Source organism: Gaoshiqia sp. US2, assembly GCF_059705485.1.
The window spans coordinates 1,038,088-1,153,430 of sequence record NZ_AP048550.1; the positions used below are offsets into that span (position 1 = coordinate 1,038,088).

A 115,343-nucleotide genomic window follows, 5' to 3' on the forward strand; every position below is an offset into this window, starting at 1 on the left:
GAAACAATTTATTGATGAAAGCCATGAACTGGTTCAACTTTCCGGGAAAATAGACTGGAAAAGTCTGGAGAATGATTTGAGTGTTTATTATTGTGCCGACAACGGGCGTCCATCTGTCCCGATCCGGTTGATCGTTGGGGTTGTCATGTTGCGCAGGATGTATAACCAGAGCGATGAAAGCGTGCTTGACCGTTGGATCGAAAACCCGTACTGGCAATATTTCTGCGGAGAAGTTTATTTCCGTCACGATTTTCCGTTCGACCGGACCGAGTTGATCAAGTTTCGCAGGCGTATCGGGGAAAATGGAGCCGAACAGATTTTGAAGGCAACAGTGGATTTGTTTGGGAGCAAAGAAATCCGGGAAAAAGAAGTTTTAATCGATACCACGGTACAGGAGAAAAACATCACCTTCCCCACCGATGTAAAACTTCAGAAGAAAATCATCGAAAAGTGCCGGAAAATCTCAAAGAAAGAAGGCATCCACCTGAGGCAGACCTACCAACGCGAATTAAAGCAACTGCTGATCGACCAGCGCTTCCATGACCATCCCCGGAGAAAGAAGAAGGCGTTGGCCGCCAGGCGAAGGATAAAAGTGATTGCGGGAAAGATTTTTCGTGACCTGGAACGCAAGATGGGAGAAGCCCAAAAAATGAAATACCAAAACCAGTTCTGTATTTTTAAACGGGTACTGACCCAAACCCGGGGTTCGAAGAACAAGGTTTACAGTATTCACCAGCCCCAGGTAAGTTGTATTGCCAAAGGCAAAGAACACAAGAAATACGAATTTGGGAACAAAGTATCAATCGTAAAGACCCGTCAATCGGGAATCATTATCGGGATCATAAGCTTTTGCGGAAACCCCTTCGATGGAGATACCCTCTCTCCCCAACTGACGCAAGTGGAAAGGATCACCGGCCACAAGCCCGAAACAGGAATTGTTGACAGGGGATACCGGGGCCGCAAACAAGTAAATGGCACACAAATTATTTGCCCGGGGAAACCACTTGAAAGCCACAACAAATACCAACGGCAAAAAACAAGGCAACGCTTCAGGGCCAGGGCCGGGATAGAACCAGTCATTGGCCACGTGAAACACGACCACCGGATGCTTCGGAATTACCTGCTCGACCAGATTGGGGACAATATGAACTCAATCCTGGCGGCAGTCGGTTTCAACCTGAGAAAAATGCTCCGGAGGTTAAAATCCGGGGCAAAAAATATTTTTGAGCTATTTGAAAACCTAATTTTCCTCTTCAGTAGAAACTTAAGTTTCATGCTTTCTGGAAAAATGAGGGTTTTTCACGTTTGACTAGATAGTGTTCCTTTCAGAAAGAGATACAATATTGAAAAGCAACTCAAAGTGCCATTAAAAGAAATTCATATTGTGAATAAATGAACAATCGGAAATAACACAAATTTTTTCCTGTTTTCGTCAATGGGACACCTAAATTTCAATTTACAGTTTTGGATTGGATTATAATATCATATAGTTCCTGTTGCTCGCTATCCATTCTTAACATTCGAGCTTTGGTATCTTTCGAGTAGGGTAATTGATAAAGGATTTGGTACATATTGTGCGTTATTTCTTGTGCCCTTTTCAAACTAATGACCGATTTTTTGGCCTTGAGCAATCTTTCCAATTCGAGCATTACCGTATATGCAGTGAAACAGATGCAAATGTGGGCTTCGATCCTGTTATATAGCCGATGGTATATTGGACGTACCCTAAGATCGGTTTTGTTCATACGAAAAGCACGTTCAATAAACCATAAGTTCCTGTAATTTGCGATCACCTGTTTTGCCTGAAGGGCAGTGTTGGTCAAGTATCCTTTTATGCCATCCCAGGCGGCATCGGCATTGAACTTTTCCAAATCAATAGAGATGGTAACTATCCCTTCCATCTTTAAATAGTGTCTTTAAGAAAACTACCCGTTTTTTTCGAAAGGTGTACATAATTATATGTAATCGGCTTGTTTTTTCGGTTACTACCACTAAATTTTTTAGCCTGTTAATTGGTTGCCGTAATTTTCGCCACCGAAAATTGGGTTTTCGGTGTAATTTTTTAGTTTCCAGGCATAATTCTCCCTTTCATGTTTAATTTTCATGTTTTTTCCTTGAACCGATTTTACTAAGCAGCTTTCCTAATCTGCTTGGTGGGCGCTTCAAGCGCTTCACGCTCCAACTTCAGGATTTGTTTCCCAATTTTCTTGAGGTTGTAGGCGCACACGCCCAACCCGATGTACTTTTTAAAATGCGCATAACTCCGGTCGGGACAACGGTCGAGCCCCCGGTGTTCCAATTCGTTGATGTTTGATTCGATCGCGCTGTGCTTGTTTTTCAGTTTTTTAAATGACCTGCTGCGTTCTTCCTTTTTCTCTTTTTTGTTGCGCTTCCCAAGTTTGGGGATGATAACCTGGTCAACTTCCAACTGAAGGGTTTCCTTGTTTTCTTTTAACCAGTAGCCTTTGTCGAAGCTCCACGATGCGACTTTATGTTCTGTTAAAATCCTGTCGGCCATTTCGATAACAATGTCCCGGTCTTGTTGTTGTTCCATTATTTGGTAATCCACGATCAGCCCCCACTGGTCGGTGGTGATGTTCAGTTTTTTGCCCAGTTCAACACTGGGGTTCATCTTCCCTTTTGTAATCCACTCGGTGTAGGTTTCAAATACCGAAAACATCTTTTCTTCATGCGGAATGGTTTCGCCTTTTAATATACGCCTGTCGACCAGGTCAATATGCTTTTCAAGAAGTTCCATGTAGTGCTCCAACGTAATGATCAATACCAGATCGCCCATGTCCGTTAGCGGGAAACCGGACTTTTCTTCGTTTAGTTTTTTGAGCAATAACCTTGATTTATTGAGGTATTCTTCGGCCGCGGCAACTACTTTTTCTTTCTTGTTTTTGCCTCCTGAACGGTTGGCATGGCCCAAATTGCGCATCAACTTTTTCAACTCTGTACGCCAATTGCCGATCTTGCGCCAACCTCCAATATCCTTATGTTTGTTCATTATCCTTGAAACGGTGCCGATGCATTTTCGGGCACAGTCCCACAACAGGTTGTAGTCTGTGGGGAAATGAACATTGCTTTCAACAACAAAACTATCTGATTTTAAGCGCAATGCTGTATGTTCTTTTTTTTTAAACACCTCTCCATGCCCAAAATCCAGGATTACCTTGTTTAATTCCCAAACCATTTCATCGCTAAGCAGGGCGACATTGTCATAAATATTCTGGTATTCAAACTCGATACGTTCAAAACCAAAGCCCTTTTCTACGCCCATCAAACACCGCATATTGTGGTGGTTGTTTGCCTGATCGTGCAACACATCATAACTTAAATTCAAACACAAGCGAACCTGGGCCAAAACAAAAATACTCCATAGGTCCATTCCTGTCCTTCCCGTATTTTTCTTCCCGGAATTGATATGATCTTCCAAAATACTGAATATCTCTTCGTTGTATTTCTTGTTGCAATAGATCGCCTTCAACGCTGCTAAAAGTTGATCTAAAGCATTCTTGCTTTTGGGATTAATATAAGTAGCTTCGATTGGCAATTGCCCTAACCCCAATTGTTGTTCGAATCTTTTTCTCATGGTTCAATCTTTTTTTGTCAAGTGGTCAAAATATCCTATCCTCATGTAATAATACCCTGAATATCTGCACTATAATCAACTTATCAAAACAATTAACCCAAAAGATTCAAAAAAGATATCAATACTATATTGTTGATCTATAAATTATTGCAGGTTTTCTTAGAGACACTAAATACTTGTTGTATCCCTTGTTGTTGATGTTTGATTTGGTCAGTTTTCCGCTGTTCAGGCGCTTGGTCAGCCTGTCCAATCCACGTTTGCGGTTATGGGCATCTTTGGACATCCGCTTGTTTGTCCGGGACAAAACCAACCGGGTGGCCCCTGTTTTCTTTATCGTCCGCACATCACCGTCTTTTAAATCAAAGGCAAGAATCTTTTGCTTGATCAAGTCGTTTTCGTTTTTGGGGCGTGCCCCAAGGATATATTCATACCCGTTCTCTTCCAATGCCAAGATGTTTTTCTTAGACAAAAGGCCAGAATCGGCAATGACAACGGGTTTTCCAAGGTTATACCGCTCTTCCATGCGTTGCAGTACCGGGATAAAAGTATTTCCCTCGAAAATATTCCCTTCAAACAGTTCATAACCGATGGGGTTCCCGCCCTGGCCAACCAACAAGCCAAGAAAAATCTGGGGGCATTGATGTTTGCCGTCCTTTGAGAAACCGGTTTTCCGAAGATCGTCTTCGTCGCTTGATTCAAAATAGAGCGTGGTCATGTCGTAGAAAACCACATCGATCTTCCCTCCCAGCACACGAAGCGTATGGGAATAGGAGATATCTTCCACCTGCTTTTTTATGTCGGGGATCCCATCTGGTTGGCTTTCCACTGCCTCCCTGCGGAAGCACAGGTTGTCCAGAAACCGGTAAATCTTACTGATGTTATAGACAACGCCTTGATAACGGAAAAGGTAATCGATCGTTTTCAGCTTGCTGCCCGGATTAAACAGCCGGGTTATAACCAGATGCCGGAACAACTCATTGTGGATACGGCCATAGCCGATCCGGTCATAAAGTGTCCCAAATATGATTTCAGGGCCTATGACTTGTATCTGTGAGTTGGAAATGGTTGATAGGAAGTCCTCCAGCTTGATTTCATCTTCATCCTCAAAAAGAGACCTGTTTGTTCCGGTAAGTTCGCGTACATGTTGGCGAGCTTTCTCTTCTAAACGGACAACTTCCGCCTCGGTCCTCCCTGCACCCAAACTTTTGATTACCCGGTAACGCACATGGCTCTTGTCACAACCTGGACACTGACCGATCCCGTTTTATTTGCTTTGCGACGAACAAACATGCAACAAAAATAGCCATGGGACACCCAGGGCAAACGCATCTAATTTAATTGCCAATCAGCTTTAACAAATATTCATTGCCCCATCCGGCCATTTTTCTTCGGCTTTTAATCCCCACCCTGGTATCGTCCTTTTTTAAAAGGTTTAATGCAATCCGGTTGAGGCTGGAGAAGTTTTGAGCAGCATTGCCACTGCGTTTTCGGCTCAGGTCCTCCCCAAAAGCAACGTCAAGCACCCAATGGACCTTGTTTTCAATCCCCCAATGTTTCCGGACGCCATGGGCGATTATGTCAGCTTTTTTTAATGTGCTTATGTAAAAACTTGTTTCGTTTTCTCTTTTGCCTGTTGCCTTAAAGTACCGTTCACGGTCCACTTTGACAACAGAGGCCAACCCATTCCATTTTTCGGCACTTTCTACCAGGCTCAGGTTTTCTATGATACTACATTGCCTTGTCTCTATTCTTCCATGCCCGTAATCAAGCTCTTCAAAATAATCGTTTACAGGCAAAACCCTGAAACTGTCCTGAATATCTTCATACAGATCCTTTTGGTTTTCTTTGACCGAAAGAATGTAATGTGCTTTTTTCTTCACTATTTTACGCGCAATATTTTTCTGGCACCCCATGGCATCAACCGTAACGATACACCCTTCCAATAAAAGGGCATCCAGCAGTTTGGGAATAGCTGTAATCTCATTTGACTTTTCTTCTACCTTAATTTGTCCCAGAACAAGTTCATTCTCGTCAGCCCAGGCACTTACAATATGGGTTGCCGTTTTGCATCCCTGTTTGCGAGACCCGCGCATGGTTTTGCCATCAATACTGATAACCTCACCATGGGTTCTTTGATGTATTGACTTCACCCAAGATAAAAAACAATTCTCAAACTCATCGGCATCTAATGCAGCAAAAAAGCGGTTAAACGTGTCATGGGAAGGTATCCCGTTGGGAAGCTCAAGGAAGCTGCTGAGCCACTCCTTTTTTATCTCCCCGTACTCTTCCATGTCGTTCCATGATTCACATCCACAAAGCACTGAAGCAATCGCGATGAAAATTATGTCATCCATGAGATGACGTTTAGTCCTGTTAATACGTGGATCTTTCATTTCTGAAAAATACGACAATAAATTACCTTTGCTATCCATTTTGTCATCTATCTGATTATCAGATAAATATACAATTTTTTCATCGCAAAAACAACTTATTCGACTGATTATTAAGCAGTTAGGCGTATTGTTTTTTTAGATGCGTTTGCCCTGGCTACTATGTAAAGTTTATTTGTATTTTTAAACTTTTTCCAGAGCTTACAACAAGTGTGCGCGCTGCTTATGCAGGGCGCACACACGTGGTATAAAAAATTGCCGGGATAGTTCGTTATTCAAGGGTTTTAGCCCGCATCAAGTTCTCAACGGCTTGATAGGAAATCGCCCGCAAACGGCAACTTTTCATACCACCAACGTTAGCAACTATTATAAAACCGACGATGCAACAATTTTATAGGCATATTTTAATCTTGATAGTTTTAATAAACTGTTCAAATAAACTATTTGGACAAGATACAATCATCTACCGTGGATTTGCAGATAGAATCTTGTATGAGTCAATTGAATTATATACCGATAAAACATTCAAATGGACTTCTGAGTACGATTTAAACTGGAGTGAATATGGACTTTATGAAATTGATAATAATAGTTTGCAATTGAAATATTTCATAAAGTTCAATTATCCGAAAACTATGAGCTTAAAAGACTCAATTATGCTGATTGAAAATCCTATAAAAATTGAGAACTTTAAACTTGATAAAGAGCATCTTTATAGATTAAATAAATCAGGACGAGAAATTCATCGAATTAGAGACAATTCAATTCGAACATGTTGGAGTTTGATATTTGGACACAAATATGAATTAAAAAAATAACAGTTGCTAATCGAGTAGACGGCTCCGCCAGTAATTAGCTGACGGAGTGCGCCTCTCACACCACCGTGCGTACGGGTCTCGTACACGGCGGTTCATCAGGTATCAACACTATCGCTCTTTACACCAATAGTACCTCTGTCTTTGTTTAGGATAAGGCTGGCAAACTCGAAGTTTGGACCTCCTTATCGAATTCGAGACAACCCAACGTTCAGTCCTTCACTATCTGGTGAGACCTCCACGGTTTCTATTCGTGGCTCGTTACCGATAGCTACTATGTCCGGCAGCTGCCGGATGACTTCTCACCACAGCCAACACGTGGACGGTGAGATCTCCCCTGGTAAAAGCTTTTCCCTTCCTCCAATGCCTGCGTGATCTACATAGTGACCCTTTTGGTATTCTTGGGGCGTTACAATGATGTGCTTGCTTACCCGAATAACTATGCCTCATATCACGTTTCTGTTCGTCAGTACCGGATTTTGCCGTTTGACTTCCTTCACTGCTGCCGTCGCCAGCAACCAGCTTGTCACTTGCTAATACTTCCGGGCGTTACCCCAGCGTATAGGGACTTACACCCTTTGGAAAAATACACACTTGTTATTTCGCTACTATGTAAAGTTTATTTGTATTTTTAAACTTTTTCCAGAGCTTACAACAAGTGTGCGCCCTGCATAAGCAGGGCGCACACAAGCGGTATAAAACATTGGGGTTTAAGTGGTTATTCGAGCGTTCTGCCACGCATTAAGTTCGGTGTAACTGGACAGGATAGTCGCCCGCAATCCCCAACGTTTCATACCGCCAACCGTTGTGTTTAATTTTATGAGGGCAGCAACAAATTGAGAAAGATGTTAAAAATTGGAGAAAGAGAATTTAAGTTTAAGAAGGACGCTCTTAATTATTATAAGGAAATCCTTAACTCATACGACTTTGGCGAGATGTTGAAAGACGAACATTATAATGACATAATTGACTTATTAAATTACGACATCTCATTCTCTGACAATCATCCAGATGTTGAAGAAAGAGAAAATGAAGAAGAGCCAGACAATGACGACTATGTAATTGAGAATATTCGTATTGGCAGAGTTCAATTCAATACAAAATGCTTTGAATTACTTTATCGCAACGGGGAGACTGATTATATTTCATATCGACTGAGAATCAATAAACCCAAAGTAAATCTATTTAATGAGTTTAGAGAAGCCGCAAGAAATGTGGTACAAAAAGACATAAGAAGCGTAAAACAAGAGTATTTCGATAGGTTTTCTAAAAAAGGATTTGTGCCTTGCCAAGAGACAGGAATTCAATCAAATTGGTCCGACTTAGTTGTTGACCATCGACAGCCAAATACTTTTTCAATCATTGTAGACAGGTTTATCGAAATGACTAAAATCAATCTTGAAGATGTTGAGTATATTACTGACGAGAACAATCTTTATATCTTTAAGGACAACGACTTATTTGAAAGTTTTAGGAAATATCATAAAGAAAAAGCAGTGCTGAGAATTGTAAGAAAAGAATGCAATTCGAGCAGAGCGCATCAAGGACGATTAAAAGAACAAAAAAAGGATTTGAGAATAAAAAACTAAACACAATAAATAGGACTCTGAGCGGTCTGCAAGACCCAGCGATGAGTCGGTGTTGGACTACACCCGCCGGGCCCAGGGCTATGCACTTACCGAAGGTTTTTATTGATTTTTAAAAATAAAACAGGCAGAAAGCGGCCTGAGGTTCTTTGACGTATGACAGGTTTTTGTGCTTTTTCACGCCAATGACACAAGCACGTTGATGGCTATGCCCTGTTTTTTTGCCGTTTTTGCCGGTAACGGGGCATACCTCTCCCGGTTGCGCGGGAACGCAAGTTGGAGTTGTTGATTATGATTGTGTTACCGGTTTGTTCAACTGGCCCCATGCCGGAGACCGGATGCGTGGCAGTTCTCTTACAGCGATCATCTTCCCGGTTTTGCACACCGGGCAAAGGCAGGGGTTTATGCCAGTCAGCCTTGCAAACCGTTCAACATTGGTTTCGGGAGGTTTTTGCTTTTTGATTAGCGCGTCAATGTCGGGCTTTTCTTCCGAAACAAACTGTAATTGAAGGTTCCGTTTTACGGTGTGGTTGTATATACCAAAGCGCCGGATCTTGACAAACCGCCGGGGCAGGATGTGCAAAGCAAACCGCCGCAGGAACTCCACACCACCAAGGGTAACGGGCTTCTTGACGGCCCTGTCGCGGTAATCTTTGGCAACGAAGGTTACTTTTCCACCGGCAATGTTCAGGATGCGCTGGTTGGTAATGGCCACCCGGTGGGTATATTGCCCCAGGTATCTGACTACATGTTCGGCGCTGGCCAGCGAAGGCTCGCAGTGAACTACCCATTTGGTTTGATAAGCCTGCTGCACGGGTTCGTTGAAAAGGGAAAGTTCGTTTTGTTTTCGCAGGGCCCGTTTAAGGCTGTCGAGGAACTTCGCTTTAAAGGCTTCGCTCAGCTGGTGTACCGGGTAAAGGTATTGTCCCGAATGGCCGATATTTTTCCATATTCCATCCAGTGTGTATCCGGCAGCGGGTACCAGGCAATGGAGATGGGGATGCAACGAAAGATTCTGCCCCCAGGAGTGCAATACAGCTACCGCCCCGGTTTCAACGCCAAAATGCGAGTAACCAAACTGGCGCAGGGTTTGCCAGACCGCCGCAAACAGCAGGTCGTAATACATTTTTGGGTTATGCAGGCAAACGGTATTCAACACGTGCGGAACGGTAAACACCAGGTGGTAATGCTTCACGGGCAAGGTGGCATGCGCCAGGTCGTCAATCCAGAAAGCCTGTTTGGCCGCCTGGCATTTCGGACAGTGCCTGTCTCTGCAACTATTGTAGCTGTAACGTACGGTCCCGCAGTTTTCACAGTAAGCATTCGGCCTGCCACGTATACTGAATTTTCTCTTAGACCGGGGATACCAGCCTGAGATTTGGAATTTTCTAAGTTCTACTGGAATCTCTTGGAATTAGTTGGAGTTTTCTGAAAAACTCTGGCATTTGTTGGATTTTTTCCAACGGTGTGGCAAAAGGTCGGCCAAGTCTAAATCGTAGTTGTTGTTGTACAATGAGATTCTGGTAAATACATCGGTCAACCATTCCCGGGGATTCACATCACTGGCTTTACAGCACCCCAGCAGGGAATACATGATGGCAGCATTCTCTGCCGACTCATGATTGCCACAAAACAAATACCCCTTTCTTCCTACGGCCAGTGGCCTGATGGCATTTTCGGCCAGGTTGTTGTCAGGCAGGTAGCGGCCATCCAAATGATAGCGGGACAGACGCATAAAAAGATTGTAGGTATAAGCCAGCGCTTTGCCCATTCTACCACCCGGCAGCGCTTTAGGGTAATATCCTTCAATCCATTTTTCAAAGGCACGCATAATTGGATAGGCCAGCCGTTTTCGAAGTTCAGCTCTTTGCCGGAAATCCATTTCCTGGTCAGTGGCCATTTCTTCAACTTGATAGAGTTTGGCTATTTGTGCCAATGCATACCCTGCTCCGGCTTTGTCTTCGGGAAGACTTTCGGAGAATTTGCGGCGCGCATGCGCCCAGCAACCCAGGAGCAAAACACCTTTCTTTTGCTCATAGATTGAGTATGCCTGATAACCGTCGGTTTGAACAGCTCCCTGGTAATTTTTCAAAAGATCAACCACTACTTTCCCGGCCCGGGAGCCTTTATCGTAGTGAAAGAAAACAAGGTTGTCCATTACCGAGCGGACCATCCACAGGTAAGCTTTACTGGCTTTGTGCTTTTCGTTATTGATAACCGGGATGGTGTTTCATCAACCTGGATGTAGTCGGATGCCAGAATGAGTTCTTTTAAGCGAAGATAAAGCGCCCGAAGTAAATCGCTGCTGCCCTGGAACCAACCATTAACCGTTGATGCGGGCAATCTTACCCCGACCATCTTTAATATGGCAATCTGACGGTGAAAAGGCAGGTGGTAAAAATATTTGTTCATCATCAGCTCGGCCAACAACGAAGGGCCGGCATTGCTTCGGGGTAAAGGCAATAGTGGCATGGATGCAATACGGATAGCCGGGTTTTCCTTCCGGTCCTGTTCATTCGTAATATTTTCTTCTCCTGCTGATTGCTTTACGGCGTATTTTGGGCGTTCTATCCGGCGTACATAAATCTCGCCGGGTTTGTGTTCAAGTATTTCTGTTACTTCCTCGCCAATGCGTACCCAGTTATCCTGGACTCCTTCGGGCTCTATTACTTCTATCTCCCGTCTGAGGTGGTCTGGAAGCGGCTGGCGAACAGCGTTCTTTTTCTCTCTTTCAGGCTTGCGCCGTTCATACTCGATTAACTCTTTCTCTGCATCTTTTATGGCGATCTGTTCTTCAGAAAGTACATCCAGGCCATCCCAGTCAATCTTTCTTTGATTGGGATCTTCTGCAATATGCTTTTCGCTGGATTTCCCAAAAAACTTGTGGCGAAACCAGGCCAGCTGATCGGTAAGCTTATGGATTTGCTGGTCTTTTTGAGCTACGACAACCTCTAATTTCTGATTTTTGGACTCCAGGGCTTCCAAGGCCCCGTTATCGACTTTTCGCAACCGGGAAAGCTCCTGGAACAGCTCATCACGTTCCTGAAGAAGCTCCTGGATTAACACATCTTTACCGGTTGCAAAATCGCTCATTTACCACTGTTTGATTATGAGCGTAAAGATAGTAAAATCAAGGCTTTCAGCCAATTTTTGGTGCCTGAAAAAAACTAAAAAAGTGCTTCGCTTTGTCGCTTTTTCAAGAGCCTTTTTTTAGGCTTCACATTTTTTACAATCATCATTAAATCGTGCCAATCAATGGACTGAGATGTGAGGGCTTCACCGAAGGTGGGAAGCTTAAAAACCCCACTTTCAAGCTTCTTGTGATAGATAACCAGGCCACCGTGCTCCAGGTGCAGAATCTTCATGATGGTGAGTCTTCGGTTGACAAAAATGAAAACCTCACCGCTTTGAACATCGCGTTTCATGACCGAGCTTACTATGCCACTGAGGGTGTAAAAGCTTTTGCGCATATCCACCGGTGCCGGATAAAGAAAGTACTTTAGCTTACCATGTAAATGAAACATCCGGCTCTAATCAAACAGGTGAACAATTGCTTTTAGCAAATGCATATCGGCCTTATCTCTTATCATCATTTTTGTACCGTTGGGAAACACAAACTCGATGGGAGCCTGATTGCCTGGGATACCGGAACTATTGATGGGAGCCTGGATTGTCCGCCGACTGGCAACCGGTAAGTTGGAATCAAAGACCAGCGGAACAAAACTCTCGGGCTGATGCCGCGACATCTCACCCAATTGTTTCTTCCAGTAGTAGAATGTGGAAGGGGCAAAGCCCTGGTTGGAACAAAAGTCCTTTACGTTCAAGCCCGACTCCTGATACTCCTGGAAGAGCCTCTTAAATGTTGATAGTGTCATCCTCATTTTTTTCCATCAAAGAAACGGCGAGATCCCCTGGCTGGCAATATGTATTACGCCGAATGCTTACTACTCATCAGCATAAGCTAACACTTAAATCACTGATTATCAATTCAATACAAAGATAAACAAAAACTCTAAGTTACTTCAAATTTTTGCCTTTTTTGTATCATTTTTTGCTGATAATTTCGTAACCAAATACAAAAACTCAAACGACTTTTTGTATGAAAGCACAATTATCCAAACGACTTTTTAGTTGAAGTCGTTATTCGATCTTGTGCGAAGAGAATACCATCTATTTGAGTCATTTAAAATTTCTATGAAGGAGTAATGCCAATCTTTGGCAGCATGGGAAAAGATTGTCCATGTGACGAATTTTGAAAATCTTTCCAAAAATCTGTCACTGGTCAAAGTTGAAATACCTGGCGGGATATCATGATGAATCGGCAGAAGTCTATAAGGCTGTTTTAATGCTCTCCAGAATAAAACCTTATCGAAAATGTCGATCATATTCGACAAAAACAAAGATAAAATGTCGTTTCAGTTCGACAAATAAAGATATTTTACGATAATACCTGCCTTAAAAAGAGAATAAATCAGAACCAGGAAATGATGGAATAACCAATATTTGCTTTCCCGGATAGTGGTTAGCATGAAGTGAATAAAAGGAATTATTTAATTTGCTTTTATGACGAAAATGTTATAACTTTACGAATGCAAAGCATTTATGCTTTGCATTCGATAATTTATCCTGTCTTCACATTTTTTAAGCTATCATTATCTTCATAATCGAGGATTCTTAAACGATCAACAAACATTTGTTTTTGTGGTAAATATTCATTAACTTTGGGTGTCGAAAGCATGCATGCTTTCGACACCACTACCTATTCTCAATCCCTTGACTTTCTAAGGTGTTGCCAATCAGAATCATAGATTATTAAAAAATAGCATAAAATAGTTGTTTTTGTGGTGATAATTCGTTAAATTTGTATATGAAAATCATATATGATTTTCATATAACTAAATGGCCAGAAAGAACAAGCTTGATTTAAGTCTACCTGCGATTGAAGGATATTTCGATAAGGAGTCAGTAAAATCTTTCACTGAAAAGAAATTCAGTGAAATTCTCAATAAGAATAGCCATGCCTGGAGTATTCAGCCAAATAGAAATACACGTCGGGTATTAGACTATCTTTTAAAACGAGAGATGTTGGTGAAAAACAGTTTTATAAATGATTCCAATGAAGTTAAACTTATTTATTCATGGAAAACACAAGATGAATATACTGTAATATCGGGATTAAAAAGTGATTCTTATTTCGCATACTACACTTCATTATTCTTGCATCAGCTTACCCTACAAATACCCAAAACTGTCTATTTAAACTTTGAACATAAAAGTGAAAAAAGGTCAAATGACAGTGAAACTAATTTGACACAAGAAGCGATAGATAATGCTTTTAATGGAAGCCAAAGAAAGAGTTCTTTAACTTTTTCCTTCAACGATAAAAAGATTGTTTTAACAAATGGAAAGTTTACGAATAAATTGGGTGTGGTAAAGCGGCAAAATAATAATCAATGGTTTGAGTATACAAACCTGGAAAGAACATTAATTGATATAGCAGTAAGACCAGTATATGCAGGTGGCGTGTTTGAAGTTATTGAAGCGTATAAAATCGCAAAGGAAAAGTTGAATGTGAGGAGGATGGCGAAGTATCTTGAAAAGCTGGACTATATTTATCCATATCACCAGGTTATAGGGTTTTACTTAGAAAAGGCTGGTTATGCAGATCGAGATGTCGAATCCTTTAAAAAGGAAATGAAGTTCAACTTTTATTTGACCTATGATATTCGAAAAAGGGAATTTTCGGAAAAATGGAAGCTGTATTATCCTAAGGGGATATGAGATAGATGTCCAAGCTGTTCTATAACAAAATCAAAATAGAAGTCATAGTCTTTTAAATTTTCTTTCTCGCTTACTGTATCTATAACGCTATCCCAACTCTGCCTGTGTAATTCCCGTTGGTCTGCAATTTTGTTGATAAAATTTAAAGGGACACGTTTAGCATCAAAAATATGACTGCAAAGTTCAATATTTTCAGGTGTTTTATAGTCGATGGAAAATGATTTTGTCAAATTATAAATATCATAAAAATCTCTTGCCCTTGACTTTGGGGTCATACTGAAGACAATTTCTCTGTATTCCGGAGCCTGTTGACAGAGTGCCCTTAGCTTTTCCAAAGCTAGCATCTCAGGAGAATAAACATAGACTACTGATCCTTCAAGGTCCTTTGCTCTTTTCCCTGCAACATATTCATATTTGCTTATGTCAACAGTAAACTTTGTAGAATTGTCTGATTGTATAGCAAGTGCATTTCTACGGATAGATTCTAAATCACCATTGAAAGAGTCAAATCTATCTTTTTCAATGATTTTAAATTCCAACAGGTAACCTCCCCAAAATGATTTTACCGCATCATTCATTTTTTGTGGTTTGTCACTAATGCGAACATCAAAAACAACCAAATTTTCTTTAGAAAATTCACTTTCCAACAAGAAACGCATTTGATTTAGAAGTCGTTGTCTTTCTTCATCGGTAAAATCAGTCTCCATTGAGAAGTCTATATCGATACTTCCTCTATCAGTTATGTCATATGCCAAACCTAGCGCATTTCCTCCTTTTAAAACAAGTATTCCCATTAATATATCATCAGCAACAAGAGCCGATATTGTCAGTCGCTTAATTCTTTGTAGAGTTTCTATGTTTTTCATTTAATACTTATAAAGATGAAGGATACTACCCCAAATGTAACTGTTTCAATTCAGTTTTTAATAAGATTTCAGTTTAGGCGAACTATAGTTGTCTTTTTAATTTGGCTCAGTTATTCAAAAGGCATCGGTCTGTCATACCCATCCCGGAGCTTCATAAATTCTAAATGAGCTGTGGTAAGATTTGATGACATGTAAATACTTTCCTCCCTGACCTTTTTGAGGAGTAAAAAGACTTAAAAAATGGGTCTTTTCTTTCCTTGAAATGTAATTCGAACAATGGACATCATGAAAGGTAAAGCAAGATATCTATAGGATTAGCACCAACAGGAATATCAAATTTCGAAATGGGCGATACTAAATTATTCTTTTTGAGTTTTATTAAACCCATTCAAATCTTCTTTCAGCCTTTTAATAAAATGCTCCCCATCATCATCCCCGGAAAGAAACCAATCGACCCGGTGTGCATAAATCTCTGCTATTCTCAAATTCCTGATGGCATTTTTAAATTCTTTAACGATTTCCTCCGGATATGTAGTAAAAAATTTCTCCTCCGGATACTGTTCGTACCAATCAGGGGAGGCCATTAATTCATCTTTTGGAATTTCTTTACCCATATTATTCAGTATCGCCTGAATTTCATCGGCTATATAGCCAATTTTATACTGATCATATTCAAAGGTCCTCCCGACATGATTTTTAGTTTTAGTTTGATTCGGCAAATTATAAAAAAATCACTACTGAACGGGGAAAAAAATAAATAGGGGTTACTCCCCGAAGGTTTGGCCCCATGTTGTAAGTTTGTTTTGCGAAAAAACTTCAACATGAGCAAAAATACAGAAATAAATTTTGTCGGACAGCCGATTTTCAAACAAGTGATTAGTTTAATAGAGGGCATCAGTTTGACCAGTATAGTAAAGAAGCACAATGCTGATTATTACTATAAAGCTTTTAAGGCAAAGACACATTTGATCACGGTTCTCTTTGGCATCTTTAGCCGGTGCGACTCGATGACCGAGATATGTGAAGGGCTGCGGGCTTTGGGCGGAAAGCTGAACCATTTGGGGCTTGAAGAAGCGCCAGCCAAAAGTACCGCTTGCGATGGGATGCGCAACCGGGACAACAAGTTCTTTGAAGATGTTTATTTTAAATTGGTACACCATTATCAAAGTTTTTTGTCGGACAGCCGAACCTTTGGCCTCACCTTTAAAGAAGTCTTACTGATCGATTCGACCACGATCCGGTTATTCAGTGATATTCTGAAAGGAGTTGGACGCAATCCCAAGAACGATGGCAAAAAGAAAGGCGGGCTAAAGGTTCATATGCTCATTGATGCAGTACAATCGGTTGGACGGTTTATTAAAATAACCGAAGCCAAAGTACACGACAAAAACTTTTTGAAGGAACTGGAACTGATCTCGTACAGTATGGTTGTTTTCGACCGGGCCTATAACTATTACCATCAGTTTGCCTTGTGGACAAGTAAATCGGTCTTTTTTGTTACCCGGATCAAGAAAAATGCCCTTTATACGGTCATTGAAGTGTTGCAGGAACATCAAAAACAGAAAGGAAAAGCAATGGTACTTCGGGAGGAAATCATAGAAATTGAGTACTCTCCTGAAGATGAAAATGGCAAAAAACAAACAAAGCAGAAGAAAACCCTTCGCCTGAAAAAAGTATGCTATCAGGATGAAAAGAACCGGTATTATGAGTTTATCACCAATAGCATGGATAGTACGGCCGAAGAAATAGCGTTCTTATACAAAAAACGGTGGGGCATCGAGCTGCTGTTCAAAAAAATGAAACAGAACTTTCAGCTTCATTACTTTTACGGGGAAAACGAGAATGCCATTCGCACACAGGTTTGGTGCACCTTAATTGCACAATTGCTAATGACAGTGATTCAAAAGATGGCCCAAACAAAAAAAGCATTTTCAGTTGTGGCTTCGTTAGTTCGCATACATCTGATTAGTTTGCTTGATGTATTTGAATTGCTTCGAAGTACTAACCGAGAATACTTGAAACAAAGAGGGTCACCAATATCAAATATGCAAACCAGTCTTGCTTTTTAGCAGGGGGTGACTTTTGAAATAGAAATAATAACAATTGATTATCATGCAATTAAAGATCAAAAATCTCAAATCTGCATGTTAGTCGGATAATAGTGTAAAAAAATATGAAGTGCTTTTCTAATTTTTCAGAATCCATAGTTTTGGACTTTTAATGGATGCCTTTTAATTCCTTGAGTGGACAAGGGAGACCCAGACAAAATATTGAACTCAAACTTAAAACATACAAGGTATATTTTAAGATAATATATTAGCCATTTTTGTCATTTTTAATTATATTTGGATAATATTTTATCCAAATATAATGTACTCCCTAGAACCAACCCCATTGGAAGTAAGTAAAGCCTTGGCTGAAAGGCATCGCACTTTACGAAAGCAGTTAAAAATGTCGCAGGAGGAAATGGCCGAACGTTCGGGTGTATCCCTGGGCAGTTTAAAGCGCTTTGAAAACACCGGGAAAATATCGATGGATTCTCTGCTGAAACTGATGCACCTTCTGGGACGGTTAAATGAATTTGACAACCTCTTACTTCCAAAGGAAAGCCTCGACGACGTTAAGAAACTATTTACAGAATAAGCAATTACCCATGACCGGTATCAATAAATTATTCGTATCGCTTCTCCTAGGAGGAAATAGCTTTGAAGTTGGGGAACTGGTGCTTTCCGACCAAAAGATCTATTTCAGATACAATTCCGATTTTCTGAAAGCCGGGCTTAATCTTTCGCCTATAAAACTCCCCTTTTCAGCTGATATAGTAAGTGCCGATAAACAACCATTTGACGGGTTGTTTGGTGTATTCAACGATTCATTGCCCGACGGCTGGGGCAGGCTTTTGCTTGATCGCACCTTGTCTGCCAAAGAGATTGACATTGCAAAGATAACTCCACTGGACAGGCTCGCGTATGTCGGATCACGGGGAATTGGGGCTCTTGTTTACAGACCGGAAATCAAACCGGAAAAGACAACGGACCCTATTCCCGAACTGGACATTATTGCCGCTGAAATGAACCACATACTTCAGGGTACGAGCTCTGAGATTATCGAGGAACTGTTTATCCTCGGAGGCTCTTCCGGCGGTGCCAGGCCAAAGATTTTTGCCACATACAATCCATTGACCAACGACCTGATACATGGGTTGGACAACATACCGGAAGGCTATGACGAATGGATCATCAAATTCCCGTCTTCTTCGGATAACAGGGAGATTGCCACTATTGAATTTGCCTATCACAAAATGGCCCTTCTTGCAGGCATTGAAATGAGCGAATGCCGTCTTTTCAAGGGAAAATCAGGACAGGTATATTTTGGGACAAAGCGGTTCGACCGGGTAGCGGGTAAACGTCTGCATACACACACCGCATCCGGCCTTATGCACGACAACTTCAGGATGAGTACGATGGATTACGGACATCTGATGGATTGCGCTTTCAGGTTGGAAAAGCATGTGAAAGTTTATGAAAAAGTTTTCAGGCTGGCAGCTTTCAATGTGTATTCCCATAATCGGGATGATCACAGCAAGAACTTCTCGTTCCTGATGAACGAACAAGGGGAATGGCAGTTTGCCCCGGCCTATGACCTGACCTTTTCATACTCCGGCTATGGGTTTCACAGTACCATGATAGCCGGGGAAAGTAAAAATCCGGGACGAAAAGAACTTATGAAACTGGCCACACATTTCGGATTGAAAAATGCAGGGTCCATCATCGAAGAGGTTCAGGAGGCCATAAGCCAATGGGGAGCAATTGCCAGTGAACAGGGCATTACCAAAGAAACAAGAAATACGATTCAGTCAGCAATGGATAAGATCAGGGATTAAGGGTTTTCGCTTGCTTAGTTTTGTCCTTCGAATCCCTATCAAAAGCCACCAGATTAAGCTTCTCTTTTTTTTATGGTGATATATCTGCCGATGCTGTCTGGGATAATAGCAATGAATGTTTTAATGATGCAACTGGTTGTTTAATTCATTCATTAATATTGCATTTGCAGAATATAAGAGTAATAGCACAACGGAACATAAGAGTAATTGTACTGCATGAGGAAATGCAGATGAAAGTGATGATGTTATAATTATTGGTGTCATAATTAAAGCTACGCCATGGATATCACTGATTTTACAAATTTTATCGGTTCTTTAATAATCAAAAACTGATTGGATCCCGATGCGCGATAAATTAATTAAGTTTCATTTTGAAAGATATGATCGGAACGAAAGATAGATGACTTAGCAGTTTTTACACAAATAGTTGATTATTTTTCGATTATCTGTGCAGAATTAACTGAAATTTTGAAAAAAGTTTCCATAAAAAATGCTTTTTTTTAAACCATCCAGCCCTTTTCAGAAGTATTTGAGGGCAGGTTTGTTCTTTCACCAAAATCCCGGATTAGTATCATTGAGTAAAAGTTTTTATGATCGACTTCAAACAAACTATATTTCCATAATGCACTATTTTTGCTGCAAAACAGAAACAAAACAATTGAGTTTCTATAATCTTAACAAAAAGTCTGGACTATAACAAGATGTCAAAGTTATACAGGCTATCTTTTAATTTCAGTGCCCATGCACAAACATATTCTCATTTTTTTTGCTCGTTATCAACAGCAAATGATAATATACATATCTGATGATAATATGGAATCCGGTCAGTCAGATATCCGCAACAAAACACTTTGAAGCAGTCGGTTATATTCTATAAATTGGCAGCAAACTAAAAATAGCGCCAAAATTTTGATGATAATTATAAAAGATAGCCTTTCACTTTGTCCAGTTTATTACGTAAAAAACTGGACAAATATATCTTTGTGTGGAAAAACAAAGCGAATTGAATCACACTGAAAACGAAACAAATACATCAAGATAATATTCTATTTGATCAGATTCACCTAAAGGAATTTTATAAATGAGGTGGCAAAATTCACAAACATGGATTACTACACGACTTCGGTTAATTGGCAAGGCTTTTTAAGTATCTATAAAACCTTTACATAAAGAAGGTATCTCTTAGTATCATTATGCAAATATTATCACTTTTCAATACTTTTTGTATAAAACAACTAAAAAATAAAGGGTTGACTTTTCAAGATAAGTTCTGATGAATTTTATCAGTTCAGAAAAATACATATACACATGAATTTTGATTTTCATTCAGGGTTCATATTTCATTTGCGATTTACTACTCATTTCGTAGTAAATTACAAATGATGGAAAAATATCACTGGTGTCTATTAAAAAATGTTAATTCAATTAGAAGTCCAAATGCAGTTGGCAATCGCTATCATCATAGGCCTTATTTTCCCTCGGAGCCAAGAGTTCTTGAATGGGATCCTTGACCAGCAGGGAATTACCAAGGATACGCATGACCTCCACAACAGGTCTGCCCAGTTTGAGGTCGTGTTCAATAATAGCGACAAGACAGTACGTGATGATGGCGACATGTATCTGTATGCGGACCGCATTCTCGGATTCTCCCCAAAAGGATTTGACACGGAGATGCTGCTTGATCCATTTGAAAAACAGCTCCACCTGCCATCTGTAACGGTAAAGAAGAGCAATTTCATTTGCTTTGAGGTAGAAGTTGTTGGTGTAGTAGGTGAAGGCCCTTCCAAGGTCAGGGGCATAGAATACGATGCGTCTGAGCGAAACCGGATAGTTTCCACTGTTTCGCTTTCCTGTAAACCTAACCGTTTGGTCCCGCAGGACATTGTCATCTCCTTCAAGCATGTCATCTCCTTCCGTAATTTCATAATCAGGGCGGGACTTCTCCCGTATGATGAAGAAAGCTCCGGCCAGCTCAATTGCGTAGAGTCTGGAGAGATCAAAGTAGCCTCTATCAAACACATAGCAAGCGTGCCGTTCGTATGTAAACCAGTCCATAGACTTGGTGTCATGCACATTTGCATGGCTGATTCTGTAGAAGACCGGTATTTCAGTGGCAATATCAATCTGGGTATGAATCTTGATGCCAGACTTTGTGCTCCTAAACTTTGCCCATCTAAAGACCGACATGCACAGGTCGATGGTAGTGGAATCAATGGCATAGAACCTTCCGTGGAGTTCAAACTCTTTGGTGATACGTTTGGCCTGGGCAATAGACACAATGTAAAAGGCAAACTTCTCAAAGATCCCATGGTCTCTAAGGCTGTTTGCTTTGGAAAGAACGCTTCTGTTGATGGGAACCTTTCCAAACCCGAGGTGAAAAGATCTTTTGGCATGAGCAATAGTGACATCTGTGAGTTCTCTAAGACTATGGCAGCCTATGAGCTGGCCGTACATGATAACCAGCATATGGCTCCAGTAGGATGGTGCCATTCTGACTGTCCTGTCTTTGTGTTTTATTACCAGTCGTTCGAAGTAACGTTTCGGGAGAAACTCCACAATCTGTGCGAAAACATATTTGCCAACGTTCATACTTGTTCCAATTTGTACCTGAGTACAAAGGAACAAATTTCAAAAGGGCGACAAGGTTTTGAAAAGCTAGCATGCTGTGCATAAAACAGATATGAGGCATTTTAACAAAAATTAATAGACACTAGTGGAAAAATATTATGAATTAACTGTGGCATAATTTGATTTTTAAATGAAATACCAAGTCTGATATTCACGACCAAAAAAAAGAGGCGTTTCGCCCATAGAGCATCAATATTATGATAATAAATATACGAAAGGGCATGATCCTCCCCATTCTTAAATTCTTCCCATATATATTTATCTTCTTTCATAAGTAAAATGCAGGCTTCAAATGTAAATATAACTGTTTTAATAATAATCAAGCTTAGAACAAAAAGCAGGACTTGGCTAAATGAGCACGTTATCTTCCCTTTTTTCATTTAGGATAGCATTCAATTTTTCATATCTACTGATATTTTTGAATCCACAATACAGGTATGAATCAGTCCAATTATATTGATACGCCACTGAATCAAGAAATAAACCATTCATACATATAGCATCAATCGCATATAAAATAATTAGATCAAAGAATGTATATCTATATCTAAATACGATATAAATATACATTCTTTTTCAATATTTTGTAATGATTTTTTATTATTTATATTGGGATTTGTTATTATTGACTATCAAAATATAATGTTTATTACTATTGTAATGCAACATATCACATATGAATCGAATTAAACTAGTGCTTAAAGATCAGGGAAGAACCCAGACATGGTTGGCTGAGAAGATAGAAAAAAGTTATGTAGTTGTTACCAAATATTGTAATAATCATACACAACCTTCCTTGCCAGTACTCAAGAAGATCGCAGATGTTTTGGATATTGATATCCGTGAACTGTTGATTCCTACAAAAAAAGAAAAATAGTTTGAAGAATATTCTGATTAAAGCAATATTTCACATTCGTATTCAGGAATGAACTATCTATTAATGATCTCATTTATACAATTCTTTAACCACAATTTTTAAACATTCAACCTTGAAACAGGAATACGTTGCTCTAAATTCATGCAACCTTTTTGCTCAGATCAAATAAATATTTCGTATTTTTACACTACCAAACGACCAAAATACCACCAAAATTAAGGTGAGTAAAACGGTGAGTCAGACTGAGATTGTTCATTGCATACACATTGATAATAAACGACTTAAGGAGTAGGTTCAGGCTCCTGACAGGACAACAAAATGACGATTCAAAAAACTGCAAAAGCACTTAAAACCTTGATTTTAAGTGATTTTTCGTCTAAATGCGCTTCCTGATCCAATATTTTTCAGCGAACTCAACGTTTCAACTGGTGGACTCCAAGATCTACCGGCCCATCAACCGGCAACGGGTTGCCAAAGTAATCCGATGCCGGAGCGCCTGGTTCGGGGAAGACAGTCCCCCGGTTTATTGCCGGTGAAACGGCATTGATTTGGTAGCCATCCGGTCCGTTTCCAACTTTTAGGAAAAGCGGATCTTCATACACCGGGTTCTCCGAAACCGGCCAGTTGATGGTGGCATTCCCGTAACAGAGGTTATTAAAAAAATGATTCCCGGCGCTGTTTCCCAAACTGTATCCGTGATTGCTGCCGTCCAGGTAAAAAATATTGTTGTAATAACAGGTGTTTTCCGGGTTGCCGCCCCAGTCTTTGTGATAGATCATATGTACATCTTCCTGAAAGGGCGATAGGTAAAAGACATTGTTGTGAACGAAGGTGTTGGTTGCATTTCCGCCGACCTTAAAGGCATACTTCGATTCGCCGTCCCGCTCCGTCAGTCCTTCGCGTTCAAAAATGTTATACCTGACAATCGTGCGGTCATTAAATCCCCCGTAATTTTCGGGTCCGCCGGTTACAAGCATGCCAAAATCATTACCGTGTAAATAGTTGTATTGAATGATCGTGTTCTTTGTCCGGTAATCGCTGTCTATCCCTCCGGCGTCAGCGTCGTTCCGGTTTTTTTTTGTGAACCGCGATTCGTTAAATTGCCACACTGCTCCATCGGTATTAAAGTTGAAAGCCGCGTTCCCCGATCCTTTAATCCCGTTTTGGTGAAACAGATTGTGTTCCATCAGCGGGTTTTTGGCTACGCGGACAATCAGCGCGTTGGCGCCGGCCCGTTCAAATACATTGTTTCGGATGACGATGTTTAACGAGGGCGTCCAGTTTTCGTTCGTTGCAAGGGTTCGCTTGTCCCAGGAGCTGACATTCGACAATCCCGTACGGTCGACATCGTGTATGCGGCAGTTTTCAATCAACAGACCGTTAAAACAGGTTGGCACCCGGCTGCCGGTGATTTCAATAAATATTCCGCCATTATTTTTTGTTTTCTCATCGTTCTGGTTAATAGCGCCGTTCACTCCGTGAACATGAAGGTTGATTAAATGGATCTGGTTCACCTCTCCCAGATCTGTTGCAGTTATCCTCACCCCGGTTTTAGGGCTGTTGCCCGAAATAAGTTGAGGCGGGTTTATTGCCTGAAACCAGTCGGTTACATTCCGGCTTTCCCATTCTTCCAAACTGATCCCATTTTCTTCGGAAGCTGCATAATTGGTGATTTCCAGATCGCGAAGAACGAGATAGGCCGTGTTTTTTAAATGAACGGCATTTGCCACCCCCTGCCCGTGGATTGCAGGCTGCGGCCCTTCTCCGTATCGCCCGATTGTAACGGGCCTCCCGGCTTCCCCCGAGCCCGAAGGCTGCAAGCTTCCATACCAGTTTTGACCGGCCTTAAACAAGACTTGTGCTCCTGCACCAAACGTCTGTTTGTTGATGTGTTCGAGTGTTTTCCATGCAGTTGAGACTGACAGTCCGGAATGATTGTCATCGCCGTTTTCTGCATCCACATAGTAGGTACCGGTAAGTATGGCAGCGGGCAAGGCTTTGTCATCATTCGGGATAACAGGTAAGCCGGGCACCTGAGATGATGAGGAGCAGGCGGTAAAACCGGTCATGATCATGATGCAAAATACCGGCAGTTTGAATTTACCGCATGTCAGAATCAGTTGTTTCATCGATCAGTTTGTTGGGCGTCAAAATGTTTGATTAAATCATATACCTGAAGGTTGAATTCCGTCATCTTATCGACTGCATCCTGCCACACTTCGTACTCATTGTTCACAATACCTTTATTCGCATCGATATTCGACGGGTCAACACCTTTGGCTGTCGGGTCGTTGTCCTGGTATTTGAAATAATGCCAGCCCACACAATTGCCCGATTCCAGCAAGGCCAGGTTAAAGTTTTGATAAAACAATCCCCTGTCGCGTTGGGTGTGGACAATCCATCCGGCTCCGCTTTGATTAGGCATACCCGAGTCTTCACCTTTGGTATAATATTCGGTAATCAGGAAGGGTCTTCCGGTCCATTCGGTATAATTTTTCATATGCGTGGCATCCGGGGTCCAGTAGTTATAATAATTCACCGAGATGAGATCCAGGTATTTTCCCGCAGTGGCCATAAAACGTTGATTATTTCGTTCGCTGCCATAAAACCGTGTGCCCAGGTACATGTGATTCGGGTCGTACTTTCTGATCGCCGCCGATACGATGGAGAAATACCGGTCTGCCACATGTGCAAGAAATTCTTCGCGATGCTGATCGGTTATTTCGTCTTTAGCAATCCCTTTTGATTTTAACCAGTTTTTTGCACCGTGATGCCCGGCTTCACTTTCGGGAAGCGACAGGAAATCGTCGATAGCCGATAGTCGAAAAGGCATTTCATTGTCGGAAAAATGACCGAACAGGTTCGGATCGTCTTTGGTGGCCAACAATTGACCGGCATGCCTGTCGCAAAACTGTTCAAATTTAGGATCAAACACAAAGATGGCCTCGTTGGGATAACCGGTATGACCGGGTTTTTGATAGGTTCCCCCCCGTTCGCGGCCGTAAGCCGACATGAAATTCCAGTTAATGGTGTAAGCAAATGGTTCGTCAGCCTGTTTGTTCGCTTTGATGATTGCCGGATGATCGGACCACGAGCCGGCACAGTTAAAGCCCAACTGACGCAAAAGATTGATGGTGCTGTCCATCCAGTTTTCATTTGATCCAAACCTGCGTTGCAGCGCCTCCTGATTCCGTTCAGACCGGCCCCTGCTAATGCTGTTCAGCCCGATGTTGATGTACAAACAGCCTTCGGGATCAACAGCCCACCAGCGATGGCCAATCTTCCTGACATGAAAAAAACCGGTGGAATCAACGCGTTGCTCCATCCAGCCGCCGTACTGGCTTAACCTTGGCGTTGTTGTTGGCGCTGTATATGAAAGCAGATTTTCTATAGTCCGCGTTTCAAACGGTTCGTAAGCGTTATAGCTGCGTGAACCATCGGGGTGATATATTTTTCGTTGCGCCTCAACAATCAGGTATTCCTGATTTTTTTGCGTTGGCGCGGATGGCCGGCACGCTGCAACCAGGATTGTCGCAACAATCAATAACAAACAAGCAAATTTGTTTTTCATAACGCTTCAAATATTTTTAGTTAGCTTGGTAAACGCGCACATAATCGACCTCAAAAATATGAGGGAATAAGCTGTCGTCGATGCCTTGTTTTCCACCGAGTCCGCCTCCGATGGCCAGGTTCAGAATTAAATGAAACCGGCGGTCGAAAGGCCAGGCGGCTGATCCGTCAAATTCATTCCGAAAGGTAAAATAGTGCTCATCGTCCACATAACTGCGGATCTCCTGTTCGTCCCATTCCATACTGTAAACATGAAATTGGGTGGTTGCCGTTGGCAAATACGTTTTTTTGCCTGCCTGGGTCTTTTTAACATGGTTGTATTTGCCGGTATGGACGGTTGAAAAAACAGAATCGGGCATAAAACCAACATGCTCCATCATGTCGATTTCTCCGCTGTGCGGCCATTTTCCGTACTCGCCGTCGGTTGACAACATCCAGATGGCCGGCCAGGTGCCCCTGCCTGACGGAAGCTTTGCACGAACTTCAACCCGGCCGTACTTCCAGTCGCCTTTTTCTTTGGTTGTTAATCTGCCCGAGGAATAATTTTTTCCAAAGGTGGGTTCTTTCCGGGCGATAATTTTCAGGGTGCCGTTACTTACCCAAGTGTTTTCGGGCCGGGCCACCGGGTACCATTGTGCTTCATTATTTCCCCAGCCATAGGTATTTCCGCGAGTGTCGTAATTCCATTTGGTTGAATCAGGCAGGCCTTCATAATTAAATTCTTCCGACCATAGTAGCGTCCACTGCTTGTTTTGTCCGAAACCGTGTTGCCCACAAACCAAGAGCATTAATAAAATAATGTTTATCTGATATCTTTTCATCGAAGTATTTGTATTAAAAATCAGAGGATTTAAGAACCCCGCTAACACGAATACGAAGTCAAACTTACGCCGGGGGCCATAACTAAAAATTGTATGCAAATGGTAATTTAACATGAACTGCCGCCGGGAACAAATCCCGGTCAACAGCCCATGTGTTCCTTCCTTTTACACATTCCATTTCAAGCCACAAACCTTAATATCCCGGGTTCTGCGGAAAATTCTCGGCGCCCATCGCGTCAATCTGATCCTGCGGGATCGGCCAGTTCACGTGAAAAGGTTTCACATTGAAACGAACCAGCACATCGTTATCGGCGCCGTTAAAATCATAATAATAATGCGGATTGGGTTTAAATTTGGGATCTCTGCCGTCGGAAATGCCATAAGTTGCCGCATTGTACGGAACCGAAGCTGCCGGGAACTTGGTAAAATCTCCCGCGTAGCTTTTCATCTGGTCGAACCAGATGCCATTTCTTTTCAAAAAGTCCCAGCGACGACCTTCGAATGCCAATTCGCGCGCATGTTCATCCCGGATCAGTTCAAAGGTGATTTCACCGGTTTCTTCATCATTCCCGGCACGGGTCCAGGTTCGGTTGTAATAATCGCGTGCTTTTGGTTGGTTGTCCAGGTGCATATAGGCCTCGGCTCCCAGCAGGTAAGTTTCGGCCAAACGGAAAACCATCAAATCCTTAAAGCTGGCGCTCGCTCCATCGGCATCGAGCGGTTTTGACCAGATATCCGCCATTTTCAACGAAGATGGTAACAGCGCCCGGCGATCAATTTTTGACCCGGTTGCCGTAAAAACATCACGCCCGTGCAGGCTGTCTCCGATCTGCACTTTATAAGGAGCTCCGGAAAAATTTGTCGTTGAATTAACCGTCACACCGTTAACCACAACGGGTTGAGAAACCGGGATCGTGATCAGTTTCTCCGAATTCTGATAGGAGTAATGAATTTTGTAATATGCGTTAAGCCGTTTATCATTTTTCGGATAAAGCGAGATCAGGTAGCTGTTCGGGTATGCCAGCCCCCACTGTCTTCCCAGGTTTTCCTCATGGTACCTTACCAGTTGTCCGTTAACCATCCGCTGTGTATACGATTGCTCAGCAATAATATTCACATATTGTGAGCCTACCCGGTGACCTGTCCCCCCACCACGTTCATTGGAAAATTTAATGGCCCACAAGGTCTCCGGGGATTGTAAATCGGATTTATTGAAAATATTAGCCGGATCGGGCACCAGCGAGAGATTAAAGTTACCATTTTCATCGATGGCATCTACGTTGTCGGCCACCGTTGACCAGTCTTTTGCCCAGGCAGCTACCAGGGCTTTCAGGTGGTGGGCTGTGGCTTTGGTCACACGACCGGTCATGCCGTTTTCAGGCGTGTTGGGCAGCGAAGCGATCGCCCGATCCAAATCGGCATACATCAACTGAAAAACAGCGGCGCTGTCGGCCGGCGTGTAAACCAATTCATCCAGGTTTTCTTTGGTAACAGGCTCTGTTGTCAAATACAAGTTCGAAAATCGGGAATACAGCCCGTAATAACAATAGGCCCTCCAGAAACTTGCCTCGGCAACCAGGCTTTTTGTTTCGTCCCCCAGTTTGTTTCCATGAAAGATCACTTCATTGGCCCGGCCAATTAGGTAATATTTATGAGTCCAATACGGGCTGTACAACAATCCCCTGATGTTGGAGGTAGGGCCGGGGGACGTGTAGCGGCTCAAGTTAGCATCATCTCCGGTTGTAAAAACAACCAGATCGGTTGTTCGTTCTCCGTAAAGATACGCGGCAAGAAACCCGTTTGCATTTCCTTTTTTTACAATCCCTTGCTCATAAGCATAAAAGGCCAGCACCATCTTCTCGAGGCCTTCTTTTGTTTCAAACAAGGTGCTTGATGTAAAGTTCGTCTCCGATTCTTCCATCAGAAAATCGTCGCATCCATAAAAGGACATTGTGATGAGAATGCCCAAAATATATATCATGTAATTTTTCATATCAATATTGATTTATGTTGTTATGAACCATTCCCATTCCTTAAAATGTCAGGTTTGCCCCAAAAGTAAACGTACGCGCTTCCGGGTAAATACCGGGAGCGGTTTCCGGACTGTACGATTTAAATTTGGTTGAGGTAAACAAATTAGTCCCGGTCATATAAAACCGAACCTTCTCAATAAAAATCTGAGAGGTTAATGATTTTGGGAGCGTATACCCCAGGGTTGTCGTACGTAACCTGAAGTAGGATGCATCCTGTATGCCTAAGAGGTTGAAATAAGGTACCGCTGCTGTAAACTGCGGACGAGGCGCTTCGTTTGATTGGTTATCAGGCGTCCAGTAATTCACTTTCATTCCGTTCAGTTTTCCGTTCAAACTACCGCCCGAATCAAAAAGATACAGGTAGTTATTGTTCTTTTTTACGCCCTGAACGGTATAAAATTCAAGAGAAAGGTCGAAGCCTTTAAACAGGACATTCATATTAAATGAGCCATACCACTGGGGATCAAGGGTATAAATTTTTCGGTCGTCGGTGGTTATGGCGCCATCGCCGTTGTAGTCTGAAATTTTGATGTTTCCGGGTGTTGGGACTGCATCTCCCGGAAGATAGTCACTCTCGGTGGGCGTTTCGCCTTCCTGCCAGATACCCCCGAAAACAAAATTATAATCGACGTTGATCGGCTCACCGATAAACCACCTGTTGTTGGTATCGTTGATAGGTTTGCCTTCTTCATCCGTCCGTCCGTCAATCCTGACAATCTCGTTTTTCTGGGTCGAAAAACTGGCACCCAGGCTTACAATAAGGTCTTTCTGATCGATGACCCGGCCATCTATGGTGGCTTCCCAACCCCAGCTTTTTGTTTCACCCAGGTTATCCCACATGGTATTGTACCCGGTAATGGACGGGATGGTCCGCTGCAGAAGCAGGTCTTCGGTCCTGGTCCGGTAATGCTCCAGCGAGGCGTTCAGCCGGCCATGGTATGCCGAAAAATCGATGCCTGCATTAAACGAACCGGTGGTTTCCCATTTCAGTCCCAGGTTTTGAAGTTGCGCGGTGGGAAGATATCCGACTGCCAGGCCGTTTCCAAACAAATATTCATAGCTGTCGGAAAGCCCGAGGGTGCGGTAAGCCGGAATAGCCCAGTTACCGACTACGCCGTAACTGACCCTGAACTTTAAATTATCAAGCCAATCGACCTTTTTGAGAAATTGTTCTTCGCTAACCCGCCAGGCAAGAGCAGCAGAAGGGAAGTTGGCCCATTTGTTCTCTTTCCCGAAAACCGAAGCCCCGTCACGCCGGAAAGAGGCGGTAAGCAGGTACCTGTTCATCAGGTTGTAGTGCAAACGGCCGGCAAACGATGCTGCCTTGGTACGTTCGATACTCCGCGTCACTTCAGAAATCTCAGAATCGGCGGCAACGTTCCACTTGAAAATATCAGTCGTTGAATTCAGAAAATCAAACCCGGTATTTTTTTGTACATCTTCCTCCGAACTTTGAATCAGTGTAACCGTTAACTGATGGTTTTTATTGACGATGGGTAGTTCGTAGTTCACCACATGATCGATCAGCCAACTTGAACGGGTAAAATTCCGGATTAAACCTTCACCGGTTGAAGCCGGATAAAGCTTGGTTCTGTAAACACCTCTTTCCCTGTTGTTTGAACGAAGGTTGGCGCTAAGCTTATAGCTAAATCCTTTGAAAGGCTTTATGGTAACCGAAGATGACAGGTTGAGGTATTCATCCTGTTGTTCTTCATCGTAGTTGCGAATTCTCCACAAGGGGTTAATATCCCCCGCGCTGGTCGATTCGCGGATCAGATTCCCGTCGGGATCATACGCCTGTGCCAGCGGTGGGCGGGTGATAAACTGGTTGAAGGTGCCATCGGCGGTTTGTTTGGATGACTTTGTGAACGAAATGTTCGAGCCCAAATCCATCCAGTCGGTAATCACAACATCCGTGTTTAAGCGGAATGTCCCCCGTTCATAACCGGATTTTTCGACAACGCCTTCCTGGTTATAATACCCGAAGCCGGTTGAGAATCTGAATTTCTCCGTTCCTCCTCGAACAGTAACATCATGTTTGTGTTGCAAGGCGTTGCCCAACATCAATTTTTCCCAATCGACATAACGTTTGTTTGTATAAGCTTCGTACATCACGGCATCGTCAAGCACGGCTTCGTAATTGATGTTGTCCGGAGTGCCAATACCGGCCTGCCCGTCGTTATATTTCGCCCAGAACCGCAATTCGAGCCATTCATCGGGTGAATAAAGTGAGAAATTCTTTTTGAATTTCTGAAACCCGGCATAGGAATTAACATCGACCGAAACCTTACCGGCCGCTCCCCGTTTGGTTGAAATTAGAATAACACCGTTAGATGCCCGGGAACCGTAGATGGCCTGAGACGATGCGTCTTTCAGGATTTCGATCGATTCGATGTCGGATGAGTTCAGGTCGTTGATGTGAGGCACAATCATTCCGTCAACCAGGTAAAGCGGATTCTGACTACTGGATAAAGAACGGTTTCCCCGGATGCGGACGGTAGAAGAACCGCCCGGGCTGGGATCGGCTAAGGATACCTGGACGCCGGGCGCTTGTCCCCGGAGCATTTCGGTGACGCTGGCTGTAGGGAATTTATTTAGTGCATCGGCGCTCACCGAAACCACCGAGCCGGTCAAGTCACTTTTTTTCATCGTGCCATATCCAATCGCTACCACTTCTTCAATCCCGATGGTTTCTTCTTCGAGTTCCACATTCACCGTGGTTCTTCCGGCTACGGGAATTTCTTTTGTTTTCATTCCTACAAATGAAAACAGAAGAACCGCATTGCCCGGGACATTCGAAAGCATGTAGCTTCCGTTAAAATCGGTAATGGTACCGGTTGTTGTGCCTTTTACTACGATAGTAACTCCGGGCATTGGCGCACCCGATGCGTCAAGCACCTGACCGCCAATACTTGCCGGCTGTTGTTGATTGATCCGGTTCTGATTAACGACAGGCGTTAAAACAATATGCCTGTCTTTCACCGTTGCGTTCACTTCGTTTTCGCCAAACAGACGTGATAAAATCTGATCAATGCTTTCATTTTGGGAAGAAATGTCAACTTGCCGGTTCACATCGATTAATTCTCCGTTATAGAGAAAATAGATACCACTTTCTTCTTCAATCTGCGATAAAACCTCCCTGATGGTCACATTTTTCATTTCCAGGTTCAGTTTGTTCGTTTGCGAGAATGAGTTGCTTGCGAATGCCTGAAACACACTGATTAATAAAATCAAAAGCGTATTGCGCATAATTGTGAATTTTTTACGATGCTTTGCCAGGGCAAAACATACCCGATTCATGCTTTTTTTCATAAATTTGACTGTTTTTTAGTAAAACATTTACCCCTTAGGGTGAATACAAAGGGAGAAGTGTTGGAGCACTTTTCCCTTTTCATTTTTCACTGTTTAGTTCATTTTATTGATTCGAATTATTGATTTCTCTGCTTTTCCGGTTACTGCATCTATTTTACCGGGAACGTAGGTAATTTTAATCGGCGAACTTATTTCAAGTAATTCCAACACCCGGTGTAACGGTTCATTTTCGAATACCGTGGTAAACTTATACTTGTTCAGTTCCTGGTCGGTCACCTGCACGTCCACTCCGTACCAGCGTTCCAGATTCCTGGCCATCTCTTCCATAGGCGTATTATCCAGGATGAGAATATTCCGGTGCCAGGCGATGTATTTTTCGGCATCCACCAGTTTTAACGAAGATACCTGTGCCGTTTTATCGTATTTCCATTGTTGGTTGGGGCTTAGCCGGACAGTTTCACGGTCAGCGCCTGCCACATCGTTTTGCAGCTCAATGCTTCCTTCTTTCAGTACGATTTCCAAATGTTCTTCGTCGGGAAAGGCTTTTACATTAAATTGTGTGCCAAGAACCCGGACGGTGATGTTGTTAAATTTCACATCCATCGGAGCCTCCGGATTTTTAGCTACATCAAAAAAAGCTTCGCCGGTGAGCTCCAGTTCGCGGGTAGCCCGGACAAAAGGGATCGCATACCGGATACGGCTTTCGGCGTTCAACCACACATCCGTTCCGTCGGGCAACTGAACCTTACTCCTGATTCCCGGCGGACTGGACACTTCGTAATAACTTAACGACTCGGTTCCCGGGTCCGATGATTTTTTGCTAAGACTCCATATCGTTACCATAAGAAGCGGGAGGATCAGGATGGCGGCGATCCGGCCAAATTGGGCGTAAAACGCCTGTATTTTATGGCGGCGATTGATCTTCACATGAAGAATGGAATAGGCGGCATCGGTATCAACCGATTTCATTTCCGAAATCAACAGGCCGGCTTCGATAAGCTGATCAGTGTTTGTCTGATTTTTCTTCCCTTCCAGAAACTGATCAAACGTTTCGGTGGCATTCTCAGGTATGTTTTTATCTTTTCTCAAGGCTCATGCTCATTTTTATCATTGTCTCGTATACGTCTAAAGAAAACAAGCGTTTTGGTTTGCTTTCGTAAATAATACAGATGAGCTACGGCGCACACGTAGTCGGAAAGTCATTTTTTAGAAAAAAAGATCGAAGAGGAATAACAAGACCAGGTAATCTTTCAACTCGTGCTTCAATATTTTTAACGCATGGCTGATTTGGGTTTCAACCGTTCTTTTTGAAATCTCCAGCTTCCCGGCAATTTCATCATTTTTCAATTCGTTTATCCGGCTGAGAATAAAAATTTCTTTGGTCCGCGGAGGTAATTTATCAAAAGCCTGATTGATTCTTTTCTGAAGTTCGCTGCTCACAAAGATATCCGGTTCAAAAGTCAGGTTGTTCTTTATTATTTCCCTGAATTCATCGATCTTTCGGGCCTCTGTTTTTTTACGTTCCAGAAAGTTCAGCCCCCGGTTTCGTACCGAAGTAAACAAATAAGGTTTTAACGACAAGGAGCCTTTTATTTGATTTTTTTGTTTCCAGATTCTGAAGAACAAATCCTGAACAATTTCTTCTGCCTCATCCCGGTTTTGCGTTATCTGAGCGGTGAAGATTACCAGCCCCGGATAATAATGCCTGAAAATTAATTCAAAAGCGGTTTGATCTCCGGCAATTAAACGGTCAATCAATATTTTTTCGGAAATGCCTTGAATAATCTGCATGGCCCAAAATTAATGAAAAACCTGTTACTTTTTGGTCCCGAATTTTGGATCGATTTTCAAAAAGTTTACGATCACAAAGCCGGGAATCGTGCAAATCATCACCCAAATGAAAAAGTTTTGGTAACCCACCATTTCCTGTATCCAGCCGCTGATCATTCCCGGAAGCATCATGCCCAGGGCCATGAAACCGGTACAAAGCGCATAGTGGGCGGTTTTGTGTTTTCCGTCCGACAGGTAAATCATGTACAGCATATAGGCCGTAAAGCCAAAACCATAGCCAAATTGTTCAATCACCACCGATGTGGTGATGATACTGAGCTGTTGCGGCTGGGCAAAGGCCAGGAACACGTACACCAGGTTGGGCAGGTTCATGGCCAGCACCATGGGCCACAGCCATCGTTTGATCCCGTGAAGCGATACCGCAATTCCCCCGAGGATTCCCCCCAGCATGAGCGCGATAATCCCGGCGGTTCCGTATACAAAACCAATGTTTCCGGTACTTAGCCCAAGACCGCCTTTCTCCGGCTCATCCAGCAAAAACGGAGAAGCCAGTTTAACCAGTTGTGCTTCGCCCAGGCGGAAAACCAAAATAAACACCAAGGCTACAACAATACCTTCTTTTTTGAAAAAGGAACTAAACGTTTCGACAAAATCGTTCATTACTTCCCGGATGCTTTTATCGCCCCGCTGGTCGTCGGCGGGCGGATGTGGCAGGATGAACAAGTGCCAGAAGAAGAAGGCGACAAAAAATACGGCTAAAACGAAAAAAGTGATGCTCCAGGCCCAGGATGTTTCTTCGGCAATGCTCTCCATGTGCCCGGCCAGAATAACCAGCGGCCCTTGCCCGGCCAGCATGGCCAGGCGGTAAAAGGTATTGCGGATGCCCACAAAAAACGCCTGATCACGCTGTGAAAGTCCCAGCATGTAAAAACCATCGGCAGCAATATCGTGCGTAGCCGAGCTGAAAGCCATCAGCCACAAAAAGGCCAGGCTATATCTGAAAAAGTTGTCTGCCGGCAGGGTGAACGCTACACCGGCCAGTGCGCCGCCCACCGCCAACTGCATGCTGATAATCCAGAAACGCTTGGTGCGCAGGTTATCTACAATCGGGCTCCAAACGGGCTTAATGACCCAGGGCAGATACAGCCAACTGGTGTACAGGGCAATTTCGGTATTCGAAATGTCAAGCCGCTTGTACATGATCACCGAAACGGTCATCACAAAAACATAAGGAAGTCCTTCGGCAAAATAAAGCGAGGGGATCCAGGTCCAGGCATTTCGGGTAGCGGCTTTTTTCATTCGTTTTCGTTTTTAGTATTGTTTTATCAGGCTGGCGCCACTAAAGTAATGGTTTAAGATGGATTCGTAGTCGTAGCCCTTTTCGCCCATCACGGCAGCGCCAATCTGGCAGAGGCCAACGCCATGCCCCCAGCCGGCCCCGGTGAGTACAAATTGTTGCGGAATACCCTGTTGCTCATCCAGGTGATCAATGACAAAAGCCGAACTGTACAGGTGCGATTCAGACAGCGCCCGTCGTATTTCCAGCTCTTTGCCAATTGTCATCGTTCGTTTCGTGCCGGTAATTTTCAGTTTGATCAGACGGGCTGAGTATCCCCGTTCAACTGGTTCGAGCCGGATGATTCGTCCAAAGTCGATCCCTGTTTTTTTATGGATAAGCGCCGACAGTTCGTCCTGGGTATAAGTCACCTTCCAACGGTAAAAATCAGCCGTTTTCTGATCAAAGTCGGGCAGCACCTGCGCCAGCACCTGCTTATCGGCGGTGTTGCAAAAAGCGGGCGGACTGGTACGGATCCAGGTTTCCGCTTCGCTTTCGAGGCGCAGGTTGGCGCCGGTACCGGCAAGCTGTTCCGAATCCGTAATACTGGTCAGGTAACTGTGAAAAACAGGCTCCCATACCTGCTCAAAATTTTCGGACATACCGCCGCAGCATTTCGAAAAGCGGGCATCGCAAATGTGCCCGTCGGCAAACAGCACTTCGCCAAAAGTCGCTTCGATGGCCGCATTGGCCTTGTTGCTGATGATTTTGGTGATGCCTTGGTAACGCTGGCAGTGGTCGTCGGCACACACGTCAAACAGGCGGTGGTCTTCGCGGTCGTACCAGCGGATCAGTTCGCGTTCGCTTTGTTGGGTGGTTTGGTAAACCTGCTGCCCGGTTTTCAGTTTTTTGCTTTTCCCGATTTGGGCCAACAGCCAGCTGCGCGAAATTACGGCGTGCGCTTTCAACAACTCGGGAGAGCTGGTGGCGCTCATCTCCGACGAAATCACCGAACGCAGGTATTCTTCGAGCGGCACCACGTTGATCGCCCAAAGTTTTCCTTTTTCGGCAATCAATTTCAGGTTCCCGCGAAACTGCTGGTCCTGTTTCTGCTCCCAGTGAAAATCGATACCTATGGTAACTCCTTTTAAAATAAAGGAATCAGCATCTGCCTTTGACTGAAAGTAAAATTCGTTGGCCCGAACCGGTTCTCCTTGCCGGGATTGAAGCCGAATCCCGTCTCCGTCAATCACTGCCTTAAAACAGGGGCCGGCAGGCTGATTCCCGGATGTATAATGACCTTTGAGCTCAAAGTTGATTTCCGTCGCTGACATCACACCTACCTGTATTTCGGGTTGTCCCGGCCTGTTCAGATGCGTGTCGTTGCCAAACGGTTCACCGCCTGTTTCTGTTTTCGTTGCACCGGCGTCCGGCGCTGCTGTTTTTCCCATTTTATAACGTCCGATTAGGCTGATTTTCAGTTGTTCAAAATCTTCGTCATTGATGCTGACTTGCCGGTAAATGTCTTCCAGATCATCTTTTGTCAGTTTATCAAAATCTTCCTTTCGGGGAAGAATGACTAATCCGGCCATTTCAACCGAGGCGGGACTCATCAGGATTTGAGCGTTTCCTTCGTCAAAAAACTGCCGGGGCCGCTGTCGGTCGCGCGGGAAGAGCAAAGCCTGCCATTGTCCGTTTTCAAAATTAACCAGCAGGTTAAGCATGGGCTCGCCTTCTTGTCTGCGTTCTTTCAGCACATCCAGCGTGGTTCGGAGATGTTGCTGCAGGTTGGCGGAAGAGGTGGATGCGTAGACCAGAACATTCCGAAGAAACCCCGTCCCAATGGCATAAATGCTCGTCGTCTGATCATGAAATAACAATTCGCCCGGTTTTTCGGCCAGTGTTTTCAGTTCGCTGCAGGCAGGGATGAATTGTTTGCTTCCGGCCTGAAAATGGAAATGATCGGGTGCAGAAGCGCCGCATTGGGGGCCGTTGTAAAACACGGTGAAGCCGGGCAAAGCCTGGCTGAGTTCCAGCATGTCGGCCAAATAAGGTTCAATCTCTTGCGGCAAGTGCTTATTGAGCGGAATGGTCAGGTGCTCCGGAAAAATCGGGTAAGGGTTTAGCAGAATGGTGTATTTCCCCATAAAATCGAGCCCCGCTTGTTCTTTCGGACGATTCGGACCGCACAGGAAACATGCCCGTTGCTGAATGGATTGTATATCGGTTTTGGCCGCCGAAGAGCGAATCCGCCCGGGATTAAACTGGGTATCGATGCGGAAATCACCGAAATCAAACGTACGCGATTCCACCTTTTCCAGTCCGGCATAGTTTGTTTTGGCCAGTTCCCAATCCTGCTTTTGCTGTTGAATGAGTTCGGTTACTTTTATCTCTAAGCGTTTATCGGTCATGTTGCTCTTCCGGCTTAACGGTTAATTCCCTCTTTTGTTTTTGCTAACCTGTTGTTGCATCCTTGCCTTTAGCTCAAAGGTACGCAGGCTGTCTTTATAGGCGTTATGTATATTTTGTTTTGTTATGTCGAGCGAAGCGTCGGAATTATCTTCCCAGCGGCGGCAGCGGTAAATGGCTTCGTAAATCCGGCCGATTTTCCAGATGCGCGAAATGGCCAGTCCTACGCCATAATCTTCGCCATAGCTGGTATTCGGAATGCGGATATCGCGGAGAACAGGCGTATAGAATGCCCTCGGCGCCCCCAACCCGTTGATGCGCAAGGCATTGTTCGGCCCGTTGTCAGGAGTCCACTCTTTATGGTCAATCAGGCCGGGCGGAATTTCTTCAAGGACAAAATTGCACATTTGGTAAGAGCCGATGACCATCGCACATTTTTCCTCATAAAATTTATCAACCACCTTTTGCAAGGTATTTTCATCAAAATACAAATCATCACTGTCCAGTTGAACGGCAAAACGTCCGCAGTTTTCATGAAAAACCGCTTCGTTCCAGCAGCCGCCGATTCCCAGGTCAGTCCGTTCGGGAATCAGGTGGATCAGCCGGTCGTCCTCATACTGTTGCAAAGCTTCGGTGGTTCCGTCGGTCGAATGGTTATCCACCACAATCAGGTTAAAGGGGAATGTTGTTTTCTGAGTCAAGACCGAATCAACAGCGTCGCGGATGGTTTTGATGCGGTTGCGCACCGGAATAACCACCGAGGCTTCTACCGGAAATTCTCCGGCGAATTCCGCTTCTTTAAAATCGGGCCTAAGAAAAGCGCCGATCTTTTGAAGGTGAATGGTGCAGGCCTGTTCCATTTCAATTTGCCGGTCGCGGGCATTGGCGCTCACATAATCAAATTGCTTTTCGCCTGATTTGCGGATATCGGTTTCGGCCATCGTGAACAGGAACTCCGGGATGCGGACGATCTCTCCCATCCGGGAGGCCAGCAGGCGCAAGGCATAATAACCGGCATAGTTCCAATTGGCAAACACGGCTGTTTTGTAAGTTGTTAACACCTCTCTTCGGAAAAGCTGAACCGGCCCGAAGTTAAAATCGTCGCGCAGGCTTCCCAACTGGTAGTCAATCACCGGATGATTGTTGCGGATGCCTTCTTTCAGTTCGTAATAGTCGCTGTATGCCATAGTCGCCCCGCTGTCTTCAGCCAACTGTACCATTCGTTCCAGTGCAAATTGTCCGGCTTGCAGCCGGGTATTGCGAAGTGCAATCAACACAAAACTGCAGTCAGTTCGATCGGCAATTTGCCTGATGCATTCGGCTGAAAATGGATTGTCGGTTATCAGGGTTTCTGCCTGATCCAGTTTGACGGCTTCGGGACTGATTATAAATACGGAATTAACCAGCTTGCTCTCTTTTAGCTGATTAATCGTTTGTTGCGTTTCGGTTTTCCCGCAAAAAGAGATAAAACAATCGATTAAATGTTGCATGATGTTACCATTTTGTAGTCACTGGCTTTGTTTGCGGGCTTTCATTATTCAGCCGGTCGAGCACCGACACCCGGAATTCAAAGCGTTCTTTGCGTCTGTTGTTCTTATCTAATTTCAGTTTGGTATCTGAAGTAATGAGCATGATAAAACGGGGATCATTCGGATTGAACCGTTCGTCTTCCCTGTTCTTGTAAACAATGAAGCGGGTGGCTTTATCCATTTCGGCGGAAGCGATGTCTGTTTTCCACTTCAGCGTTGATCCGCTTTTTTTAAACTTGACCGGTTTTGCCGGCGGACTGTTATCGATCCAGTTCATGGGCGGTACCAGCGCCGGGTACCGGTAAAGATGATTTTGCAAGGTATCCTGGAAACCCAGCAGGTCGCGCTTAAAATGTTTGGCGCTGTAAAAAGCGCTGCCTTCAATTCCCTCAATCCGGCGGGTCAGCTCAATTTGCCGCGGCAACTGGCTGGCTTCTTTCCACTCCGGAATCGTTGAAGCCGGTTCGAGTTTGTAAACGGCATGGCCAATGTAAAGTGCGCGGTTATAGTGATGATCGTTCCACCAGTTGCACAATAAGTTAAAATCGACGGCCGGATGCCCGATTTGCCAGTATAACTGCGGAAGCACGTAATCAATCCAGCACTCTTTCTGCCAGGTTAAAATGTCGGCATACAGGTGGTCGTAATTGGTAACACCCGCCTTTGTGGCCGATCCCCGTACGTCGTCGGCCTGGTTACGCCAGACACCGAAGGGACTTATGCCAAACTTCACCCAGGGTTTAGTGGCTTTGATGGTTGTTGCCAGCAGGAGAATCGTGCGGTTCACATTATCGCGCCGCCAGTCGTTCAGTTGGTCCGGCCCGAACTGCCGCGGATACTGTTCAAAGTAAGGAATGTCGGGGAATGGTTCGCCGGCAACCGGGTAGGGGTAAAAATAATCGTCAAAATGAATGGCATCCACGTCGTATCGCCTCACCAGGTCGTGAACAACACTGGCCATAAATTCGCGTGTTTCCGACAGGGCCGGATTGAAATACAGCTTTCCGCCGTATTTAATGATCCATTCGGGGTGTTTAAACGCAATGTGGTTCCCGGCCAGCGGTTCATCGGCATTCTGCGCTACCCGGAAGGGATTCATCCACGCGTGAAATTCCATATTCCTGTTGTGACACTCCTGAATCCAGAATTTCAAGGGATCGTAACCCGGATCTTTCCCGGGAGTGCCGGTAAGATAGCGGGACCAGGGTTCCAGCGATGACGGATAAAAAGCGTCGGCAGCCGGTCTGACTTGAAAAATAATGGCATTCATACCGTTTTGCTGCATCAGGTTGAGCAATTCAATGGCCTCGGCCTGCTGCTGACTGGGCGTTAATCCCGGCTTCGACGGCCAGTCGATGTTATTTACCGTAGCTACCCAGGCTGCTCTGAATTCGAATTTAGGCGAATGGGTTTGCGCTGATAACGAAACGCTTAACGCAAGCAGAAACAGGAGATGTAATTTTCGCATTGGTTGAAACTGTTTAAAAGTTGAAGCCACTAATTTAAATCAAAATTCAGGGATGAAACAGGACGATGCTATTTGTTTTATCCGTCTGTTGAAGATTGATCAATCACATAACGACCTCCTTATATTTTTATAAAAATCTTTTTTCGATACAAAATAAGCCCGACCACCCAAAATAAAACAGCCAGGTGCAAGGCAAAAAGCAGGGAACCGTTTAGCTCGCCGGCCCAGGGAACCAGTAAATCCTGGTAAATGAACGCTTTTAATGATTTCGTCCCGCTCAAGGCTGAAACCTGAATCAGGGATAAAACCCGTGCCCACATTCCTGCAAGTACAAAAATAAACAGCGGGTTCATTCCGTAAACAAGAAAGGGCTGTGCCCATTTCTGCTTTCCTTTGATGTCGGTCACCCAAATTAAAAATGCGAGAAAAATACCGGCCAGACCACAGGTGTACAGGACATAAGACCCGGACCAGATGGGCTTATTGATCGGGAAGAACGGATTCCAGATCAGGGCCAGGATAACGGCTGCCACCCCAAATCCAATCAGTTTATAAACGGCTGTCCGTTTATTTGTTTCCCGGTCAATTAAACGGCCGGCAAAATAGCCAAACAATACATTCACCACCGACGGAACAGTGCTGAGCAAGCCTTCCGGGTCGAAAGGGATGCCATAGCCGCGATATAAATGCCCTTCACCCAAAACAAAAGTATCGAAACGAAGAACGGCATTTCCTTCCAGCGAAAACGGCTGCTCGCCGCCAAACAGCCACAAGATACCCCAATAAGCCAGTAAGAGAGAAGCAGAAATGATGTAGTTCCACCGGATAGGAGTTAACAACACGATAAAAGAAGCGATGCCGTAACCAAGAGCGATACGCTGAAGGACGCCCATCAGACGAAATGTGCTGAAATGAAAATCTATAAACGGGAAGCCGTTCAGGAACAAACCGAGGGCAAAAATAAGAACTGTTCGCCGGATGATCTTTAACGAGAGCTCTTTGTTTAGTTGATGATTAAATTTTTTGAACGAATACCACATGGCCGTTCCCACGATAAACATGAAGAAAGGAAAAACGAGATCGGTGGGGGTGCAACCGTTCCATCTGGCATGTCGTAAGGGAGCATAAACATGGCTCCAGCTTCCCGGATTATTCACAATAATCATCAGGACAATGGTCAGTCCCCGGAGCACATCCAGCGACATCAGGCGTTTTGAAAAGGTCATTGTTTTAGTTATTGGTTATTAGTTATTGGTCATTGGTCATTGGTCATTGGTGCTTGCAGCTCTTTTAACCACAAAGTACACGAAGCGATTCACGAAGACCACCAAGTTGAATCTAAAAAAGTACCCGAGTGCCAAAGTTTCAAAGTGCCTGAATACATCGGTTTTCGGCTCCTGGTCCATCGTTGATCGTTAATCTTTAATCGTCAATCATTAATCTCTTTAAAAGCGGCAGAGTACCTGAGTAAAGCGGCGACTGAAACTGAACACGGGTACTTCTTTTGTCTGCCTCGTTACTCGCTACTCACGGCTCACAGCTTATCCTAAGGATAATACCGGACGAAGGCTTCCATCGCTTCGTACTCGGCCATGCCCAATTTGTTGTAAAGCTCAGCGGTCGCATGATTTCGGTCTTCCGCGCGTTGCCAGAATTCGCGGGCATCATTCCCCATAAACATGGCGCCTTCTTTCTGCGACTGGTGTCTGAAAATAGCTTCCCGTTTTTTATACAGTTCTTCGGGGCTGATGGGCACGGCCATCTCAATCTGGTCGATATCCCATTCATGCCAGGCGCCGCGGTAAAGCCATAACCAGCAATCTTTCATCCAGGCCTCTTCCCTGAGTTCTTCCAGTGCCACCAGAATGGCATCCAGGCAAACACGGTGGGTCCCGTGCGGATCAGACAGGTCGCCGGCAGCAAAAATCTGGTGAGGCTGAATTTCAAGAAGAAAATCTTTGATGATTTGAATATCCTCTTCCGCCAACGGTTTTTTCCTGACTTCGCCGGTTTCGTAAAAAGGCAGGTCGAGGAAATGCACGTTCCGGGTATTGACCCCGGCAAAACGACAGGCCGCTTTAGCCTCCATCCGGCGGATTAATCCTTTCAGCGTACGTACATCCGGGATATCTTTTTCCCCTTCTTTTTTTGCAGAGAGGAATGATATGGTTTTCTCGTATTGTTCTTTCTGATGTTCATTCCCGGGGTCGTAATAGTTTGTGTACGAATTGTGAAATGAAATAAACCGGTTGGCATATTCGTCTGAAACCGCGATATTCCCGGAAACCTGGTATGCTACATGGACCTCGTGCCCCTGCTCTACCAACCGGATGAGCGTACCGCCCATCGAGATCACATCGTCATCGGGATGGGGGCTAAACACCACCACCCGTTTTTTTGCAGGCGATTTTCGCTCGGGCCGGTTGCTGTCGTCGGCATGTGGTTTTCCGCCAGGCCAGCCGGTGATTGTGTGTTGCAGATCGTTAAAAACTTTGATATTGAGGGCATAGGCCGATCCTTTATCCGAGATCAGGTCGCTTAACCCATTATTGATATAATCGTTGTTTGTCAGTTTTAATATCGATTTTCCGGTTTGCTGACACAGCCAGACAATCGCTTTTCTTACCAATTGATCGGAACTCCAGTCGCAGGTGTCGACCAGCCAGGGCGTTTTAACCCGGGTGAGTTGCATGGCCGCGGCAATGTCGATGTATATTTTTGCGTTGGCATGTTGCTGCAGGTAACTGGCCGGGACCTGTTCGGTAATCGGCCCTTCGATGGTTTTTTGCAGGATATTGGCTTTGGCTTCGCCAAAACCGAGCAAAATCACTTTCCGGGCATTCATAATATTGTCAATACCCATCGTTATGGCCCGTTGCGGCACTTTGGTAATCCCTCCAAAATCCCGGGCCGTATCCTGTTTTGTAGTTGTATCCAGAACAATCATCCGGGTTTTTGAACTTAACTGCGACCCCGGTTCATTAAAACCGATATGACCGGTACGACCAATTCCCAGAAGCTGAATATCGATTCCTCCAGCCGCTTTAATGGCCTTGTCGTAGTCGCGGCACAACTGGTAAACTTCGCCGAATGGACGATCTCCCTGGGGAATATGAATGTTTTCGGGCAAAATATCGATGTGCCTGAAAAGATGGTTGAACATATACTGATGGTAAGAATGCACGGAAACCTGTCCCATCGGGTAATATTCATCCAGGTTGAAGGTAATAACGTGCCTGAAGCTCAAACCTTCTTCCCGGTGCATACGGACCAGTTCGGCGTACACCCCGATAGGCGATGAACCAGTTGGAAGCCCAAGTACACAATGTTGTCCCAAATGCTCTTTTTCCCTGATCACCGTAGCAATTTCTCCGGCAACCATAACCGAAGCTTCTTCCGATTCATCATAAATGAATGTCGGAATCTTTTCGTATTTGGTCAGAATGTCTTGGTGCGACATGTTTTTAGGCTTATAATAGGTCGTACCGAAAAACAAGGGATTGTTCGAATGTAACTTTTTGTGTAAGTCCATATTTAGTGCTGTTTTAGTAAGCTAACCCACCTGTAAAACTAATATTATTTAAATAAAAACACAAAAGATGTCATACATATTACCTAATGAAATTGTTTGTTGAATTTATTCCAATCGGTTCTTTCGTTCCGATACCCTGATCAATTTTTACAACTAAACGAAACCAACACCCCTTAAGTTTTGAAAAAACGGGGAAATTTCAGGATCTGGCCGGATGACGACATCAGTATGGCGGATTTCCGATATCAGTATGGCTTTTTGAGAATCCGGGGCAATCTGAATCGCAGATTAAATAAAAGTACAACGTACTTTATTAATTATTCAAATCAGGTAGGAGTGTATTGATTTTTTGATATCTTTGCCTCGAAATCGAATATATTTGTTCGTTAACATACTGTTAACGGGCAGATATTTAATCAAGTGGCAAACCGGGAAATCATTTCCGGCAAGCTCATGGTTTAATAGGTTTAGTTGGTTTAGGTTAGTTCCCCGGGAAACCGGGGCGGAAAAGGCAGTCAGAGGACTGCCTTTTTTTTATTTCCGGTTTTATGTATTACTTCCATCCACCGCCGAGCGCCCGGTAAAGCGCCACCACAGCGTTGAGTTGTTGCTGCTGGTCGTTCACTTGACTCAGTTGTGCCGACAATAAGCTTTGCTGTGCATTCAGCACCTCGGTATAAGTAGCCGATCCGTAGTTCAGCAGTTCGCGGGTGTATTCCACCGATTTTTCGAGCGCGACGCGTTGTTGTTGCCGCAACGTTGCTTTTTGGCTGGCTGATTGATAGGTCCCCAAGGCATTATTCACTTCCTGGCCAGCGTTGAGCAGCGCATGGCGTAGGCTTAACAAAGCCTGTTCCTGTTGCACTTTGGCCACTGTCAAACGTGTTACATTGGTACGCTTATTGAAAACCGGAGCCGCCAATCCGCCAATCACCTGAGCGGCAAACGAAGCCGGGTCGAGCAGCTCATCGAGCCGGGTTGCGGCAAAGCCGGTTGATGCGCTTAAGGTGAGGCTGGGGTAAAAATAAGCGCGTGCATTGTTCGTCATTTCAAAAGCGCTGATCACGGCAAATTCGGCCTGCATCACGTCAGGACGGTTATCCAGCAACTGTGCCGGAACCCCGGTCTGCAGCAGCTCACTGTAATGTTGTTCAGTAAGCCTTCCGCGCTGCAGCTCGCCCGGCACACGCCCCATCAACAGGCACAACGCGTTGGTAGTTTCCCTGAGCTGTTGTTCCAGATCGGGAATGGTCACTTCGGCAGCGTAGCGGGCCGCTTCACTTTGTACGATAGCCGCGCCGGTCACTCTCCCGCTTTCCTTCAGCACTTTCATGGTTTCAACCAAATCGATGTTGTTTTTCACGGTTTGGCGTGTAATCGATAACTTGGTGTCCAACGCCAACAGGTTATAATAGGTGGAAGCTATATTGGCAATCAAACGGGTTTGCACGGCTTTTCGTCCGGCGTCGGTAGCCAGCAAGTTGGCATAGGCTGCCCGTTTCGAACTGCGGAGCTTTCCCCAGATATCCGCTTCCCAACTGGCTTCCAATCCCAGTTGATAGCTGTTTACCTCGCGCGGCCCATCGGGATAAACCGATTCGGGGTTCCTGGTATAAACGCCGGTACCCACCGCATTGATTCCCGGCAACAGCATGGCTTTGCTTTGCAACAGGTAAGCTTCGGCCTCGGCAACCCGCCGAACAGCTATCTGAAGATCGAGGTTATTCCCGAGTCCTTCGCTGATGTATTCCACCAGCAGCGGATCGGTAAACAATTCGTTCCACGGACGGTCGGCCAGGTTTGCCGAATCAGCGGCCACCGTTCCGTACAGCCCGTTAGGGTCGATGGTTTCCCGTTGAAAGTGTCGCGGTGTGCTGCACGAAATCAGTAAAAACAGGCTGATGGCCGGGAAAATATATTTCATTGATATCTTTCTCATAATTTATTCTGATTTTTTCATGAATCATTATTCCAGGGTGTTCATGTCTGAAATATCTTCTATTTCCGGTTTTTTCACTCTTTCCTGAAGGGTTTGGAAAATCATGTACATGGTTGGAATGACCAGGATGCCAATGAGCGTGCCCACGAGCATGCCGCCAACTGCGCCAACGCCGATAGAGCGGTTGCCGTTTGCACCCACGCCACCGCCAACGACCAGCGGAATCAACCCAAAGATGAAGGCAAACGAGGTCATCAGGATTGGGCGTAAACGGGCGATAGCGCCTTCAATGGCCGATTGCAGGATGCTCATGCCGGCATGGCGGCGCTGTAAGGCAAATTCCACGATCAGGATGGCGTTTTTAGCCAGCAAGCCGAGTAACATGATCAGCGAGATTTGCAGGTAAATATTGTTTTCGACCCCCATAAGCCGGGCAAAAATGAATGAACCTGCTACGCCAATGGGCATTGACAGGAGAATAGACAACGGAAGTATGAAACTCTCGTATTGCGCAGCCAGCAGAAAATAGACGAAAATAATACTCAAGGCAAAAATCAGGATCGACTGGTTCCCCGAGGCGATCTCTTCGCGGGTCAAGCCCGAAAATTCGTATCCGTAACCGGGAGGCAGCGTTTCATCGGCCACCTCTTGTACAGCGTTAATGGCATCGCCGGTACTGTACCCAAAGTTGGGTGCACCGTTTACCGAAATAGAGGTGTACATGTTGAAACGGGTGATATTTTCAGGCCCGTAAACGCGTTTCAGATCGATAAATTGGGTAATGGGCGCCATTTGCCCGTCGGAGGTACGGACGTACATGTTGTTCAGGTCTTCGGGGTTGCCCCGGTAGGCCGGGTCAGCCTGCACCATAATCCGGTATTGCTTTCCGAAACGGTTGAAGTCGGACGCATAATAACCCCCGACATATCCCTGCAGGGCGGCCAATACCGAACTGACCGTGATGCCCGATTGTTTGCAGCGAGCCACATTCACATCCACCAGGTACTGCGGGAAATTTGTATTAAACGAAGTCATCGCATACTGAATTTCCGGACGTTGGTTGAGTTTCCCAAGGAACTGACCGGCAATCTGTTCAAATCTCTTGATGTCGCCGCCTGTTTTGTCTTCCAACTTGAGCTCGATACCGCCCGAGATGCTGAAGCCCGGAACCATGGGGGGTGAAAAGAAGATGACCTTTGCATCTTTGATCTGTGAGGTGGCGCCGTACAATTTTTTGATCACACTGTTCAAATCCTGGCCTTCCCCTTTCCGTTCTTTAAACGGATGTAAGCTGCAAATAATCATCCCGTACGAACTGCCTTGCCCGCTGATGAGCGAGTTCCCGACAATCATCGACCGCCCTTCTATCTCCGGGGTGTTACCCAGAATCAGATCCACTTCCGACACCACTTTGCGGGTTTGTTCCATCGAGGTAGCCGGAGGCAGGCTAATATCCACAAACATCCGGCCGGTATCTTCGGAGGGAACAAATCCCGTGGGTGTGGTCTTCATCAAAAGAACCAATATGCCGGTAAACGCTACAATCAACGCAACAGCCACCCATTTTTTGATCATGAAGAAGTTGATGGTACTGCGATATTTCACGGTCATGGTTTCGAAAGCCATATTGAAAGAGGCATAAAACCGCTGCATCAGGCCTTTGTTGTGCAGCGAGCTTTCGCTGTGCGGTTTCAAAAAGATGGCACACAACGCCGGGCTCAGGGTCAGCGCGTTTACCGCCGACAATAAAATAGCCACGGCCAGCGTGATCCCGAACTGTTTGTAGAATACGCCGGTGGTCCCGGTGATAAATGTTACCGGGATAAATACAGCCGACATGACCAGGGTGATGGACACAATGGCCGTAGAAATTTCGTTCATCGCCGAAATGGCGGCTTCTTTTGCATTTCTGGAACCCTGGTCCAGCTTGGCATGCACGGCTTCCACCACCACAATGGCGTCGTCAACCACAATCCCGATGGCCAGTACCAGGGCAAACAGGGTGAGCAGGTTGATGGTAAAGCCAAAAACATTCAAAAAGAAGAAGGTCCCGATGATGGCCACAGGCACCGAAATGGCCGGAATCAGGGTGGCCCGGAAGTTCTGCAAAAAGACAAACACTACGATAAACACGAGGATGAATGCTTCGAGCAGGGTGCTCAGCACTTTTTGGATGGAGCTATCGAGAAACTGGTTGGCATCCATCAGAATGTGGTAGCTCACCCCTTCCGGGAACGATTGGGCAACCTCGTCCAGCACTTTTTTGGCTTCAACAATCACCTCGCGGGCATTCGATCCCGGCGATTGAAATACAGCCATCGTAATGCCTGGTTTGTTCATGGTAGCCGTACTGACCGAGTAGTTGAGGGCGCCCAGCTCAATTTCGGCCACATCGCTCATCCGAAGCAGGTTGCCGTTTTTGTCGGCTCTGATGATGATGTCTTCAAACTCTTCGGGTTGGCTGAGTTTTCCCTTGTATTTGATCACGTATTCAAACGACTGCTCGTTCAGTTCGCCGAAGCGGCCCGGTGCAGCTTCCAGGTTTTGCTCGTTCAGGGCGGCAATCACATCCGAGGGTATCAGGTTATAGGCGGCCATCACGTCGGGCTTCAGCCAGATGCGCATGGAATAGTCCTTGGCACCGAATACCATTGCTTCGCCTACGCCATTAACCCGTTGGATCTGCGGCAGCAGGTTGATTTTGCTGTAGTTCTGAAGGAAAACCTCGTCGTATTCGCCGGTAGGGCTGTAAAGCGAGAAAACCATCAACATGCTGTTTTGCCGTTTGGAGGTAATCACCCCGGCGCGGGTCACTTCGGCCGGCAGGATGCTGTTTGCCCGGGCCACACGGTTTTGCACGTTTACGGCCGCCATATCGGCGTCAACTCCCTGTTTAAAATAGACCTCGATGGTAGCCGAACCGTTGTTGCTGGCAGTCGAGGTCATATAAGTCATATCTTCCACTCCGTTGATCTGTTCTTCGAGTGGGATGATCACGCTTTTCATCACCGTTTCGGCATTGGCCCCGGTGTAACTGGCCGATACCCGGATGGTGGGCGGAGCAATGTCGGGGTATTGCTCAATAGGCAGGCTCACCAGCCCCAATACCCCAAGAATAACAATAATAATGGAAATGACCGATGACAATACCGGTCGTTCGATAAATTTTCTGAACATGACTTTCTTCGGGTTTAGTTACTGACCTGATTTTCTGCTGCCCGGTTCCCAACCAAACTATCGGCTTCCAACAGTTTTGGCTGAATCGGCATATCGTTGCGCAGGCTGGCAATACCTTCTACCACCACTTGGTCGCCTTCGTGTAAACCGGATATCACCACGTACACATCTTTCAGGTTGCCTGAAAGTACTTCAATGGGGGTGCTGCGAACCTTGTTTTCGGCGCCTACCACATACACAAAATGCTTGTTTTGCAGTTCGAAGGTAGCCTGTTGCGGCACAATCAGGACCGAATCAATTTGTTGCGGGATGCGGACCGAACCGCTGCCACCGCTTCGAAGCAGGCCTTCGCTGTTGGAAAAAGTGGCCCGCACATTCACCGAGCCGGTTTGCTGATCGATCAGTCCGCTGGCCGTTTCAATGACTCCGGCTTCACCATAAATTGAATTGTCGGCCAGTAACAGCTGAACGCCGGGTAAGGTAGCCAGTTTCTGCTGAAGGTTGTTCCCTTCCATCCTTTTGGTCAGCGCCAGAAACTCCTTTTCGTTCATGGCAAAATAAGCATACATCTCGTTGGTGTTCGACACGGTGGTCAGCGGTTGTACGACGGCGCTGCTGACCAGACTGCCCACGCGGTACGGGAAATTCCCGATAATCCCGTCGGTCGGACTGGTAATTACCGTGTATTGCAGGTTGGCTTTGGCATTTTCGAGGTTGGCTTTGGCCTGTGCCAGCTGGGCTTCGCGGGCCTTGAGGGTCGATTCGGCCGATTCGAGGTCGAACTTACTGATGATATCTTTTGCGACCAGCGGCCTGGTTTTTTCGAGGTTAATCGTTGAAGCAGCCACCTCGGCTTCGGCCACTTTTACCTGGGCTTCGGCCGAGCGTACGCTCGCCTGAATATCGTTGGCATTCAGCCGGAAAAGCACCTGCCCTTTACGTACATAGGCGCCCTCGTCCACCAAAATCGCGTCGATATAACCGGCTACCTTCGGGCGTATCTCCACGGTTTGCTTTCCCTGAAGGGTGGCCGGGTAATCTTTGGTTAAAGTGATGGACTGCGGTTTTACGTCAATCACCCGGTATTCCCTTACCTGGGAAGCCATACCCGGCTGTCCGCCTTCCTGTTTTCCCGAGCAAGATACTGCTCCAATAAACAGTAATATTAAACTCAGTCTTTTCAATGATGTCGTTGTTTTCATGCTGTTTTCTTATTGTATGGTAATTTAGTTGCTAAAGTCAACAATTGCACAGATCTTGTTCCAAGCCGCTGTTTTCCTGTATTTTTTGGAGCACCTGCTCAAAAACACGGATCTCCTCCTGACTGATCCCGGTGAGCAGTTCTTCCGAAAGTTTTCTTCCTATGTGCAGGGCTTGCTGCAAAGTCTCTGAGCCTTTTTGAGTGAGGATCAGGTTCTTTTTCCGTTTGTCATTCTTATCGGGCAAACGCACCACATAACGTTTCTCGATCAGTACATTAATCTGACGCAGGATAATCGATTTATCCTTTTGCAGGTGATTGGCCAGATCCTGTTGGGTCAAATCTTCACGTGCGTTTAACTGCAGTAAAATCAGAAATTGCTCCAATCCCAGTTCCAACTCGTTTTCTTTGAGTTTACTGGTCATTTTATTCCGGTAAACCCGCATGGTTTGACCCAGTAAATAACCTAATGGTTTTTGCGACGACATAAACATATTTTCTTGAGGCTGCAAATGTATATGGATATCGTTGATAAAGTCAACTAAAGTAGGTTAAGAAAACATTAATTACAGGAGTTCGTGTGATATTCGGGTGCTGCGGTTTCCGGACCGCCGGTTACAATTGTCTTAACGGATTATGAAAAAGTTTAAAAGACGATTGAACAAACTTCAACAAAAACAGATCTTACGATTGTCGTTCGTTTAAACTTAAGGATTACCAGATAGGCATCAAAATGAACAAAACAGATACTGACCGGAAAAGAATTGCATATCATCCCGAGATCTCCGAATTAAACTACAGGATTTATCCGTAGTTTTGGATATATTATTTTGAAAGTTTGCCGAACTAAGGTTTTACCGTGTGAAGATAGCTGAAAAATACATGAACCGATGCATCCAGCTTGCCCGGCTTGGCATGGGCGAAGTGGCGCCCAACCCGATGGTGGGGGCGGTGATTGTGCACAACGACACGATCATTGGCGAAGGTTTTCACCGGCAGTATGGCGGCCCCCATGCCGAAGTGAATGCCGTGAACGCGGTGAAAGACAAATCGTTGCTGAACAAATCGACCATTTACGTTAGCCTGGAGCCTTGTGCCCACTTTGGGAAAACGCCCCCTTGTTCCGACCTGATCATTTCGAGCCGGATTCCGCATGTGGTGGTGGGTTCGGTTGATCCCTTTGCCGAAGTCGCAGGGAAAGGGATCGAAAAAATGCGGAAGGCCGGGATTCGTGTCGATGTGGGCATCCTGGGCGAAGAATGCCTTGAACTTAACCGGCGCTTTTTCACCTTTCATCAGCAAAAACGGCCCTACGTGATCCTGAAATGGGCCCAAACCCCCGACGGTTTTCTTGATCGCGACCGCAGCCTGGCGGAATTTGGAAAACCCAGCTGGATCAGCAACGAGCTTTCGCGCCGGCTGGTACATCGCCAGCGAACCGAAGTAGCCGCCATTCTGATTGGCACCAATACCGCCCTGAACGACAATCCCTCGCTGAGCGTTCGCGATTGGGACGGCAAACAGCCGGTACGGATGGCGCTCGACCGGAACAACCGGCTGCCCGGCCATTTGCAGATCAAAGACGGCCAGGTCCCCACGATCATTTTTACCGAAAAGGAAGTTTCTCCGGATACACAGGCAGAATACCTAAAGCTTGATTTTTCCGCACCAATTGTTCCGCAAATCCTGCAAATTCTGTACAACCGCCAGATGCAATCGGTTGTTGTTGAGGGAGGCAGGCAGTTGCTCCAAAGTTTCATCGATCAGGACCTGTGGGACGAAGCCCATGTGTACATCGGGAACAACTGGTTTGGCAGGGGAGTGGAAGCGCCCCGGCTGGTTGCCCTTCCCTCAGTAAGCGAAATGCTGGACGATACCCGGCTTGAGGTATTCTACCGGAAGAGTTAAATCTGTATTCACACAGCCACTTGTTCATCGCGAAAAATCGGTCAGTAAATTCTCGGTCCGTCCGGGATGATCGGGATCTTCAGGGCATGTTCCACGTACATAAAATAATAAAAAAGTTTATGGTTGATCTCCAACCCGTAATCTGTATTCGGTTCGTAGTTGATATAACCATCGATTAACTGCCGGTGGCGGAATCCCATTTCATGATAATTCCAGGCCTGAACATAGCGCCTGTTCCAGTATTCATAATAGGATTGGCTGCGGAATTGCGAAGGTTTATAGTTCTTCAGAAACCAGCTTTCAAAGCCCGGATCAAAAACAATCAGCTCGTAGCTGACACTGTCCTCCCCGCTGGCGGTTTCGGCGGTTTCAATGCGTATGGCCTGACGGGTGGCGCAACCCAGAAATACAACAACTGAAAAGAGCAGGATCAAATAAGGTTTCATGGCATCTTTTTTTTATTTTCTACGAAATACATTTTAGTTTGTTAATCAACAATAAATTCTCCAATTTTAGACACATGATTTCATTTTACGCCTATGTTTAGCCTACATACTGAAATTTGGGGAAATTTGCCTACTATACTTAACCTGGTATATTTATTAACTGTCATTTTTATCGCCATCCTGATCGTACTCGAAAACCGCAGTCCGCTGAAAACCATCAGCTGGATTCTGGTACTCGTGTTACTGCCGTTCGCCGGCATCATTTTTTACCTGTTTTTCGGGCAGGAATACCGTAAAAAGAAGATGTTTTCGCGTAAAGGGCTGAAAGACCTGGAAAACCTACGGAAAATGACACAAAGCCAACTTGATCAGTTGCCAAAAAACTACGAGATTTTCAGTAAGGCCATATTCGATAAAAAACACCTGATTAACCTGATGTTATCTAACTCAAATGCGTTGCTGACAGACGATAACGAGGTAACGGTGTTAAAAAACGGCGAACAAACCTTTCCTGCCTTGTTTCAGGCGATTGAAGAAGCGAATCACCACATTCACATCGAATTTTATATTGTTGAAGACGACGTGATCGGTAACCAGTTTCGCGAGCTCCTGATCCGCAAAGCCCGGGAAGGAGTGGAAGTCCGTTTTATTTTTGATGATGTGGGAAGCTGGGAACTGCCTAAAAAGTACATCCGTTCGCTGGAAGAAGCCGGCGTAAAGATCGACTGTTTTATGAAAGTGCGTTTTCCCATGCTGACTTCGCGGGCCAATTACCGCGACCACCGGAAGATTGTTGTTGTTGATGGAACTACGGCCTTTGTTGGCGGGTTAAATATCGCCGACCGTTATTTACACGGCACCCGGAAACTGGGGCATTGGCGCGATACGCACCTGATGCTGAAAGGTGGCGCCGCAACCGGCTTGCAGATTATTTTTATGGCCGACTGGTTTTTTGTTTCAAAAGAGATTTTACAAGGCGAACACTACTTTCACCCGATTAAACCCGGAAAAGGTAAAATGGTACAAGTTGTACACAGCGGGCCCGACTCCGACTGGGAAACCATTAGCCAGGCTTACTTCTCGGCCATCGCCTCGGCCCGCGAACGGGTTTACATGGCCACACCCTACCTGATCCCAACTCCCGAAATTGCCAATGCCATGAAGGTGGCAGCCCTCGGGGGAATTGATATCCGCGTGCTGCTCCCTCAAAAATCGGATGCCATTACCCCCAAGTGGAGTACCCACTCGTATATCGCCGAATTGTTGGAAGCAGGAGTAAGAATTTTCTTCTACCAGCCCGGCTTTATGCACAGCAAACTGATTATAGTCGACGGCGTTTTCTCGTCGGTAGGAACGGCTAACTTCGACTTCAGGAGCCTGGAAACCAACTTCGAGGTGAACGCGATGATTTACGATGAACCGACCGCCGGAGTCCTTGAAAAGCAATTTCTGAACGACCTGAAACAAAGCCGCGAAATTCTTCTGCCGGATTGGAAAAAAAGGCACTGGTCGGACAAGGCAAAAGAATCTTTTTCGCGCCTGCTTAGCCCTCTGCTGTAGCTCTGTCACATGCGGGGGCAGTCCAAATGGCTTGTTTTGTATTGAAAATCTGTATGTTAAACTGTTTTTTTCGGAAGCGGAAAATTATCTTCAGCCCGGTTTAAAAAAATGAATCAAAAAGAATAATCTTTCAATAAAATGCTTACAATTGTACAGCCGGAAAGCAGAAAATAACAATCAGGTAAGGAGCTGGCAATAAGCTTTCTGCCGGAACGTTTAACTGGATAAAAAGAATATCAACGGCCGCTGATCGCAGTAATTTATATATGGAAAGCAATTTTTGATTTAAGACGGAGATGCAATCAACCTTAATCCTGGTAGATTCGTTAGTGCAGTGGAAACCCTACTACGAAACAGAAACGCTGACAACAGCTGCAGATTACCTGCAAAATGAACACCTGAGCAAACAACCTTTACTGGTCATTAACTTATGCAGTACGCTGGATTATCATTCGGAAGGCTATTACTGCTCCTTGTTGGCGCAGGCGCGCGGACACAAAGTGCTCCCCAACGTCGATGTGATCAACCGCATCGAAAGCGGCGCCCTGACGCGGATGGAGGATTACCTTCAAAAAATATGTTACAGGTGGCTGCAAACCAGGCAGCCCAACGACAATGATTATTACGAGGTCGATATTTATTTCGGCATGACCAATGAGCCGGAACTGAATAAAATTGCCCGTTATATTTTTGAACAATTGCCCTGTCCCTTGTTGCGGGTAACCTTTGCCAACCGCCCCAAAAACCAAATCGACTCGGTACGGGTATTGAGCCTGAACGAGTTGGATGACGCACAACAGGACCTGTTTGCTCAAACGCTGGATAATTTCAGCAAGAAAATATGGCGGCAGCCCCGGTTACACAAGGCCTCGCGCTTCGATCTGGCCATTTTGTACGATCCGGCGGAGCAGCTTCCGCCAAGCAACAAAGCGGCCCTGAATAAATTTATCAGCCAGGCCAAAAAAATGAACATCAATGCCGAACTGATTACCGAAGAAGATACCACGCGCCTGCTCGAATTCGACGGGCTGTTTATCCGGCAAACCACCTCGCTCAACCACATCACCTACCGCCTGGCCCAGAAAGCCTGGCAGGCCGACATGGTTGTGATTGACGATCCCTTGTCGATCATCCGTTGTACCAACAAGGTGTATTTAAAGGAGCTGATGGAACGGGAAGGCATCCCGACGCCAAAATCAAAGCTCATCTTTATAAACAGCATGAACTCGTTTGACGAGTTGAGCGCTTGCCTCGGAACTCCCATTATCCTGAAAGTACCGGATGGTTCGTTTTCGATTGGTATGCACAAGGTGAACAACGAGGAAGAGTATAAAAAAGCGCTGGAAATGCTGGCCGAAAGAACCTCTGTTTTCCTGGCGCAGGAGTTTGTCCCTACCAGCTTCGACTGGCGTATCGGTATCATCAACGGAGAGCCTTTGTACGCCTGCAAGTATTTTATGGCGCGGGGCCATTGGCAAATTTATAACCACCAGGACCCAAACAAACCAAAATCGGGAACCTACGAGTCGGTACCTTTAAGCAAGGTGCCCAAACACGTGGTCCGTAATGCGGTGAAAGCGGCGTCGCTGATCGGGAAAGGCCTGTATGGCGTCGATTTGAAAGAAATTGACGGCCGATCGATTGTGATCGAGGTAAACGACAATCCGTCGATCGACCAGGGAGTGGAAGACGACATCTTGGGAGACGAACTGTACCGCCGCATCTTACGCGAGTTTGTCAGCCGCATGGAGCAGAAAGGAAGAAAAGCATGAACAACGCGGTGAACTTTCGCCGGGCGGTAGCGTCGGACCTGGATAAACTTAGGGAACTGGAAGAAATTTGCTTTCAGGAAGAAAGCTTTTCGGGGCGCCAGCTTCGTTATTTAGTCACCCGGGCCAAAGCCGATTTCCTGCTCTCGGAAGAGGCCGGAGAAATCAGTTCGTTTATTGTTTTGCTGAAACGAAAAAGCAGTTCGGCTGCGCGGATTTATTCGCTGGCTGTTTCTCCCCGTTTCCGGGGAAAAGGCCTTGGCCGGAAACTGATTGCCGAAGCCGAAAAACGGGCCCGAAGCGCGGGTTTTAGCTTTCTTAGCCTGGAAGTCAGCGAGATGAACGATGCAGCCGTTCAACTCTACCTGCAAACCGGCTTTGAAGTCGTTGGCGAACGCCCCGCCTACTACAAAAACGGCAGTAAAGCGTTGTTAATGAGAAAAGCTGTATCCATTGGCGTTAAAAGTACCTAAGTAACTGAGTGCCTAAGTGCCAAGCGAAACTGCTGCTTTTTCAGGGTTCTGTCATTAGTCACTGGTCACTTGCGGCTTGGAACTTGAAGCTTGCAGCTCGTTACTCGCAAGTAAAACCGCGACTGAACACTGGTACTGACCACTTTCCTGCCGAAATTTGTATTTCGTAATCCGATTATCAAATGACATCAAACACCAGGCATAGCCTTTCAATCCTTTATTTTCGATGCAATAGTTTAAGGAATCAGCTATGACAACTTTATACTCCTTTCATATAAAGACATCAATCCAGTCAATCACGGTGAAGGTTAAAAAGTAAGTGGCATTTTGATTGGTGATAAAATAGTTATCGGCAGACATTTTTTTGATTGAAAGATATTAAGAAATGCTTTTCATTACAATATGCCTGTTTAATGTCGTTACAAACGACCACCAGCTTACCCCTCGTCACCGCTTTGCAAGACGAGGGGCAGCTGGAGACGAGGGGGAAGGTAGGGCTATTATCATTTTAATTTTCGGTATAATTTACCTTGACAATATTGCTCGATATTTTTCGAGCAATAGCATTTTTTCTTTTTTGAATACTATCCATATATTCTAAACTGATTTCATAAACTCCAAAATCACGATTCTCTTTCTCTGTAATTTCGCGTAATGAAATCATTCCGTCTTCAGGCAAGTTGTGTTTTAAATCATGGTGGATTAATTCTCTAAAATTAATTTTGAATGAAAAACATCTGTTTTGGAATGGTTTCAAAATGTAATATCTCTGAAACTCTTTCCGATACAGCATATCAAATCGAAAGATGATTCGTCTCTCCTCCTGATAAAAAACATTTAGATTCCAACAATAAAAAAAAGAAGAATCCATCCCAACATCAACTATTTTAGAAGCTAAGAGCGCTACTTTATTCATATCAAAATTTTTAATTGATACAATAAATTCCAGTATGGGGTCTTTTGGAGATACTTCCAGTTTTTCAGGGAATAATTTAAGCTCTATAGTTTGTTGCCCATCAACAGAAAGAATAAAATAACCATAAAGAAAAAGACTCACAATAAATATCTTACGCATATTTAATAAAATAAATTGTTCCATATATGTATAAACTGTAAAGTATTAGGAATCTTTCCCAAATATCCAAAGTCCCTTGCATAATACCTCGAACTCTGCCAACATCTTGAAGTGATGTTGTAGTCTGACGCATGTTTTAATCCTTCTAAATGAGCTCTTGCTTCGAAATTTCTTCCAATAATTTCTCTATCATTAGGAATATATCTAGCATCAAAATATCTATTGTCATCTATAATATGAAATTGTTCGTGAGAAATAGCATGTTCCGAAATTGATCTGTTTTCTATACCTAATGGAGTTAAATATATCTCACCATTAATTCGATACCCATAACCTTTATCAAAACCTAGGTGAAGGTTGTCAATTTTAAGATCATTTTTTAATATCTCTATCTTTTGATCAAAATTAAATCTATCCCAAGTTGCATATTTATCAGCAGAATTAGCAATAGAAATGGTGGCAGCTGTCACTCCGGCTATCTTCATTGATTTGAAATAATCATGACCAGAGATATTAATTTTCCCATCATCCAGGAAATCGGAGCTAAGCATTCCGAATCCAGATGCTACTGCCCCCGTTAGTGTAGCATAACCTGCTTTAAGAGCATATTTACCGAGCAAAGCTGCGTTATCTCCCATTGTCACTGCGGTGCTATTAAGAGATGGGGCTAATAATCCCATTCCTGCAGTGGCAGCGGAGATTACTATACTAACTGTTGCGCCTTTAAGTGCCCCCTCTATAATACTTTTTCCTTGCAAATTAGCCCTGGCTCCACCTGCAATTGCCTGTTGAATTGTCAATGCTATAATTGGACCCCAAATAAACTCCCCGTCTGGATCAGTAAAACTTAATGGGTTGTTCAACGCATAACTATACCTGTTAAAGTTTTGCGTAATATCAGGCATCTGTACGTTATTGTCGGGAGATAAAAATCTTCCTAATAGCGGGTCATACAACCTGCCATTCATGTTAATGAGATTGAACTCCGGTAAATGCTCATGCCCTGTAAACCCACGGCCTGCAAACAACTCTTTGTCGTTGGCATCCAAAGTGTAATTCCAGTCGTCGGCGCTGCGGCGGCGGCCCCAGGCGTCAAAACTGTATTCGGCCACTAACAAATTGGAGCTGTTTATCTGGTGAGTGACAGACCCCAAATAATCGCGCAATAAGTAGTAGTAAGCCGTGGAGCCACTTTCGGTTACCGCTACAACCGGAGCCGAGTAAGCATCGCCGCCAATCCAGGTATATTGTTTGGTTGAAGCGCCTTTGGTCTCTTTCATGTAACGGCTGCCGGCATACCAGCGGGTATACTGGGTGCTTCCGTTGTATTTCATTTCCATTATCGCGCGTTGCTGGTCGCTGTTATAAACAAATTGGGCAAAATAACCGTTGTCGGCAATGTCCTTTACCTGTTCAAAAGACGTGTAATGCACGATCTGTGAATCCAGGGGTACCAAATTGGTGGTAGTCGACAATTCTGTAATAGCATATGGTTTGGTCGGGTGGCCGTAAACCATCGTCCCGATATCGCTTTTGCGCAGGATATTGCCATTGGCCGCGTAATGCAAGCCTCCCTGAGAATGGGGGTTACCGTAAATACTGTCGAGCCGCAGCAATTGCGCATCATACAGGAAATTCTCTATACACCCGGTATGTTTTCTATTCTCCCGGTCGGTTAGCCATCCTTTTACCGCATCAAAGGTGTAGTCCAGGTTTTGGATGTTGCCTGTCGTTACACCATCAGGAAATCCCAGGGTAGTGTAAGCATGGGTACTGGTCAAACTTGCCCCGTACTTTGACGATGTGATCTGTCCCCGTTCGTTCATGTCTGTAATCTCGTAAACAACATTCCCACCTGCTTTTACTTTCTTCAGGTAACCATTTTGGTATTCGTGTTCTTCTACAATACCCGACGGATGTGTGCGTTTGTAAAGGCGTCCGATTCCGTCGTAGTCAAAGGTAGTTAATATGGCTGAGGAACCGGGTATGGTCTCCGAAATTGTTTTCAACCGGCCTTTCACTGTTGTTGTTTCATAAGCGAAAGATTTTGAAACACTATCGGGCGACGTAATCCCCGTGAGTTGCTTGGTTGCCGCATCATAAGTATAAGCGGTTTGACCTTCGGGAGATATTTTTGTATTCAAAAGTCCGTTCGGTTGATAATTGAACGTTGTTATTTCGCCGCGGGCACTCATCAGGGTATCCATTTGCCCAAAACCCGTGTAGGAATACCTGATCGTACCTGCACTTGGGTCAGTTAGCTTAGTCTGGTTACCGGCAATATCATATTCCATACTGGTGACAATTCCATCCGGTGCAGTAATGGTTTTCACCTTCCCGTCGGGCCAATACGTGTACAGTATATCGCCGCCGGTATCGTGCGCTTTGGTAAGCGCCCCCTGGCTGTCGGTTTCTTTATAAGCTGAGCGGCCATCGGTTGTTTCAGTCGTTTTTTTACCGTCATAGGCGTAAGTTGTCATACTTCCGGTTGGGCGTTCTACTTTCTGTAACCGCCCGTCGGCCAGGTAGGTGTATTTGGTCCATAACGAAGGTGTTGCCGTGACGCTTGGGTCCGACACCCGGTACACCTGCCCTTTGGTATTGTACTCGGTTACCATGTAAATATCGGATCCGCTGAACCCTTTTATGTCCGAGCGGATTTCGCGCCCAAGCTTGTCGTACCAGGTTTTGCTAAGCGAACCGTCGTTGCCCGATTGCTGTGCATAGTAACAGGCGTTGGTTGGCCCGCCGGTCAGGCCCCAGTTATACGCGGTGGTTGTAACAAGGCCATCGGGCCCGGTTACGGTGGCTACCCGGCCCATGTTGTCGTAAGTGTAGGCGGTGGTATTGTCCAGGTAATCAGCCTCGTTCTGCAACCTCCCGTAGCTGTCGTAATTTCTGGTGGTCGTGCGTCCCAGCGGGTCTTTTATGGTATTTACCCGTACATGGTCGCCGGTGTAGGTATAAGAAGTGCTGCGCGATATACCCCCGGCGGTAGCCATTTCCTTTTTCAGGTTGCCGTTGGGGTAATACACGTGGCTGTAACGGATTTGCTTGCCGGTGCCGGGGTACCACACCTCGGCCGTGTCGCGGTTGGAAGTGGCGCTGAACTCCCTGTCGACCACCCTGGTGATGCTTTCGGCCCCCCGGGTATAAACCGTGGTGGTTTTGGTTGGGCGGCCCAGCAGCCAACTGGTTGTATTGTTGTTGTAAACATTGGTAACAGTTTCGACAGCTTCGGTGGTAGTCCCCTGTATATAGATTTTGGCTACTGTGCCGGGGTTGCCGTAATCATCGGGACTCGTCATCATGCTGGTGATTACCTTCTGGCCGGTCAGGTTGTTGGTCTGCACCGAGGTGGATATGTACGGCAGAATCCGTTTGGTCGATGCATCCAATACTTTCTGTGTCCAGGTATTCGCCGTGGTTTCGAGAAGGGTTCCCCCGGTAGTTTTTTTTGTCACAGAGGTAACCTGCGGATAATAATAGGTGGTGTTGTAGCCCGATTGGGTTTCGGTAACAATACCCAGCAAGTTCTCCGTCCCAGTGACCTTTTCGTACCCGATCACCCCTTTCCCCTGCCGATGTATTTTTAGGCCTGTATAGGCATAATCAATCGATATTGCATAACCTCCGTTAATATTCCAGCCGGTTACAACAGTCAGCGGCCCTTGATAGGTAAATACGGGAAAATTATCGTTTGCTGTACCCTTCGTATAATTTATGTATTCCCCGCTAAGCTTATTGTAATAAATAGCAGTAGTGTTATTTTGCCCATCAGCAATCCTGGACAACAGTATATTTGTATTGCCTGTAATACGTCCCCGGTAAAATTTATTTGTAGCAGCTGTGACCAAGATATCCGTTTTCCCATTCCCGTCAAAGTCCCCAAGTGTAAAATCAAGGTCTTTGTTATATTCCGTACGTTCGTAGTACTCACTGTACATGTCGATACCGTTGGGTTTGGTGATAAAGTAATACTGACGCGGGTTATTACTCGTATTCTTACTAAGCGCTAAAATGTCCGTTCGTCCGTCACCATTAAAATCGCCTGTGAGGACTTTATCATCTTTAAGGTTGGTTTTTTTTCATGGAATATAATTGACCTGAAAACCGGAACCTGTCGATAAATATAGTTGCCAATCTGACCAGTCATATGTTGTGTAACCATAAACAAAAATATCTGTTTTGCCATCGCCGTTAAAATCACCCGTCTCAAAGTGATGGTCTTTCTTTGGAATAGATCCGGAATATAGTATGGTCAATGAACCATCTATATTGATCCTATATATTTTTATTCCATTTGCATCGATAGTATATAAATCCATTTTGCCATCACCATTAAAATCTCCAAATTTTAGTTTATCGCCAGGTAAGCTGCCACCACCGGTTATCTTTTCAGAAAAAGTCAAGGATGAACCATTGTAAGTAAACCCAAATATTTTCCATGAATTATTTGTTCGAACAAACATGTCCTCCAGTCCATCCCCATCAAAGTCTGTAGAACTGCTCTCAAGAATTGAATTCTCAATCTTAACTCCAGCCAAGGTAGATAATGGGTAATACTCCCGTGTGAAAAATTGAGGTGTTTGTATCGAATTCTCATCACTGATTACATAATAAAACGCATAAAGATCACTTACACCATATGGATAATAGTATCCGCGGTCCACAAAACACCTTAACATTAAATCCTGTCTTCCATCCCCATTTAAATCAACTGGAATAACCTGGTCAATTTCAAAAGTTGTGCTTCCAGCTGTTTTATAGGTAAAACCGCCATAATCAGTCCCATGATACAATCTCCAGTCTTTTCTGTTAGATTTATTGACAGTGAAAATATCATCCCTTCCATCTCCATTAAAATCCCCTTTATACTGAATATAATTTGTAGAAATATAATTATTATACTCAAGATAAGGATAATTTGAAACTCCATTGGACGGATATTCATAGGAAAAAGCAGTTGAATTATATCGGCTGTTATTCGTGCCATACTCAATTACCTCGTTTAATACAGAGCAATTGCCATAGTTTGAGGTACGATAATTATATTTGAATTCATATTTCTTGATCACTGTAGAGTTATATTTTATCTCGATCCTGTCTAACAGCAGGTTTTGTTCAATCTTGCTGCCATTCAGGTAGGCGGTGGTTTTGTCGCTTCGGTATTTATAATAAAAGGTAATGGTATTGGGGCCATAGGTAATCTCGGCCGGGTAAATCGAGCCGTTGTCTTTGATATACTCGTAATTCATCTGGTTACCGAAGTTATCTGTAACTTTGTTTACATACCAGCTTACCACATAATTACTTCCCTCTATGGTCTGGTCGGCATCACTGTCGTAACCATACTGATATGTAAGCCCGCTTTTTGTTTCGCCCAAAAACTGGGTCGGCCCGTAACTTACCCCTGTGCAGCTTATCCGGGTAAAAATGTCATTGTCGATACGGTATTGCGAGCTGTTTGCACCATAGGTTCCCGAGGTGCAAACCAGCCGTTGCCCGTCGAGGCTGAAGCGGTCGCTGCCAGCCAGGCTGACACCGCCCGCGGCCCCGTCGTGATAATAGGTTTTACCGGTACGCGTAATGGCCGAGATACCGGAAATATTCCAGCCGTAACCCGCCACCCCGGGACCACCCATGCTGTTGTAAGTAATGGCCAGGCTTGGCTGTAAGCCGGCCACCCCGGGGAGCACATCAATGGGAATGGTGTAGGTGGCCCCGCCAAGCGGACTGACATCAAAGGCCCCCTGCGTGGCCCCTACCAGGTACGAGGTGTTCAGGCTGCGGGTAAGGGGGTCAACAACGGTATAATTGTAATTGATGTCACCACTGATTATCGGGTTTTGGATCTCTGCTGTCAACGTGCCGCCATTAGGCGTGTAGCTGTAATTGAGCCCGAGCGTAATGCTGTTGCGGGCATAGTGTGTTTTGGCGCCGCTCTCGGGGCTGGTCAGCACGATTTCGAACTCCTGCCCCCGCACGGTTTGTATCCCCATCGCTATCAGCAGGATGAGGATCGTGTATTTTTGTTTCATATTCTATTCTTTTATGATTTTCCATTCGGAAACTGATTGGCCGGAAGAGATCTTCATGATGTACATGCCCGGGGGCCGGTTGCTCAGGTCGACCGTTGTTATTCCGTCGGTAACCTTCAGGTTGGTAACCAACGCCCCCTGCATGTTATATACCCGCAGGGATACCTGGCTTTCAAAACCCCCGACCGGTATTTCCACGGTAAGCATGCCCCGCGTGGGGTTAGGATAGATTTTAATTTCCCGGCTGTCCAGGGTTCCTTCAAACACGTCCTGTTCCTGGTTGCTCTCCGGTACGGCAGCCATGCTCGTGTTTTTAAGCTGGATGAGTTGCCTCTTAATCCGGTTACCCGAAGCATTATAGTCAAATTCGTATACCTTCGTTTGCGCGAAACCGCTGAACGAGGCTGCCAGCGCTGTCACCAACAGCGCGACAAACAAACAATACCCGCGTTTCATAACGGTTTACTTTTTCGCGGTTTCCAATGCCTCGATCCGCCTGGTCAAATCATCGATCAGCTGCTGTTGCTCCTGGAAGGCTTTGACCAGAACAGGTATTAACTCGGTATAGCGGATGCCTAAAGTGCCGTTTTTATCCGCCACAACAATCTCGGGGAAAAGCGCCTGCATTTCCTGGGCAATAAATCCCATCTGTTCCACGTCGGCTTTTTCAGTCCCTTCAACTCCTGTTTTTTCAGGCGCTTTCATTTTGTAGCTTACCGGGCGAAGTCCTTTTAACCGCTCGCTGGCCGGCGACAAATTCCGGACATCGGTTTTCAGGCTGGCATCGGAATAATAAATATCGCAATAGTAAAAATAACCCTGGTAAGCATACAGTTCATCCCACATATAACTATAGTCGCCCAGCCTGGAATAGCCGTAAGTTGAATACAACATGCCGTATTGACTGATTAGATCACCGGCCCTGAAATCGCCGTTTACATCTAACTGATAAGTTGGGCTGGTGTTATTAATGCCAACCTTACCGGTACTGGTCACTTTAATTTGTGCATTTACAAAAGAGATCATCAGGCTGAATACAGCCGCAAGTAAAAGTTTTTTCATCATGGTAAAAGTTTAATGGGGAGCTACCCCGGTTAATCATTGGTTTTGTTCATATCAGCAAACACTTGTTGTTATATTTTCCGGTCCTTGCCTTCCATACACCGTGGAAAAGGCTTGCAAGGACCGTGTAAAGCGCTTACAGCCTTCATGCAAGCGGCTTGCACGTGTCGTGCAAAGGCTTTGCACAGATCATGCAGAAGGCTTACACGGATCATGCAGAAGGCTTGCACGGTGCATGTAAAAGGCTCTCTCAAACGATTGTTAACTCGTCGGGCAGGCTGCCTTTGCGCAAATTTTTGGTGTTGTAAAGAATTGTCCGCACTTCGAGCCGGTACGTTCCCGCCGCTAAGGCCGGTACCCGGAAATCGATCTGGCCCGGTTTGTTGCGCGACACGGTGGCCACGCGGGTTTCGCTGCCATTGGGCGCGACCAGGAAAATGCCCTGGGCGGCATCGGCCGGGTCGAACTTCAGGCGGCTGCCTTTCAGTTGGGCAATGTTGCCGGGGGTAAGCGTCTCGTTGCGGGCGCCGCTGCCCAGGTCGTTCATATACAGGTCGATTACATCGTCCTGTGTTTTGCTTTGCTGATTTTGCACCACCGCCATGTAGTCGGTCGGGTCGGTGGTCAGGTGGTTTTCAAAGAGGGCATAGTTTAATGCCATAATCATTGGTTTTTTTATCTAAAAAACGGTTATCTCGCGAACATGCGCCGGGCAAAAGCTGATGTAAAATAACCCGGCACACGAAAAACAGGGCTGTCCGCCGGGCAGGGCTGCCGTTTGGACTAAGGTTAATTGACAGGCCGGAATAATAAAGATCGAATCGATTAAACCGGCTTCATGGGTTAATTCACTGAGCCAGCCAGAAGTACCCCCCCTAAATGTGTTGTTAAACAGAAATATTTTGTTCAAGAAAATTTGGATTTTGTTCGTCAAAGACAGTGATTCAAAACCCCCCCAAAAAGTATGCTTTCGTTGTAAAAAACGATCATTTCAATTTTGGTGAACAAAATAATACGGGCGAAAAAAAGTGAAAAAGGGGGTGTTCAGTGAACAGTGATCGGTAATCAGTGTTGTACACATGAGGATTTGTTTGGTCATTGGAGAATTGGTCATTGGTCATTGCAGCTTGCAGCTAAAAAGTACCTGTGTAAAAAACTGAGACTGAATACTGAGACTGAACACTGGTACTTTCAGTGGTCATTGGATAATTGGTCATTGCAGCATGGAGCATGGAGCATGAGGCTTGTTCTCTGCGAACTTTGCGCTTCCTGGCGTTCTCTGCGTTGAAAAAGTGCCTGAGCTCCTGAGTACCTAAGTGCCTAAGCAAGACTGCTGCTTTTCAGGGTTCTGTCATTAGTCACTGGTCACTGGTCACTGGTCACTTGCAGCTTGGAACTTGGAACTTGGAACTTGAAGCTTGCAGCTTGCAGCTAAAAAGTACCTGAGTAGAACCGCGACTGAATGCTGCTACTGCAACTTTCTCCGGTCCTTTGTCTTTCAGCAATCAGAAACCAGGCGGATAATTTATACTTTGCGTTTAGCTAATTTGATCGATGTTCAAAGCAGATCGTGAAACGGCAGCTTTTCCAAGTCGACATTGCCGCCGCTGAGGATAATGCCAACCTTTTTGCCGCGCACATCCACTTTATTTTCGAGAATGGCGGCCAACGGTACGGCCGATGAGGGTTCGATAATTATTTTCATCCGTTCCCAAACCAGCCGCATGGCCCGCGCAATGCCCCGTTCTGAAACAGTTACAATTTCATCGGTCGTGCGCTGGATGATGCGGAAGTTGATTTCGCCGACCGAAGTGAGCAATCCGTCGGCAATGGTTTTCGGGTTAACGGAGGGGATTAGTTTCTTGGCATGAAACGAGCGGTAAGCGTCGTCGGCGCCTTCGGGTTCGGCTGCAATTACCAGGCCGTTGGGGTTCATGGCACGTCCGCAGATCGACGTTCCGCTGAGCAGTCCGCCGCCGCCAATTGGGCAAAGGATCAGATCGAACAAACCGGTATCTTCGATCAGTTCTTTGGCGGCAGTTCCCTGCCCGCAAATCACCTGCACGTTGTTGTAAGGATGAATTTCGATGGTGCCGGTACGGGCAGCCACTTCGGCCAGAGCGCTTTCGCGGGCCTCCAGGGTCGGTTGGCAAAAGGTGATCTGTCCCCCGTAGCCTTCCACAGCTTTTTTCTTGATGGCGGGGGCTGTTTCCGGCATGACAATATAAGCCGGAATCCCGCGCATGCGGGCGGCCAAGGCCAATGCAGCGGCATGGTTTCCCGACGAATGGGTGCAAACGCCTTTTGCCGCTTCCTGATCGCTTAATGAAAATACGGCATTGCAGGCGCCCCTGAACTTGAACGCGCCTACCTTTTGCAGGTTTTCGCATTTGAAATACAGGTTGCCGCCTGTAATTTCGTTGATGGATACTGAACTCAGTACCGGAGTCCGGTGAATAAACGGTTTAATCAGCTCGTGCGCTTTTTCAATATCGGCAAATTCGGGTAATCTCATGGCGGTTTAAATTTCGGCGATCAGGTTTTTCAGGATCAGGGTCATCGATGGTTCCGACTTCATGGCTACTTCCTGCACTTCCTCGTGCGAAATCTCGACAATTTCGCCGGGGACGCCACTGTCGGTAACAATCGAAATTCCAAAAACTTTCATATTCATATGGCGGGCTACAATCACTTCGGGCACGGTAGACATGCCTACCACATCGCCGCCTAAAATGCGGAACATTTTATATTCAGCGGGGGTTTCGAATGTTGGCCCCTGCACGCCCACGTAAACGCCTTCTTTGATCTCGATTTTATTTTTCAAGGCAATAAATCTGGCCTTTTGGCGCAGTTCTTTGTTGTAAGCCTGGCTCATGTCGGGGAAACGGGGACCCAGCTCGTTCAGGTTTTTACCATGAAGCGGATGTTCCGGGAACATGTTGATGTGGTCGCTGATGATCATCAGGTCGCCGATTCTAAAATCGGGGTTTAAACCGCCGGTGGCATTCGAAACAAATAAATATTCGATTCCCAGTTTTTTCATCACCCGCACCGGCAAAACAACTTCCTGCATGGAATATCCTTCGTAATAATGAAAACGGCCCTGCATGGCCAGTACCTTTTTGCCTCCCAGCTCGCCAAAAATCAGGTGTCCGTTGTGTCCGTCGACGGTTGAGACCGGGAAGTTCGGGATTTCGGAGTAGGGGATCTCCGTTTCAATCCTGATTTCGTTCACCAGGCCTCCCAAGCCCGAGCCAAGGATAATCCCTGCCTCAGGTTGTTGTTTGATTTTTTCGCTGATATAACGCGCGGTTGCTTCGATTATCTTTAACATAGCCAACTATTTTTTTATTAAAACTTTTTCCTTCACTCGATAAAAACTGAACCTTTACCGGAATATAAAATAAACGCGGTTTGATGTCATCGGGTATCTGTTGTAGCTGCTGCAGCCTCATGGCGTCCTTTTCGGTGGTCAGGATAAACGGCTCCTGCTCTTGATATTGCCGATACTTTGCCGCGATGTTCTGCAGGTCGGTTTCGGTAAACGAATGATGATCCTTATAGACCATTTCGCCGAGCAGTTTGGTTTTGGAGGACAGGTAATTCCTGAGCTGGCCGGGATTGGCAATGCCGGCTAACATCAGCGAGGGCAACCGGTTTTCCTGTATGCCGGGGAGCGGGGCAGCCACATCCGGGAAAACGGGAACAGGTTCGCCGTAAGTCATCTTGGTGAAATAGAGCGACTGGTATGGCCTCAGGTTTACATTTTTCATGATGATTCGCCGGGTGATGGGGGTAATTTCATCGGGGCATTTGGTGTAAATGATCACATTGGCACGGCTTCGCTGGTATTTCCGCTCCCTCAGCCTCCCGTAGGGAAGTAAATGATCTTCCTCCAGGGGCCGGTTCGAGTCGATCAGAAGAATATTGATTCCGGGAGTTACGCTGCGATGCTGAAAGGCGTCGTCCAGGATAATCACATCAGGAGCCTGCTCCCGGTTTTTCAGCAAGGTTTGAATGCCATGCACACGGCTTTCATCCACGGCCACGGTTACGTCCGGAAATTTACGTTTGATTTGCAGGGGTTCGTCGCCAACATTCCGGGCATCGGCTTCGGCCTGTACCAGCAAAAAACCTTTTGTTTGTCGTTTATACCCCCGGCTGAGCGTGGCTACCTTCACATGTTTTCGCAGCAATTCAACCAGGTATTCGGTATGCGGTGTTTTTCCCGTTCCCCCTACCGTGATATTTCCGACCGAAATCACCGGGATTTCAAACTCGGTTGATCCGGCAAACTTATAGTCGTACAGGAAATTACGGATGTATACCACCAGTCCGTAAATAAGAGAAAACGGGTATAAAAGAATTTTCAGCATAATTATTTAATGAAACACGAAGGTATCAAAATTCGGGCATAAAAAAAGAAGTTGCCCGCGAAGACAACTTCTCTCTTCCTGAACGGGAACTGGTTTAATCCATTTGAATATCGTAGGGTAAGCGGGTCAGGATTCCCCTGGCGCTGACCAGATTTTTCAGTTGTTTGTACACAGGATACTGACCGCCCAATTCGTTTTGAAGAATCCGCATCCGGGCATTGCCGGTAAGCTCTTTTAATAGTTCTTCAAAGGGGTCTTTCATTTTTGGAAGCTGGACAACCCGGTAATGATCCAGTCCGCTCATTCCGGCAGCTAATTTTACGGCATCCGAAATTCCGCCGTACAGGTCGACCAGGCCGTTTTCTTTTGCATTTTCGGCGGCCCAAACCCGGCCCTGCCCGATTTCGTCGACCTGCTCTTTGCTCAGGCTGCGCCCTTCGGCCACCCGGCCGATAAAGGTATCGTAACCATCTTCAATATAATTTTGCATGAGTGCTTCTTCAAAGCTGGTCATCTTTCGGGTGAGGGATAAAATATCGGAATGTTCGTTGGTATTCACCACATCCTGGGTAATCCCAAGCTTGTTATTCAGCAGCTCGCCGGCATTCGGGATCAGCCCGAAAATACCGATGGAGCCGGTAATGGTTGTCCGGTCGGTCATGATGGTATCGGCAGCGGCGGCAATATAGTATCCGCCCGATGCAGCCACATCGCTCATCGAGGCGATGGTGGGTTTGGTTTCGGCAGCCAGTTTTACTTCACGCCAGATGACCTCCGAGCCATAGGCCGACCCCCCGGGAGAGTTAATGCGTAACACGATTGCCTTGATGGATGAGTCGCGCCGGGCTTCACGAATGGTTCGCGAAATTTCTTCCGGGTCAATACTCTCCATGCCGCTCCCCATGCCAATTTCTCCGCTGGCATAAATCACGGCAATTTTATCGCGGGCCAGTCCTTTGCCTTCCCGTTTTACCGGAGCTTTGGCATACTTATTCACATCGATGGCACGTAAGTCGCTGCTTTCTTTGATGCTGGTCAGTTCTTTGAGTTCGTTGATCACTTCATCTTTGTACAACAAGGTATCTACCAGGCCTTTTTGCATGAGGAATTCTGCCCGCTGAAAAGTGGCCACGCCATCGGCCAGTTCATTCAATTCGGCCAGGCTCAGGTTGCGTGAAACCGAAATATCGAGCAAAAGCTGGTTCCAGATGCTGCCGGTATAAACTTCGGTTTGCAGGCGGCTTTCCGGGCTCATTTTCTCGAGCAGAAACGGTTCAACAGCCGATTTAAATTTGCCGTGACGAATCACCTGCATTTCGACGCCGATTTTTTCGAGCGCTTTTTTGTAGAAATTCCGTTGAACGCTAAGTCCTTTAAATTCGACCATTCCTTTCGGGTTGAGCGCCACCTTGTCGGCCACCGAGATCAGATAGTATGCTTTCTGGGTGAGGTTTTCGCCGTAGGCATAAATAAATTTTTCTGATTCTTTAAAGTCGATCAGGGCATTTCTGATTTCCTCAACAGTTGCATATCCGGCGTCAATCGCGGAAGGGTTCAGGTAAATTCCGCGAACGCGATCGTCGGTTTTTGCTTTTTCAATACAAGCCAGGATATCGTCGAGGCCGGTTTGTTTGCTTGCCCCAAAGCCGAATAAATCCAGATCATTCAAAGGATTTTTGTCCGAGCGCTCAACAATTTTATTGTCGAGGCGTAAAACAAGCAACGACTTATCTTTTACTTCAACCGGCTCTTCCGACATGGATAAAATAGCCGAGAACGCGCCAATTAATAAGATGATTCCTAAAAAGCCGGCAATCAATACGCCAATAACAGATGCCAGGGTATACTTTAAAAAGTCTTTCATAATTGTGAATTATTGTTTTGTGTTTTTAGCTTTGTACCGTCGAAAAATTAATAAGTACGAATCTACTTATTCCATTACAATTTTGTTCACAAAATGGCAAAGCTTTTTTTACTGTTGGGGGGAAATCTTGGGAATAAAGAGCAGATTTTCAGTAATGCCCGGTTGCGACTGGCAGAAGAACTGGGACCGATCTCCCGCTTGTCGTCGGTTTACGAAACGGAGCCCTGGGGTTTTCAGTCCGACGATTTATTCTGGAACCAGGTGCTGGTGCTCGAAACGGACAAAAGCCCCGAAGAGGCATTGGCTGTCACCAAAATGATTGAGCTTGAACTGGGCCGCGTGCGTAAAGCCGAACGCTATTCTTCGCGGATGATTGACATCGACCTGTTATTTTATGACGATTTGGTTTACCACGAACCTAAGCTCGAATTGCCTCATCCCCGGATGATCGACCGCCGGTTTGTGCTCGAACCTTTGGCCGAAGTTGCCGGGGCGATGCTGCATCCGGTGTTCAAACAAAGTATCATCGAGCTGCTGGAGAATTGCTCCGATCAGCTCGATGTAAAAAGATTGGAAAAGCAGGTTTAGCGTTTGATCGCCCGGCCTGCTCAACGGAGTTTTGGCAAGCGAAAATTTACCTGGTTAAATCCAGCTTTTTAACCGATGACGAATCGATTTTCAATGATTTCATAACGGCATCCAGGTTTGTCAGGTCGATGGACTTATTGGCGGCATAAGATGCCGCCGGGAGAACGGCGATCCGGAATACCTGGTTGTTGGTTTCGGATGGCAGCAGCAGGTTGTAATCGAAGGTGCATTCGAGGAATACCTGAACATCGCCAACCGTGTAATCAAAGTTATACTGCAACACGCCTTCGGGTAACACGACCGTTTGCGGTAACAAACGCCAAACATCAAGATTGTCAACTTGCTCCCAAAGGATATAAACCAACACGATATCGGTTTCGTAGATTTCGAAGTTATTGGGAAAGGGGTAATACAGGGTATAATTATTTTGAGCGTTAAAGGTGCCCTGAATCTCAAAAATAGTCCCCAACAGGTTATCTCCGTCGGCTCCGTCCATTCCTGGAGGGCCTTGTTCTCCTTCGCAGGCAGTTAAAAAAAGAACCGCCAGTACAACTAAAATCCGGCTAATTGTTTTCATAGGATTGATGTATTAAGTGTTTCGTATTGAGTTCAACCCACGACAAGGATTATGCCACAAATCTGTTTCGGATTTAGGCAAAGTCAGGCAATTTTGTAACTTTGTCGTCCGCCGAAATAACGTAATTTTTTCGATTATTCATATTAAAACAACTAATAAGATGGCATTAATTAACGAACACTATCTGAAGTTAAAAGCGGGATACCTGTTTCCCGAGATTGGCCGCCGGGTTAGGGAATTTGCCGATGCCAACCCCGGCAAAAAAATCATTCGAATGGGGATTGGCGATGTCACTCAACCCCTGGTTCCCACTGTTTTGAAAGCCTTTCACGAGGCGGTTGACGAAATGGGCCGGGCTGACAGTTTTAAAGGTTACGGCCCGGAACAAGGGTACGACTTTTTACGCCAGGCCATTGCCGATCAGGCCTACAAAGCGAATGGCATCGACGTTTCGGCCGACGATATCATCGTGTCCGACGGCTCAAAATGCGACACCGGAAATATCCAGGAAATTTTTGGCAGCCAAAACAAAATCGCCATTTGCGACCCGGTTTACCCGGTATATGCCGATACCACCGTGATGGCCGGAAAAACCGGCGAATGTGCTGCAAATGGGTACTACTCCGGTATCATTTACATGCCTTGTACTGACGAAAATGGTTTTATCCCTGAATTGCCGTCCGAGCGCCCCGACCTGATCTTCCTTTGCTACCCCAACAACCCGACAGGGACTGTTGCCGGCAAAGACGAATTAGCCAAATGGGTCAGGTACGCGAAAGAGAATAAGTGTATCATTTTGTTCGATGCCGCTTACGAAGCATTTATTACCGAGGCAGGCATTCCGCGCTCGATTTACGAGATTGAAGGAGCCAAAGAAGTAGCCATCGAATTTCGCAGTTTTTCCAAAACAGCCGGATTCACCGGTACCCGTTGTGCGTTCACGGTCATTCCTGAAGAGCTGAAAGCGTACGACAGCGAAGGCAAGGCCCATTCGGTGAAAAAACTGTGGCTGCGTCGTCATACCACCAAATTTAACGGCGTTTCGTACCCGGTACAAAAAGCCGCCGCCGCCGTTTACACCGAAGAAGGTCAGAAAGAAGTGAAAGAAGTGGTTGCCTACTATATGGAAAACGCCCGTATCATGCGCGAAAGCCTGGCCGAAGCCGGATACCGGGTTTTTGGAGGAGTGAATGCTCCCTATATCTGGGTGAAAACCAAAAATAATATGAAATCGTGGGATTTCTTTGACAAGGCGCTGAACGAGGCCAATGTGGTCGGGACCCCCGGATCCGGCTTTGGGCCCGCCGGCGAAGGCTATTTCCGTTTTTCGGCCTTTGCCGATCGCGACAACGTGATTGAAGCCATGCAACGAATAAAAAAACTGGGTTGATTCTCTCCCGCAATAAAGAAACCGACGCGAACCCTGGCATTTGCCGGGGTTTGTTTTTTACCGCAGCATTCGCTGTAAAATCAGGATTATTCCTTCTCTCCGGGGCGGATTTCCCGCCGGGTCATTCCTGCAGTGTGGATTAATCCTGTTTCTTGTTGGTCTGCCCCAATTTTTTGGCGTGCATTTACCCGCATCAGGTTAAATCCGGTTATTGAAGCGATCGTAAGCATGTGCTGATGATGTTGCCGTCATCTGTTATCCTTGCATGGCTATTGATATCGAAAAAATGATGTTTGCCATTCATGGAAAAATGAAACCTGTCGGTAAAAACATACAGGGGGATAAATTCCTGGCATTGTTTGGAGATTTGGGTTCCGGCAAAATCACGTCAATTTTTAGGACAACCATTATTAAGGTAAGACACGACCTGCCTGAAGTTTTTCGGCATGCCCATAAAGTGTTGAAAATTAAAAGCGGACAGATTTCCGTATATGGAATGATCGAAGAGCTGTTTGGTAGTAACATTTTCGGCTGCATCATTGTTGCCGATGGATTTACCTGTCAAAGAAAATGAGGGAAGGAGATTCTGTTTGGCTGATGTGGGCTTTCCTTTGCTGGTTGAAATTACTCATCAGGCGATGTCCGAAGGGCAGCTACGTGTTGGCGAAACGATCTTCTGTCTGTTTAAGACCGTTTCGATGAAAATTTTATCAGTCGGTAAGTAGCTGGTTATAAGTTCGTCATTCGTGATTGATTAAAAAAATGAAAATATTTATTGCAGGATATGTTGCAGAACCGGAAAAGCTCTCTATATTTGCACCCGCTTTGAGAGACAAACGGGTTACACCGGGTGAGCTGAGAGCGGCGTTCTGTAAGGGTTTTGGGCGTTTTAGGTAAAAAAAACTTTTAAAAAGGATTTGGAAATTACAAAAAAGGCCATTACTTTGCAGCCGCAAAAACGAAGAGTTCACTGAAGGATTTGATGAGTTGGTTTTGAAACCCGGAGGGATTAATTTTCTCCGTAAGAATAGAAGCTGACTTCAGGCATAACAAGTTTGGGAAAAAAGTCAAAAAAAGTTTTGGCAGAAAGGAAAAGCTTGTTAACTTTGCCGCCCCGTAACGGTTGAACGGAAAAGATGAGGCGATCGTTAAGTGGGAAAAGAGAGAATGGAACAAGAAATTTGTCTGGTGCTTTGTTCTGCAAAGAGCAGGGTTTCATAGAGGCAAGCAAGATAGTAAACAAGTTCATTGACAATATTGAAAAGGTAGACAGATAAGGAATAGACGCAAGAATTAGCGAGTTTAATCACAGAGCTGGAAGACACATAAAAATTTCTTTACAACGAAGAGTTTGATCCTGGCTCAGGATGAACGCTAGCGGGAGGCCTAACACATGCAAGTCGAACGGGATTCACCTTCGGGTGATGAGAGTGGCGCACGGGTGAGTAACGCGTATGCAACCTGCCTTTAACAGGGGGATAGCCCGGAGAAATCCGGATTAATACCCCATCGTATTTAGATTCCGCATGGGATTTAAATTAAAGCTCCGGCGGTTAAAGATGGGCATGCGTGACATTAGTTCGTTGGTGAGGTAACGGCTCACCAAGACTACGATGTCTAGGGGTTCTGAGAGGATGATCCCCCACACTGGTACTGAGACACGGACCAGACTCCTACGGGAGGCAGCAGTGAGGAATATTGGTCAATGGGCGCAAGCCTGAACCAGCCATCCCGCGTGAAGGAAGACGGCCCTATGGGTTGTAAACTTCTTTTGTACACCAAGAAATGTCCGTACGTGTATGGATTTGACGGTAGTGTATGAATAAGCATCGGCTAACTCCGTGCCAGCAGCCGCGGTAATACGGAGGATGCAAGCGTTATCCGGATTCATTGGGTTTAAAGGGTACGTAGGTGGCTGATTAAGTCAGTGGTGAAAACCTGCCGCTTAACGGTAGGCGTGCCATTGATACTGATTAGCTTGAGTACAGTTGAGGTAGGCGGAATGTGTAGTGTAGCGGTGAAATGCTTAGATATTACACAGAACTCCGATTGCGAAGGCAGCTTACTAAACTGACACTGACACTGAGGTACGAAAGCGTGGGTAGCGAACAGGATTAGATACCCTGGTAGTCCACGCCGTAAACGATGCTCACTCGCTGTTTGCGATACACAGCAAGCGGCTTAGCGAAAGCGATAAGTGAGCCACCTGGGGAGTACGCCGGCAACGGTGAAACTCAAAGGAATTGACGGGGGCCCGCACAAGCGGAGGAACATGTGGTTTAATTCGATGATACGCGAGGAACCTTACCTGGGCTTAAATGGGGAGTGACAGCTGTCGAAAGATGGTTTTCTTCGGACACTCTTCAAGGTGCTGCATGGTTGTCGTCAGCTCGTGCCGTGAGGTGTCGGGTTAAGTCCCATAACGAGCGCAACCCTTACCGTTAGTTACCATCAGGTTAAGCTGGGGACTCTAGCGGGACTGCCACCGTAAGGTGAGAGGAAGGTGGGGATGACGTCAAATCAGCACGGCCCTTATGTCCAGGGCTACACACGTGTTACAATGGCCAGTACAAAGGGCAGCTACCGGGTGACCGGATGCTAATCTCTAAAGCTGGTCTCAGTTCGGATCGAAGTCTGCAACCCGACTTCGTGAAGCTGGATTCGCTAGTAATCGCGCATCAGCCATGGCGCGGTGAATACGTTCCCGGGCCTTGTACACACCGCCCGTCAAACCATGGAAGTTGGGGGTACCTGAAGTCTGTAACCGCGAGGAGCGGCCTAGGGTAAAACCAATGACTGGGGTTAAGTCGTAACAAGGTAGCCGTACCGGAAGGTGTGGCTGGAACACCTCCTTTCTGGAGCTTGATTAAACGCTTGTTCGGAGTTTATTTTTTATCACTACCTTTTTAAAAGATATAGCAGAGGTTGAAGTTTAAGAGACAAGACGAAAGACATTAGACTGAATATACAAGACTGTACACCACAATCTAAAGTCTTGGGGTCTGATATTTTAAATCTGACATCTGAAATAACAGTCTCGTAGCTCAGCTGGTTAGAGCGCTACACTGATAATGTAGAGGTCCCCAGTTCAAATCTGGGCGGGACTACCGCAGTGGTAGAATGTTCGGAATATCGGAAAGTTAGAGTATCGGAATATTAGAGTATCAGAATAGGAAGGCATTCTAATCTTCAGGATTCCAATATTCTAATCTTGAAAACCGGGGGATTAGCTCAGTTGGCTAGAGCGCTAGATTTGCATTCTAGAGGTCAAGGGTTCGACTCCCTTATTCTCCACAAGAAAAGAGTCGTGAGCGATGAGATATGAGTCGCGATTCGGAATAAGATAAGAGAATAAAAGTAGTAAAGACAAGACGTTCAAAATACATATTGGAACAAATGATAGGCCAGGTGGGCGTAAGTTTCGGTTCGAGTCCGGAAGTATCAACGTAAAGAAGTTAAGAGAGAGTATTTAAGTCTCAGGACTCATAACTCGCAACTCGTGACTTATTTTAAAGTTCTTTGACATATTGGGAAAAAGAGAATGTGAAGTACATTCGACCTTAAAGATTAAAAAATAAAGGAGAAAGTTAATAAGGGCGTACGGGGGATGCCTTGGCTCTCAGAGGCGAAGAAGGACGTGATAAGCTGCGATAAACTGCGGGGATTGGCAAATACGAATTGATCCGCAGGTTTCCGAATGGGATAACCCTTCCGGGTAACCGGAAATCCAATTATATTGGAAGCTAACCCAGGGAACTGAAACATCTAAGTACCTGGAGGAAAAGAAAACAAAAGTGATTCCCTAAGTAGTGGCGAGCGAACGGGGAACAGCCTAAACCAGCTTTGTTTCGGCAAAGTTGGGGTTGTAGGACCACGGGATTTGTATTAACACGGAAGTGGAATATTTTGGAAAGAATAACCAAAGGAGGTGAAAGTCCTGTACACGTAAAGTGTTGATATGATAGTGGTATCCTGAGTAGGGCGGGACACGAGGAATCCTGTCTGAATCTGCCGGGACCATCCGGTAAGGCTAAATACTACTGAGAGACCGATAGTGAACAAGTACCGTGAGGGAAAGGTGAAAAGCACCCCGAACAGGGGAGTGAAATAGTACCTGAAACCGTACGCTTACAAGCGGTTGGAGTCCGGCAACTGCCGGATGACAGCGTGCCTTTTGCATAATGAGCCTACGAGTTAGTCGTCACTGGCAAGGATAAGTGTTTCAGACACGGATCCGAAGCGAAAGCGAGTCTGAACAGGGCGCTTTAGTCAGTGGCGCTAGACGCGAAACCTTTGTGATCTACCCATGGCCAGGTTGAAGGTCCGGTAACACGGACTGGAGGACCGAACCAGGGAGCGTTGAAAAGCTCTTGGATGAGCTGTGGGTAGGGGTGAAAGGCCAATCAAACTGGGAAATAGCTCGTACTCCCCGAAATGCATTTAGGTGCAGCGTCGTAACTGAGTCTTATAGAGGTAGAGCTACTGATTGGATGCGAGGGCTTCACCGCCTATCAAATCCAGACAAACTCCGAATGCTATAAGATGCTTTACGGCAGTGAGGGCATGGGTGCTAAGGTCCGTGTCCGAGAGGGAAAGAACCCAGACCATCAGCTAAGGTCCCCAAGTGTATGTTAAGTTGGTTTAACGAAGTCTGATTGCTTAGACAGCTAGGATGTTGGCTTGGAAGCAGCCATTCATTTAAAGAGTGCGTAACAGCTCACTAGTCGAGCGATCGGGCGTGGATAATAATCGGGCATCAAACATACCACCGAAGCTATGGATTTATGGTAGGGGAGCATTCCAGTCGGCGTAGAAGGTGTAGCGTGAGCTATGCTGGAGCGTCTGGAAAAGCAAATGTAGGCATAAGTAACGACAAAGGGGGCGGGAAACCCCCTCGCCGATAGACTAAGGTTTCCTGATCAACGTTAATCGGATCAGGGTTAGTCGGGGCCTAAGGAGGAGCCGAGAGGCGCATTCGATGGATAATCGGTTAATATTCCGATACTTTTTTATACTGCGATGGGGAGACGAAGTGATGACAGGTCCGCCAACTGACGGAATAGTTGGTTAAAGGGTTTAGGTGATGATAAGGGCAGGCAAATCCGCCCTTTGAGCTGAAACCTGACAGTACCGTGAGCCTTCGGGCAAGCGGATAGTGACCGTAAGGGCTTCCGAGAAAATCCTCTAAGCATCAGGTATAAAGAACCCGTACCGCAAACCGACACAGGTAGTCAAGGAGAGAATCCTGAGGCGCTCGAGTGATCCATGGCTAAGGAACTAGGCAAAATCGACCCGTAACTTCGGGAGAAGGGTCGCCCGCTGCAAGGCGGGCCGCAGTAAAAAGGCCCATGCGACTGTTTATCAAAAACACATGGCTTTGCTAAATCGAAAGATGATGTATAAGGCCTGACACCTGCCCGGTGCCGGAAGGTTAAGTGGGGATGTTATCGCAAGAGAAGCATTGAAATGAAGCCCCGGTAAACGGCGGCCGTAACTATAACGGTCCTAAGGTAGCGAAATTCCTTGTCGGGTAAGTTCCGACCTGCACGAATGGTGTAACGATGTGGGCACTGTCTCAGCCATGAGCTCGGTGAAATTGTAGTATCGGTGAAGATGCCGATTACCCGCAACGGGACGGAAAGACCCCGTGAACCTTTACTGCAACTTCACATTGATTCTGGGTAAGTGATGTGTAGGATAGGACGGAGGCAATGAAGCGGGTTCGCCAGGATTCGTGGAGCCATCCTTGAAATACGTCCCTTTGCTTACTCGGGACCTAACCCCCTTACGGGGGGACAGTGTGTGGTGGGTAGTTTGACTGGGGTGGTCGCCTCCAAAAGAGTAACGGAGGCTCCCAAAGGTGCCCTCATGACGATTGGTAACCGTCAGGAGAGTGTAATGGTATAAGGGCGCTTGACTGTGAGACCGACAAGTCGATCAGGTAGGAAACTAGGGCATAGTGATCCGGTGGTTCCGCATGGAAGGGCCATCGCTCAAAGGATAAAAGGTACTCCGGGGATAACAGGCTGATCGCTCCCAAGAGCTCATATCGACGGAGCGGTTTGGCACCTCGATGTCGGCTCGTCACATCCTGGGGCTGGAGAAGGTCCCAAGGGTTGGGCTGTTCGCCCATTAAAGTGGCACGCGAGCTGGGTTCAGAACGTCGTGAGACAGTTCGGTCCCTATCTGTTGTGGGCGTTGGAAATTTGAGAGGACCTGCTGCCAGTACGAGAGGACCGCGGTGGACATACCTCTAGTGTATCAGTTGTGACGCCAGTTGCATTGCTGAGTAGCTATGTATGGAAGGGATAAGCGCTGAAAGCATCTAAGCGCGAAGCCTCCCTCAAGATGAGATTTCCTTTAAGGGTCGTAGCAGACGACTACGTTGATAGGCTGCAGGTGTAAAGGCGGTAACGTCATAGCCGAGCAGTACTAATTACCCGAAGACTTTCCCTGGGTTTTTAAGGTCAAAGGTTACTTCACATTTTTCCCGGTATGTTTAAAATATTAAGCTTCATCCGGCAACTGCCTGAACAGGTTGCAATCAACAGGTTGCAGTCAACGAAGCGTGAATAATATTTAAGTGTTGTGTATCCCCGGTAAGGGGAAAAGCAAAAAAGATTTAGGTGATTACAGCGGCGGGGTTCCACCTCTTCCCATTCCGAACAGAGAAGTTAAGCCCGCCAGCGCCGATGGTACTGCATTTATGTGGGAGAGTAGGTCGTCGCCATCCTTTCCAAACCCTGTGTTCTCCAGAGCACAGGGTTTTTTTTGCAAATGACGGCTGTCCAAAAACATATATTCCATATTTGTCATATCGGATCAATCGGAATTTCTCCCTCAAAAATTTGGAATAAACCGTTTTACATTAACTTTGCTTCGCATGGAAACACTGCAAACAAATATCCCCGATCTAAGCGGCGAGTTTGTATTTCAAACCTCGCGGAGCAGTGGCCCGGGAGGACAGAACGTGAACAAAGTGAATTCGCGTGTAGAGTTGCGTTTTGATATTCCCGCTTCGGCCTTGCTAACGGATGAACAAAAGGAATTGTTACTGAAAAAGCTGGCTTCAAAACTTACTTCCGACGGAATTTTGCTGATTGTGAGCCAGGAGGACCGTTCGCAACTTCGAAACAAGGAGATCGTTGCCGAAAAATTTTACGGATTACTTAATAAAGCATTTATGCCGGTTAAAAAGCGAAAAATTACGCGTCCAACAAGGGCTTCAGTAGAAAGACGGATCCAATCAAAAAAACAATTGGGAGAAAAGAAGTCGAGACGAGGGAAAATTGATTTCTAAAAAATAGAAAAGGTTAATGTGATGTCCGGGATCTTTTCCGGATTTTTACTGAAAAAGATACATGAAAGAAATAGTAGCTTATACGATGTTGGTTTTATTGTTTAGCCTTTCGGCTTGTCATTCAGCAGATACGCACCTTCGCATACAAGCCGGAGATTTGTTGTTTCGGGGAGCTGCGTCAGGAGACTTAGCAGAAGCGATTGACCGGGTAACTCAAACCGAGGCTGAAACCCATTTTTCGCATGTAGGGATTGTTGAACAGATAAGCGACCGTATTTTTGTGCTGCATGCCGATCCGAAAGGTGGGACTTGCCGGATTTTATTGCAGGAGTTTCTGCATCCTGAAATTGATTCAGTCGAGGTGGTGGCTTATCGTTTGAAAGCGGAATGGCAATCTACAATTCCCGACGCGTTGGACCGTGCCCGTGAAATGCTTGGAAAACCCTACAATTTTAGTTACATCCTGTCTGATACCGCGCACTATTGTTCCGAATTTATTTTCCGGGCTTTTGCTCCGGATTCGGTTTTTCAATTAAACCCGATGACGTTCAACGACCCGCAAACAGGTGAATTTTTTCCAACCTGGCTTGAATATTACGGGAAACTCGGTCTGGAGATTCCGGAAGGTTTACCAGGCTGTAATCCAAATGGCATGGCTGCCTCGGAAAAACTGGAGCGACTTGGCGTCGTGAAGTAAATGTATGCAGGATTGTTTTCAGCAATATTAAATTAAAATCTCTTCCGGTTTTGTTTTTTTGACCGTTATTCGTGTAGGTTTTGCTTGGCGGGAAACACTTTCCCAGACGATTTCGGCTAAATCGCGCACCACGACATCAGTTCCTTTGGCAAATGTTTTTTTACAAAGCGGGCAGGCTGTTACGATCGTGTCGGGTTGGTACAACCGGTATTCTTCCAGTACGTTGTCACGGATCTGATCACGTTCATTCATCGCTATTTTCATGTTCGACAAACTCCCGCCGCAACAGGGGGAATCGGCTTTTTCCTGTTTTATTTTCACCAGGTTAACATACTGCCCGAGCAGTTCTCGCGGTTGTTCGTAAATGCCGCTACCACGGCCCAATTCACAGGGGTCGTGATAAATTACCCGTTCGGATAAGCGGCGGGCAGGCAGTAATCCCTGATTGACCAATTCCAGCAGATATTCAGAATGGTGCATCACCCGAACATGAGGCAGATCGTAGTCTTCGCGAAAAACCTTGTAGCAAATGGGGCACGAAACCACCAGGGTTTGGGCGCCCGATTGCAGTATTTTATCGCGGTTGTTGGCGATTAGCTTTTTAGCGGCTTCGTACTGCCCGGCCTGGATTAAGGGGCGTCCGCAGCAAGGCGCTTTTTGTTCGTCCATAAACCAGTAATTGATCCGGGCAAGGTTGAGCAGTTGTTTCATGCTTTTTTTGATCGACGGCGTCAGATGAGTCATGCAGCCGGCAAAGTAAATGACGTCGGTTTTGGGGCTTGGTCCGTTTTTTAAATAGTCGTAGGTGGAATTGTATTCGACGGTCGATTCAATCCGTTGGGTGATCCGGATATCATTCAAATCGAGCCCGACGGGGCAATCTTTCTGGCAACGTCCGCAGAGCAGGCAATTGAAAAGTTGTTCGTCACTCAGTCGCCGTCCCCGGATTTGTTTAAGCACATAAACCGATTGCGTATTCCGGATGTTGGCCTGGCTCATCTGGCAACTATCCAGGCAAATGCCGCAGCGTGAGCATGAAAACACCTGTACCCGGGTATATCCGTTCACGTGTTTTTTCAAACGAACGCCGTATTTCCGAAGAAAAATCAGCAAAACCTCAACCGGGATGTGCATGTAGCGCGACATTGGCATGGCTAAAAAGAACGCCCCGAGCGAGCAGGAGTATGCCCACCAGGCCGGTTGTTCGACAAAATGAAGCGGGAGAGCCGTAGCCAGTAAATTACCGGCGGGTTGCGTTAAAAAGCTTCCGTTACCGTGTAACCCGGCGCTGATGCTTTCGGCTGCGAGACGGAGGGGGAAAATTAGCCAAAGCGCCGTCAGGGCGATACGGTCTCCTGCTTTCAGGTTGGTTGTTTTTTTCATGCCAAAGGCACGGCTGTTCAGTCGTTTGTAATAGGCTAAGGCCACGCCTGAAAGAATCAGCAATAACAGAAAATCCATGATGGCAGCAAAAGATTTACCTTCGAAACCGGATGGGGGAAGAGGTTCGGCATAACGGAAGAAAATTGATTTCCAGAAGGGAAACGACAGTGTTTTGTAATGCACTGCAGCTTCGATGTGCCCCGCGACAATCAGCAAAAACCAACCAAAAGCCAGGCTGGCGTGCATATATCCCAAAACCGGGTTTTTGCGGAAGATCTTTCGATGGAGTAACGCTTCCATGAACGTTTCACCAACGGCCTGCAACGACTTTCGGCCCGGCACTTTTTTGATGATTCGGATTTTGTCGATTTTTGAAAGGCTTAAAATCCAGATGACAGAAACGACCAGCAGAAAACTGATGATAAACAGTAATCCGATGGTGAATGGGTAGGTAAACGGTGGTATTTCCATGGATCAGTATTTTTCAGTTCTAAATTGGACCAATCCTTTTTTCAGAAGCATGATGACGTTGCGGATGTTAATGCCCCGGGGGCAAACCAGCATGCACTTTCCGCAAAGCATACATTTGTCAATTTCCTTGGCCAAACCGGTTATTTCGCCGCGGCGAAGCAGCAGGTTCATTTTCCGGATATTGAAATCAATCAGTGTTCCGGCATTGCAGGTAGCCGTGCATCCGCCACACGACAGGCAAATCTTAAAAGAAGGTTCTTTTTCGAGTACCTCATTCAGCAGCCGGCCGTCGAATTGGTCGAAATCGATACTGCGTGGTTCTATCAGTTTAAATCCGAACGTATTCATTTGGTTTGCAGATAATGGTGAACATCAAAAGCGGCCGAACGGGCATGTTCCAGCGTTTCATCAATGGTCATCGGCCCGGTGCAGGCGCCTGCTAAAAAGATGCCTTTCCGGGACGACCGATTTTTCAACAGGTGCGGATCTTCGGTCTGCAGAAAACCGTTTGGCTCGCGTTGCAAGTCGAACAGACCGGCCATACGTGAGGTTTCTTTTCCGGGAACCATGCCAACCAGCAAAACAAGCAAGTCGACCTGCATTTTGATTGGCCGGCCCGAAAGCGTGTCTTCTGCTTTTATTTGCAAGGTTTCATCCGGATTATCCGAAGCTTCCGACAGGCGCCCGCGAATAAACTGGATGTTGTACTTTTCCTGGGCTTCGCGGTACATCGATTCCCAGGACAAGCCAAACATGCGCAAATCCATGTAAAAACAGAAAATTTCTGTTTGAGGCAATTGTTTGGCGAGTTCCATCGCCTGTTTCACCCCGGTTACACAGCACACTTTGGAGCAATGATGATTCCCGCATTTTTCGTCACGCGAGCCGACACAGTGAATAAACGCGATGCGCCGGGGCTTCAATCCGGCGGCCGTCGTGATGGCTTGCCCGTTTTTCAGCCGTTGTTCCAAATCAACCGATGTGATTACATTCTCGTAAATCGAATAGCCGTATTCTTCTTTCCGGCTTGCATCAAATGTTTCGAAACCGGTGCTGATAATCACGGCATCGGCGGGTAATTGTTGTTTGTCGGTAGTTTTTAACAGGAAAGAACCATTTCCCTGAACCACCTGTGAAATATCCGTTTCGTAAATGGTCGTAAACGTTTCGCGTCGGATCTTGTTTTGAAGGAATTCGGCCACCTGACCGGCAGGTCTGCCGGTTGGGAACAAATGGCTCCAGTTGTTCAGTTTTCCTCCGGTTTGACTGTTTTTTTCAATCAAAGTAACTTTGTAGCCCAGCTCCGCCAGCATGGCCGAAACTTCAGTTCCGGCAACTCCACCGCCAATGGTGATGATTTCTTTTCGTTTGTCCATCTTTTCCTGTTTAAAATGAATGAACCGGTTGTTGCCTTAAACAGGCAGGAATAACGGGTTTCCCGAGGTCTTTCCCGTTTTTCCCTTTGTACTTCAGTTCCGGACTGTATTTGACTTCCATTTTTTGCAGCAGCGGCTCACAGTCGATCTGGTGCATTTGCAGTCCCAAATCCCACGGATCGTAGCCCAATACCAGACCTGCCAATTCTTCGTAAGTCAGCACCGGAATGCCTTGCTGTTCGCTTCCGTACATTTTTCCGTCCATTTCGCCGATGGTGTATTGCCACTTGTCCATAAACATGGCACAGCCGGGGCAATTGCAAATGATCGCGTCAGGTTGGTAAGGCTGCATGGATTCGAATTTTTTTTTTGAGTTGGAAACGGAGTACCCCCGGTTGGCCATGATGAGATATTGGCGAAAGCCAAAGCCGCAGCAATGCCGTCGTTCCGGGTAATCGACCACCTGTCCGCCCCAGGCTTCAATCAGGCCGCTCAGCACACACGAAAACTCGGCCCCGCCAAGGCCTTTCCCCGGAAACATCTTAGCATAATGACAGCCGATATGCTCAACAATTTTCAAGGGCTCGCCGGTTTCCCGGTTGGTTAGCCGATATTGCTGCCTGCCAGCGATCTGGTCCCGAAAATGATAAAGAATGTCGCTGCAATGCGCGACGTTTTCAGGGACGCTTAGTTCACGGCCGGTGGCTTTCCGCAGGTAGTGGCGGGCCTTTTCCATTTCTTCGGGAAATTCTTTCCAGGTTTCGAGCACTTCGGAATAAATACCAAAAGAGGTGACACAGGAAACAGCCAGGTTTTTATAGCCGGCTTCGGCCATAAGCGCAAACTGGCGGGCAACCACGGTTTGCAATGTTTCGAACGGAAGCAGGTCGGAATGATAGGCAATACCGGTGCAGGTGGTATGCTTGGGATCGTCCAGCACATCCTTACCCAAATCGTTTTGCATGATTTGCAGGAAGGCGCGTTCAGAACCAGGGAAAAAGTTTTGCCTGATACAGCTTCTCAGGTAATAAAATTTGTCTTCGGGAATGGTTTTCTGGTAGTCGCTCCAAATTCGTGACTTTGCCTGGTGTTTCATCTTCAGTTTAGTTTGTTGTGAAAACATGCATGAAATAGCTTTCCATGTCATCGTTTTTTATGCCCATTTCTGCGGCTTTTTCGCGGCTGTAGTTTTCTATTTTCTCCAAAAATCCGGTCGCCCCTGATTCGTCAAAAATAGCTTTTAGTTCGGCTAATACTTCCGGCGCGATTTTCCGCAGGGTACCGGCCCCCTCTTTGTCCAGGTTGGCGCCAAGCCGGTCGTAAAGCGCTTCCCTGTTCTCAAAAAACCACTCCCAAACAGGTCCCTGTTCCGGGTGAAGCTTCGGCTTTAAACTGTCGGGATGGACACAGTATCCGCGTTCAAGAATATTTTCGATGAGTACTTTTTTGAGGGCGTATTGCTGACGCCCGCGACGGCTTTCGGTGAAAAAGCCCAGTTCCTGGGATAATTTTCGCAGGGCGTTGATTACCAGACCCGGGCAATTTCCGCGCGGGCAGCGGGTTTTGCACGACATGCACTGTCCGCAGTACCAGATGGTCTCGCTGCGAAGCAGTTTTTCGATCCGCTCGTCGTCGCGCGACTGTACTTCAACAACCAGCATCCGCGGGTCGTAATCAAAAAACTCGGCAGCCGGACAAATTGCTGTACAAACTCCGCAGTTCATGCAGGCTTTCAGCCCTTCCACGAAACGGACGTCACGCAGCAGCATTCGGTAAAGGATCATGTTCGTCTGATTTTTGGCCAGGTAAAGCTACGATGGTACAAGTCGGGCTGAAACAGCACAAAGTCCTATTTTGATCTACGCTTTTGAACGTATATCCGATTTGTTGTCTGATCCTGGCCGTGATCAGGATCCGGCATTTTGGAAAGCAGCCTGATTTTTATATTTTTAACCTGAATAATTCATAAACTTTAAAAAGGTGAATATTTGATTTTTTCAGCCGTGGGATTTAATAACCCATATGCTGAAAAGAAAATTTGTTGTCTGCGATTGTTTTCGATTGGTCATTTTAGAGGTTGGCCTGTTTAGTTTTAGACCAAAAATTGTGTGTATTTTCTTCACAGAACATAGGTATTTTATCTTGTGCTTTGCAAGTGCCTGATTAATATGTATTTTTGAATATAGTTGGGTTGTTGCTAACGGCGCAACTGTCCGATTTCGAGGAAGTAATTCTCAAGCAGTTTGGCTTGCGGGCATGAAGCTGGAAATTCCACTTTTATTTTTGTCTTCATTTGTCTAACCTGGGCAGCAATTTTAATGAACCTTTCACGTAATGTCTTCATCGTAACAGCTGCCAACCCCTTTGTTTTTAGCATGTTCTCCTGCAACGAGTGCATCAGCACATAAGCGGCTGAATGCAAGAATAACCTGAACTGATTGGCATAAAAGCTATTGCACGACATCCGGCCTGATTGCAGGTAGTTTTTGTGGTCTTTGATATTGAGTTCCATCCTGCCCCGTCCGCAGTACCCTTGTTCGTAAAGTGCCTTTGTCCGGTATTCCCAAAGGTCGGTTACAATAAAACGAATATTGGATCCTTTGCTTGTCACTTCGATTTTAACAATCACGCGTTGCTGGTTTTCCCAACTACCCGCTTTGTAGCCAAATGAGTGATAACGCTTTATGGGTTTGGCATATCTGGCAAATTCATTTTCGCAACTCTTTACAAGAGTTTCAACACTCGAATTCAATACGCTGTTTCCGGTCAAGCCAGTTATAAAATGGATATTGGGTTGTCCAACGCACCAGTCCATCAACTCTTTGCTGCAAAAGTGGCTGTCGCCCCGAACAATGATCACCGTATTTTTCCACGATTTGCGCAAATGGGCAACAAGCCTTTTGAGTATCCCAAAAACATTGGCACTTTTGCTGCGCCTGCCTGGTTTGAGTATGGTGGTAATCAGTTTTCCCGACAAGCCTTCATAAATGTGAAGGGGCATGTAGCAATACTCTCCGTAATAGTTATTGAACAGGGTTAACTGCTGCCCCCCGTGGGTATCAATGTTGGTGTCATCGCAATCGATAATAATCACAGGAGGTTCCGAAGGGTAGGATTCAATAAACTTATTGGCAAAGGCATACGCGATGTTGTACAGTTCACTGGCTCTTGGGGTGTTCTCAAAACGGGTCATAGTTGATTGAGATGCCAAGGCATTCCCTGTCATGGGCAAACGTCCAACACTCATTTTCAGGATCGTGTCATCGCGCAAGGTATTGCAATCATTGGCATCTTCATATCCAGCAACAATCTGATATACCCGCTGTGCAGCAATCTCTTCCAAAGAGTGGTCAACATAGCTTTGATGCCGGGTGTCCTCAATACAAGTAACCAGCGACTTGATGATGCCAATCCGGCTCTCGATATCTTTGACCAACAGCAAACCACCATCTGAAGAAATCTCAGATGCAGTAAAACTTACCTCAATACGCTTATTGTCAATTGGTTGTAAATCGAAGAGTTTTCCCTGGCAAATTGCAACGTCTGTTTGCTTGTCCAGAGTTTTTTCGGTAATTTTATTTTCTGAAGAGCTCATGGAAATACGGTTGTAAGACGCTGTAAGATAGTAATTTATCTTTAATTTTCGTGAGCTTTTCTTCGTTTTTGTGAATTATTCAGGTTAAACTCATGAAACGGCTGTTCGGGATCTTTTTTTGTATTATTTCTCTTCTTTTCTCGGCGCAGGCAAAAGAACCGGTCAGGGAGTTCGTGCGCGATTCACTTCATGCTTACCGGAAGCAGCTGACACATCGCGAAAACCACCGCCTGATTTCCGAATATAAAATTCAGAGTCTGATTGCACTGAGTTATTATCCTGACCTGGACGGTGTGGACATTCATTTTAAAAAGAAGAATTTAAAAACCACGATGGCAGCTGTTCCCCGCTGGGACTTTATTTTCAAAAGCAAGGAAAACCGGAGCTACCGGATTTTTGTCAATACAACCGTTAAAAAGGGAAAAGGGGTATTACCGGACCAGGTGCCGCTGAATGCCCAAATCGGGTTGATTGGTCATGAACTGGGGCATGTGGTTGACTTTGAAAGTAAAACGGGCGCAGGCATTTTGCTGACCGGTGTGGCGTACCTGTTGCCGCCTTTTCGCAAAAAACTGGAGCGCAAGGTGGATGAAATAACCGTGGCCCGTGGTTTAGGCCATCAACTGAAGGATTTCTCGGACTTTGTATTGAACGAGTCGGATGCATCGGAAAAGTACAAGAAATATAAACAACGGTATTACTATAAACCGGTACAACTGACACGGGTGATGTCGGGTTACAGTTTTTACTGAGTTTTCAATGAGTCTGCTTGCATGCTGTTATTGTTCGCTATATAGGGGAATTTCGACATAGAAGGTTGATCCCTTGTTGATTTCAGTCTCAAACCAGATGCGGCCGCGGAAGGTTTCAATGATCTTTTTTACAATAGCCAGGCCCAGCCCCATGCCGCTTGTTTTAGTGGTGAAGTTTGGCCGAAACATTTGTTGCCTGATTTTTTCAGGGATGCCGGCGCCGTTGTCTTTAACCGCGATAATGGCTTGTCCTTCGTCAATAGACAGGTTGATGCTGATTTCCCCTTTCCGCGTGGACGGAATCGACTGCATGGCATTTTTAATGAGATTAACCATGGCGCGCGAAATTTGTTCCTGATCTGCATAAATCAACGCTTCCTCGTGGCCGTTCAGTTCGAGGCGGAAGTTCACCTGTTGGTTCGATTCAAATAATTCAGTAACATGAGTCAGCCTTTTTACCAGGTTGAACACTTCGTTTTTCGCTTTCGGGATTTTGGCGAAGTTTGAAAATTCGGTGGCGATATCCGACAGGGTATCAATTTGTTCAATGAGAATCCGGGTAACCCGGTCGAAGTATTCATCGTAGTGTTCACTTTTTTCAGCTTTTGCCCGCTGTAAATACTGGATGTTAAGTTTCATGGGCGTAAGCGGATTCTTAATTTCGTGTGCGATCTGTTTGGCCATTTCCCGCCAGGCCATTTCCCTTTCCGAACGGGCCAGCAATTCGGCGCTATCGGCCAATTCGTCAACTTTCCGGTTATATTCTTTAATCAGGGCTCCAATCTCGTCATCCCGCTGATAACTGATCTGCTCATTTTTTTTATCCAGCTGGATTCCTTTCAGTTTTTCCCGGATCAAACTCAGGGGCCGGGTAATCTGGTTGGCCAAAATCACAGCAACAATCACACTGGCAAAGAAGAGCAATACATACAGGTTGATAAAGGCCACAATAAAGGTGGTTACCTCCTGTTTCATTTCGTCGCCACGGGTAAAATAAGGCAGGTTAATAAAGCCCAGGTATTCTCCTTTGTTGTTTATAATTGGCTCATAAATAGACAAAAAGGAAAGCTTGCCGATTTTCTCGGGCTGAATGTAGCTGATCTGGTAATTTTCGGTGAGTTCGTAAAACGCCAGGGCATCCATGCGGGTTGAAATAATTCCCCGGTTAAAAAGCTCCGGGCGCGACGAAGCAATCAGTTCACCGTCGTTCCCGAAAATATTGATATCGGCGCGAAAAATGTTCGAAAGGTTATTCAGTTCGCGCCAAAGCCAGGTGCGGACTTCCGGCGAAAACTCATCAACATGGTTGAGCCGCAGGTTGATTTCTTCAGCGATCGAACTCATTTTTTCGTTCAGATCATCCTGGTACCTGTTCGAATACTCGTGCAGGTTATAATAGATTGTACCTGCCGCCACCAACATCAGCGAAAACAACACAACCGAGATGATTGAAGCCTGTATCCTGAATTTCAGATCGTAAACCAGAGCCTGCTGCCGGTACTTGGTATTTCCGATAAATACGATCACCAAAACAAAAACGAGGTAAAAGACAAAAAGATAGGGAAATGAAATCAGGTAGTCCAGAAATTCGAATGCTCTGGCGCTCACAACAATATAATTATCGTTGCCCAATTTGTAGGTCAGGTGTTCGTATCCGTCCCATTTTCGCAGGTTAAACTCGCTGGCGCTGTTCGTGATATCGTAGCTGCTGATGTAGTAATTGTACTGGTAATCGCCGCTGAGGTAAACCAGTTCGTTATTAAAATATTTAGCATAAGAGAATTGGCGGTAACGATCCGGTTTTTCCATCGATTTATCCAGCAGAAGTTCCGGGAATCCGATTCCCTCCGGCAGTAATTTCGACCGTAATTCAATAAAAACGGATATTCCCAATGAATCGGACGAGAGCGGGTAAAATATTTTTCCGAAGTAGGAGATACGCCCGTCCATGTTATTCAGGTAATAGAATTTGGTTCCGGGGATTGGGGTGCCCAACTCTTCAATCATTTTATCGAAAAAGGGGAAGCAGGGTACCATCCGGTTTTCCGGTTGTATCAGTAAACTGTCCGAGCCGTCGCAAATAGTTATCTGGCTGTCGTATTTTCTGAAGTATCCGTTAAAATAGTGCTGGTCAAAATAGTCTTCCAGATTTTCATATGACGACGATAGCAAGTAAGGTACAACCGAGTCAACATTCATTTGTTGTTGCATCTCGGTCAGGAATATTTCGGCAGCCGGATCATGTTCGGAGTACAGGGTGATCGCCTGCAAACGCTGGATTTGGCGTCTTCGCTCGTTGTTGTGACTTTGAATAATAATCAGCGAAAAAAAGGTAAACAGCGATACAAAATAAATCAGGAACGATAAGGAAACCCGCTTTAACTGGGTGTTTTGAAATGCAAATACCGAGAAACTGGTAATCAGGAACAGACAAATAACATAGATGGCGGTGGTCTTGAAAATGGCTGAAAGCGTTAGAAATAACAGTACCAGGATACCGTTTGTCCAAAGACATTTTTTCCGGTTCAGGTGGATGCTACTGGCTTCAACCAATTTCATGTTGATGATGAAAGCTGAGAAAAACAATAACGCAATAATGATGTAACCCACCAGGCTGTATGGATTAATGTTATCGATCCGGTTTAGTTGGAATGAAAAACTGCTGTTGTGTATCAGGTTTTTGATTAGGAAGTTGATGAAGATGTAAAAAAGCGCTGTGAACCCAAATCCGATCATCAGTTCGTAATCCTTTCGTTTTTTCGAAAAAACAAAGTCTTTGGAGAAATTATAACTCCAGAAAAAAATGAGAATCGTGAGCAGTAACAGGTCGCCCATCGATGGTAACCAGAGCGAGTAAGCATACAGAGAGGGGCTGAACAGCTCAAACGCGTAGCTCACTGCCGGTATGCGGAAAAGCAAATGAAACCAGTAAAAACCGAACAGCGACAGGCCTAAAATAAACACGCGCAGAATGAAATGCTCATGGCAGAACCGTTTAAACAGTTGTCGTGAAAAGAAAAACAACATCAGCAAGGCCAGCAAAAAAATGCCTACCGGCAAATAAAGTTTCGAAAGTTGGCATTGTACTTTCCCGTAAGCGACCAGCGATAACAAATAATCGCCGTTCAAATCAAAAATCGGATGCGCATTCGAACTTCGTTTGAGTTGGATAAAGTAAGAATCGGGCGTATTGAAAACAGGGTTGAATTTATTTTCGATGTACTTGTTTTGAATTGAATAGTGATCTCTCAGGTGGACGAGCCCGATGACCGTATACGATCCTGCTGTTTTCGCAGCGCTCAGGAAAACTCCGTTGGGAAGGAACTGGATTTGTTCTTCGTGGAATTGGCGCATAAACCGTCCGGCAAATGGAAACTGATTGTTCGACCAGTACAACAGGTCCTGGTTGTCGGTAATTAAAAACCCCATCCCGTTTTCACGAAACGTGGGCAGCAGGTAACTGAAATTCGCCTGAAAATTTCCGTCAAACTCATCCGACTCAATTATTTCAGTCATTTCAACCAGCTTACGATCAAGGAGCGCCTGCTGCTTGTGTAATACTTCCTGAAACCGGCGGGCAACAAGTTTCTCCTGATCCCGGTTCATATACCGGTGCTCGGTGATAAAACCAAGGATAAACAAACTGACCGAAATAATGAGCAACAGGTATTTTTTCAGGATTTCCATGTATTTCTGACTATTTTACCATTATTCGTGATGATAGGGTTCACCCTTCAGGATCGTTAATGCCCGGTAAAGCTGTTCGCTGAAGATTAACCGAACCAATTGATGGGAGAAGGTCATCCTGGACAAACTGATTTTTCCGGCGGCTGCCTGGTAAACCACTTCCGGGAATCCATACGGACCACCAATAGCAAAAACTAAATTTTTTGTTCCGCCAAGCATTCGTTTCTCCAAAAACCGTGCAAAATCTGTCGATTTGAATTCGTCGCCCCGTTCGTCCAGTAAAATCAGTTCATCGCCCGGTTTCATCTGAGCTAAAAGCAGCTCGCCTTCTTTTTCTTTTTGCTGATCTTCAGAGAGTTTCCGCGTGTTTTTCAGGTCGGGAATTACCTGGTATTCAAAGGGGAGGTAATGAGGAATTCGCTTAAGAAACAGATCAATTCCTTCCTGTAAAAATTTTTTATCTGTTTTTCCGATGACAATCAGCCGTATCTTCATAGGGAATTTCTCTCGTGAAATTTGTTAACTTTACAAAGTTAGGTAACGCTGCCAGTATTTTTTGATAATTGGTACAATTTATGCAAGCAGATTAATGTGTTTCTAAAATTATAAAAATGAAACGGATTATTTACAAAACTTTATTTTTTACGGTTGCTTTTGTTTTTTCAGGAATCATGTTGTTCGCCCAGATTCCGGATGAAATTGTATTAAGCCTGAAAACAGGAAATGCCAATACCTTATCGGCTTACTTCAATCAGAACATCGAGATGGTTGTACTCGAACAGGATGATGTATACAGTAAAGCCCAGGCTCAGCAAATCGTGACCAATTTTTTTAGTAATCATAAGGCACAGGGGTTCAGTGTTATTCATCAGGGAGGGAAAGAAGGATCGAAATATGCCATTGGAAATTTATCAACAAATAAAGGGATATTCCGGGTTTATTTCTTATTGAAGAACGATGGAGGCAAAGCCTATATCCATCAATTGAGAATTGAAAAACAATAGCGCCTATGGCAAAACGGTTTTATCGGGTAAAACGCTTTTTTCTGCGATTTTTGATTCATGCCCGAAAGGTCAGTTTTCCCGGGTTTGACAAGATTCCTTTGTACGATGTGTTACTTTTTTTCTCGCACAGTATAGTAAACGGAGCCATTACCACCCGGGCATCGGCCATCGCTTTTAGCTTTTTTCTGGCGCTATTCCCGGCGCTGATCTTTTTATTTACGCTGATTCCCTATATTCCGATCAGGAACTTTCAGCCACAGCTTTTTTTGCTGATCCGGGATTTTCTTCCCGAAAGTACCTTTATTGTTGTTGAAGAAACCATACAGGATATTCTGACCCGACCAAGAGGCGACTTGCTTTCCTTTGGTTTTTTCATGACGCTGTTGTTTGCTACAAACGGACTGTCGTCGATGATGAATGCCTTCGACGCATCGTTACACAGTTTTGAAAGACGAACCTGGTACGGCCAGCGGCTGATGGCCTTTCTGTTGATGTTCGTCCTGGCGGTTTTATTAACGTTGGCCATTGCCCTGCTCACCATCGGGCCGGTGGTGATCGAGTATCTGCACCATAATCAGTTGCTTGGGAGTCAGTTTACCTATTATTTGCTTCTGGCCGGTAAGTGGGTTGTTGTGTTGGCCTTGTTCTTTTTTGCTTACTCATCTCTTTATTATTTTGCTCCGACAAAAAGGACCCGCTGGAGGTTTATTTCAGCCGGCGGAACCTTGTCTACCGTGCTGAGTATTTCTGTTTTGCTTGGATTTGGCTACTATATCAACAATTTCAGCCAGTATAACAAGTTATATGGTTCAATCGGAACCTTATTGGTCGTGTTGTTGCTTTTTTATATCATGTCGCTCATTCTGTTGATTGGTTTTGAACTGAATGCCAGCCTGAGCGCCGCGCGGAGGAAGAAGAAAGATTTATTAAAAGAACCTGTTTACATTGAAACCCGCATGGATGCCTGATTATTTTCCCATCTTAAAGAGCAGTTCTTTTTCTTCTTTGGTGAGCGAATCATACCCTGATTGACTGATTTTGTCGAGCACCCGGTTGATTTCTTCCTGTTTCAGATTTTTTTGCCGGTTAAATTCCAGATCATTATTGTTCCCCCGGTAAGTTACCTCAATACGTTGTTTTGGTTTGAAGGTGGCGACGAGGAAATCGGTCAATGCGGTTAGCCCTTTGGTCAAATCAATGCCTTTCCGGTAAACCAGTACATAAATAAAACCGAAGAATGCCCCGCCCAGGTGGGCCAGGTTTCCGCCCGCATTCGATGACGCGATCCCGATGACATACAGCAGCAGGGAAACAATGGCCAAGTGTTTCATTTTAACCTGCCCGATAAACATCAGGTTGATGATGTGGTTAGGGGCATAGGTGGCCACGGCTGCAATAATGGCCAGTACCGAAGCCGATGCTCCTAACAACTGCGAAAAAACAACCACTTCGGTAAAGGCAGGGAACAAGTTGTAGCCGGCCAAAAAGAACAGACCGCCGGATAATCCGCCAAGCAGGTAAACGCCCAATAGTTTCTTTTGATCGAAATAGAATAGGAAAATCTTCCCCATCCAGTATAACCACAAGATATTAAATAAGATGTGTAAAAAGTTGAAATGCAGAAACATGTAGGTGATCAGGGTCCAGGGTTTGCTTAGTAACTGGTCGATATCGGCCGGTTGAGCCAGCCAGTTCAGCAAGGTGAATTCCTGATTCAGCAAAAAGAAAAACACGTTGATAATCCGGATGAAAAGGAACAGGCCGATATTCACATAAATCAGCCGCGTCAGTACCGATCCCTTTTTAAAAGATTCTTTGATTTCGTCAGCAATATTCATAGTCTAATAAAAATGACGGCTGTTTTTATTCCAGTATTTAATCATCAGGTAGCCAAATAACATACCGCCCAGGTGAGCAAAATGAGCCACATTGCTGCCCGGACGCGACAAACCCAGGTAAAGCTCGAGCAAGCCGTAGCCAATAACAAAATATTTTGCTTTGATGGGGATCGGAGGAAATAACAGGTACAGTTGCGTGTTCGGGAACAACATCCCGAAGCCGAGCAGTACTCCAAATACAGCGCCCGATGCGCCAACCGTCGGGATATTCAGCAACATATTCAGCTTACCCATTAAGGGGTCAGAAAAATTTTTCCCTTGCAGCCAGATTTCGCGACCTTGTTGCATAACCAGATCAACCTGATCCGGGTTCATCTTCGAAACGATTGACTGGTATTCCAAAAAATTAACAAAGGTATGCAGCGCTGCGGCGCCCAGCCCGGTGACAAAGTAGTAGATGAAAAAGCGTCTGGGACCCCAGACACTTTCCAACACCCGCCCGAACATCCACAGAGCAAACATATTGAACAGCAGGTGCATAAAGCCCCCGTGCATAAACAGGTGTGTGACCAGCTGAACCGGTTTGAATGCCGGAGAGTAAATGAAATGTAAGCCGAGAATAGACGACAGGTTGATCCCGCGCATGCTCATAACATAAGTTACCAGCAGCATAAGCGCATTTATAATGATCAGGTTTTTTACAACCGGGGGAATATTGGAGAAAACAGGTCTGAAATTCTGCATAATTAAAAAGTTTAAGGGGTGACCACAAGAGCCGGACCAAAATATCAAATTAGTGCAAAGTAAATAAATACCAGCCAATTTGTCATTTCAACAGTTTTTCAAATTGCTCTACCGGCATAATTGTTAACACGTGTTTTCCCGATGGCGAGAAATTGGGTGTTCTACATGCAAACAATTGATCGATAAGTTGGTTTATTTCTTCCGTTTTCATCGGGTAGCCGTAAGGGATGGCCGATGCGCGTGCCAGCGATGCCGCCACCTTTTCCCGCGCCCTTTCTTTCAGGTTGGTGGCCGTGTTTTTCATATCTTCCAAAAGGCTTTCAATCATCTCAAGGGGCGAATTATTTTCGAGTACGCCCGGCGTGCCATTGATGATAAAACTGTTATTGCCAAAATCGCGTACGTCAAACCCCAGCGATTTCAGGTCATCCAAAATCGAACGAAGCAGCTCGGCGTCAGACGCGTTCAGCTCGAATGTATGCGGGAAAAGCTGCTGTTGACTCGCGATTTCCTGACTGTCGAGGATGCTCAGGAAGTGCTCGTATAAAATACATTCGTGCGCCCGTTTCTGGTCAATGACCATCAGACCCGATTTTACCGGTGTCAGTATATATTTATTTTTAAACTGAAAAAAAGTTTTTCCGGGGAACGATTCGCCGTGTTTCAATTCGAGGGGCTCATCATTTTTTTCTTCCGGTTGTGCCGGTTGTTGTTCACTACGCTGATCCTGCTCAAAATTCTGATACAATTTTTCCCAGTGTTTTACCTGCTCGTGTTTTGAGGTGTAATAGTTTCGCCCATCTGTTCCTCCAACTTGTTTTTTCCCGGTTTCAAAGGGATTATAAGTTGGATCAATCTGAATTTCGGGAGCCGTTATCCCCTCCCGGCTTTTCGGCGCAATGGGAATATCCAGGCTCCCCGACTGGTTAAAGTCGATGGACGGAACCACGTTGAATTTCCCCAATGCTTCGCGGACAGACGCCTGGATAATTTGCCAGATGGCCATTTCATTTTCAAACTTGATCTCGGTTTTTGTCGGGTGAATATTGATGTCAATTGACTCGGGATCAAGATCAAAATAAAGAAAATAGGCAGGGAAACCTTCGGGAGGTAAAATCTTTTCGTAGGCCTGCATAATCGCCCGGTGAAAAAACGGGTGTCTCATAAACCGTTTATTGGTGAAAAAGAACTGCTCCCCAAAGGTTTTCCGTGCATACCGGGGCTGGCCGATATACCCTTTTATTCTTACCAGCGTCGTTTCGGTATCTACCGGAATCAGATTTTGACCGGTATTTTTCCCGAAAATGGCGACAATCCGTTTGCGAATATTGTCATCTTTGGCCAGCTCGTAAACCGGTTGCTGGTTGTGAATGAGCGATATGCCGATTTCGGGGTTGCCCAGGGCTACCCGTTGCACTTCGTTGATAATATGCTTTAATTCAGTTGAATTGGCTTTCAGGAATTTTCGGCGGGCCGGTACATTGAAAAACAGGTTTTTCACCATGAAATTGGTTCCCGGGGCGCATGAAGTGGCCTGCTGCGAAATCACTTTCGATCCGTTAATGTGGATGAACGTGCCGATTTCCTGGTCGTGCTGACGGGTATGCAGCTCAACGTCGGCAATGGCGGCGATGGAGGCCAGCGCCTCCCCGCGAAAACCCATAGTCCGGATGGCAAACAGGTCGTTGGCTTCTTTTATTTTTGAGGTAGCATGCCGTTCAAAAGCCATCCGGGCATCGGTGTCCGACATACCGGAGCCGTTGTCGCTGACTTGAATCAGCGTTCGGCCGGCATCTTTTATATTGATGGTGACCTGGGTCGCCCCGGCGTCAATGGCATTTTCAACCAGCTCCTTAACCACCGAGGCAGGTCGTTGAATCACCTCACCGGCAGCAATCTGGTTGGCGACTGAATCCGGAAGCAGTTGAATGATATCTGGCACGGAATTCTTTTAAAATTTTAAAATCAGGAAAACGGCTAAACTTAAAATAACAATCAGAATGATTAAGCGAATATTGGAACTTTTTCGGGCGTCTTCGGCTGTTTTTGAATAAGTTCCCATGGCCCGGCGAAATTGTCCCCGGATGTTGGGCCGGTGTTTGGAGTCCCACTCCTTCTTTTCATGAATCCCCAATTCCATCTTAATCCGGTCTTCACGATTTTGCATCTCTTCTTTTTCCGGATTGTAATAACGGTACGGAATGTTGAACTGCCGTGATTTGGGCGTATGGAAAAACTTTCCAATCATGGTATGAATGTATTGATTGCCCACAAAAGTACAAAAATCAAACCAGATGACGAAAAAGACTTTTTTAAAAGTAAAAAGCAAAGAACATCCCGGATTATTTGCAGGGTATTGTTTATCGCTGTAAATTTATGTTTTGTTTACAGACTATTTTATCCGATTATTCCATGATGATCAAAACTTTTGCTTCGGCCGTTCATGGCATTGACGCAACCACCATTACGATTGAAACGGATGTTTCGCAGGGAATCCGGTTTTTTCTGGTCGGCCTCCCCGACAGTGCGGTGAAAGAAAGCCAGCAGCGTATCGAATCGGCTTTGCGCCTGAACGGTTACAAATGGCCCCGGCAAAAGATCGTCATCAATATGGCTCCGGCCGATCTTCGGAAAGAAGGTTCATCTTACGATCTGCCCCTGGCGATTGCCGTGATGGCGGCATCGGGGCAAATTTCATCCGAAAAGCTGGAGAAATACATGCTGATGGGCGAACTGTCGCTGGACGGGACGCTTCAGCCGATAAAAGGGGCCTTGCCGATTGCCGTTAAAGCCAGGGAAGAAGGTTTTGAAGGTTTCATCCTGCCGCTGCAAAATGCCCGGGAGGCAGCGGTGGTCGACAAGCTGAAAATTTACGGCGTGGAAAATATCAGGCAGGTGGTTGATTTTTTTAACAACGATACGGAGCTGGAGCCAACGATTGTCAATACACGGGAAGAATTTTATAAAATGCTGAACCATGCTGATATCGACTTTTCGGACGTGAAAGGGCAGGAAAATGTAAAACGCGCGTTGGAAATTGCCGCTGCCGGCGGGCACAATGTCATCATGATTGGCCCTCCGGGAGCAGGAAAGACCATGTTAGCCAAACGAATCCCTACCATTTTACCGCCTTTTACCTTGCACGAAGCGCTTGAAACAACCAAGATTCACTCGGTGGTTGGCAAAATCGATAAAGACACTTCGCTGATGACCGAACGGCCTTTCCGGGCGCCTCATCATACCATCTCGGATGTTGCGCTGGTGGGGGGCGGAACGTTTCCGCAACCCGGAGAGATTTCGCTGGCCCACAACGGCGTTCTGTTTCTGGACGAGCTTCCTGAATTTAAACGGACGGTACTGGAAGTGATGCGGCAACCGCTGGAAGACCGGAGGATAACCATTTCGCGCGCTAAATTTTCGGTGGAGTACCCGGCCAGCCTGATGCTGGTGGCATCGATGAATCCCTGTCCGTGCGGTTACTACAATCACCCGACCAAAGAATGTGTTTGCGCGCCGGGTATGGTTCCCAAATACCTGAATAAAATTTCGGGCCCCTTGCTCGACCGGATCGATATTCACCTCGAAGTGGTTCCCGTGCCGTTTAAAAAACTGTCGGAACTGGCTGAAACCGAAAACAGCACAACCATTCGCGAGCGGGTGATCCGCGCCCGGCAAATTCAGTCGGAACGTTATAAAGGCATGGACGGAATTTTTTGCAACGCGCAAATGTCGTCGCGGCAGATACGCGATTACGTGAAACTCGATCAGGCCAGCAACAGCTTGCTGAAAAATGCGATGGAAAAACTAGGCTTATCAGCCCGCGCTTACGACCGGATTTTGCGCGTATCGCGGACCATTGCCGACCTGGAAAGCTCACAGCCGGTCGAAAGCCACCATATTTCCGAAGCCATTCAGTACCGGAGCCTTGACCGGGAAAGCTGGGGAACTTAAGTTTTTGTTTATCCGGCAAACTGTTTCACTTTGTTCCAAACCTGAAAAAAATCAAAAAAATATCTGATATGAAGCAAATTTATACCTGGGCTGTACTTTTTATTTCAGCCGCCTTATTCCTGATTGCCTGCGGCGATCAAACTTCGAAAGAATTAAAACCGGTTGACAGCGGGTTTACCCAGTATGTCAGCAGTTATACCAGCGGCGTTGTGTCGTGCAAAGCGCCTATCCTGATTGAGTTCAGTGAGGATCCCGGGCAGCCGGAACAACCGGGCGTTGAGCTTTCGGGCGGGTTGATTTCGCTTTCTCCCTCCGTAAAGGGAAAAGTACAGTGGATCGATAACCGGACTCTGGCTTTTTTGCCTTCAGAAAGAATGAAGCCGGATGCTGTTTATACCGTAACCGTCGCCTTGGGAAAAATTATCGATGTGCCCGACCGGTACAAAACCATGCAGTTTAACCTGAAAACCATTCGCCAGTCGTTTAGCGTGAATCACCTGGCACTCCGGTCGTATGACCATGAAAACATGAAACTTCAGTATTTGTCAGGCGTGGTGTACACGGCCGATTGCGCCGAAGATCAGCAGGTTGAATCGATGATTCAGGTATTGAAAGACGATCGGAAACTTCCCCTGAGATGGGATCACGATGCCGACGGGAAAAAACACAACTTTCAGGCAGACAGCCTTCTTCGGAATCATGTTTCCCAATTGATAACGATAAAATGGGACGGCAGTTCGATCGGAGATAACAAAACAGGGGAAGAAAAATTGGAATTATCGGCGCTCGATGTTTTTAAAGTCGTCGATGTACGGGTTGTCCAGCAGCCGGAGCAACACTTGCTGATACGCTTTTCCGATCCCCTGCAGTTATCGCAAAACCTGGAGGGGCTGGTAACCATCGACAAAATTGGCAACCTGCGCTACCTGGTCGAAAACAACGAGTTGAAAGTGTATTTGCCTTCCCGGCTGGCCGGCGATCACGAAGTTTACATCTCCGGAGGAATCCGTAACGCGTTGAATTTTAAATTGAAGGATGCGGTGACCATGCAGGTGCGTTTCGAAGACCTGAAGCCAGCTCTCCGCTTGATTGGAAAGGGCAGCATTGTCCCTTCTTCCAACGAATTGATTTTTCCGTTTGAAGCCGTCAACCTGAAAGCCGTTGATTTACGGATCATCAAAATATTCACCAACAACATTCACCAATTCTTTCAGCAAAACAATTACCAGCACAGTTCCGATATCAAGCAGGTCGGACGCCTGGTCCTTCAAAAACGGATTGACCTGAATGTTACTTCATTTGCCAGCCTTAAAAACTGGAACACATACAGCGTGGATCTTGCCCGGCTGGTAAAAATCGAGCCGGGCGCGATTTACCGGATTCAGCTTCGTTTTAATAAAGATTATTCGCTTTACGGATTTGAACAAATGCCGGAGGTCGCCCAAACTTCGCCGGCAGATCAGTTGGAACAAGAACAGGCAGCGGTGAGGGAAATGGACGAATGGAACGAACCCGGCTGGTACTCGGATTATTACTATCCCGGCGGTTACGAATGGTCGGAACGCGAAAATCCCGGACATGTCTCGTATTATAATTCCGATCGTTTTGTGGCCCGGAACCTGTTTGCAACCAACCTGGCCATTATTGCCAAGGGAGGCAGCAATCAAACGATGAACTTTGCCGTTGCCAACCTGAAAACAACGGCTGCCGAGTCCGGGGTCAGCCTGAAAATATATAATTTTCAAAAGCAGTTGATGGAAACCGTGGTTACCGGGTCGGACGGTTTTGCCAGGGTACAGTTAAAACACAAGCCCTTTTTGCTGGTTGCCGAGAAAGACGGACAAATGGCGTACCTGCGTTTGGACGACGGTTCCTCGCTGTCGCTGAGTAATTTCGATGTAACGGGCGAAGTGGTGCAGAAAGGCATCAAAGGCTATGTATACGGCGAACGGGGCGTGTGGCGGCCCGGAGATAAAATCTTCCTCACCTTTATCCTGGAAGACAAACAAAACAATTTGCCGGAAAACCATCCGGTGATCTTCGAGTTGATCAATCCGAAAGGCCAGACCGTGAGCCGGCAGGTGAAAACTTCGGGTGTCAACGGGTTTTACAGCTTCACCGCCAACACCGATCCTGAAGCGCCGACGGGAAACTGGAACGCCCTGCTGAAAGTGGGCGGGCAAACCTTTACCAAACGTATTAAGGTGGAAACCGTCAAACCAAACCGGTTAAAAATTGACCTGAAATTTGATGGCGGCCCGTTGTCGATCGGGCAGGCTCATGCAAAAGGGAAATTACAGGCAAGCTGGCTGCACGGGGCGACCGCGAAAAACCTGAAGGCGCAGGTGTCGGTCAGTTTTTCAAAAACAAAAACCGCTTTTAAAGGATACGTAAACTATGTGTTCGACGATCCGGCCAAATATTTTTATGCGGAAGAGCAGGAGGTGTTTAATGATAAGATCAATGAGGAAGGGGTGGCAGCGGTTAACTTTAAGTTGCCGGAACTCACTTCGGCCCCGGGCATGTTAAACGCCCATTTTTCCAGCCGGGTGTATGAAGAAACGGGCGATTTCAGCACCGATGTGCAAACCATTCCGTACGCGCCCTACCGCTCCTTTGTGGGAGTCAAATTACCGGCTTCCGATTCAAACTGGTACAAAACCGACACCGCTTATCCGCTCGAACTGGCAACGGTGGATGATAAAGGAAACAAGATTGACCGCGACGACCTGGAGGTGACGGTTTACAAAGTGGATTGGCATTGGTGGTGGGATGCCGGCGAAGATAACCTGGCCCGCTATGTGAATAATTCGTACGAGAAACCTGTCATGCGTACCAAGGTGAAAACGGTGAATGGCGCAGCAAGCATTCCGCTTAAAATTAAGTATTCCAACTGGGACGACAATGGCCGTTACCTGATCCATGTGAAAGACCCGGGAAGCGGGCACAGCGCCGGGCTAACCGCTTATTTCTCCAAATGGGGATACTGGGCTGCCGACGGGATACAGGAAGCTGCAACCATGCTTTCGTTTAAAACCGATAAAGAGACTTACCAGGTTGGTGAAAAGGCCACGGTAACCATTCCTTCCGGGAAAAATGGCAAAGCGCTCGTGAGCCTTGAAAACGGCAGCCAGGTACTGGATTTGTTTTGGGTAGACACCCGGGAAACAGCCACCGTTTTCAGTATCAATATCAAACCGGAAATGGCCCCCAATATCTTTGTGCATATTTCCCTCATTCAGCCTCACGAGCAAACCGATAATGATGCGCCTGTCCGTCTGTACGGCGTAATCCCGCTTATGGTAGAAGACCCGGCAACCCACCTCCGCCCGGAAATCAGTATGGCCGCCGAATTGACTCCGGAGAAAGAATACGAAGTGAAAGTTTCGGAGAAATCGGGAAAAAGGATGACTTATACCCTGGCCGTGGTGGATGAAGGCTTGCTTGATCTGACCCGCTTCAAAACACCCGATCCGTGGCCGGCATTTTATGCCCGCGAAGCATTGGGCGTGAAAACCTGGGATTTTTACGACGATGTGATCGGTGCTTACGGAGCGCGCCTGGAAAAAGCTTTTGCCGTTGGTGGCGATGAAAACCTGGCCGACGCCAAAAAGAAAAAAGTCAACCGCTTTAAACCGGTGGTTTCCTTTATCGGCCCGTTCACCCTCGAAAAGGGCAAAACCAACAGCCATCAGTTGCAGATGCCGAATTACGTAGGCGCCGTACGGGTGATGGTGGTCGCCGGTGATAACGGCGCATACGGCAATGACGAAAAATCGGTGAAAGTACTGAAACCATTGATGCTGCTGGCTACTTTGCCCCGCGTACTGGGCCCGGGTGAAGAAGTAAAACTGCCGGTGAACGTATTCGCCATGAAACCGGATGTGAAAAATGTGAAAGTCAGCATAGAAGTGAACGATCTGTTCAGCCCGCTTGGAGGCAGTTCACAACAACTTAACTTTTCGGAACCGGGAGACCAGATTGCCGGATTTAAACTGAAAGTAGCTGAAAAGACAGGTGTTGGGAAAGTAAAAATTACAGCACAAAGTGGCAGTTATAACGCCACTTATGAACTGGAACTGGAAGTGCGGCCTTCCAACCCGGAAGTTGTTAATGTGCAGGAAAGCATGATTCAGGCCGGACAAAAATGGGAAGCTTCAGTGCAGGCCCCCGGCATGGTAGGAACGAATAGGGCAACACTCGAACTTTCGGGCATTCCGCCACTCGACCTTACCCGGCGCCTGGATTACCTCATCCGGTATCCGCATGGCTGTATCGAACAGGTGACTTCCGGGGTGTTCCCGCAACTCATGCTTAACCGACTGACGGAAATTTCGCCGGAGAAACAACAAGGTATCGGGAACAATATCAGGGCCGCATTAAATATGCTGACCCGCTTTCAGTTGAATGACGGCGGATTGACTTACTGGCCCGGCTCTGTGTACTCCACTCCCTGGGGAACCAATTATGCCGGCCATTTTATGTTGAAAGCCGAAGAAGCCGGCTATTCCCTTCCGTACGGGCTGAAGGAAAAATGGCTGAGCTACCAGCGTAATGCGGCCCGAAACTGGAAAGCATCTTCCGACTATGAACATTCATCCCTGATTCAGGCTTACCGCCTGTACACCCTGGCGTTGGCGCAAAAGCCCGATTTTGGGGCGATGAACCGCTTGCGCGAGGAAGCTGGTCTGGAACAGCTGGCGCAATGGCGCCTGGCCGCAGCCTACGCAGTGGCCGGACAGCCGGAGGTGGCAGAAAAAATGATTAGCCGACTGAGCAAGGAAGTGAAACCATACCGGGAGCTTTCGTACTCCTTTGGTTCCGATTGGCGCGATAAGGCGATGATCCTGGAAACACTCGTCCTGTTGAAAAAACAAACGGAAGCGTTCCCGTTGGTGACGGAGCTTTCGGCCCAACTTTCATCCGATGACTGGATGAGCACGCAAACCACGGCTTACGCCTTGCTGGCTATTGCCGAATTTGCCGGGGGAGGCCACTTGAAGCAGGAACCGATGAAAGCGAAGGTATCCTTTAATAATGCAAATGCCCAAACAGTGAGTGCCAATCAACCGGTATGGCAGGGCGACATTTCCCTGAAAAACAATAAAACCGCATCGGTATTGGTGGAAAATCAGACAGATAAGGTGATGTATGTCAGGGTAATGAGTAAGGGAATTCCGGTAGCTGGCGACACCACGTCAACCCAAAGCAACCTGTTTATGAATGTTCGCTATACGGATATGCAGGGCAAGGCCATTGATCCGTCAAAACTTGCCCAGGGAACCGACTTTGTGGCCGAAATCAGCGTGCAGAACCCCGGGCAAAGGGGCCTTTACAAAGAGTTGGCGTTAACAAATATTTTCCCCTCAGGTTGGGAGATCATTAATATGCGGCTGAACGATGCGGAGAGTTCGTTGAAAAGTGATGTGTCCGATTATCAGGACATCCGCGACGACCGGGTGCTGACCTACTTTGAATTGAAGGCAAACGAGAAGAAGACCTTCCGGATCTTGCTGAATGCAGCATACGAAGGAAAGTTCTACCTGCCTTCGGTTCAGTGCGAGGCCATGTACGATAACCGCATCAATGCCCGTAAGCCCGGCAAATGGGTGGAAGTGCTAAAATAATTTTGACGACCTTGCTGCTTTACAGAAACCGAATGGCTTTCCTGCGTCTTCGCGGGCGCCCGTCGAAGAGAAAACTGATCCGGTTGGGTTCGGGCCTGGCTTTATTTGTTTTTTTTCTCTTTTGGTGGTTTGCTTTGCCATCCCCCTTGTTTTCCGATCCTACCTCAACGGTGCTTGAAAGCAGGCGGGGAGAATTGCTGGGTGCCTGTATTGCTGCTGACGGGCAATGGCGTTTCCCGGAGGTTGACGAGGTTCCCGGCAAATACAAAAGCTGTGTGCTGGCATTCGAAGACCGTTACTTTTATTACCATCCCGGCGTAAATCCCGTGGCCATGATCAGGGCGCTTGGTCAGAACATCCGTCACGGCAGGATCGTCAGCGGAGGAAGCACCATCACCATGCAGTTGATCCGTATTTCACGCAAAGGACGGCCCCGGACGCTTTGGCAAAAGCTGACTGAGTTGTCGCTGGCTGTACGGCTCGAGTTCAGGTATTCGAAAGAAGATATCCTGCGGATGTATGTTTCGCATGCCCCGTTTGGCGGGAATGTGGTGGGTCTCGATGCCGCCGCCTGGCGTTATTACGGTCGTCATCCGGATGAACTTTCCTGGTCCGAATCGGCAACGCTGGCTGTGTTGCCCAATGCGCCTTCGTTGATTTATCCCGGCAAACAAAACGAGCTTTTATTGCAGAAGCGGAACCGTTTGCTGAATAAACTTCTTCGCAACGGGAAGATTGATTCCACCACTTGTAAACTGGCCAAACTGGAGCCCTTGCCCCAACAGGTTTATGCCATTCCGCAAACTGCTCCCCACTTGCTTAGCCGGGTTTTGGGCGAATATCCGGGTACACGGGTGGAAACTACCGTCGATCATCAGTTGCAAGGGCAGGTGAACGAATTGGTCAGACAGCATTTGGTCAGGCTTAAAGCCAATGAAATTCATAATGCGGCGGTATTGGTTCTGAATGTAGAAAGAGGCGAAGTACTCGCATATACCGGAAACTCGCCTGACCCGGGAGACGGGCATCACGGGGAACAGGTTGATGTGATCCGGTCGCCGCGCAGCTCGGGCAGCATCCTGAAGCCGTTTTTATACGCAGCCATGCAGGACGATGGATTGATTCTGCCCCATACGCTGATCCCGGATATACCCACGCAAATCGGCGGATTCAGTCCGCAAAATTTCAATTTGCAGTTCGAAGGCGCCGTGCCTGCTTCAATGGCGCTTGCGAAATCGCTCAATATTCCGGCAGTTCGGATGCTCCGCGATTTTGGGGTCGACCGTTTTTATAACTTATTGAAAGACATGCACTTTTCGACGCTGACCAAACACGCCGACCATTACGGTTTATCGCTGATATTGGGAGGAGCAGAGGTTACTTTGTGGGATTTGGCCGGCGCCTACGCGTCGTTGGGACGGCTGCTTGTTCATTATGAAGAAGACGACGGGCTGGCCTTCCGGGATGATTTCCGGCGACCGGTCTACCAGTCCCGTGAATTTTCAAAAGAAACGGCAAACCGTACTCCGGTGTCTGCCGGAGCGGCCTGGCTGACGCTCGATGCCCTGATGAAAGTAAACCGGCCCGATGAAGAATCGGGATGGGAAATGTTTTCATCATCGCGGCAGCTAGCCTGGAAAACGGGAACCAGTTTTGGCTTTCGCGACGGTTGGGCCGTGGGGGTCGATCGTCAATTCGTGGTAGCCGTCTGGTGCGGCAACGCCGACGGAGAAGGACGTCCCGGCTTAACCGGTACATCGGCTGCCGCGCCGTTGCTGTTTGATGTGTTTAACCTGTTGCCCGCCGGGAAATGGTTTACCCAACCGGTTGATGAAATGGCGCCGATCCCGGTATGCCGGGAGAGTGGTTGCCGCTTAGGGCCGTATTGCACGCAGGCTGATACCATTTGGGTTATGCAAAAAGGCTTGAACACAACTGCCTGTCCTTATCATAAACTGGTTCATCTCGATCCGTCGGGCAACTGGCAGGTTAGCTCACAATGTGTGCCGGTGGAAGAAATGCTTCATCAGTCGTGGTTTGTGTTACCTCCCGTGATGGAATGGTACTTTAAACGTAAAAATCCGTTTTACAAAACCCTGCCGCCATTTCTGCCGGCTTGTATGGAAACGGCGTATGAAGTGATGGAAATGATTTACCCGCGCGAAAACAACCAGGTATTTGTACCGGTACAGCTCGATGGCACGCCGGGCCAGGTCATTCTCGAAGTTGCACACTCCTTGCCCGGGGCGGTGATATACTGGCACCTGGGCGAAACGTATATGGGCCAAACCCGTGGAAACCACCAAATGCCGGTACATCCGGCCCCGGGAAACTACCGGCTGACTTTAATCGACGATCAGGGAAACAGTCTGGTTAAACCAATTGTGATTAAGAATAAGGCTGATAAAGAAGGCTAAATCAAAATCATCTATCCTGGTTTCTTCGTAAAAACACGTAACACTTTTGTTTTTTTTATCTGGTTCTGCTTGTGGACATTAACGTTTTTTCGTTGTAACTTTAAGAGATAAACCAATCAACATGGAAAAAGAGAAACCCTATCAACTGAATCGCAGGAACTTTATTAAGATTTCTGCTGCAACAACTGCAGGCGCAACTTTCCTTCCTCTTGATAATTTTTCGGTCAACCAACTGCCGGTTCCTATGAAACGGAAGTTTGGCAAGATCGATTTTGACGTAAGCACACTCGGCCTTGGCGGGCAGGCTTCGCTGCAATGGACACCCGAAGGCGTCGATCCGGTGGCGATTATTCTGAAGGCTTTCAACATGGGGATTAATTACTTTGACACCTCGAACCTGTATGGTCCCAGCCAGATGAACTTCGGAAAAGCTTTCCGGCAACTGAACCTGATTCCGGGAGTGCCGGAATATAATTTTAGTCTGAGGCAATCCATCTTCATCACTACAAAAACACACATCCGGTGGGGAAACAATAATTTTCCGGCCGGTTCGGATACCGTCAGGAACTGGACAAACGGCGATCATGGTACGGGAGCTGTTGGCGATCTGAAACGTTCGCTTTCGCAGATGTTTGGCGATGGCAACGGAAACTATCCGAAAGGCGCTTACGTGGATATGATTCTTGCGCATAACCTCAATTTTATGGATGAGGTGGATGTGCTGTTTAACGGATTGGAAACGCCGCTTGACCCGGAGGGTGACTTTGGCGCATTCGTGGCTTTACGAGATTATCGCGACGGTACAAACCACACCGGTCTGAATCCCGATCATGAGCGGCTGGTCAGGCACATCGGTTTCTCGGGGCATTACAGCGCCCCGGTTATGATGGAGATGATTCAGCGTGACCGCTTCGATATCCTGGACGCCATGTTGGTGGCCATTAATATTAACGACCGGCGCATGTTTAATATGCAGTATAATGCCATTCCGCTGGCCCGCGAAAAAGGAATGGGCATCATCGCCATGAAAGTATTTGCCGATGGCGCCATGTACGACAAAGAGGCAAAATGGTCGAACAACCCGGCCGATGTGGTTTCGCGGGTGGGTACTCCGGCTATACCCAGCCGTCCGCTGGTCGAATATTCACTGACGACGCCGGGAGTACATACCGCCATTATCGGTATCGGACACATTGACGATGATCCGATGAAATGCCAGATGGTGCAGAATTTTTATGCCGCGCAGATTGAACCGGATGGTTTACCCGAATCTATCCGGAGAAGTTATGAAGAGCTTGGTTTAAAAGCAAAAGACGGAAAAGCCAACTATTTTCAGATTGGCGCGAACGAATTAAGCGCTCCCAATGATGTGGAGTTTATCCAAAACGATTCGCTGGTAGAACTATCCTGGCGCATTGCTTATGCGGGTGACGAACCGGTAAGCCATTACGAAATCATCAAAAACGGGAAAGGGGTCTATAAAATCAATCATATGCCGATTGTAACAAAAGATAAAAGTAAATACCGCGACAGGCAGGCTAAACCGGGTGATGAATACCAGGTGGTTGCCGTCGACCGGATCGGGAGGAGGGCTTCGTCTGATACCTGGACGGTATAAATGTGTTAATTGACTGGTTTTTTCTGTCTGCCGGATTTTTAATGAAAATATCCGGCAGGCTTTTTTTATTTTTGCAGGAAATTTTCAGAATCCCGGGAACAATTTGATTTGTGCCGGGTTTTAGTGTACAGTTTTAAAACAAAAGTTATGGTCGACAGATTGTCTGATCCCATTGGGAGACTGATGGGACTGCGTTATAAATCGCATCCCTGGCATGGTGTTGCTATTGGAAAAGACGCCCCCGAAAAAGTAACCGCCTTCATCGAGGTTGTGCCTACCGATACGGTTAAGTATGAAATAGATAAAGACAGCGGCTACCTGCGTATCGATCGGCCCCAAAAGTATTCCAACGTGGTTCCGGCTCTATATGGTTTTATCCCGCAAACGTTCTGTGGCGGCGCTGTCGGAGAATATTGCATGCAAAAAACCGGGAAAACCGGAATTCGCGGCGATGGCGATCCGATTGATATATGCGTGTTAACCGAAAAAGACATTACCCACGGCGATATCCTGGTTCATGCCCGTCCGATTGGCGGGTTCCGGATGATCGACGGGAATGAGGCCGATGATAAAATTATCGCTGTCCTGAATAATGATGTGGTTTATGAAGGTTATAAAGATGTAAACGACCTGCCATCGATTGTGGTGGAACGTCTGAAACACTATTTTCTCACTTATAAAGACATGCCGGGGAAAGACAAAGACACCGAGATAACCCATACTTACGGCGTTGACGAAGCCCTGGAGGTGATCCGGCATTCGATGGACGATTATCAGAAACGTTTCGACAATCTGGGAAAACTATTGTACTAAGCGAAATAAGCTTACAGAAGGTACATGCTGAGATAAACAACAAACCCTGAAATAGCCGGATAACAGCAATTTCAGGGTTTGTACAAGGTAGACCGACCAGCCTCTTTATTTAAATGCAGGTAGTGCATCAAAATTGAGGGTGGCAAAGTAGTCGTCGAGGGTTTCGGCGCGGCGGATTTCCACCACTTCGCCGTTTTCGCGCAGCAGCAACTCGGCCGAACGCAGCTTGCCATTGTAGTTAAAACCCATAGAATGGCCGTGCGCCCCGGTATCGTGAATCACCACAATATCGTTCGGTTCAATCTCCGGCAGCAAACGGTTGATGGCGAATTTGTCATTGTTTTCGCACAGCGAACCGGTGACATCATATAATAATTTGTGCGGCTGGTTTTCCTTGCCCATCACGGTGATGTGATGGTAAGCGCCATACAGGGCCGGCCGCATCAGGTTGGCCATACAGGCATCGAGGCCTGCATATTTTTTATACGTTTCTTTAATGTGAAGCACTTTGGAAACCAGGAATCCAAAAGGTCCGGTAATAACGCGTCCCGACTCGAAGAAAACTTTCAGCGGGGCCAGCCCGTTGCCTTCAATCAGTCTTTCGTAACGTTCTTTAATTCCGGTGCTTACCCGGTACAGGTCAACCGGTTTGTGTTCATTTTTATACGGAATACCAATACCGCCGCCCAGGTTGGCAAATTCAAACCGGATTCCAATTTCCTTTGATATTTCAGCGATCAAATCGAATACAATTTCGGCTGTTTCAACAAAATAATCGGCATCCAACTCGTTTGAGGCCACCATCGTGTGAAGGCCAAAACGTTTCACTCCTTTGTCTTTCAGCATCTTGTAGCCCTCGAACAGTTGTTCGCGGGTAAACCCGTATTTCGATTCTTCGGGATTACCGATGATGATATTACCCTCTTTAAGCGCACCGGGATTGTAACGGCAGCAAACCAATTCGGGTAATCCAACATGAGTCTCCAGGTACGGGATGTGTTTAATGTCGTCCAGGTTGATGATGGCGCCCAACTCAACGGCTTTTTGATATTCATAAGCGGGGGTATCGTTCGAGGTGAACATGATTTCTTCGCCGCGCATGCCTAACCGTTCGGCCAGCACCAGCTCGGCCATCGAACTGCAGTCGATGCCGAAACCTTCTTTCCGGAGCAGTTTCATCAAAAACGGATTGGGAGCCGCCTTAATGGCGTAATACTCCTTAAAACCTTCGTTCCACGAAAAAGCTTCATTGAATTTTCGTGCGTATTCCATCATTCCTTTTTCATCGTAAATATGGAAAGGGGTTGGATGGTTCTCAATGATTTGTTCAATCTGTTCTTTTGTAAAGGGTAATTTTTTCCCGATCATATTCATTTTTAGTTTGAAGAAAGGGCAAAGATATTAATTAAAAAAAGCCCTTTTCTTTTAATTCAATATTTATACGTGCCAATTAACAGAGATTTGACAAATTTTGGCCGGTTTTGTTCATGAAAACCGAATCTTCCAAGCTGATTTTGTCTGACGGGATTATCAGCTGTTTAGATCATCGAGCAATTCAGCACTGAAATAGCCGGATGCAATTTCGCGGACTTCGCCGGTCATGTGAATTTGCCAGTCTTCGTCAATTTGAAGCTTTAATTCTCCTCCCGGCATACGGAGGGTTAGCTTTCGGTTGGCAAGGCCTTTTTTCACCATCATGGCGGCTACTGCGCTCGACGAACTTCCCGACGCCAGCGTGTAACCGGCGCCACGCTCCCAAATCAGAATTTCAACCACATCGGGCGAAATCACTTTGGCAAACTGCACATTGATGCGGTTCGGGAATTTCGGGTGATTCTCGATTTGCGAACCGTAGTGCATGATCTCGTCAACCGATAATTCGTCCTTCACAATAATACAATGCGGGTTTCCAACCGACACGCAGTTGATCAGGTAGCTTTTTCCGTCCAGATGAAGTTCTTCATCCAAACATTCGGCGAGTGCGCTTTTTACCGGAACTTTTGCCGATTCGAAAATGGCGCTGCCCATATCAACCTTAATGGTGCGCGCTTTCCCTTTTTCCTGCTCGATGATTTTGGCATTGACCAAGCCGCCAAGCGTATTGATGGTAAATGAATCAGCTTTGGCGTAGCCGTAGTCGAACAGGTATTTGGCAAAAATACGCAGGCCATTTCCGCTTTTTTCTGCTTCCGAACCATCGGGGTTGAGGATGCGCAGGCCGAAGTCGGCTTGATCGGAGTCCGTCAGCACTAAAATACCGTCGGAGCCAATGCCGTAATGAACATCGCAAACCGTGCGGATGTTTTTTTCGGTGAGTTCAAAACTGATGTCGTGACTGCTGACAACAATGTAATCATTTCCCAGTCCGTGCGATTTTACAAAAAAGTTCTTCATGGCTCTGTTTATTTTAGATTGATGTACAAAAATAGCAATGTTAATTGTCGAAAAGAAAGCAATGATCAGACTTCGATCTTAAATTTCACGATTCAGCCAAGTTCCGCAGTGTCTGGGCTGTCCGTTTTCAAGTAACAGGAGTTGGTTCACACAAGCCGGGATTTCGTCACGCAGGTGCGATACGTAAATCAGGGTGGTTGGCAGATGCGCGCAAATTTCGTCGAGCAAGTGTACAAGACGCCGGGTTTGATATGAGTCGAGTCCCTGACAGGGTTCATCCAGAATCAGCAGGGAGGGCGATTTAACTAACGCGCGTGCCAGCAGCAGTGATCGTTGTTCGCCGAGTGAGGCCTGCATAAACAGACGACCTTTCAGGTGCTCCAGCCTTAAGATGGAAAACCAGGTCCCGGCCAGATCATATTGCAAATCGGTGGGCGCCGATGCAAAGCCAATCTCGTCGCGAAACCCGGACACAATCACGTCCAGACAGGAGAGAGAATCGTATGGAGTATGCGACTGACTGCTCAGCCCCGGTATGGTGTTGAAGATGCCTTCTCCTCTTAAAAAATACAGGTGCAGCTCGGGCGACACAAAACCGATTCGCTTTTTGATGTCCCAGATGCTTTCGCCGCTTCCCCGTTTCCGGTCGAATAAAAGCAGGTCGTTGGCATATCCTTGCGGGTTGTCGGCCGTAATCAGGCTGAGTAAGGTGGTTTTCCCGGCGCCGTTGGGGCCCAGCAGCGCCCAGTGTTCGCCGCTTTTTACCTGCCAGTTGATGTCTTTCAGTATTTCTTTTCCGCCAATTGTTACATGCACATTTTTCATGCGGACGATTTCGGTGAATGTTTCATCGGGCGGGGGTAAAATTCGGAATAATTCCCGTTCAGTTTTATTCATGTCAGAGGCATTCCCCTGGATGGACGGTTGATAGGTGGCGGCGTCGGCCTGTTGCAAAATTCTTCCGGCATCGAGTTCAATCACCCTCTTTGTACCCGTGGGGATATGGTCGGGAGAGCAAATAATAACCAGCGAAATGCCGTTTTTTGTTTGACCTTGTAACAGTAAACTCAGGTTTTCACGGGAGGCGGCGTCCAGGCCAATAAAAGGCTGATCAAGGATCAGTACGTCGGGGTTTTGCAACAGAGCTGCGGCCAGTTGGGTCCGCTTGCGTTCGCCGTTGCTAAGCTGCAATAGTTTGCTTTCGGCCAGGTGTTTAATCTGCATTTGTGCCATAACCTGGCTGACTGTGATTGTTGTGAGGGTTTTCGCCGATTTTTCACTGATCGTTTGCAAATAAGCCAGCACGGAGGGGGTGTTTTCCATTCCCTGGTTTTCGTATCGCTGGCTGTAGTAGGTACTTCGTCTGCCCGAAAGCGATATAAAATGGTCCTGCTGGTCAACCATCAGGCGGATTAATCCCGGAGCAATCGCCAGGCTTCCGTGCGAGGGTGCAATTTTCCCGCTCAGGAGCCGGGCCAGGGTGGTTTTTCCGCTTCCTGAACTTCCTGTAATGGCCAGTAATTCACCTTGTTTAATTTCGAGGGTGATGTCCGAAAGAATTGTTGACAGTCCGCTTTTCAACGAAATACCACAAGCTTCTATATAGGTAAGACCGGTGATTCTACTCATTGTGCTGCATTGAGAGCTGAAACGCAAAGATAAACCCGAATCTGGAAAACCGGGAGTTGTCGGCCCGATTTACCGTTTGAAAATGAAAGCAGATGGCAAAAAAAGAAACCTCTCATCCCGAGAGGTTTCTATGGAAGCAATTTCATGTTGGATTGCGTTTATTGCAATACGAAACTTATAGGTACACTAAACGATACCCTGACGGGTTCTCCCCGTTGTCTGCCTGGTTTCCAAAGAGGCAAACTGTTTACGACCCGTAATGCTTCTTTGTCCAGGGCCGGATCTACACTGCGGATTACCCGTGCATCGGTAACCCGTCCATCTTTACCTACTACAAAATTGACATAAACTTTTCCTTGCACTCCGTTTTCCTGTGCGACCACCGGATATTTGATGGAATTTGCAATAAACCTGCGTAAAGCCATTTCTCCGCCGGGGA

82 protein-coding genes, 2 tRNA genes, 3 rRNA genes and 2 pseudogenes (2 of these 89 only partly in view) are annotated in these 115,343 nt (G+C 46.1%); 30 read left to right on the forward strand and 59 right to left on the reverse strand.

Annotated features, from left to right (window positions below; translation table 11 throughout):
- Positions 1–1,309: the 3' portion of an IS5 family transposase gene (locus AC6H3C_RS03955; protein WP_497516615.1), read on the forward strand. The gene continues 53 nt to the left of window position 1, outside the view; 1,309 of the gene's 1,362 nt are visible here — the last part of the coding sequence; its start codon lies off the left edge, out of view; the stop codon is at positions 1,307–1,309.
- A gap of 142 nt (positions 1,310–1,451) precedes the next feature.
- On the opposite strand, the gene AC6H3C_RS03960 is transcribed toward AC6H3C_RS03955, so the two are convergent.
- The 4 genes from AC6H3C_RS03960 to AC6H3C_RS03975 form a co-directional block, all read right to left on the reverse strand.
- Entirely contained in the window at positions 1,452–1,901 is a 450-nt protein-coding gene (locus AC6H3C_RS03960) for an IS1634 family transposase (RefSeq protein WP_497519391.1), read from the reverse strand.
- 227 nt (positions 1,902–2,128) lie between these two features.
- Complete coding sequence (locus tag AC6H3C_RS03965) at positions 2,129–3,595, reverse strand: ISNCY family transposase (protein WP_497516513.1); 1,467 nt, start codon at positions 3,593–3,595, stop codon at positions 2,129–2,131.
- A 124-nt stretch (positions 3,596–3,719) separates the two neighbouring features.
- A complete protein-coding gene (locus tag AC6H3C_RS03970) occupies positions 3,720–4,820 on the reverse strand; it encodes an IS1634 family transposase (protein ID WP_497519392.1) in 1,101 nt (366 codons plus the stop codon).
- Between the two features lie 109 nt (positions 4,821–4,929).
- Positions 4,930–6,027: an ISAs1 family transposase gene (locus AC6H3C_RS03975; protein WP_497518523.1), complete on the reverse strand. Its 1,098-nt coding sequence runs from the start codon at positions 6,025–6,027 to the stop codon at positions 4,930–4,932.
- Between the two features lie 338 nt (positions 6,028–6,365).
- Here AC6H3C_RS03975 and AC6H3C_RS03980 point away from each other — a divergent pair, with 338 nt between their 5' ends.
- Complete coding sequence (locus tag AC6H3C_RS03980; protein WP_497519393.1) at positions 6,366–6,803, forward strand: hypothetical protein; 438 nt, start codon at positions 6,366–6,368, stop codon at positions 6,801–6,803.
- Between the two features lie 842 nt (positions 6,804–7,645).
- The gene (locus AC6H3C_RS03985) at positions 7,646–8,389 is read left to right on the forward strand and encodes a DCL family protein (RefSeq protein ID WP_497519394.1); all 744 of its coding nucleotides are present in this window, start codon (positions 7,646–7,648) and stop codon (positions 8,387–8,389) included.
- 286 nt (positions 8,390–8,675) lie between these two features.
- Here AC6H3C_RS03985 and AC6H3C_RS03990 read toward each other — a convergent pair.
- From AC6H3C_RS03990 to tnpA, 5 genes and pseudogenes are all read right to left on the reverse strand, one after another.
- Positions 8,676–9,782: pseudogene (locus AC6H3C_RS03990) on the reverse strand (IS91 family transposase); the annotation flags it as partial.
- An 18-nt stretch (positions 9,783–9,800) separates the two neighbouring features.
- A complete protein-coding gene (gene tnpC / locus AC6H3C_RS03995; protein ID WP_497516025.1) occupies positions 9,801–10,559 on the reverse strand; it encodes an IS66 family transposase in 759 nt (252 codons plus the stop codon).
- The gene (locus AC6H3C_RS04000) at positions 10,544–11,479 is read right to left on the reverse strand and encodes an IS66 family transposase (protein ID WP_497517301.1); all 936 of its coding nucleotides are present in this window, start codon (positions 11,477–11,479) and stop codon (positions 10,544–10,546) included. The genes tnpC and AC6H3C_RS04000 overlap by 16 nt, the downstream gene beginning before the upstream one ends.
- Before the next feature lie 74 nt (positions 11,480–11,553).
- On the reverse strand, positions 11,554–11,910 hold the full coding sequence (gene tnpB, locus AC6H3C_RS04005; protein WP_497515904.1) for an IS66 family insertion sequence element accessory protein TnpB: 357 nt from the start codon (positions 11,908–11,910) through the stop codon (positions 11,554–11,556).
- Positions 11,911–11,916: 6 nt separating this feature from the next.
- Positions 11,917–12,261 carry an IS66 family insertion sequence element accessory protein TnpA gene (gene tnpA / locus AC6H3C_RS04010; RefSeq protein WP_497516013.1) on the reverse strand — a complete coding sequence of 115 codons (345 nt, stop codon included), beginning with the start codon at positions 12,259–12,261 and terminating at the stop codon, positions 11,917–11,919.
- 1,024 nt (positions 12,262–13,285) lie between these two features.
- Between tnpA and AC6H3C_RS04015 the strand changes: the two genes are divergently transcribed.
- The gene (locus tag AC6H3C_RS04015) at positions 13,286–14,167 is read left to right on the forward strand and encodes a type IV toxin-antitoxin system AbiEi family antitoxin domain-containing protein (RefSeq protein ID WP_497519395.1); all 882 of its coding nucleotides are present in this window, start codon (positions 13,286–13,288) and stop codon (positions 14,165–14,167) included.
- Here the strand turns inward: AC6H3C_RS04015 and AC6H3C_RS04020 are convergent.
- Both AC6H3C_RS04020 and AC6H3C_RS04025 read right to left on the reverse strand, forming a co-directional pair.
- The gene (locus AC6H3C_RS04020) at positions 14,149–15,033 is read right to left on the reverse strand and encodes a nucleotidyl transferase AbiEii/AbiGii toxin family protein (protein WP_497519396.1); all 885 of its coding nucleotides are present in this window, start codon (positions 15,031–15,033) and stop codon (positions 14,149–14,151) included. The two genes, AC6H3C_RS04015 and AC6H3C_RS04020, sit on opposite strands and share 19 nt — an antisense overlap.
- A 359-nt stretch (positions 15,034–15,392) precedes the next feature.
- A complete protein-coding gene (locus AC6H3C_RS04025) occupies positions 15,393–15,647 on the reverse strand; it encodes a hypothetical protein (RefSeq protein WP_497519397.1) in 255 nt (84 codons plus the stop codon).
- A gap of 207 nt (positions 15,648–15,854) precedes the next feature.
- Between AC6H3C_RS04025 and AC6H3C_RS04030 the strand changes: the two genes are divergently transcribed.
- The 3 genes from AC6H3C_RS04030 (at position 15,855) to AC6H3C_RS04040 (ending at position 18,916) form a co-directional block, all read left to right on the forward strand.
- A complete protein-coding gene (locus AC6H3C_RS04030; RefSeq protein WP_497517007.1) occupies positions 15,855–17,102 on the forward strand; it encodes an IS4 family transposase in 1,248 nt (415 codons plus the stop codon).
- Positions 17,103–17,403: 301 nt separating this feature from the next.
- Complete coding sequence (locus tag AC6H3C_RS04035) at positions 17,404–17,676, forward strand: helix-turn-helix domain-containing protein (protein WP_497519398.1); 273 nt, start codon at positions 17,404–17,406, stop codon at positions 17,674–17,676.
- A 10-nt stretch (positions 17,677–17,686) separates the two neighbouring features.
- Positions 17,687–18,916 carry a type II toxin-antitoxin system HipA family toxin gene (locus AC6H3C_RS04040; protein WP_497519399.1) on the forward strand — a complete coding sequence of 410 codons (1,230 nt, stop codon included), beginning with the start codon at positions 17,687–17,689 and terminating at the stop codon, positions 18,914–18,916.
- 1,425 nt (positions 18,917–20,341) lie between these two features.
- Here the strand turns inward: AC6H3C_RS04040 and AC6H3C_RS04045 are convergent.
- Positions 20,342–21,505, reverse strand: coding sequence for an IS4 family transposase (locus AC6H3C_RS04045; RefSeq protein WP_497515873.1), 1,164 nt, complete (start codon positions 21,503–21,505; stop codon positions 20,342–20,344).
- 715 nt (positions 21,506–22,220) lie between these two features.
- Here AC6H3C_RS04045 and AC6H3C_RS04050 point away from each other — a divergent pair.
- The gene (locus tag AC6H3C_RS04050; RefSeq protein WP_497519400.1) at positions 22,221–22,421 is read left to right on the forward strand and encodes a helix-turn-helix domain-containing protein; all 201 of its coding nucleotides are present in this window, start codon (positions 22,221–22,223) and stop codon (positions 22,419–22,421) included.
- A 413-nt stretch (positions 22,422–22,834) separates the two neighbouring features.
- Here the strand turns inward: AC6H3C_RS04050 and AC6H3C_RS04055 are convergent, their stop codons facing one another.
- The 17 genes from AC6H3C_RS04055 to AC6H3C_RS04135 form a co-directional block, all read right to left on the reverse strand.
- On the reverse strand, positions 22,835–24,550 hold the full coding sequence (locus tag AC6H3C_RS04055; protein WP_497519401.1) for a hypothetical protein: 1,716 nt from the start codon (positions 24,548–24,550) through the stop codon (positions 22,835–22,837).
- On the reverse strand, positions 24,547–25,992 hold the full coding sequence (locus AC6H3C_RS04060) for an agarase (RefSeq protein ID WP_497519402.1): 1,446 nt from the start codon (positions 25,990–25,992) through the stop codon (positions 24,547–24,549). The genes AC6H3C_RS04055 and AC6H3C_RS04060 overlap by 4 nt, the downstream gene beginning before the upstream one ends.
- A gap of 16 nt (positions 25,993–26,008) precedes the next feature.
- The gene (locus AC6H3C_RS04065) at positions 26,009–26,812 is read right to left on the reverse strand and encodes a glycoside hydrolase family 16 protein (RefSeq protein ID WP_497519403.1); all 804 of its coding nucleotides are present in this window, start codon (positions 26,810–26,812) and stop codon (positions 26,009–26,011) included.
- A gap of 193 nt (positions 26,813–27,005) precedes the next feature.
- Positions 27,006–28,805, reverse strand: coding sequence for a RagB/SusD family nutrient uptake outer membrane protein (locus AC6H3C_RS04070; protein ID WP_497519405.1), 1,800 nt, complete (start codon positions 28,803–28,805; stop codon positions 27,006–27,008).
- Positions 28,806–28,845: 40 nt separating this feature from the next.
- Complete coding sequence (locus AC6H3C_RS04075; protein WP_497519406.1) at positions 28,846–32,094, reverse strand: TonB-dependent receptor; 3,249 nt, start codon at positions 32,092–32,094, stop codon at positions 28,846–28,848.
- Positions 32,095–32,250: 156 nt separating this feature from the next.
- Complete coding sequence (locus tag AC6H3C_RS04080) at positions 32,251–33,246, reverse strand: FecR family protein (protein ID WP_497519407.1); 996 nt, start codon at positions 33,244–33,246, stop codon at positions 32,251–32,253.
- A 117-nt stretch (positions 33,247–33,363) separates the two neighbouring features.
- The gene (locus tag AC6H3C_RS04085) at positions 33,364–33,948 is read right to left on the reverse strand and encodes an RNA polymerase sigma-70 factor (RefSeq protein ID WP_497519408.1); all 585 of its coding nucleotides are present in this window, start codon (positions 33,946–33,948) and stop codon (positions 33,364–33,366) included.
- 24 nt (positions 33,949–33,972) lie between these two features.
- Positions 33,973–35,247 carry an AmpG family muropeptide MFS transporter gene (locus tag AC6H3C_RS04090; protein WP_497519410.1) on the reverse strand — a complete coding sequence of 425 codons (1,275 nt, stop codon included), beginning with the start codon at positions 35,245–35,247 and terminating at the stop codon, positions 33,973–33,975.
- 12 nt (positions 35,248–35,259) lie between these two features.
- Entirely contained in the window at positions 35,260–37,635 is a 2,376-nt protein-coding gene (locus AC6H3C_RS04095) for a DUF4922 domain-containing protein (RefSeq protein ID WP_497519412.1), read from the reverse strand.
- A gap of 21 nt (positions 37,636–37,656) precedes the next feature.
- The gene (locus AC6H3C_RS04100) at positions 37,657–39,123 is read right to left on the reverse strand and encodes a glycosyltransferase family 2 protein (protein WP_497519413.1); all 1,467 of its coding nucleotides are present in this window, start codon (positions 39,121–39,123) and stop codon (positions 37,657–37,659) included.
- Positions 39,124–39,127: 4 nt separating this feature from the next.
- Positions 39,128–40,630 carry a glycoside hydrolase family 10-like protein gene (locus AC6H3C_RS04105; protein WP_497519414.1) on the reverse strand — a complete coding sequence of 501 codons (1,503 nt, stop codon included), beginning with the start codon at positions 40,628–40,630 and terminating at the stop codon, positions 39,128–39,130.
- A gap of 119 nt (positions 40,631–40,749) precedes the next feature.
- Positions 40,750–41,856 (reverse strand): acyltransferase family protein, encoded by a 1,107-nt coding sequence (locus tag AC6H3C_RS04110; RefSeq protein ID WP_497519415.1) that lies wholly within the window; start codon positions 41,854–41,856, stop codon positions 40,750–40,752.
- 320 nt (positions 41,857–42,176) lie between these two features.
- On the reverse strand, positions 42,177–44,162 hold the full coding sequence (gene nagB / locus AC6H3C_RS04115) for a glucosamine-6-phosphate deaminase (RefSeq protein ID WP_497519416.1): 1,986 nt from the start codon (positions 44,160–44,162) through the stop codon (positions 42,177–42,179).
- A gap of 553 nt (positions 44,163–44,715) precedes the next feature.
- Positions 44,716–46,101, reverse strand: coding sequence for an efflux transporter outer membrane subunit (locus AC6H3C_RS04120; protein WP_497519417.1), 1,386 nt, complete (start codon positions 46,099–46,101; stop codon positions 44,716–44,718).
- Positions 46,102–46,128: 27 nt separating this feature from the next.
- Positions 46,129–49,278: an efflux RND transporter permease subunit gene (locus AC6H3C_RS04125; protein WP_497519418.1), complete on the reverse strand. Its 3,150-nt coding sequence runs from the start codon at positions 49,276–49,278 to the stop codon at positions 46,129–46,131.
- 14 nt (positions 49,279–49,292) lie between these two features.
- Positions 49,293–50,480: an efflux RND transporter periplasmic adaptor subunit gene (locus tag AC6H3C_RS04130; protein ID WP_497519419.1), complete on the reverse strand. Its 1,188-nt coding sequence runs from the start codon at positions 50,478–50,480 to the stop codon at positions 49,293–49,295.
- A gap of 37 nt (positions 50,481–50,517) precedes the next feature.
- Positions 50,518–50,967, reverse strand: a complete 450-nt coding sequence (locus tag AC6H3C_RS04135; RefSeq protein ID WP_497519420.1) for a MarR family winged helix-turn-helix transcriptional regulator — start codon at positions 50,965–50,967, stop codon at positions 50,518–50,520.
- 394 nt (positions 50,968–51,361) lie between these two features.
- On the opposite strand from AC6H3C_RS04135, the gene ribD reads away from it, so the two are divergent.
- A complete protein-coding gene (gene ribD, locus AC6H3C_RS04140) occupies positions 51,362–52,387 on the forward strand; it encodes a bifunctional diaminohydroxyphosphoribosylaminopyrimidine deaminase/5-amino-6-(5-phosphoribosylamino)uracil reductase RibD (protein ID WP_497519421.1) in 1,026 nt (341 codons plus the stop codon).
- Between the two features lie 41 nt (positions 52,388–52,428).
- Here ribD and AC6H3C_RS04145 read toward each other — a convergent pair whose 3' ends face one another.
- A complete protein-coding gene (locus tag AC6H3C_RS04145) occupies positions 52,429–52,833 on the reverse strand; it encodes a DUF6146 family protein (protein WP_497519422.1) in 405 nt (134 codons plus the stop codon).
- 126 nt (positions 52,834–52,959) lie between these two features.
- Here AC6H3C_RS04145 and cls point away from each other — a divergent pair, with 126 nt between their 5' ends.
- The 3 genes from cls to AC6H3C_RS04160 all read left to right on the forward strand — a co-directional run bounded on the left by cls (position 52,960) and on the right by AC6H3C_RS04160 (position 56,635).
- Positions 52,960–54,393 carry a cardiolipin synthase gene (cls, locus tag AC6H3C_RS04150; RefSeq protein WP_497519423.1) on the forward strand — a complete coding sequence of 478 codons (1,434 nt, stop codon included), beginning with the start codon at positions 52,960–52,962 and terminating at the stop codon, positions 54,391–54,393.
- A gap of 296 nt (positions 54,394–54,689) precedes the next feature.
- Positions 54,690–56,165 carry a RimK family ATP-grasp domain-containing protein gene (locus tag AC6H3C_RS04155; protein ID WP_497519424.1) on the forward strand — a complete coding sequence of 492 codons (1,476 nt, stop codon included), beginning with the start codon at positions 54,690–54,692 and terminating at the stop codon, positions 56,163–56,165.
- Positions 56,162–56,635 (forward strand): GNAT family N-acetyltransferase, encoded by a 474-nt coding sequence (locus AC6H3C_RS04160; protein ID WP_497519425.1) that lies wholly within the window; start codon positions 56,162–56,164, stop codon positions 56,633–56,635. Before AC6H3C_RS04155 ends, AC6H3C_RS04160 begins: the two co-directional genes overlap by 4 nt.
- Before the next feature lie 508 nt (positions 56,636–57,143).
- Here AC6H3C_RS04160 and AC6H3C_RS04165 read toward each other — a convergent pair.
- The 12 genes and pseudogenes from AC6H3C_RS04165 to sppA all read right to left on the reverse strand — a co-directional run bounded on the left by AC6H3C_RS04165 (position 57,144) and on the right by sppA (position 71,053).
- On the reverse strand, positions 57,144–57,734 hold the full coding sequence (locus AC6H3C_RS04165) for a hypothetical protein (protein ID WP_497519426.1): 591 nt from the start codon (positions 57,732–57,734) through the stop codon (positions 57,144–57,146).
- Positions 57,713–61,021 carry an RHS repeat domain-containing protein gene (locus tag AC6H3C_RS04170; protein ID WP_497521248.1) on the reverse strand — a complete coding sequence of 1,103 codons (3,309 nt, stop codon included), beginning with the start codon at positions 61,019–61,021 and terminating at the stop codon, positions 57,713–57,715. The genes AC6H3C_RS04165 and AC6H3C_RS04170 overlap by 22 nt, the downstream gene beginning before the upstream one ends.
- A 552-nt stretch (positions 61,022–61,573) precedes the next feature.
- Positions 61,574–61,747 (reverse strand): annotated as a pseudogene (locus tag AC6H3C_RS04175) (hypothetical protein); the annotation flags it as partial.
- A 51-nt stretch (positions 61,748–61,798) separates the two neighbouring features.
- A complete protein-coding gene (locus AC6H3C_RS04180; protein ID WP_497519427.1) occupies positions 61,799–63,751 on the reverse strand; it encodes an FG-GAP-like repeat-containing protein in 1,953 nt (650 codons plus the stop codon).
- A gap of 3 nt (positions 63,752–63,754) precedes the next feature.
- Complete coding sequence (locus AC6H3C_RS04185; protein ID WP_497519429.1) at positions 63,755–64,207, reverse strand: T9SS type A sorting domain-containing protein; 453 nt, start codon at positions 64,205–64,207, stop codon at positions 63,755–63,757.
- A gap of 6 nt (positions 64,208–64,213) precedes the next feature.
- Positions 64,214–64,816: a tail fiber domain-containing protein gene (locus AC6H3C_RS04190; RefSeq protein ID WP_497519430.1), complete on the reverse strand. Its 603-nt coding sequence runs from the start codon at positions 64,814–64,816 to the stop codon at positions 64,214–64,216.
- A gap of 247 nt (positions 64,817–65,063) precedes the next feature.
- Positions 65,064–65,474: a DUF4469 domain-containing protein gene (locus AC6H3C_RS04195; protein ID WP_497519432.1), complete on the reverse strand. Its 411-nt coding sequence runs from the start codon at positions 65,472–65,474 to the stop codon at positions 65,064–65,066.
- 18 nt (positions 65,475–65,492) lie between these two features.
- A complete protein-coding gene (locus AC6H3C_RS04200; RefSeq protein ID WP_497519433.1) occupies positions 65,493–65,723 on the reverse strand; it encodes a hypothetical protein in 231 nt (76 codons plus the stop codon).
- A 648-nt stretch (positions 65,724–66,371) separates the two neighbouring features.
- Complete coding sequence (locus tag AC6H3C_RS04205; RefSeq protein ID WP_497519435.1) at positions 66,372–67,328, reverse strand: pyridoxal-phosphate dependent enzyme; 957 nt, start codon at positions 67,326–67,328, stop codon at positions 66,372–66,374.
- Between the two features lie 6 nt (positions 67,329–67,334).
- Positions 67,335–68,147, reverse strand: a complete 813-nt coding sequence (locus AC6H3C_RS04210; protein WP_497519436.1) for a purine-nucleoside phosphorylase — start codon at positions 68,145–68,147, stop codon at positions 67,335–67,337.
- Entirely contained in the window at positions 68,086–69,189 is a 1,104-nt protein-coding gene (lpxK, locus tag AC6H3C_RS04215) for a tetraacyldisaccharide 4'-kinase (RefSeq protein WP_497519438.1), read from the reverse strand. The genes AC6H3C_RS04210 and lpxK overlap by 62 nt, the downstream gene beginning before the upstream one ends.
- Positions 69,190–69,283: 94 nt before the next feature.
- A complete protein-coding gene (gene sppA, locus AC6H3C_RS04220) occupies positions 69,284–71,053 on the reverse strand; it encodes a signal peptide peptidase SppA (RefSeq protein WP_497519440.1) in 1,770 nt (589 codons plus the stop codon).
- A gap of 93 nt (positions 71,054–71,146) precedes the next feature.
- Between sppA and folK the strand changes: the two genes are divergently transcribed.
- Positions 71,147–71,641, forward strand: coding sequence for a 2-amino-4-hydroxy-6-hydroxymethyldihydropteridine diphosphokinase (gene folK, locus AC6H3C_RS04225; protein WP_497519441.1), 495 nt, complete (start codon positions 71,147–71,149; stop codon positions 71,639–71,641).
- A 46-nt stretch (positions 71,642–71,687) separates the two neighbouring features.
- Here the strand turns inward: folK and AC6H3C_RS04230 are convergent, their stop codons facing one another.
- Positions 71,688–72,218: a hypothetical protein gene (locus AC6H3C_RS04230; RefSeq protein ID WP_497519442.1), complete on the reverse strand. Its 531-nt coding sequence runs from the start codon at positions 72,216–72,218 to the stop codon at positions 71,688–71,690.
- A gap of 160 nt (positions 72,219–72,378) precedes the next feature.
- Here AC6H3C_RS04230 and AC6H3C_RS04235 point away from each other — a divergent pair, with 160 nt between their 5' ends.
- The 9 genes from AC6H3C_RS04235 (at position 72,379) to AC6H3C_RS04275 (ending at position 81,605) form a co-directional block, all read left to right on the forward strand.
- Positions 72,379–73,608 carry an LL-diaminopimelate aminotransferase gene (locus tag AC6H3C_RS04235; RefSeq protein ID WP_497519443.1) on the forward strand — a complete coding sequence of 410 codons (1,230 nt, stop codon included), beginning with the start codon at positions 72,379–72,381 and terminating at the stop codon, positions 73,606–73,608.
- Positions 73,609–73,873: 265 nt separating this feature from the next.
- Positions 73,874–74,182, forward strand: coding sequence for a hypothetical protein (locus AC6H3C_RS04240; protein WP_497519444.1), 309 nt, complete (start codon positions 73,874–73,876; stop codon positions 74,180–74,182).
- Between the two features lie 765 nt (positions 74,183–74,947).
- Positions 74,948–76,463: ribosomal RNA gene (locus AC6H3C_RS04245) — 16S ribosomal RNA — on the forward strand.
- Between the two features lie 178 nt (positions 76,464–76,641).
- Positions 76,642–76,715: transfer RNA gene (locus AC6H3C_RS04250), tRNA-Ile, on the forward strand.
- A gap of 113 nt (positions 76,716–76,828) precedes the next feature.
- Positions 76,829–76,902 (forward strand) — tRNA-Ala (locus AC6H3C_RS04255).
- A gap of 286 nt (positions 76,903–77,188) precedes the next feature.
- Positions 77,189–80,064 (forward strand): 23S ribosomal RNA (locus AC6H3C_RS04260).
- Positions 80,065–80,230: 166 nt separating this feature from the next.
- Positions 80,231–80,341 (forward strand): 5S ribosomal RNA (gene rrf / locus AC6H3C_RS04265).
- Together the 16S, 23S and 5S rRNA genes with 2 tRNA genes alongside form the textbook arrangement of a ribosomal RNA operon.
- A 150-nt stretch (positions 80,342–80,491) precedes the next feature.
- On the forward strand, positions 80,492–80,908 hold the full coding sequence (arfB, locus tag AC6H3C_RS04270; protein ID WP_497519445.1) for an alternative ribosome rescue aminoacyl-tRNA hydrolase ArfB: 417 nt from the start codon (positions 80,492–80,494) through the stop codon (positions 80,906–80,908).
- Between the two features lie 61 nt (positions 80,909–80,969).
- A complete protein-coding gene (locus AC6H3C_RS04275; RefSeq protein ID WP_497519447.1) occupies positions 80,970–81,605 on the forward strand; it encodes a YiiX/YebB-like N1pC/P60 family cysteine hydrolase in 636 nt (211 codons plus the stop codon).
- Between the two features lie 27 nt (positions 81,606–81,632).
- On the opposite strand, the gene AC6H3C_RS04280 is transcribed toward AC6H3C_RS04275, so the two are convergent.
- The 6 genes from AC6H3C_RS04280 to AC6H3C_RS04305 all read right to left on the reverse strand — a co-directional run bounded on the left by AC6H3C_RS04280 (position 81,633) and on the right by AC6H3C_RS04305 (position 88,430).
- Positions 81,633–83,459, reverse strand: a complete 1,827-nt coding sequence (locus tag AC6H3C_RS04280; protein ID WP_497519449.1) for a (Fe-S)-binding protein — start codon at positions 83,457–83,459, stop codon at positions 81,633–81,635.
- A 3-nt stretch (positions 83,460–83,462) separates the two neighbouring features.
- A complete protein-coding gene (locus tag AC6H3C_RS04285; protein ID WP_497519450.1) occupies positions 83,463–83,807 on the reverse strand; it encodes a 4Fe-4S dicluster domain-containing protein in 345 nt (114 codons plus the stop codon).
- Entirely contained in the window at positions 83,804–84,835 is a 1,032-nt protein-coding gene (locus AC6H3C_RS04290; RefSeq protein WP_497519451.1) for an FAD-dependent oxidoreductase, read from the reverse strand. The genes AC6H3C_RS04285 and AC6H3C_RS04290 overlap by 4 nt, the downstream gene beginning before the upstream one ends.
- 10 nt (positions 84,836–84,845) lie before the next feature.
- Positions 84,846–85,931 carry a heterodisulfide reductase-related iron-sulfur binding cluster gene (locus AC6H3C_RS04295; protein ID WP_497519452.1) on the reverse strand — a complete coding sequence of 362 codons (1,086 nt, stop codon included), beginning with the start codon at positions 85,929–85,931 and terminating at the stop codon, positions 84,846–84,848.
- A gap of 7 nt (positions 85,932–85,938) precedes the next feature.
- Positions 85,939–86,619 (reverse strand): 4Fe-4S dicluster domain-containing protein, encoded by a 681-nt coding sequence (locus AC6H3C_RS04300; protein WP_497519453.1) that lies wholly within the window; start codon positions 86,617–86,619, stop codon positions 85,939–85,941.
- Between the two features lie 413 nt (positions 86,620–87,032).
- A complete protein-coding gene (locus AC6H3C_RS04305; protein WP_497515887.1) occupies positions 87,033–88,430 on the reverse strand; it encodes an IS1380 family transposase in 1,398 nt (465 codons plus the stop codon).
- A gap of 92 nt (positions 88,431–88,522) precedes the next feature.
- On the opposite strand from AC6H3C_RS04305, the gene AC6H3C_RS04310 reads away from it, so the two are divergent.
- Positions 88,523–89,182, forward strand: a complete 660-nt coding sequence (locus AC6H3C_RS04310) for a hypothetical protein (protein WP_497519454.1) — start codon at positions 88,523–88,525, stop codon at positions 89,180–89,182.
- 27 nt (positions 89,183–89,209) lie between these two features.
- On the opposite strand, the gene AC6H3C_RS04315 is transcribed toward AC6H3C_RS04310, so the two are convergent.
- Together AC6H3C_RS04315 and rlmH are read right to left on the reverse strand one after the other, a co-directional pair.
- A complete protein-coding gene (locus AC6H3C_RS04315; protein ID WP_497519455.1) occupies positions 89,210–92,869 on the reverse strand; it encodes a sensor histidine kinase in 3,660 nt (1,219 codons plus the stop codon).
- Between the two features lie 21 nt (positions 92,870–92,890).
- The gene (gene rlmH, locus AC6H3C_RS04320; RefSeq protein ID WP_497519456.1) at positions 92,891–93,364 is read right to left on the reverse strand and encodes a 23S rRNA (pseudouridine(1915)-N(3))-methyltransferase RlmH; all 474 of its coding nucleotides are present in this window, start codon (positions 93,362–93,364) and stop codon (positions 92,891–92,893) included.
- 116 nt (positions 93,365–93,480) lie between these two features.
- Between rlmH and AC6H3C_RS04325 the strand changes: the two genes are divergently transcribed.
- Entirely contained in the window at positions 93,481–93,873 is a 393-nt protein-coding gene (locus AC6H3C_RS04325; protein ID WP_497519457.1) for a DUF4783 domain-containing protein, read from the forward strand.
- 5 nt (positions 93,874–93,878) lie between these two features.
- Complete coding sequence (locus AC6H3C_RS04330) at positions 93,879–94,841, forward strand: YihY/virulence factor BrkB family protein (protein WP_497519458.1); 963 nt, start codon at positions 93,879–93,881, stop codon at positions 94,839–94,841.
- Here the strand turns inward: AC6H3C_RS04330 and AC6H3C_RS04335 are convergent, their stop codons facing one another.
- The 4 genes from AC6H3C_RS04335 to AC6H3C_RS04350 all read right to left on the reverse strand — a co-directional run bounded on the left by AC6H3C_RS04335 (position 94,842) and on the right by AC6H3C_RS04350 (position 98,703).
- Positions 94,842–95,711 (reverse strand): rhomboid family intramembrane serine protease, encoded by an 870-nt coding sequence (locus tag AC6H3C_RS04335; protein WP_497519459.1) that lies wholly within the window; start codon positions 95,709–95,711, stop codon positions 94,842–94,844.
- Positions 95,712–95,714: 3 nt separating this feature from the next.
- On the reverse strand, positions 95,715–96,455 hold the full coding sequence (locus AC6H3C_RS04340; RefSeq protein WP_497519460.1) for a rhomboid family intramembrane serine protease: 741 nt from the start codon (positions 96,453–96,455) through the stop codon (positions 95,715–95,717).
- A gap of 82 nt (positions 96,456–96,537) precedes the next feature.
- The gene (gene mutL / locus AC6H3C_RS04345) at positions 96,538–98,397 is read right to left on the reverse strand and encodes a DNA mismatch repair endonuclease MutL (protein ID WP_497519461.1); all 1,860 of its coding nucleotides are present in this window, start codon (positions 98,395–98,397) and stop codon (positions 96,538–96,540) included.
- Positions 98,398–98,406: 9 nt separating this feature from the next.
- Positions 98,407–98,703, reverse strand: a complete 297-nt coding sequence (locus tag AC6H3C_RS04350) for a hypothetical protein (protein WP_497519462.1) — start codon at positions 98,701–98,703, stop codon at positions 98,407–98,409.
- A 164-nt stretch (positions 98,704–98,867) separates the two neighbouring features.
- On the opposite strand from AC6H3C_RS04350, the gene AC6H3C_RS04355 reads away from it, so the two are divergent.
- The 5 genes from AC6H3C_RS04355 to AC6H3C_RS04375 all read left to right on the forward strand — a co-directional run bounded on the left by AC6H3C_RS04355 (position 98,868) and on the right by AC6H3C_RS04375 (position 110,881).
- Complete coding sequence (locus tag AC6H3C_RS04355; protein ID WP_497519463.1) at positions 98,868–100,406, forward strand: YifB family Mg chelatase-like AAA ATPase; 1,539 nt, start codon at positions 98,868–98,870, stop codon at positions 100,404–100,406.
- A gap of 68 nt (positions 100,407–100,474) precedes the next feature.
- Complete coding sequence (locus AC6H3C_RS04360) at positions 100,475–106,033, forward strand: MG2 domain-containing protein (protein ID WP_497519464.1); 5,559 nt, start codon at positions 100,475–100,477, stop codon at positions 106,031–106,033.
- Between the two features lie 32 nt (positions 106,034–106,065).
- Complete coding sequence (pbpC, locus tag AC6H3C_RS04365; RefSeq protein WP_497519465.1) at positions 106,066–108,450, forward strand: penicillin-binding protein 1C; 2,385 nt, start codon at positions 106,066–106,068, stop codon at positions 108,448–108,450.
- A 121-nt stretch (positions 108,451–108,571) separates the two neighbouring features.
- Positions 108,572–110,068, forward strand: coding sequence for an aldo/keto reductase (locus AC6H3C_RS04370; protein WP_497519466.1), 1,497 nt, complete (start codon positions 108,572–108,574; stop codon positions 110,066–110,068).
- Positions 110,069–110,215: 147 nt separating this feature from the next.
- Positions 110,216–110,881, forward strand: coding sequence for an inorganic pyrophosphatase (locus AC6H3C_RS04375; RefSeq protein WP_423129336.1), 666 nt, complete (start codon positions 110,216–110,218; stop codon positions 110,879–110,881).
- A 105-nt stretch (positions 110,882–110,986) separates the two neighbouring features.
- Here the strand turns inward: AC6H3C_RS04375 and AC6H3C_RS04380 are convergent, their stop codons facing one another.
- The 4 genes from AC6H3C_RS04380 to AC6H3C_RS04395 form a co-directional block, all read right to left on the reverse strand.
- The gene (locus tag AC6H3C_RS04380) at positions 110,987–112,249 is read right to left on the reverse strand and encodes a diaminopimelate decarboxylase (RefSeq protein WP_497519467.1); all 1,263 of its coding nucleotides are present in this window, start codon (positions 112,247–112,249) and stop codon (positions 110,987–110,989) included.
- 162 nt (positions 112,250–112,411) lie between these two features.
- Positions 112,412–113,275, reverse strand: a complete 864-nt coding sequence (gene dapF / locus AC6H3C_RS04385; protein ID WP_497519468.1) for a diaminopimelate epimerase — start codon at positions 113,273–113,275, stop codon at positions 112,412–112,414.
- A 78-nt stretch (positions 113,276–113,353) separates the two neighbouring features.
- Complete coding sequence (locus AC6H3C_RS04390; RefSeq protein WP_497519469.1) at positions 113,354–114,904, reverse strand: ATP-binding cassette domain-containing protein; 1,551 nt, start codon at positions 114,902–114,904, stop codon at positions 113,354–113,356.
- 158 nt (positions 114,905–115,062) lie between these two features.
- Positions 115,063–115,343 carry the end of an energy transducer TonB gene (locus AC6H3C_RS04395; protein ID WP_497519470.1) on the reverse strand. It continues 415 nt past the right edge of the window, so 281 of the gene's 696 nt are visible here — the last part of the coding sequence; its start codon lies beyond the right edge, outside the window; its stop codon occupies positions 115,063–115,065.

Excerpts from the sequence above, each read along its gene's own strand:
- AC6H3C_RS04085 (WP_497519408.1), bottom strand. The coding sequence starts at position 33,948 with ATGCAGATTATTCAAGGCATTTCCGAAAAAATATTGATTGACCGTTTA.
- AC6H3C_RS04170 (WP_497521248.1), bottom strand. The coding sequence starts at position 61,021 with ATGATGACGAGTCCCGATGATTACGGCAACCCCGGCACAGTAGCCAAA.
- AC6H3C_RS04370 (WP_497519466.1), top strand. The coding sequence starts at position 108,572 with ATGGAAAAAGAGAAACCCTATCAACTGAATCGCAGGAACTTTATTAAG.
- AC6H3C_RS03975 (WP_497518523.1), bottom strand. The coding sequence starts at position 6,027 with ATGGATAGCAAAGGTAATTTATTGTCGTATTTTTCAGAAATGAAAGAT.
- AC6H3C_RS04000 (WP_497517301.1), bottom strand. The coding sequence starts at position 11,479 with ATGAGCGATTTTGCAACCGGTAAAGATGTGTTAATCCAGGAGCTTCTT.
- AC6H3C_RS04040 (WP_497519399.1), top strand. The coding sequence starts at position 17,687 with ATGACCGGTATCAATAAATTATTCGTATCGCTTCTCCTAGGAGGAAAT.
- arfB (WP_497519445.1), top strand. The coding sequence starts at position 80,492 with ATGGAAACACTGCAAACAAATATCCCCGATCTAAGCGGCGAGTTTGTA.
- AC6H3C_RS04100 (WP_497519413.1), bottom strand. The coding sequence starts at position 39,123 with ATGCAACATTTAATCGATTGTTTTATCTCTTTTTGCGGGAAAACCGAA.
- ribD (WP_497519421.1), top strand. The coding sequence starts at position 51,362 with ATGAACCGATGCATCCAGCTTGCCCGGCTTGGCATGGGCGAAGTGGCG.
- AC6H3C_RS04025 (WP_497519397.1), bottom strand. The coding sequence starts at position 15,647 with ATGGGTAAAGAAATTCCAAAAGATGAATTAATGGCCTCCCCTGATTGG.
- AC6H3C_RS04240 (WP_497519444.1), top strand. The coding sequence starts at position 73,874 with ATGGCTATTGATATCGAAAAAATGATGTTTGCCATTCATGGAAAAATG.
- tnpA (WP_497516013.1), bottom strand. The coding sequence starts at position 12,261 with ATGACACTATCAACATTTAAGAGGCTCTTCCAGGAGTATCAGGAGTCG.
- AC6H3C_RS04380 (WP_497519467.1), bottom strand. The coding sequence starts at position 112,249 with ATGATCGGGAAAAAATTACCCTTTACAAAAGAACAGATTGAACAAATC.
- AC6H3C_RS04315 (WP_497519455.1), bottom strand. The coding sequence starts at position 92,869 with ATGGAAATCCTGAAAAAATACCTGTTGCTCATTATTTCGGTCAGTTTG.
- AC6H3C_RS04130 (WP_497519419.1), bottom strand. The coding sequence starts at position 50,480 with ATGAAAACAACGACATCATTGAAAAGACTGAGTTTAATATTACTGTTT.
- AC6H3C_RS03985 (WP_497519394.1), top strand. The coding sequence starts at position 7,646 with ATGTTAAAAATTGGAGAAAGAGAATTTAAGTTTAAGAAGGACGCTCTT.
- sppA (WP_497519440.1), bottom strand. The coding sequence starts at position 71,053 with ATGAAAGACTTTTTAAAGTATACCCTGGCATCTGTTATTGGCGTATTG.
- AC6H3C_RS04390 (WP_497519469.1), bottom strand. The coding sequence starts at position 114,904 with ATGAGTAGAATCACCGGTCTTACCTATATAGAAGCTTGTGGTATTTCG.
- AC6H3C_RS04030 (WP_497517007.1), top strand. The coding sequence starts at position 15,855 with ATGAGCAAAAATACAGAAATAAATTTTGTCGGACAGCCGATTTTCAAA.
- AC6H3C_RS04020 (WP_497519396.1), bottom strand. The coding sequence starts at position 15,033 with ATGAAAAACATAGAAACTCTACAAAGAATTAAGCGACTGACAATATCG.
- AC6H3C_RS04280 (WP_497519449.1), bottom strand. The coding sequence starts at position 83,459 with ATGGAAATACCACCGTTTACCTACCCATTCACCATCGGATTACTGTTT.
- AC6H3C_RS04350 (WP_497519462.1), bottom strand. The coding sequence starts at position 98,703 with ATGATTGGAAAGTTTTTCCATACGCCCAAATCACGGCAGTTCAACATT.
- AC6H3C_RS04205 (WP_497519435.1), bottom strand. The coding sequence starts at position 67,328 with ATGAGATTACCCGAATTTGCCGATATTGAAAAAGCGCACGAGCTGATT.
- AC6H3C_RS04295 (WP_497519452.1), bottom strand. The coding sequence starts at position 85,931 with ATGAAACACCAGGCAAAGTCACGAATTTGGAGCGACTACCAGAAAACC.
- AC6H3C_RS04095 (WP_497519412.1), bottom strand. The coding sequence starts at position 37,635 with ATGACCGATAAACGCTTAGAGATAAAAGTAACCGAACTCATTCAACAG.
- tnpB (WP_497515904.1), bottom strand. The coding sequence starts at position 11,910 with ATGTTTCATTTACATGGTAAGCTAAAGTACTTTCTTTATCCGGCACCG.
- AC6H3C_RS04190 (WP_497519430.1), bottom strand. The coding sequence starts at position 64,816 with ATGATGAAAAAACTTTTACTTGCGGCTGTATTCAGCCTGATGATCTCT.
- AC6H3C_RS03965 (WP_497516513.1), bottom strand. The coding sequence starts at position 3,595 with ATGAGAAAAAGATTCGAACAACAATTGGGGTTAGGGCAATTGCCAATC.
- AC6H3C_RS04125 (WP_497519418.1), bottom strand. The coding sequence starts at position 49,278 with ATGTTCAGAAAATTTATCGAACGACCGGTATTGTCATCGGTCATTTCC.
- AC6H3C_RS04340 (WP_497519460.1), bottom strand. The coding sequence starts at position 96,455 with ATGCAGAATTTCAGACCTGTTTTCTCCAATATTCCCCCGGTTGTAAAA.
- AC6H3C_RS04210 (WP_497519436.1), bottom strand. The coding sequence starts at position 68,147 with ATGTTAAAGATAATCGAAGCAACCGCGCGTTATATCAGCGAAAAAATC.
- lpxK (WP_497519438.1), bottom strand. The coding sequence starts at position 69,189 with ATGCTGAAAATTCTTTTATACCCGTTTTCTCTTATTTACGGACTGGTG.
- AC6H3C_RS04145 (WP_497519422.1), bottom strand. The coding sequence starts at position 52,833 with ATGAAACCTTATTTGATCCTGCTCTTTTCAGTTGTTGTATTTCTGGGT.
- AC6H3C_RS04105 (WP_497519414.1), bottom strand. The coding sequence starts at position 40,630 with ATGCGAAAATTACATCTCCTGTTTCTGCTTGCGTTAAGCGTTTCGTTA.
- AC6H3C_RS03980 (WP_497519393.1), top strand. The coding sequence starts at position 6,366 with ATGCAACAATTTTATAGGCATATTTTAATCTTGATAGTTTTAATAAAC.
- AC6H3C_RS04195 (WP_497519432.1), bottom strand. The coding sequence starts at position 65,474 with ATGGCATTAAACTATGCCCTCTTTGAAAACCACCTGACCACCGACCCG.
- AC6H3C_RS04375 (WP_423129336.1), top strand. The coding sequence starts at position 110,216 with ATGGTCGACAGATTGTCTGATCCCATTGGGAGACTGATGGGACTGCGT.
- AC6H3C_RS04155 (WP_497519424.1), top strand. The coding sequence starts at position 54,690 with ATGCAATCAACCTTAATCCTGGTAGATTCGTTAGTGCAGTGGAAACCC.
- AC6H3C_RS04060 (WP_497519402.1), bottom strand. The coding sequence starts at position 25,992 with ATGAAAAACAAATTTGCTTGTTTGTTATTGATTGTTGCGACAATCCTG.
- AC6H3C_RS04330 (WP_497519458.1), top strand. The coding sequence starts at position 93,879 with ATGGCAAAACGGTTTTATCGGGTAAAACGCTTTTTTCTGCGATTTTTG.
- AC6H3C_RS04180 (WP_497519427.1), bottom strand. The coding sequence starts at position 63,751 with ATGAAACAAAAATACACGATCCTCATCCTGCTGATAGCGATGGGGATA.
- tnpC (WP_497516025.1), bottom strand. The coding sequence starts at position 10,559 with ATGGTCCGCTCGGTAATGGACAACCTTGTTTTCTTTCACTACGATAAA.
- AC6H3C_RS04045 (WP_497515873.1), bottom strand. The coding sequence starts at position 21,505 with ATGAACGTTGGCAAATATGTTTTCGCACAGATTGTGGAGTTTCTCCCG.
- AC6H3C_RS04230 (WP_497519442.1), bottom strand. The coding sequence starts at position 72,218 with ATGAAAACAATTAGCCGGATTTTAGTTGTACTGGCGGTTCTTTTTTTA.
- AC6H3C_RS04275 (WP_497519447.1), top strand. The coding sequence starts at position 80,970 with ATGAAAGAAATAGTAGCTTATACGATGTTGGTTTTATTGTTTAGCCTT.
- AC6H3C_RS04055 (WP_497519401.1), bottom strand. The coding sequence starts at position 24,550 with ATGAAACAACTGATTCTGACATGCGGTAAATTCAAACTGCCGGTATTT.
- AC6H3C_RS04050 (WP_497519400.1), top strand. The coding sequence starts at position 22,221 with ATGAATCGAATTAAACTAGTGCTTAAAGATCAGGGAAGAACCCAGACA.
- AC6H3C_RS04290 (WP_497519451.1), bottom strand. The coding sequence starts at position 84,835 with ATGGACAAACGAAAAGAAATCATCACCATTGGCGGTGGAGTTGCCGGA.
- AC6H3C_RS04015 (WP_497519395.1), top strand. The coding sequence starts at position 13,286 with ATGGCCAGAAAGAACAAGCTTGATTTAAGTCTACCTGCGATTGAAGGA.
- AC6H3C_RS04185 (WP_497519429.1), bottom strand. The coding sequence starts at position 64,207 with ATGAAACGCGGGTATTGTTTGTTTGTCGCGCTGTTGGTGACAGCGCTG.
- AC6H3C_RS04235 (WP_497519443.1), top strand. The coding sequence starts at position 72,379 with ATGGCATTAATTAACGAACACTATCTGAAGTTAAAAGCGGGATACCTG.
- AC6H3C_RS04165 (WP_497519426.1), bottom strand. The coding sequence starts at position 57,734 with ATGGAACAATTTATTTTATTAAATATGCGTAAGATATTTATTGTGAGT.
- dapF (WP_497519468.1), bottom strand. The coding sequence starts at position 113,275 with ATGAAGAACTTTTTTGTAAAATCGCACGGACTGGGAAATGATTACATT.
- AC6H3C_RS04285 (WP_497519450.1), bottom strand. The coding sequence starts at position 83,807 with ATGAATACGTTCGGATTTAAACTGATAGAACCACGCAGTATCGATTTC.
- AC6H3C_RS04360 (WP_497519464.1), top strand. The coding sequence starts at position 100,475 with ATGAAGCAAATTTATACCTGGGCTGTACTTTTTATTTCAGCCGCCTTA.
- AC6H3C_RS04135 (WP_497519420.1), bottom strand. The coding sequence starts at position 50,967 with ATGTCGTCGCAAAAACCATTAGGTTATTTACTGGGTCAAACCATGCGG.
- AC6H3C_RS04160 (WP_497519425.1), top strand. The coding sequence starts at position 56,162 with ATGAACAACGCGGTGAACTTTCGCCGGGCGGTAGCGTCGGACCTGGAT.
- AC6H3C_RS04070 (WP_497519405.1), bottom strand. The coding sequence starts at position 28,805 with ATGAAAAATTACATGATATATATTTTGGGCATTCTCATCACAATGTCC.
- pbpC (WP_497519465.1), top strand. The coding sequence starts at position 106,066 with ATGGCTTTCCTGCGTCTTCGCGGGCGCCCGTCGAAGAGAAAACTGATC.
- AC6H3C_RS04305 (WP_497515887.1), bottom strand. The coding sequence starts at position 88,430 with ATGAGCTCTTCAGAAAATAAAATTACCGAAAAAACTCTGGACAAGCAA.
- AC6H3C_RS04335 (WP_497519459.1), bottom strand. The coding sequence starts at position 95,711 with ATGAATATTGCTGACGAAATCAAAGAATCTTTTAAAAAGGGATCGGTA.
- AC6H3C_RS04310 (WP_497519454.1), top strand. The coding sequence starts at position 88,523 with ATGAAACGGCTGTTCGGGATCTTTTTTTGTATTATTTCTCTTCTTTTC.
- AC6H3C_RS04325 (WP_497519457.1), top strand. The coding sequence starts at position 93,481 with ATGAAACGGATTATTTACAAAACTTTATTTTTTACGGTTGCTTTTGTT.
- nagB (WP_497519416.1), bottom strand. The coding sequence starts at position 44,162 with ATGGACTTACACAAAAAGTTACATTCGAACAATCCCTTGTTTTTCGGT.
- AC6H3C_RS04075 (WP_497519406.1), bottom strand. The coding sequence starts at position 32,094 with ATGCGCAATACGCTTTTGATTTTATTAATCAGTGTGTTTCAGGCATTC.
- AC6H3C_RS04090 (WP_497519410.1), bottom strand. The coding sequence starts at position 35,247 with ATGAAAAAAGCCGCTACCCGAAATGCCTGGACCTGGATCCCCTCGCTT.
- rlmH (WP_497519456.1), bottom strand. The coding sequence starts at position 93,364 with ATGAAGATACGGCTGATTGTCATCGGAAAAACAGATAAAAAATTTTTA.
- folK (WP_497519441.1), top strand. The coding sequence starts at position 71,147 with ATGGCAAAGCTTTTTTTACTGTTGGGGGGAAATCTTGGGAATAAAGAG.
- AC6H3C_RS04035 (WP_497519398.1), top strand. The coding sequence starts at position 17,404 with ATGTACTCCCTAGAACCAACCCCATTGGAAGTAAGTAAAGCCTTGGCT.
- AC6H3C_RS04065 (WP_497519403.1), bottom strand. The coding sequence starts at position 26,812 with ATGAAAAGATATCAGATAAACATTATTTTATTAATGCTCTTGGTTTGT.
- AC6H3C_RS04355 (WP_497519463.1), top strand. The coding sequence starts at position 98,868 with ATGATGATCAAAACTTTTGCTTCGGCCGTTCATGGCATTGACGCAACC.
- AC6H3C_RS03960 (WP_497519391.1), bottom strand. The coding sequence starts at position 1,901 with ATGGAAGGGATAGTTACCATCTCTATTGATTTGGAAAAGTTCAATGCC.
- AC6H3C_RS04300 (WP_497519453.1), bottom strand. The coding sequence starts at position 86,619 with ATGATCCTTTACCGAATGCTGCTGCGTGACGTCCGTTTCGTGGAAGGG.
- AC6H3C_RS04110 (WP_497519415.1), bottom strand. The coding sequence starts at position 41,856 with ATGACCTTTTCAAAACGCCTGATGTCGCTGGATGTGCTCCGGGGACTG.
- AC6H3C_RS04120 (WP_497519417.1), bottom strand. The coding sequence starts at position 46,101 with ATGAGAAAGATATCAATGAAATATATTTTCCCGGCCATCAGCCTGTTT.